At 67.6% G+C, this 111,654-nt stretch carries 101 protein-coding genes and 1 tRNA gene (1 of these 102 only partly in view); 60 read left to right on the top strand and 42 right to left on the bottom strand.

The window, feature by feature from the left end; genetic code table 11:
- Positions 1 to 489: the 5' portion of a metalloprotease PmbA gene (gene pmbA / locus AC3WRR_RS07115; protein ID WP_010813611.1), read on the bottom strand. 879 nt of this gene lie to the left of the window's left edge; 489 of the gene's 1,368 nt are visible here — the first part of the coding sequence; the start codon lies at positions 487 to 489; its stop codon lies beyond the left edge, outside the window.
- 49 nt (positions 490 to 538) lie between these two features.
- On the opposite strand from pmbA, the gene yjgA reads away from it, so the two are divergent.
- Positions 539 to 1,159 (top strand): ribosome biogenesis factor YjgA, encoded by a 621-nt coding sequence (gene yjgA, locus AC3WRR_RS07110; protein WP_010813612.1) that lies wholly within the window; start codon positions 539 to 541, stop codon positions 1,157 to 1,159.
- Positions 1,156 to 1,794, top strand: a complete 639-nt coding sequence (gene mog / locus AC3WRR_RS07105) for a molybdopterin adenylyltransferase (protein ID WP_010813613.1) — start codon at positions 1,156 to 1,158, stop codon at positions 1,792 to 1,794. Before yjgA ends, mog begins: the two co-directional genes overlap by 4 nt.
- Before the next feature lie 48 nt (positions 1,795 to 1,842).
- On the opposite strand, the gene AC3WRR_RS07100 is transcribed toward mog, so the two are convergent.
- Both AC3WRR_RS07100 and orn read right to left on the bottom strand, forming a co-directional pair.
- Positions 1,843 to 2,724 (bottom strand): AEC family transporter, encoded by an 882-nt coding sequence (locus AC3WRR_RS07100; RefSeq protein ID WP_439668099.1) that lies wholly within the window; start codon positions 2,722 to 2,724, stop codon positions 1,843 to 1,845.
- Between the two features lie 96 nt (positions 2,725 to 2,820).
- On the bottom strand, positions 2,821 to 3,447 hold the full coding sequence (orn, locus tag AC3WRR_RS07095) for an oligoribonuclease (RefSeq protein WP_058696652.1): 627 nt from the start codon (positions 3,445 to 3,447) through the stop codon (positions 2,821 to 2,823).
- 227 nt (positions 3,448 to 3,674) lie between these two features.
- On the opposite strand from orn, the gene AC3WRR_RS07090 reads away from it, so the two are divergent.
- Genes AC3WRR_RS07090 through AC3WRR_RS07080 form a run of 3 tightly spaced genes read left to right on the top strand, consistent with a single transcriptional unit; the run spans position 3,675 to position 6,229 of the window.
- Positions 3,675 to 4,922, top strand: coding sequence for a M48 family metallopeptidase (locus tag AC3WRR_RS07090; RefSeq protein WP_010813616.1), 1,248 nt, complete (start codon positions 3,675 to 3,677; stop codon positions 4,920 to 4,922).
- On the top strand, positions 4,919 to 5,890 hold the full coding sequence (gene rsgA, locus AC3WRR_RS07085; protein ID WP_010813617.1) for a ribosome small subunit-dependent GTPase A: 972 nt from the start codon (positions 4,919 to 4,921) through the stop codon (positions 5,888 to 5,890). The genes AC3WRR_RS07090 and rsgA overlap by 4 nt, the downstream gene beginning before the upstream one ends.
- Positions 5,891 to 5,923: 33 nt before the next feature.
- Positions 5,924 to 6,229: a putative signal transducing protein gene (locus AC3WRR_RS07080; RefSeq protein ID WP_010813618.1), complete on the top strand. Its 306-nt coding sequence runs from the start codon at positions 5,924 to 5,926 to the stop codon at positions 6,227 to 6,229.
- 25 nt (positions 6,230 to 6,254) lie between these two features.
- On the opposite strand, the gene AC3WRR_RS07075 is transcribed toward AC3WRR_RS07080, so the two are convergent.
- Entirely contained in the window at positions 6,255 to 7,250 is a 996-nt protein-coding gene (locus AC3WRR_RS07075; protein ID WP_010813619.1) for a CobD/CbiB family protein, read from the bottom strand.
- A 178-nt stretch (positions 7,251 to 7,428) separates the two neighbouring features.
- On the bottom strand, positions 7,429 to 8,127 hold the full coding sequence (locus tag AC3WRR_RS07070) for a pirin family protein (protein WP_492296530.1): 699 nt from the start codon (positions 8,125 to 8,127) through the stop codon (positions 7,429 to 7,431).
- Positions 8,128 to 8,279: 152 nt separating this feature from the next.
- Between AC3WRR_RS07070 and AC3WRR_RS07065 the strand changes: the two genes are divergently transcribed.
- Together AC3WRR_RS07065 and gluQRS are read left to right on the top strand one after the other, a co-directional pair.
- Positions 8,280 to 9,200, top strand: a complete 921-nt coding sequence (locus AC3WRR_RS07065; protein ID WP_010813621.1) for a LysR family transcriptional regulator — start codon at positions 8,280 to 8,282, stop codon at positions 9,198 to 9,200.
- Between the two features lie 11 nt (positions 9,201 to 9,211).
- Complete coding sequence (gene gluQRS, locus AC3WRR_RS07060) at positions 9,212 to 10,144, top strand: tRNA glutamyl-Q(34) synthetase GluQRS (protein WP_454751403.1); 933 nt, start codon at positions 9,212 to 9,214, stop codon at positions 10,142 to 10,144.
- Positions 10,145 to 10,205: 61 nt separating this feature from the next.
- On the opposite strand, the gene AC3WRR_RS07055 is transcribed toward gluQRS, so the two are convergent.
- The gene (locus AC3WRR_RS07055; RefSeq protein WP_176844223.1) at positions 10,206 to 11,708 is read right to left on the bottom strand and encodes a DEAD/DEAH box helicase; all 1,503 of its coding nucleotides are present in this window, start codon (positions 11,706 to 11,708) and stop codon (positions 10,206 to 10,208) included.
- A gap of 318 nt (positions 11,709 to 12,026) precedes the next feature.
- Here AC3WRR_RS07055 and AC3WRR_RS07050 point away from each other — a divergent pair, with 318 nt between their 5' ends.
- Positions 12,027 to 12,173 carry a hypothetical protein gene (locus AC3WRR_RS07050; protein ID WP_010813624.1) on the top strand — a complete coding sequence of 49 codons (147 nt, stop codon included), beginning with the start codon at positions 12,027 to 12,029 and terminating at the stop codon, positions 12,171 to 12,173.
- 152 nt (positions 12,174 to 12,325) lie between these two features.
- Here the strand turns inward: AC3WRR_RS07050 and AC3WRR_RS07045 are convergent, their stop codons facing one another.
- On the bottom strand, positions 12,326 to 13,954 hold the full coding sequence (locus tag AC3WRR_RS07045) for an acyl CoA:acetate/3-ketoacid CoA transferase (protein WP_010813625.1): 1,629 nt from the start codon (positions 13,952 to 13,954) through the stop codon (positions 12,326 to 12,328).
- Positions 13,955 to 14,134: 180 nt separating this feature from the next.
- On the opposite strand from AC3WRR_RS07045, the gene AC3WRR_RS07040 reads away from it, so the two are divergent.
- Positions 14,135 to 14,914 (top strand): IclR family transcriptional regulator domain-containing protein, encoded by a 780-nt coding sequence (locus tag AC3WRR_RS07040; protein ID WP_454751402.1) that lies wholly within the window; start codon positions 14,135 to 14,137, stop codon positions 14,912 to 14,914.
- Between the two features lie 528 nt (positions 14,915 to 15,442).
- Here AC3WRR_RS07040 and AC3WRR_RS07035 read toward each other — a convergent pair.
- Positions 15,443 to 15,796 carry a DUF1428 domain-containing protein gene (locus tag AC3WRR_RS07035; RefSeq protein ID WP_010813628.1) on the bottom strand — a complete coding sequence of 118 codons (354 nt, stop codon included), beginning with the start codon at positions 15,794 to 15,796 and terminating at the stop codon, positions 15,443 to 15,445.
- Positions 15,797 to 15,874: 78 nt separating this feature from the next.
- Positions 15,875 to 16,792: a LysR family transcriptional regulator gene (locus AC3WRR_RS07030; RefSeq protein ID WP_492296529.1), complete on the bottom strand. Its 918-nt coding sequence runs from the start codon at positions 16,790 to 16,792 to the stop codon at positions 15,875 to 15,877.
- Positions 16,793 to 16,971: 179 nt separating this feature from the next.
- Here AC3WRR_RS07030 and AC3WRR_RS07025 point away from each other — a divergent pair, with 179 nt between their 5' ends.
- The 3 genes from AC3WRR_RS07025 (at position 16,972) to AC3WRR_RS07015 (ending at position 20,203) form a co-directional block, all read left to right on the top strand.
- Entirely contained in the window at positions 16,972 to 17,115 is a 144-nt protein-coding gene (locus AC3WRR_RS07025) for a hypothetical protein (protein ID WP_492296527.1), read from the top strand.
- Entirely contained in the window at positions 17,084 to 17,593 is a 510-nt protein-coding gene (locus AC3WRR_RS07020; protein WP_010813631.1) for a nucleoside deaminase, read from the top strand. The genes AC3WRR_RS07025 and AC3WRR_RS07020 overlap by 32 nt, the downstream gene beginning before the upstream one ends.
- 363 nt (positions 17,594 to 17,956) lie before the next feature.
- Positions 17,957 to 20,203 (top strand): phosphocholine-specific phospholipase C, encoded by a 2,247-nt coding sequence (locus tag AC3WRR_RS07015; protein ID WP_492296525.1) that lies wholly within the window; start codon positions 17,957 to 17,959, stop codon positions 20,201 to 20,203.
- Between the two features lie 62 nt (positions 20,204 to 20,265).
- Here AC3WRR_RS07015 and AC3WRR_RS07010 read toward each other — a convergent pair.
- Both AC3WRR_RS07010 and rpoD read right to left on the bottom strand, forming a co-directional pair.
- Positions 20,266 to 20,344 (bottom strand) — tRNA-Ile (locus AC3WRR_RS07010).
- 10 nt (positions 20,345 to 20,354) lie between these two features.
- On the bottom strand, positions 20,355 to 22,631 hold the full coding sequence (gene rpoD / locus AC3WRR_RS07005) for an RNA polymerase sigma factor RpoD (RefSeq protein WP_037023603.1): 2,277 nt from the start codon (positions 22,629 to 22,631) through the stop codon (positions 20,355 to 20,357).
- Here rpoD and AC3WRR_RS07000 point away from each other — a divergent pair.
- Positions 22,621 to 23,016, top strand: a complete 396-nt coding sequence (locus AC3WRR_RS07000) for a hypothetical protein (RefSeq protein WP_231881360.1) — start codon at positions 22,621 to 22,623, stop codon at positions 23,014 to 23,016. The two genes, rpoD and AC3WRR_RS07000, sit on opposite strands and share 11 nt — an antisense overlap.
- 95 nt (positions 23,017 to 23,111) lie before the next feature.
- Here AC3WRR_RS07000 and dnaG read toward each other — a convergent pair whose 3' ends face one another.
- The 4 genes from dnaG to AC3WRR_RS06980 form a co-directional block, all read right to left on the bottom strand.
- Positions 23,112 to 24,923 (bottom strand): DNA primase, encoded by a 1,812-nt coding sequence (gene dnaG, locus AC3WRR_RS06995; protein ID WP_011615801.1) that lies wholly within the window; start codon positions 24,921 to 24,923, stop codon positions 23,112 to 23,114.
- Between the two features lie 201 nt (positions 24,924 to 25,124).
- Positions 25,125 to 25,574 (bottom strand): GatB/YqeY domain-containing protein, encoded by a 450-nt coding sequence (locus AC3WRR_RS06990; protein ID WP_010813636.1) that lies wholly within the window; start codon positions 25,572 to 25,574, stop codon positions 25,125 to 25,127.
- Positions 25,575 to 25,702: 128 nt separating this feature from the next.
- Positions 25,703 to 25,915, bottom strand: coding sequence for a 30S ribosomal protein S21 (rpsU, locus tag AC3WRR_RS06985; RefSeq protein WP_010813637.1), 213 nt, complete (start codon positions 25,913 to 25,915; stop codon positions 25,703 to 25,705).
- Positions 25,916 to 26,052: 137 nt separating this feature from the next.
- Complete coding sequence (locus AC3WRR_RS06980) at positions 26,053 to 27,318, bottom strand: BaiN/RdsA family NAD(P)/FAD-dependent oxidoreductase (RefSeq protein WP_492296524.1); 1,266 nt, start codon at positions 27,316 to 27,318, stop codon at positions 26,053 to 26,055.
- Between the two features lie 157 nt (positions 27,319 to 27,475).
- On the opposite strand from AC3WRR_RS06980, the gene tsaD reads away from it, so the two are divergent.
- Positions 27,476 to 28,510, top strand: coding sequence for a tRNA (adenosine(37)-N6)-threonylcarbamoyltransferase complex transferase subunit TsaD (gene tsaD, locus AC3WRR_RS06975; RefSeq protein ID WP_010813639.1), 1,035 nt, complete (start codon positions 27,476 to 27,478; stop codon positions 28,508 to 28,510).
- 59 nt (positions 28,511 to 28,569) lie between these two features.
- Here tsaD and folE2 read toward each other — a convergent pair whose 3' ends face one another.
- From folE2 to AC3WRR_RS06955, 4 genes are all read right to left on the bottom strand, one after another.
- Positions 28,570 to 29,373: a GTP cyclohydrolase FolE2 gene (gene folE2 / locus AC3WRR_RS06970; RefSeq protein WP_010813640.1), complete on the bottom strand. Its 804-nt coding sequence runs from the start codon at positions 29,371 to 29,373 to the stop codon at positions 28,570 to 28,572.
- A 217-nt stretch (positions 29,374 to 29,590) separates the two neighbouring features.
- Positions 29,591 to 31,507 carry a 1-deoxy-D-xylulose-5-phosphate synthase gene (gene dxs, locus AC3WRR_RS06965; protein WP_010813641.1) on the bottom strand — a complete coding sequence of 639 codons (1,917 nt, stop codon included), beginning with the start codon at positions 31,505 to 31,507 and terminating at the stop codon, positions 29,591 to 29,593.
- Positions 31,508 to 31,532: 25 nt separating this feature from the next.
- Complete coding sequence (locus tag AC3WRR_RS06960) at positions 31,533 to 32,417, bottom strand: polyprenyl synthetase family protein (protein ID WP_010813642.1); 885 nt, start codon at positions 32,415 to 32,417, stop codon at positions 31,533 to 31,535.
- Positions 32,414 to 32,722, bottom strand: coding sequence for an exodeoxyribonuclease VII small subunit (locus AC3WRR_RS06955; RefSeq protein ID WP_010813643.1), 309 nt, complete (start codon positions 32,720 to 32,722; stop codon positions 32,414 to 32,416). Before AC3WRR_RS06955 ends, AC3WRR_RS06960 begins: the two co-directional genes overlap by 4 nt.
- Positions 32,723 to 33,102: 380 nt before the next feature.
- Between AC3WRR_RS06955 and AC3WRR_RS06950 the strand changes: the two genes are divergently transcribed.
- From AC3WRR_RS06950 to AC3WRR_RS06940, 3 genes are all read left to right on the top strand, one after another.
- Positions 33,103 to 34,206: an aromatic ring-hydroxylating oxygenase subunit alpha gene (locus AC3WRR_RS06950; protein WP_010813644.1), complete on the top strand. Its 1,104-nt coding sequence runs from the start codon at positions 33,103 to 33,105 to the stop codon at positions 34,204 to 34,206.
- 209 nt (positions 34,207 to 34,415) lie between these two features.
- Complete coding sequence (locus tag AC3WRR_RS06945; RefSeq protein ID WP_010813645.1) at positions 34,416 to 35,339, top strand: DMT family transporter; 924 nt, start codon at positions 34,416 to 34,418, stop codon at positions 35,337 to 35,339.
- 49 nt (positions 35,340 to 35,388) lie between these two features.
- Entirely contained in the window at positions 35,389 to 36,246 is an 858-nt protein-coding gene (locus AC3WRR_RS06940) for a sulfurtransferase (RefSeq protein ID WP_010813646.1), read from the top strand.
- A 2-nt stretch (positions 36,247 to 36,248) separates the two neighbouring features.
- On the opposite strand, the gene AC3WRR_RS06935 is transcribed toward AC3WRR_RS06940, so the two are convergent.
- The 4 genes from AC3WRR_RS06935 to polA form a co-directional block, all read right to left on the bottom strand.
- On the bottom strand, positions 36,249 to 37,139 hold the full coding sequence (locus tag AC3WRR_RS06935; RefSeq protein ID WP_011615804.1) for a ZIP family metal transporter: 891 nt from the start codon (positions 37,137 to 37,139) through the stop codon (positions 36,249 to 36,251).
- A gap of 121 nt (positions 37,140 to 37,260) precedes the next feature.
- The gene (locus tag AC3WRR_RS06930; RefSeq protein ID WP_010813648.1) at positions 37,261 to 38,139 is read right to left on the bottom strand and encodes a dienelactone hydrolase family protein; all 879 of its coding nucleotides are present in this window, start codon (positions 38,137 to 38,139) and stop codon (positions 37,261 to 37,263) included.
- A 158-nt stretch (positions 38,140 to 38,297) separates the two neighbouring features.
- Positions 38,298 to 39,623: an NAD(P)/FAD-dependent oxidoreductase gene (locus AC3WRR_RS06925; protein WP_058696656.1), complete on the bottom strand. Its 1,326-nt coding sequence runs from the start codon at positions 39,621 to 39,623 to the stop codon at positions 38,298 to 38,300.
- Positions 39,624 to 39,780: 157 nt separating this feature from the next.
- Positions 39,781 to 42,597: a DNA polymerase I gene (gene polA / locus AC3WRR_RS06920; protein ID WP_492296522.1), complete on the bottom strand. Its 2,817-nt coding sequence runs from the start codon at positions 42,595 to 42,597 to the stop codon at positions 39,781 to 39,783.
- Positions 42,598 to 42,601: 4 nt separating this feature from the next.
- Here polA and AC3WRR_RS06915 point away from each other — a divergent pair, with 4 nt between their 5' ends.
- From AC3WRR_RS06915 to AC3WRR_RS06900, 4 genes are all read left to right on the top strand, one after another.
- Complete coding sequence (locus AC3WRR_RS06915) at positions 42,602 to 43,549, top strand: LOG family protein (RefSeq protein ID WP_011615808.1); 948 nt, start codon at positions 42,602 to 42,604, stop codon at positions 43,547 to 43,549.
- A 220-nt stretch (positions 43,550 to 43,769) separates the two neighbouring features.
- Entirely contained in the window at positions 43,770 to 44,204 is a 435-nt protein-coding gene (locus tag AC3WRR_RS06910) for a membrane protein (protein WP_010813652.1), read from the top strand.
- A 131-nt stretch (positions 44,205 to 44,335) separates the two neighbouring features.
- Positions 44,336 to 45,331 carry a homoserine kinase gene (locus AC3WRR_RS06905; protein WP_010813653.1) on the top strand — a complete coding sequence of 332 codons (996 nt, stop codon included), beginning with the start codon at positions 44,336 to 44,338 and terminating at the stop codon, positions 45,329 to 45,331.
- Positions 45,332 to 45,336: 5 nt separating this feature from the next.
- On the top strand, positions 45,337 to 46,143 hold the full coding sequence (locus tag AC3WRR_RS06900; RefSeq protein ID WP_010813654.1) for a BPSS1780 family membrane protein: 807 nt from the start codon (positions 45,337 to 45,339) through the stop codon (positions 46,141 to 46,143).
- A 74-nt stretch (positions 46,144 to 46,217) separates the two neighbouring features.
- On the opposite strand, the gene AC3WRR_RS06895 is transcribed toward AC3WRR_RS06900, so the two are convergent.
- A complete protein-coding gene (locus AC3WRR_RS06895) occupies positions 46,218 to 46,976 on the bottom strand; it encodes an IclR family transcriptional regulator (RefSeq protein WP_010813655.1) in 759 nt (252 codons plus the stop codon).
- 207 nt (positions 46,977 to 47,183) lie between these two features.
- On the opposite strand from AC3WRR_RS06895, the gene sauS reads away from it, so the two are divergent.
- The 3 genes from sauS to AC3WRR_RS06880 all read left to right on the top strand — a co-directional run bounded on the left by sauS (position 47,184) and on the right by AC3WRR_RS06880 (position 51,696).
- A complete protein-coding gene (gene sauS / locus AC3WRR_RS06890; protein ID WP_492296520.1) occupies positions 47,184 to 48,665 on the top strand; it encodes an acylating sulfoacetaldehyde dehydrogenase in 1,482 nt (493 codons plus the stop codon).
- Positions 48,662 to 50,191, top strand: coding sequence for an acyl--CoA ligase (locus AC3WRR_RS06885; RefSeq protein WP_439670831.1), 1,530 nt, complete (start codon positions 48,662 to 48,664; stop codon positions 50,189 to 50,191). The genes sauS and AC3WRR_RS06885 overlap by 4 nt, the downstream gene beginning before the upstream one ends.
- Before the next feature lie 212 nt (positions 50,192 to 50,403).
- Entirely contained in the window at positions 50,404 to 51,696 is a 1,293-nt protein-coding gene (locus AC3WRR_RS06880) for an MFS transporter (RefSeq protein WP_010813658.1), read from the top strand.
- 45 nt (positions 51,697 to 51,741) lie between these two features.
- On the opposite strand, the gene AC3WRR_RS06875 is transcribed toward AC3WRR_RS06880, so the two are convergent.
- Positions 51,742 to 54,090 (bottom strand): UvrD-helicase domain-containing protein, encoded by a 2,349-nt coding sequence (locus AC3WRR_RS06875; protein ID WP_010813659.1) that lies wholly within the window; start codon positions 54,088 to 54,090, stop codon positions 51,742 to 51,744.
- Positions 54,091 to 54,309: 219 nt separating this feature from the next.
- Between AC3WRR_RS06875 and AC3WRR_RS06870 the strand changes: the two genes are divergently transcribed.
- Both AC3WRR_RS06870 and galU read left to right on the top strand, forming a co-directional pair.
- Positions 54,310 to 57,177, top strand: coding sequence for a valine--tRNA ligase (locus tag AC3WRR_RS06870; RefSeq protein WP_011615813.1), 2,868 nt, complete (start codon positions 54,310 to 54,312; stop codon positions 57,175 to 57,177).
- Positions 57,178 to 57,306: 129 nt separating this feature from the next.
- The gene (galU, locus tag AC3WRR_RS06865) at positions 57,307 to 58,197 is read left to right on the top strand and encodes a UTP--glucose-1-phosphate uridylyltransferase GalU (RefSeq protein ID WP_011615814.1); all 891 of its coding nucleotides are present in this window, start codon (positions 57,307 to 57,309) and stop codon (positions 58,195 to 58,197) included.
- 111 nt (positions 58,198 to 58,308) lie between these two features.
- Here the strand turns inward: galU and AC3WRR_RS06860 are convergent, their stop codons facing one another.
- Positions 58,309 to 59,340 carry a GntR family transcriptional regulator gene (locus AC3WRR_RS06860; RefSeq protein ID WP_010813662.1) on the bottom strand — a complete coding sequence of 344 codons (1,032 nt, stop codon included), beginning with the start codon at positions 59,338 to 59,340 and terminating at the stop codon, positions 58,309 to 58,311.
- Positions 59,341 to 59,588: 248 nt separating this feature from the next.
- Between AC3WRR_RS06860 and AC3WRR_RS06855 the strand changes: the two genes are divergently transcribed.
- The 5 genes from AC3WRR_RS06855 to AC3WRR_RS06835 all read left to right on the top strand — a co-directional run bounded on the left by AC3WRR_RS06855 (position 59,589) and on the right by AC3WRR_RS06835 (position 64,161).
- Positions 59,589 to 60,272: an amino acid ABC transporter permease gene (locus AC3WRR_RS06855; RefSeq protein WP_010813663.1), complete on the top strand. Its 684-nt coding sequence runs from the start codon at positions 59,589 to 59,591 to the stop codon at positions 60,270 to 60,272.
- 15 nt (positions 60,273 to 60,287) lie between these two features.
- Positions 60,288 to 60,938 (top strand): amino acid ABC transporter permease, encoded by a 651-nt coding sequence (locus AC3WRR_RS06850; RefSeq protein WP_010813664.1) that lies wholly within the window; start codon positions 60,288 to 60,290, stop codon positions 60,936 to 60,938.
- A gap of 49 nt (positions 60,939 to 60,987) precedes the next feature.
- Entirely contained in the window at positions 60,988 to 61,716 is a 729-nt protein-coding gene (locus AC3WRR_RS06845; protein ID WP_269446640.1) for an amino acid ABC transporter ATP-binding protein, read from the top strand.
- A 61-nt stretch (positions 61,717 to 61,777) separates the two neighbouring features.
- Positions 61,778 to 62,572, top strand: coding sequence for a transporter substrate-binding domain-containing protein (locus AC3WRR_RS06840; RefSeq protein ID WP_439670833.1), 795 nt, complete (start codon positions 61,778 to 61,780; stop codon positions 62,570 to 62,572).
- A 20-nt stretch (positions 62,573 to 62,592) separates the two neighbouring features.
- Complete coding sequence (locus tag AC3WRR_RS06835) at positions 62,593 to 64,161, top strand: UxaA family hydrolase (RefSeq protein ID WP_011615817.1); 1,569 nt, start codon at positions 62,593 to 62,595, stop codon at positions 64,159 to 64,161.
- Positions 64,162 to 64,227: 66 nt separating this feature from the next.
- On the opposite strand, the gene AC3WRR_RS06830 is transcribed toward AC3WRR_RS06835, so the two are convergent.
- From AC3WRR_RS06830 to AC3WRR_RS06800, 7 genes are all read right to left on the bottom strand, one after another.
- On the bottom strand, positions 64,228 to 64,671 hold the full coding sequence (locus AC3WRR_RS06830) for a GNAT family N-acetyltransferase (RefSeq protein WP_010813668.1): 444 nt from the start codon (positions 64,669 to 64,671) through the stop codon (positions 64,228 to 64,230).
- Positions 64,672 to 65,028: 357 nt separating this feature from the next.
- Positions 65,029 to 65,256 (bottom strand): sulfurtransferase TusA family protein, encoded by a 228-nt coding sequence (locus AC3WRR_RS06825; RefSeq protein ID WP_010813669.1) that lies wholly within the window; start codon positions 65,254 to 65,256, stop codon positions 65,029 to 65,031.
- Positions 65,257 to 65,306: 50 nt separating this feature from the next.
- Positions 65,307 to 65,891 carry an NUDIX domain-containing protein gene (locus tag AC3WRR_RS06820; RefSeq protein WP_010813670.1) on the bottom strand — a complete coding sequence of 195 codons (585 nt, stop codon included), beginning with the start codon at positions 65,889 to 65,891 and terminating at the stop codon, positions 65,307 to 65,309.
- Between the two features lie 45 nt (positions 65,892 to 65,936).
- Entirely contained in the window at positions 65,937 to 66,968 is a 1,032-nt protein-coding gene (locus AC3WRR_RS06815; RefSeq protein WP_010813671.1) for a threonine aldolase family protein, read from the bottom strand.
- 28 nt (positions 66,969 to 66,996) lie between these two features.
- Positions 66,997 to 67,185 (bottom strand): 4-oxalocrotonate tautomerase, encoded by a 189-nt coding sequence (locus AC3WRR_RS06810; protein ID WP_010813672.1) that lies wholly within the window; start codon positions 67,183 to 67,185, stop codon positions 66,997 to 66,999.
- Positions 67,186 to 67,237: 52 nt separating this feature from the next.
- Positions 67,238 to 68,014 (bottom strand): class II aldolase/adducin family protein, encoded by a 777-nt coding sequence (locus AC3WRR_RS06805; RefSeq protein ID WP_492296518.1) that lies wholly within the window; start codon positions 68,012 to 68,014, stop codon positions 67,238 to 67,240.
- A 143-nt stretch (positions 68,015 to 68,157) separates the two neighbouring features.
- Positions 68,158 to 69,423: a YbfB/YjiJ family MFS transporter gene (locus AC3WRR_RS06800; RefSeq protein ID WP_492296516.1), complete on the bottom strand. Its 1,266-nt coding sequence runs from the start codon at positions 69,421 to 69,423 to the stop codon at positions 68,158 to 68,160.
- 129 nt (positions 69,424 to 69,552) lie between these two features.
- On the opposite strand from AC3WRR_RS06800, the gene AC3WRR_RS06795 reads away from it, so the two are divergent.
- The 3 genes from AC3WRR_RS06795 to AC3WRR_RS06785 all read left to right on the top strand — a co-directional run bounded on the left by AC3WRR_RS06795 (position 69,553) and on the right by AC3WRR_RS06785 (position 72,818).
- A complete protein-coding gene (locus tag AC3WRR_RS06795; RefSeq protein ID WP_492296514.1) occupies positions 69,553 to 70,446 on the top strand; it encodes a LysR family transcriptional regulator in 894 nt (297 codons plus the stop codon).
- Positions 70,447 to 70,548: 102 nt separating this feature from the next.
- Positions 70,549 to 72,048, top strand: coding sequence for an NfeD family protein (locus tag AC3WRR_RS06790; protein WP_492296512.1), 1,500 nt, complete (start codon positions 70,549 to 70,551; stop codon positions 72,046 to 72,048).
- A 2-nt stretch (positions 72,049 to 72,050) separates the two neighbouring features.
- The gene (locus AC3WRR_RS06785; protein WP_010813677.1) at positions 72,051 to 72,818 is read left to right on the top strand and encodes a slipin family protein; all 768 of its coding nucleotides are present in this window, start codon (positions 72,051 to 72,053) and stop codon (positions 72,816 to 72,818) included.
- Positions 72,819 to 72,880: 62 nt separating this feature from the next.
- Here the strand turns inward: AC3WRR_RS06785 and alaS are convergent, their stop codons facing one another.
- Positions 72,881 to 75,505 carry an alanine--tRNA ligase gene (alaS, locus tag AC3WRR_RS06780; protein WP_439670838.1) on the bottom strand — a complete coding sequence of 875 codons (2,625 nt, stop codon included), beginning with the start codon at positions 75,503 to 75,505 and terminating at the stop codon, positions 72,881 to 72,883.
- A 298-nt stretch (positions 75,506 to 75,803) separates the two neighbouring features.
- On the opposite strand from alaS, the gene AC3WRR_RS06775 reads away from it, so the two are divergent.
- The 3 genes from AC3WRR_RS06775 (at position 75,804) to AC3WRR_RS06765 (ending at position 78,597) form a co-directional block, all read left to right on the top strand.
- Complete coding sequence (locus AC3WRR_RS06775; protein WP_010813679.1) at positions 75,804 to 77,024, top strand: CaiB/BaiF CoA transferase family protein; 1,221 nt, start codon at positions 75,804 to 75,806, stop codon at positions 77,022 to 77,024.
- A gap of 94 nt (positions 77,025 to 77,118) precedes the next feature.
- Complete coding sequence (locus tag AC3WRR_RS06770; RefSeq protein WP_011615824.1) at positions 77,119 to 77,574, top strand: DUF2214 family protein; 456 nt, start codon at positions 77,119 to 77,121, stop codon at positions 77,572 to 77,574.
- Between the two features lie 27 nt (positions 77,575 to 77,601).
- Positions 77,602 to 78,597 carry a Bug family tripartite tricarboxylate transporter substrate binding protein gene (locus AC3WRR_RS06765; RefSeq protein WP_010813681.1) on the top strand — a complete coding sequence of 332 codons (996 nt, stop codon included), beginning with the start codon at positions 77,602 to 77,604 and terminating at the stop codon, positions 78,595 to 78,597.
- 32 nt (positions 78,598 to 78,629) lie between these two features.
- Here AC3WRR_RS06765 and AC3WRR_RS06760 read toward each other — a convergent pair whose 3' ends face one another.
- Positions 78,630 to 80,429, bottom strand: coding sequence for a potassium/proton antiporter (locus AC3WRR_RS06760; protein WP_492296510.1), 1,800 nt, complete (start codon positions 80,427 to 80,429; stop codon positions 78,630 to 78,632).
- Between the two features lie 352 nt (positions 80,430 to 80,781).
- Between AC3WRR_RS06760 and AC3WRR_RS06755 the strand changes: the two genes are divergently transcribed.
- The 3 genes from AC3WRR_RS06755 (at position 80,782) to AC3WRR_RS06745 (ending at position 83,412) form a co-directional block, all read left to right on the top strand.
- A complete protein-coding gene (locus AC3WRR_RS06755) occupies positions 80,782 to 81,243 on the top strand; it encodes a tripartite tricarboxylate transporter TctB family protein (RefSeq protein WP_010813683.1) in 462 nt (153 codons plus the stop codon).
- Positions 81,244 to 81,256: 13 nt separating this feature from the next.
- Positions 81,257 to 82,759: a tripartite tricarboxylate transporter permease gene (locus AC3WRR_RS06750; RefSeq protein ID WP_010813684.1), complete on the top strand. Its 1,503-nt coding sequence runs from the start codon at positions 81,257 to 81,259 to the stop codon at positions 82,757 to 82,759.
- A gap of 179 nt (positions 82,760 to 82,938) precedes the next feature.
- Positions 82,939 to 83,412: an aminoacyl-tRNA deacylase gene (locus AC3WRR_RS06745; protein WP_010813685.1), complete on the top strand. Its 474-nt coding sequence runs from the start codon at positions 82,939 to 82,941 to the stop codon at positions 83,410 to 83,412.
- Between the two features lie 143 nt (positions 83,413 to 83,555).
- Here the strand turns inward: AC3WRR_RS06745 and katG are convergent, their stop codons facing one another.
- Positions 83,556 to 85,811: a catalase/peroxidase HPI gene (katG, locus tag AC3WRR_RS06740; RefSeq protein WP_492296508.1), complete on the bottom strand. Its 2,256-nt coding sequence runs from the start codon at positions 85,809 to 85,811 to the stop codon at positions 83,556 to 83,558.
- 227 nt (positions 85,812 to 86,038) lie between these two features.
- A complete protein-coding gene (locus tag AC3WRR_RS06735; RefSeq protein WP_010813687.1) occupies positions 86,039 to 86,923 on the bottom strand; it encodes a LysR substrate-binding domain-containing protein in 885 nt (294 codons plus the stop codon).
- A 163-nt stretch (positions 86,924 to 87,086) separates the two neighbouring features.
- Here AC3WRR_RS06735 and AC3WRR_RS06730 point away from each other — a divergent pair, with 163 nt between their 5' ends.
- The 4 genes from AC3WRR_RS06730 to AC3WRR_RS06715 all read left to right on the top strand — a co-directional run bounded on the left by AC3WRR_RS06730 (position 87,087) and on the right by AC3WRR_RS06715 (position 91,450).
- Positions 87,087 to 88,064 (top strand): Bug family tripartite tricarboxylate transporter substrate binding protein, encoded by a 978-nt coding sequence (locus tag AC3WRR_RS06730; RefSeq protein ID WP_010813688.1) that lies wholly within the window; start codon positions 87,087 to 87,089, stop codon positions 88,062 to 88,064.
- 52 nt (positions 88,065 to 88,116) lie between these two features.
- The gene (gene ggt / locus AC3WRR_RS06725; protein ID WP_011615828.1) at positions 88,117 to 89,742 is read left to right on the top strand and encodes a gamma-glutamyltransferase; all 1,626 of its coding nucleotides are present in this window, start codon (positions 88,117 to 88,119) and stop codon (positions 89,740 to 89,742) included.
- 173 nt (positions 89,743 to 89,915) lie between these two features.
- Positions 89,916 to 90,776, top strand: coding sequence for a PhzF family phenazine biosynthesis protein (locus AC3WRR_RS06720; RefSeq protein ID WP_011615829.1), 861 nt, complete (start codon positions 89,916 to 89,918; stop codon positions 90,774 to 90,776).
- Positions 90,777 to 90,832: 56 nt separating this feature from the next.
- A complete protein-coding gene (locus tag AC3WRR_RS06715) occupies positions 90,833 to 91,450 on the top strand; it encodes a pyridoxamine 5'-phosphate oxidase family protein (protein ID WP_010813691.1) in 618 nt (205 codons plus the stop codon).
- A 1-nt stretch (position 91,451) separates the two neighbouring features.
- Here the strand turns inward: AC3WRR_RS06715 and AC3WRR_RS06710 are convergent, their stop codons facing one another.
- Positions 91,452 to 92,891, bottom strand: a complete 1,440-nt coding sequence (locus tag AC3WRR_RS06710; protein WP_058696670.1) for a CoA transferase — start codon at positions 92,889 to 92,891, stop codon at positions 91,452 to 91,454.
- A gap of 255 nt (positions 92,892 to 93,146) precedes the next feature.
- Between AC3WRR_RS06710 and AC3WRR_RS06705 the strand changes: the two genes are divergently transcribed.
- The 7 genes from AC3WRR_RS06705 to AC3WRR_RS06675 all read left to right on the top strand — a co-directional run bounded on the left by AC3WRR_RS06705 (position 93,147) and on the right by AC3WRR_RS06675 (position 97,682).
- Positions 93,147 to 94,904 (top strand): glutamine--tRNA ligase/YqeY domain fusion protein, encoded by a 1,758-nt coding sequence (locus AC3WRR_RS06705; protein WP_492296505.1) that lies wholly within the window; start codon positions 93,147 to 93,149, stop codon positions 94,902 to 94,904.
- Positions 94,904 to 95,146: an RNA-binding S4 domain-containing protein gene (locus AC3WRR_RS06700; protein WP_010813694.1), complete on the top strand. Its 243-nt coding sequence runs from the start codon at positions 94,904 to 94,906 to the stop codon at positions 95,144 to 95,146. Before AC3WRR_RS06705 ends, AC3WRR_RS06700 begins: the two co-directional genes overlap by 1 nt.
- Positions 95,147 to 95,212: 66 nt before the next feature.
- Complete coding sequence (locus tag AC3WRR_RS06695; RefSeq protein ID WP_010813695.1) at positions 95,213 to 95,596, top strand: MAPEG family protein; 384 nt, start codon at positions 95,213 to 95,215, stop codon at positions 95,594 to 95,596.
- A 14-nt stretch (positions 95,597 to 95,610) separates the two neighbouring features.
- Positions 95,611 to 96,198: a YceI family protein gene (locus AC3WRR_RS06690; protein WP_011615833.1), complete on the top strand. Its 588-nt coding sequence runs from the start codon at positions 95,611 to 95,613 to the stop codon at positions 96,196 to 96,198.
- Positions 96,199 to 96,306: 108 nt separating this feature from the next.
- Positions 96,307 to 96,615 (top strand): hypothetical protein, encoded by a 309-nt coding sequence (locus AC3WRR_RS06685; RefSeq protein ID WP_011615834.1) that lies wholly within the window; start codon positions 96,307 to 96,309, stop codon positions 96,613 to 96,615.
- A 111-nt stretch (positions 96,616 to 96,726) separates the two neighbouring features.
- A complete protein-coding gene (locus tag AC3WRR_RS06680) occupies positions 96,727 to 97,275 on the top strand; it encodes a YaeQ family protein (RefSeq protein ID WP_010813698.1) in 549 nt (182 codons plus the stop codon).
- Between the two features lie 59 nt (positions 97,276 to 97,334).
- Complete coding sequence (locus AC3WRR_RS06675; RefSeq protein WP_010813699.1) at positions 97,335 to 97,682, top strand: FKBP-type peptidyl-prolyl cis-trans isomerase; 348 nt, start codon at positions 97,335 to 97,337, stop codon at positions 97,680 to 97,682.
- Between the two features lie 80 nt (positions 97,683 to 97,762).
- Here the strand turns inward: AC3WRR_RS06675 and AC3WRR_RS06670 are convergent, their stop codons facing one another.
- A complete protein-coding gene (locus AC3WRR_RS06670) occupies positions 97,763 to 98,083 on the bottom strand; it encodes a hypothetical protein (protein ID WP_492296502.1) in 321 nt (106 codons plus the stop codon).
- A 255-nt stretch (positions 98,084 to 98,338) separates the two neighbouring features.
- Here AC3WRR_RS06670 and AC3WRR_RS06665 point away from each other — a divergent pair, with 255 nt between their 5' ends.
- Positions 98,339 to 99,094: a gamma-glutamylcyclotransferase gene (locus tag AC3WRR_RS06665; RefSeq protein ID WP_010813701.1), complete on the top strand. Its 756-nt coding sequence runs from the start codon at positions 98,339 to 98,341 to the stop codon at positions 99,092 to 99,094.
- Positions 99,095 to 99,111: 17 nt separating this feature from the next.
- On the top strand, positions 99,112 to 99,912 hold the full coding sequence (locus AC3WRR_RS06660; RefSeq protein ID WP_010813702.1) for an ankyrin repeat domain-containing protein: 801 nt from the start codon (positions 99,112 to 99,114) through the stop codon (positions 99,910 to 99,912).
- A 69-nt stretch (positions 99,913 to 99,981) separates the two neighbouring features.
- On the opposite strand, the gene AC3WRR_RS06655 is transcribed toward AC3WRR_RS06660, so the two are convergent.
- Positions 99,982 to 101,697, bottom strand: coding sequence for a long-chain fatty acid--CoA ligase (locus AC3WRR_RS06655; RefSeq protein WP_010813703.1), 1,716 nt, complete (start codon positions 101,695 to 101,697; stop codon positions 99,982 to 99,984).
- Between the two features lie 234 nt (positions 101,698 to 101,931).
- Between AC3WRR_RS06655 and trxA the strand changes: the two genes are divergently transcribed.
- Both trxA and AC3WRR_RS06645 read left to right on the top strand, forming a co-directional pair.
- Complete coding sequence (trxA, locus tag AC3WRR_RS06650) at positions 101,932 to 102,777, top strand: thioredoxin (RefSeq protein WP_492296500.1); 846 nt, start codon at positions 101,932 to 101,934, stop codon at positions 102,775 to 102,777.
- A gap of 70 nt (positions 102,778 to 102,847) precedes the next feature.
- Positions 102,848 to 103,225, top strand: a complete 378-nt coding sequence (locus tag AC3WRR_RS06645; RefSeq protein WP_492296498.1) for a cupin domain-containing protein — start codon at positions 102,848 to 102,850, stop codon at positions 103,223 to 103,225.
- A 6-nt stretch (positions 103,226 to 103,231) separates the two neighbouring features.
- On the opposite strand, the gene AC3WRR_RS06640 is transcribed toward AC3WRR_RS06645, so the two are convergent.
- Positions 103,232 to 103,672 (bottom strand): bacteriohemerythrin, encoded by a 441-nt coding sequence (locus tag AC3WRR_RS06640; RefSeq protein ID WP_010813706.1) that lies wholly within the window; start codon positions 103,670 to 103,672, stop codon positions 103,232 to 103,234.
- 124 nt (positions 103,673 to 103,796) lie between these two features.
- On the opposite strand from AC3WRR_RS06640, the gene AC3WRR_RS06635 reads away from it, so the two are divergent.
- Entirely contained in the window at positions 103,797 to 104,375 is a 579-nt protein-coding gene (locus tag AC3WRR_RS06635) for a P-loop nucleotide/nucleoside kinase family protein (protein ID WP_010813707.1), read from the top strand.
- Positions 104,376 to 104,390: 15 nt separating this feature from the next.
- Here the strand turns inward: AC3WRR_RS06635 and tcdA are convergent, their stop codons facing one another.
- Positions 104,391 to 105,260, bottom strand: a complete 870-nt coding sequence (gene tcdA / locus AC3WRR_RS06630) for a tRNA cyclic N6-threonylcarbamoyladenosine(37) synthase TcdA (RefSeq protein ID WP_081050145.1) — start codon at positions 105,258 to 105,260, stop codon at positions 104,391 to 104,393.
- Between the two features lie 211 nt (positions 105,261 to 105,471).
- Here tcdA and AC3WRR_RS06625 point away from each other — a divergent pair, with 211 nt between their 5' ends.
- From AC3WRR_RS06625 to AC3WRR_RS06610, 4 genes are all read left to right on the top strand, one after another.
- Complete coding sequence (locus AC3WRR_RS06625) at positions 105,472 to 107,823, top strand: AsmA family protein (protein WP_439670844.1); 2,352 nt, start codon at positions 105,472 to 105,474, stop codon at positions 107,821 to 107,823.
- Positions 107,824 to 108,131: 308 nt separating this feature from the next.
- Positions 108,132 to 109,325, top strand: coding sequence for an MFS transporter (locus AC3WRR_RS06620; protein WP_010813710.1), 1,194 nt, complete (start codon positions 108,132 to 108,134; stop codon positions 109,323 to 109,325).
- Positions 109,326 to 109,470: 145 nt separating this feature from the next.
- On the top strand, positions 109,471 to 110,109 hold the full coding sequence (pdxH, locus tag AC3WRR_RS06615; RefSeq protein WP_010813711.1) for a pyridoxamine 5'-phosphate oxidase: 639 nt from the start codon (positions 109,471 to 109,473) through the stop codon (positions 110,107 to 110,109).
- A gap of 229 nt (positions 110,110 to 110,338) precedes the next feature.
- On the top strand, positions 110,339 to 111,580 hold the full coding sequence (locus tag AC3WRR_RS06610; RefSeq protein WP_010813712.1) for an SAM-dependent methyltransferase: 1,242 nt from the start codon (positions 110,339 to 110,341) through the stop codon (positions 111,578 to 111,580).
- The last annotated feature ends 74 nt before the right edge of the window (positions 111,581 to 111,654 follow it).

Raw genomic sequence — 111,654 nt, 5'->3', positions numbered from 1 at the left:
GCTGGCGCCGTCGCTGTTGCGGATGCGCGGCGACACCGCGAAGGCGGCGGCCTCGGCGCGGGTGGCAATGTCGATGGCGCGCTCGGCGTCCAGCGCCCACGGGTGGAACAGTTCCAGGTCCTGCGGCGCGCGTTCCAGCAGTTCTTCCTCGGCCAGGCCGGCGCAATCGTCCTCGGCCGTGAAGCGGGCGATGTTGTAGGCGGCCTCGGCAGTGGCGCGCAGCGCGGCCGGCGAGAAGTCCGAGGTGCTGGCATTGCCGCGGCGCTTGCCGATCATGACCGTGACCCCGACCACCTTGTCGCGGTTCTGCTCGATGGTTTCCACCTGCCCCTTGCGTACCGATACGGACAGGCCGCTGCCTTCGGAGATCTCGGTGGCGGCGTCGGTCGCCCCAAGTTCGCGTGCAACGCGCAGCACATCGGCGGCCATCTCGCTGAGCTGGGCCTGGGTGTAGGTGAAGTGCGCGGTCTGTTCTGCGATCTGGTCCATGCTGGGCGGGTGTCATCAAAAGTCCAAGCGGCAATCATAGCAAGATAAAATGCCGGGCATGACGCGAAATTCCCGTAATCCGAATGGCTCGCGCTTTCCCGGAGGCTTTGCGCCCGAACCGGAAGACGACGAACCGAAAAGCAAGTCGCAGCGCAAGCGCGAAATGACCGCCCTGCAGGACCTTGGCGCCGAGCTCGAAGCCCTGGCCAAGGACCGCCTGGCGCGCGTGCCCATGCCCGAAGCGCTCGCCGACGCCATCCACCAGGCCCGCCGCATCAACAGCCACGAGGGCAAGCGCCGCCAGATGCAGTTCGTGGGCAAGATCATGCGCGGCCTCGACGACGAAGAGGTCGAGGTGATCCGGCAAGCGCTGGAGGGCTTCAAGGGCACCAGCAAGGCCGAAACCGCCCGCATGCACCTGATCGAGCGCTGGCGCGAGCTGCTGCTGGCCGACGACGCGGCGCTGACGCGCTTCCTCGCCGAGCACCCCGGCATCGACGTGCAGGCGCTGCGCAACACCATCCGCAACGCGCGCAAGGAAAAGGAGCAAGGCAAGCCGCCGCGCTATTTCCGCGAGCTGTTCCAGGCGATCAAGACGGCGCTGGATGCGAAGGACGGCAAGGCCGGCGCCGCCGCGGACCAACCCCCTACCCCGGAGCCCGAGGCATGACCCAGACCACGCAGCCGGTAGTCCGCAACCATCCCGATGAACTCGTTGTCGGCTTCGTTTCGATCTCGGACCGCGCCTCGGCCGGCACCTACCAGGACGAAGGCATCCCGGCGCTGCGCGAGTGGTTCGGGCGCACGCTGACCACGCCCTGGCAGGCGGTGGAGCGGCTGATCCCGGACGAGCAGGCGCAGATCTCGCGCACCCTGATCGACCTGGTCGACGTGGCCGGCTGCGACCTGGTGCTGACCACCGGCGGCACCGGCCCGGCGCGCCGCGACGTGACGCCAGAGGCCACGCTGGCCGTGGGCACCAAGGAAATGCCCGGCTTCGGCGAGCAGATGCGCCAGGTCAGCCTGCATTTCGTGCCGACCGCGATCCTGTCGCGCCAGGTGGCGGTGATCCGCGAGACCGCCAGCCGCGCCGCGCTGATCGTCAACCTGCCCGGCCAGCCGCGCGCCATCCGCGAGACCCTGGAGGGCCTGCGCGATGCCGATGGCAAGGCCGTGGCGCAAGGGATCTTTGCTGCGGTGCCGTATTGCATCGACCTGATCGGCGGCCCCTACATGGAAACTGATGAGGCCGTGGTCAAGGCCTGGCGCCCGAAGAACGCCGTGCGGGCCAAGCCCGCGGCGTAATCGCCAATCCCCGCAGGCGCGCGCCTGCGGGCTCCCCTTCCCCGCGCCTCAGCGCAAGCCCAGGTACAACCCCACCGGCACGAACACCACCGCGGCGATGTTGCCCAGCAGCACGATCGACGCCACCTGGTCCGGCTCCTGCCGGAAATGGTCCGCCACCAGGAAGTTCAGCACCGCCGGCGGCAGCGCGGCAAACACAAAGAGCAGGCCGCGCTGCAATTCGGTCAGCGGCACCCACTGCGCCAGCAGCAGCGCCACCGCGATTCCCGTCAGCGGGCAGGCCGCGGCGCCGACCAGGCCCATGCCCCAGTTGCGCAGGCTCACGTCCTTCATGCGCACGCCCAGCGCAAACAGCATCAGCGGCACGGTGGCGTCGCCCAGCAGCTTGACCGACTGGTATACCGGGTCCGGCAGCGTGAACCGTGGCCGCGCCAGCGCCAGCGCCACGCCCGCCACGGTGGCCAGCACCATGGGGTTGCGCGCGATCTGCGCCATCGACGCATGGCGGTTGACGATCTTCATGCCGATGGTGAAGTGCATCAGGTTCGATGCCGCGAACAGCGCCACCGCCGGCGCCAGCCCCGCCGGACCGAAGGCAAATACCGACAGCGGCAGCCCCATGTTGCCGCAGTTGTTGAACATCATCGGCGGCACGAAGGTGCGCGGATCGGCCTTCAGCAGCCGCGCCAGCGCCCACGCCAGCACGCCGGAGCCCAGCACCACCGCCACCGCGCAGCCCAGCAGCACCAGCTGGTCGGCCAGCACGAAATCCTTGCTGACGAAGGCCGACACCACCAGCAGCGGTGCGATCACGTCCAGCGTGGCGCGGTTGATGCCGGCCATGTCCGGATGGGCCTTGCGCCCGTACAGCCACCCGACCAGGATGATCAGGATGACCGGCGTGATGATGGAGACGATGCGCTCAAGCATGGGCAGGCGGGCGGGACGCGCCCCAGCGGCGGCCGCCCCGTGCGGGGCGGCCCGTCGCTTGCAGTGGGTTGTTGTTCCGGGAGCAGCCGGCCCCGCTTATTGCGCGGGCGTGTCGGCGGCCGGCGCGTCCGCTGCCGGTGCGGCGCCCGGCGCGGTGTGCCGGATAAAGTGCGTGCGGTAGTAGCGCAGTTCTTCGACCGATTCCAGGATGTCGGCCAGCGCCGTATGCAGCTGGCGCTTGATAAAGCCCTTGTGGATGGCCGGCTCCCAGCGCTTGCACAACTCCTTCAGCGTGGACACGTCCAGGTTGCGGTAGTGGAAGAAGGCCTCCAGCTTGGGCATGTAGCGCGCCATGAAGCGGCGGTCCTGGCAGATCGAGTTGCCGCACATCGGCGACTTGCTGGCCGGCACCCAGCGCTTGAGGAAGGCCAGCAGCTCGGCCTCGGCCTGCTCTTCGGTCAGGGTCGATGCCTTGACCTTGTCGATCAGGCCCGAGCGGCCGTGGGTGCCCTTGTTCCAGTTGTCCATGCCATCGAGCACGGCGTCGCTCTGGTGGATCACCAGCACCGGGCCTTCCGCCAGGATATTGAGTTCGGAGTCGGTAACGACGATCGCGATTTCGATGATGCGATCGGTATCCGGCTGCAGGCCGGTCATTTCCATGTCCAGCCAGATCAGGTTGTTTTCGCTTTTGACGGATTTGGCGGTGGCTTGGCTTGTCATCGGGACTGCGGAAGATAGGGATTTCAGGGAAGCGGCCGCGGCGGGGGCGGGCGCGAACAATTTATAATTCTCGCATATCCGTCCGGAATGGCCGTTTGCGCACCAGCGCCGGGGTGTTTTCCGGATATCCCGGACCACCGCCTGCCCCACCCCGGGGCTCGGCGGTTCCAACGGACGCCCGCCGCGCACAATGCGGGGCGCCCGCACCCACAACAAGGCTCTTGCCGATGTTCACGATTGTCTTTCTCGCCGCCCTGGTGCTGATGGTGCTGACCAGGCTCTGGCTGGCCGCCCGCCAGGTCCGGCATGTGGCGCAGCACCGCAATGCGGTGCCGCCGCGCTTTGCCGACACCATCAGCCTGGCCTCGCACCAGAAGGCCGCGGACTACACCATCGCCCGCACCCGGCTGTCGATGCTCGAGGTGCTGGCCGGGGCCGCGGTGCTGATCGGCTTCACCATGCTGGGCGGGCTGCAGTGGCTCAACCAGTCCTGGCTGGACACTTTCGGCCCAGGCTATGCCTATGGCGTGGCGCTGGTGGCCAGCGTGGCGCTGATCGGCGGGCTGGTGGACCTGCCGTTCTCGCTGTACGGCCAGTTCGGCATCGAGCAGCGCTTCGGCTTCAACAAGATGACGTTCGGCCTGTGGCTGGCCGACATGGCCAAGATGCTGGTGGTGGCCTGCGCGCTGGGCCTGCCGCTGCTGCTGGCGGTGCTGTGGCTGATGGAGCGCGCCGGCTCGCTGTGGTGGGTCTGGACCTGGCTGGTGTGGATGGCCTTCAACCTGTTCCTGCTGGTGGTGTTCCCGACCTTTATCGCACCGCTGTTCAACAAGTTCGAGCCGCTCACCGACGAATCGCTGCGCCAGCGCATCGAGGCCCTGATGAAGCGCTGCGGCTTTGCCAGCAAGGGCCTGTTCGTGATGGACGGCAGCAAGCGCAGCGCCCACGGCAATGCGTATTTCACCGGCTTCGGCGCGGCCAAGCGCATTGTCTTCTTCGACACGCTGCTGGAGCGCCTGTCGGGCGACGAGATCGAGGCGGTGCTGGCACATGAGCTGGGCCACTTCAAGCGCCGCCACGTGACCAAGCGCATCGTCGTCACCTTTGCGCTGAGCCTGGTGTTCCTGGCGCTGCTGGGCTGGCTGGCCACGCGCAGCTGGTTCTACACCGGGCTGGGCGTGGTGCCCAACCTGGGCGTGTCCAACAACGCGCTGGCGCTGGTGCTGTTCTTCCTGGCGCTGCCGGTGTTCACCTTCCTGCTGGGGCCGCTGTCGAGCCTGTCGTCGCGCCGCCATGAGTTCGAGGCCGACGCCTTTGCCGCCGACCAGACCGATGCCGGCAACCTGGTGTCGGCGCTGGTGAAGCTGTACAAGGACAACGCCTCGACGCTGACGCCGGATCCGCTCTACAGCGCCTTCTACTACTCGCATCCGCCCGCCGCGCAGCGGATCGACCGCCTGCTGGCGCACGCATGAGCCGCGCCACGCGTCACCGCAACGCCGGCGGCGGCAGCCATGCCGGCACGGCCACCGAATCCGCGCTGATCATCGCCGCCCATGGCCGCCACTACGTGGTCGAGCTGGGCGACGGCACGCGCATGCATGCCTTCCCGCGCGGCAAGAAGAGCGACTGCGCGGTGGGCGACCATGTCAGCGTGGAACGCGCCGCCGCCGACCAGTGCGTGATCACCGCGGCCTCGCCGCGCAAGAACCTGCTGCACCGCTCCGACCAGTTCAAGTCCAAGCTGCTGGCCGCCAATATCGACCAGGTCGTGATCGTGCTGGCAACCGAGCCGGGCTTCTCCGAAGACCTGCTCGGCCGCGCGCTGGTGTCGGCCGAGGCCATGGAGATCCGGCCGCTGATCGTGCTCAACAAGACCGACCTGCCCGACCGGCTCGAAGAAGCGCGAGGGCGCCTGGCGCTTTACCGCGGGCTGGGCTACGACACGCTGGAGCTGTCGGTCCGCGCCGACCCGGCGCAGGCGCTGGCCGCGCTCAAGCCGCGCCTGGCGGGGCTGGCCAGCATCCTGATCGGGCAATCGGGCATGGGCAAGTCGTCGCTGCTGAACCTGCTGATCCCGGGCGTGGATGCACAGACCCGCGAGATCTCGGCCAAGCTCGACTCCGGCAAGCACACCACCACCTTCACGCGGCTCTATCACCTGCCGGCCGAATGGGGCACCGTGGACGGCCATCAGGGTGCGCTGATCGATTCGCCGGGCTTCCAGGAATTCGGCCTGTACCACCTGAGCGAGGGCATGCTGGAGCGCGCCTTCCCGGAGTTCCGCCCGCTGCTGACCGGGTGCCGCTTCTACAACTGCCACCACGTCAACGAGCCCGGCTGCGGCGTGCTGGCCGCGGTCGCCTCGGGAGCGATCTCCGAGCGCCGCCACCAGCTCTACATGCAGTTGCTGCACGAATCCAACCAGCAGAAGCCGTGGTAAGGTAAGCGCACCTGGGTTACCCGGTGCGCTGCCATGAAACTGCTGCTGTCCGCCACTTCCCTCGTCCATGCAGCCCATTGCCGGAACGTCCTGCGGGCGGCCGGCATCCGGGCGGAATTGCGCAATACCTGGCTGGCCGGCGCGACCGGCGAGATCCCGTTCCGGGAGAGTGCGCCACAGGTGTGGCTGGTCGATGACGAGATGGAAGCGCAGGCGTGGGCGGTGCTCAATGCCGCCGCCAACCCGGCGCCGGGGCCGAGCTGGCAATGCCGCCACTGCCTGGAGTGGCACGAGGCCCAGTTCGGGGCCTGCTGGCGCTGCGGCGCGGCCCGCGACTAGCGCGCCGCCCCCTTTTTAACGCTGGTCAGCCGACCCAGAGCGCCAGCGACAGCATCGCCAGCAGCAGCATCCACAGCACCACCGCGCGCCATACCAGGCCCACGGCCGACTGCAGCGTGCGCACGCCGGGCTCGGTGCCGAATTCGGGCGGCACCGGTTCCGGGCCGCCGTTTTCCTCTTCCATGCCGGGCGCATAGTCCACGGCCGGGCCAGCCACGCTGGCGCGCAGCACCACGGTGGAATCATCCTCGGCCAGCGGCGTGCCCAGGCGCACGCCCAGCGCCCCGCCCCCACTGGCAAGCAGGATGCCGTTGACGGCATCGTTCCACTTGCGCGCATGGTTGCGCCAGGCGTAGACCGCGTCCTCGAAGTTGCCGACGATGGCAAAGCCGATCGCCGTCAGCCGCGACGGAATCCAGTCCAGCAAATAGAAGGCGCGCGCCGCAAAGCGGCCCAGCGCGGGGCTGCGCTCGGTCGAGGGCTGGTTCCAGTGGCGGCTCAGGTATTCGGCGGTGCGGTACAGCACCACCCCGCCGGGGCCGACCGGCACCAGGAACCAGAAGAACACGCCAAACACATGCCGGTGCACGGCGATGATGGCCGCCTCCAGCGTGTGCCGCACGATCTCGGAGACCGGCATCTCGACGGTGTCCAGGCCGGTCCACTCGTGCAGCAGCGTGCGCGCGGTATGGACGTCATCGCGGTTGAGGGCCTCGTGGATGTCGGTGAAGTAGTGGCTGAACTGGCGAAAGCCCAGCGTCATGTACAGCACCAGCACATTCCAGGCGAGCGTCAGCGCCACGCTGATCGAGGCCAGCAGGTAGTGCACCACGATCACCGCCAGGGTCAGCGGCAGGACCACGGTCAGCCAGGCCAGCGCGGCATCGCGCGGGCGGCCGGTGTCGAAGGCGTGTTCCGCGCGGTCGCCGAGTGCGCGCACGATCTCGTGGATCGGGTTGTTGCGGCCCAGGGCGCGGAATTGTTCAGCGATCAGCGCCAGGAGAATGGAAACAAAGGTCATCTTGGTACGGGGTGTTCCAAGGGCACGCCTGGCCCTTCCGGGCTTGCCGGCGATGTGCCGGCGCAGGCGCAATGCATAGCGAGAAGATAGCACAGCGGTACCTGCCGGAGCCCGGCGCACAATGCAAAAAGCAAAAGCCCGCCGAAGGCGGGCTTTCGCATGCGGCAATGAACGATGCTCAGGGCAGGTCGAACACCAGCACTTCGGCGCCATCGCCGCCGGACAGCGCGACCTCGCCCGCGGCTTCCAGCTTCGCCGCGTCGCCGGCTTCAAGCGCCTTGCCGTTGACCGTCACCCGACCGCGCGCCACGTGGATATAGGCGCGGCGGCCCGGTGCAAGCGCCAGCGTGGCAGCCTCGTCGCCATCGAACAGGCCGGCGTACAGGCGCACGTCCTGGTGGACCACCACCGAGCCCTCGGCACCATCGGCGCTGGCCACCAGGCGCAGCTTGCCGCGCTTGTCGGCTGCGTCGAAATGCTTTTCCTCGTAGCCGGGCTCGATGCCGTTCTCGGCCGGCATGATCCAGATCTGCAGGAAGTGGGTGGTGTCGTGCGCGGCGTGGTTGTACTCCGAATGGCGCACGCCGGTGCCGGCGCTCATGCGCTGCACATCGCCAGGGCGGATCACGCTGCCGTTGCCGATGCTGTCCTTGTGGGCCAGTTCGCCCTCAAGCACGTAGCTGATGATCTCCATGTCGCGGTGGCCGTGCGTGCCAAAGCCCATGCCCGGCGCGACGCGGTCCTCGTTGATCACTCGCAGTGGCCCAAACTGCACATGCCGCGGGTCATAGTAGTCGGCGAACGAGAACGAATGAAAGGACTTCAGCCAGCCATGATCGGCGTAACCACGCTCTGCAGACTTTCTGATTTCAATCATTTTGATGGCCCTCCTTGAGCCTGTTTGCCCGCAAGCACTGGCTTGGTAACCGTGTCGCGGCATACGTTTTCGCTTTGATGCTAGGAAGTTTAGGGCTTGAGGCGTATATTTACGGGGATCGACTTAGAAGCAGTCATTCAGAATTTCTGAACATGGCCCTCTCGCTAGAATCCCTCGAAGTCCTCGACGCCATCGAACGCAAGGGCAGCTTTGCCGCCGCCGCCCACGAGATGGGCAAGGTCCCTTCCGCGCTGACCTACGTGGTGCGCAAGCTGGAAGAAGACCTGGACGTGCTGCTGTTCGACCGGCGCCGCCATCGCGCCGAGCTGACGCCGGCCGGACGCGCCCTGCTCGATGAGGGCCGCCACCTGCTGCATGCCGCCGATGACCTGGCACGGCGCGTCAAGCGCCTGGCCACCGGCTGGGAGGCTACCCTCACCATCGTGGTCGACGACCTGATCAACTTCCGCGCGCTGCTGCCGGTGATCCACGACTTCTACGCCGAGAACACCGCCACCCGGCTGCGCTTTTCCAAGGAAGTGCTGGGCGGCGCCTGGGATGCGCTGGTCAACAACCGCGCCGACCTGGTGATCGGCGGCGCCTACGATGCGCCCAGCACGCAGGGCTTCCAGATCCGGCCACTGGGCTCGATGCCGTTCGTGTTCGCGGTTGCCGCGCACCATCCGCTGGCCACCGAGGAAGGCCCGCTCACCACCATCCAGATCGCCAGGCACCGCATCGTCGCGGTGGGCGACACCTCGCGCAACCTGCCGGCGCGTACCCATGGCGTGCTGGCCGGGCAAGACGTGCTGGTGGTGCCCACCATGCGCGACAAGCTCGAGGCACAGATCCGTGGGCTGGGCTGCGGCTGGCTGCCGGCGCCGATGGCGCAACCCCATATCGAAAGCGGCGTACTGCAGGCACGCGAGACCGTCGAGGTGCGCGCGCCCGGCAACTTCAAGGTAGCCTGGCGCACCAGCAACCGCGGCAAGGCGCTGCAGTGGTGGGCCAGCAAGCTGGAAGACCCGCGCCTGGCGCAGGCACTGCTGCAGCAACCCGACTTCGCCGGCTGAGGGCAGGTCTCATGGCAGTGACAGCAACGACGGCAGCAATGACGGTTGCCGCGACCGGCTATCGCGGCCGCTTCGCCCCCTCGCCCACCGGGCCGCTGCATATGGGCTCGCTGGTCACCGCGCTGGCGAGCTGGCTGGACGCGCGCGCGCACGGCGGCCAGTGGCTGGTGCGCATCGAGGACATCGACATGCCGCGCTGCGTGCGCGGCGCGGACGACGACATCCTGCTCACGCTGGAACGCCTGGGCATGGCGCCGGACGAGCCGCCGGTATGGCAGAGCCGGCGTGAGCCGTTCTATGCCGATGCGCTGCGCCGCCTCGACGCCGCCGGGCAGCTCTACCCGTGCGGCTGTTCGCGCAAGGAGATCGCCGACTCACTGGTGCACGTGCGCGAGCGGCACCAGACCCTGGGCTATCCCGGCACCTGCCGCCACGGCCTGAACGGCAAGCTGCCGCGCGCCTGGCGCGTGCGCGTGCCGGACGGCCCGGCCGCCACCCTGTGCTTCGACGACCGCTGGCAGGGCCGCCAGTGCCAGGACCTGGAAACCGAGCTGGGCGACTTCGTGCTGCGCCGCGCGGACGGGCTGTGGGCGTATCAACTGGCGGTAGTGGTGGATGACGGCTTGCAGGGCATCACGCATATCGTGCGCGGCGCCGACCTGCTCGACTCCACGCCGCGCCAGATCCACCTGCAGCACCTGCTGGGCCTGCCCACGCCGGCGTACCTGCACGTGCCAGTGGTGGTCAACGAAACCGGCGAGAAGCTGAGCAAGCAAAGCGGTGCGCAGGCAATCGACACCACCGCACCGCTGGACGCGCTGCGCGAAGCCGGCACTCACCTGGGGCTGTCGAACCGCGCGGACAATGTGAAGGACTGGCTTGCGCGCGCCACCGACGGGTGGCGCCAGTTGCTGGCCGATCTGCCGCGACCCCCGCACGGATAGCGCCCCCCCAAAAGCAAATGGCCCGCGCAGGCGGGCCATTTTCAGCTACGGCAGGATCAGATCAGGACTTGCGCGGCACGCCGCCCAGCAGGGCAGCCACCGGCCGCTTGGGCGCCTGGCGGCCGCGGCTCAGCGCGGCGGCGACTTCATCGGCCGCCTTGGCCTGGGCGACGCTGGCGGCGCTGGGCTCGTACGGGCGCGAGAAGAACGGATCATCCGAGGCACGGAACACCTGGCGGTTGGCGCTGTGCTCGTGGCGGCGCGGACGCTCTTCGCCCTCGCCGTTGCCGCGCGCGCGACGCACGTCGCTACGCTCGCGGCGGCGCTCGGTATCGCCCTGGCGGGCGCGCTCGCCGGTCGGGTCGAAGCCTTCCAGCTTGCCGCGCGGGATGCTGCGCTTGATCAGCTTCTCGATATCGGACAGCAGGCGCTCGTCATTGCCCGGCACGTAGATCGACAGCGCATCGCCGCTGGCGCCGGCCCGGCCGGTACGGCCGATGCGGTGCACATAGTCTTCGGCGCTGTACGGCACGTCGAAGTTGACCACGCACGGCATGTCGGGAATATCCAGCCCGCGCGCGGCCACGTCGGTGGCGACCAGCGCGTCGATGGTGCCGCTCTTGAACCCTTCCAGCGTCTGCATGCGCTCGGTCTGGGTCTTGTCGCCGTGGATGGCGGCGGCGTTGATGCCCTCGCGCTCCAAATGGCGCGCCAGGCGCGAGCAGCCGATCTTGCTGTTGACGAAGACGATGCACTGGCGCGACAGCCCCTGCTCGGCGCGCTGCTTGAGCAGGTGCACGACCGCCGCCTGCTTGTGGCCGTCTTCGACCAGGTACACCATCTGGCGCACGTTCTCGTTGGTCGAGTTGCTGCGTGCCACTTCGATCGTGACCGGGTGCTTCAGGTAGCTGGAGGCAAGCCGCTTGATTTCCGGCGAGAACGTAGCCGAGAACAGCAGCGTCTGGCGATGCGCCGGCAGCAGGTTGATGATGCGCTGCAGGTCCGGCAGGAAGCCCATGTCGAGCATGCGGTCGGCTTCGTCCAGCACCAGCATCTGCACCTGCGACAGGTTGACCGACTTCTGCTGCACGTGGTCCAGCAGGCGGCCGGGCGTTGCCACCAGGATCTCCACGCCGCGGCGCAGGGCGTCGGTCTGCGGGTTCATGTCGACGCCGCCGAACACCACGGTGCTGCGCAGGTCGGTGTGCTTGGCGTAGCGCGCGACGTTGTCATAGACCTGGTCGGCCAGTTCGCGCGTGGGGGTCAGCATCAGCGCGCGCACCGGGTGGCGCGCCGGCGAGGCGCTGGCATTGGCCAGCGGCAGCAGGCGCTGGATGATCGGCAGCGCGAAGCCCGCGGTCTTGCCGGTGCCGGTCTGCGCGGCGCCCATCATGTCCTTGCCTATCAGCACGACCGGGATGGCCTGTGCCTGGATCGGGGTGGGCGTGGTGTAGCCCTGCTCGGACAAGGCGCGCAGGATGCGCGCGTCCAGGCCAAAGCTGTCGAATGTCTGCACGGCGGTCTGCCCCGCGGTAGTGGCTTCTGGTGCGTTCGTAGTGGTCATGGGTATCGGTGTCTGGCGGGAGGCGAACCCGGCACAAACGGATACGCGTCTGGAACTCATCTCGCCCTGACTCTCGCCTGGCGCCGGGAGGGTTCCGGCACGGCCATGCTGGCTGCAGCATTTGGCCAAGAGAATCAAAGACTTACATTTTAGCACCTCTGCCAGCACAGTGGGCATTCTGGCAGCGCCGTGCGACTGGCGCGACAGATGGCGGCACAGGCTGGCGGGATTTCAAGAAACTGTCATATCCACCACGCAAGATGCCGGCGGCGCGGCGGCCACGGCCGGACCGCGCCACCCCAACTCACCGAGACCTACATGGACTTCGAGCTTTTCCGCCAGACCTGCCAGCAGTTCCTGCGCACCTCCAGCCAGTTCCTTGGCCTGGCCGCGGCCGCCTGCCAGCCGGCGCTGCCCTTGCCGGCGCTGCCGGCCAGCCAGGCGCAAGGGCAGCAGCCCGCCTGAGCGCGGCTCAGTGCCGCGCCGGGATGAAGCGACAGCGGTTCAGTAATGTCATGACGGATCCTGGCGAGCCTCCTCGCGAACCGGTCATGGCCGGCCCGTCTGACTGATGCATATGGCGGCGGTGCTTGCCCGGCCGGCCGCGAATGACAGGATTACAGGTGCAGGGGCCCGGCCTGGAACAGCCGCGCATCCATTTCGCGCAGGTCCTGCGCCACGGCGATGGGCGTCGAGCACTGGTCGAGCACGTCGCGCTGCAGGTCCACGCCGGGGGCGATCTCGACCAGCGTGAGGCGGGCTTCGCCGTCTGCGCCAGCGCGCATCTCGAACACCGCGCGCTCGGTGATGTACAGCACCGGGATGCCGAGCGACGCCACATAGGGCCCGTTGAAGCTCAGGTGCGACACCTCAGGCACGATCTTCTTCACGCGGCCTTCGCGCACGATCTGCAGGCCGCCGTCGCCGGCGCGGACTTCCAGCCCGCCCGCCGTCAGCGTGCCCATGAACACCACCGCGCGCGCGCTCTGCGTGATGTTGATAAAGCCGCCGACGCCGGCAATCGATGCGCCCTCGCCTTCGCCGAACTTGCTGACATTGACGTTGCCGTGGCCATCCAGCTCGGCCAGGCCGAGGATGGCCAGGTCGATGCCGCCGCCCTCGTAGAAATCGAACTGCGCGGGCTGATCCACCACCGCCTCCGGGTAGGCCGAGGCACCGAAGCTGAGGCCATCCGCGGGCGTGCCGCCGATGGGGCCGGCCTCGACGGTCAGCGTGAAGCCGTCCAGCCCGGCCTGGTGCGCCAGCATGCCGACCGCTGCCGGCATGCCCACGCCCAGGTTGACCACGCGCGGCGCACGGCGCGCCAGTTCCATCACCGCACGGCGCTGCACGATGGTGCGCGCGTCGAGCGGGCCGGCAGCCACCGGTGCCGCTTCCGCTTCGGCCACCGCTGCCTCGCCCTGCCATGGCGTCACGTAGGCCGGGTTGTAGGATTCGGCAAACGTCATCTGGTGGTTGGCGGGGTTGTCGCAGACCACCACGTAGTCGACCAGGATGCCGGGCACGTGGATGGCCTGCAGGATCTCGTGGTGGTCGACCAGGCTTTCCACCTGCGCGATCACGATGCCGCCCGAGTTGTGGGCCGCCTGCGCCATCGCCAGCAGCTCATGGTGGAAGGCTTCGCGATGGGTGCTGAGGTTGCCGCGGGCGTCGGCCGCGGTGCAGCGGATCAGCGCGCAGTGGATCGGGAAGCTCGGGTAGAACAGGTATTCGTCGCCGCGGAAGTCGACCGCATCGACCCAGCATGCCTTGCCCTCGGCAATGGCCTGGCGCGCGCGCTCGTTGACGGCGCCGCCGTGGTAGCGCGCATCCTGCGCGGTGCGCGGGTCGACGAAGGTGTGCAGGCCGATCTTGGTCATCACGCCGGGCTTGCCGCCGGCGATGGCGCGGTATAGGTGCGTCAGCACGCCCTGCGGCAGGTTGTAGCCCTCGCACTGCTCGGCCATGGCCAGCGTGGCCAGCCGCGTGGCCGAGCGCCAGTGGCCGCCGACGATGCTGGCGGTCATGCCGGCATTGCCGAAGTGGTTCACGCCGCGCGCGCCGCGGTCGCCCTGCCCGGCCGAGTACACCAGCGTCAGGTCGCGCGGCAGCCCGCTCTGCAGGAAGCGCTGCTCCAGCGCCTCGGTCACGGCCTCGGCATGGCCGGCGCCGACAAAGCCCGCGCTGGCCACGGTCCAGCCGTCCTGCACCAGTGCCGCCGCTTCGCGTGCGGTGATCACCTTCATTGCTGTCTCCGGTTTCGTTGTGCCGTCCCGCATCGGTGGCGGCACGTTTTTCCGTGAATTTTGTTTTGCGAACATTTGTTCGGAAAACGCTATCATACGGACATGCCGGCCGCTGGCGCAAGTCCGGCGCGGCATGGAGAATCATGTGATTTCCGCTCCATTTCCCCGTATTGAGCCGAAATGCCGCAAGCCGAAGCCGCCAAGAAAGACGAACTGCTGGAATCGCTGAGCAAGGGCCTGGCGCTGCTGCGCCTGTTCGCCGGCGGCGCGGAACGCCTGACCATGCAGGACGTCGCCGAGCAGCTCGACGTGACCCGCGCCGCCGCGCGCCGGCTGCTGCTGACCCTGGAGCACAACGGCTACGTGGCGCAGGACGGCCGCCACTTTGCGCTGACGCCGCGGGTGATGGAGCTCGGCTATGCCTACTTTGCCTCGATGAGCCTGCCGCAGGTGGCGCGGCCCTACCTGCAGGGGCTGTGCGAGTCCCTGGGCGAAAGCTGCTCGGTGGGCGTGCTCGATGCGGAATCCGTGGTGCTGGTGGCGCGCGAGGAGCCGCGCCAGCTGCTGCGCGTGGACATGGCGCTGGGACGGCGCATGCCGGCCTATGCGCATTCGCTTGGCCGCGTGCTGCTGGCCGGCCTGGACGATGACGCGCTCGAGGCCTACCTGGCAGGCGCCACGCTGCGCAAGCTGACGCCGTTCACGGTCAGCTCGCGCACGGCGCTGGCGCGCACGCTGCGGCAGGTGCGCACCGACGGCTACTGTGTGCTGGTGAGCGAGCTGGTGGACGGCTACGCCGGGATCTCGGTGCCGTTGCGCGACCAGGCCGGCAAGGCGGTGGCCGGGCTGGGCTTCAGCATGGTGCTGGGCAGCCGCGACCAGGCCCAGCTGGAGACGCGCTTCCTGGGGCCGCTGCGCGAGGCCGCCGCCCGCATCGAAACCATCCTGCAGGCGCGCTGAGGCGCCCGCGGCCCATGTAGAAAAGCCCCGCATGCCGGGGAGGCAGCGGGGCTCAAATGGTAGCGGGGCAATCTGCTCGACCACCCACGCCTTGATCCTGGCGCATCGCGCCACGGCGGACATCCCCCAAATGTGGGCCATTGCCATGCCGCGTTGCCGGCAGGCCGCAAACGCGCCCTGCGAAGCCTGTCAATCATGGCCCTGTCACATTCCTGAAGGAATCCGGGTTTTCGCCGAGCGGGTTTTCGCCAGCTTCCGGCCAACGTCCGGATGCGGTCTACTGGACTCACATCGACGGCCTGGCACCGCAAACGCCGGATCGCCGCAGCCGATGGTGCCTCAGAACAAGTCCAATGACCGGGAGACAGACCATGGTGACGAAGAAAGAAGACGCTTTCGTACTGAAGAACCTTCTCGCCCTCGCAGCAGTGGAAACCCTGGGTGGCGCGATTGCCCTGGGCATGGTCTTCCACCTGATCTGAACTCGCTTGCTGCGCGCCGGCGCTGCCACGCCGGCGCCCGGCGCGCTCACTCGTCGACAATCACCTCGAAGCCGCCAAAGATCATCCGCTGGCCGTCGAACGGCATCGGATCCATGCCTTCCTTCAGGCGCGGGTCGGCCATCGCCGCCTTCATGCCAGTGTCGCGCTTCTCGCGTGACGGCCACAGGATCCACGAGAACACCACCGCCTCATCCTCCTTGCGCTGCACCGCCATCGTAAAGGACGTGACCTTGCCTTCCGGCACATCGTCACCCCAGCATTCCACCACCTTCAGCGCGCCGTGCTCCTTGAACACCGCGGCTGCCTTCTGCGCCACCTGGCGATAGGTCTCGCGAGTGGCCTGGGGAACGGCCAGTACAAATCCGTCGATATAGGACATGGGCTTCACTCCTGGTCAGATTGAATCGTGCGAATCGGATCAAACGCGCGATGACTACCATAGTCCATCGCCGCGCCCTCAGCGGGTGGTCCGCTGCCCGCGCCGGTCGACCTCGAACACCATGTTTTCCCGGAAGCGCTGCCGTAGCCACTGCTCGGCCCGGCCCTGCGGCCGGCCCGACTTCGCCCAGATCAGGTCGACGCTGACCAGCCAGTCCGTGTACGGATAGGCCGCCAGGTCCAGTTCCACCAGTTCGCCGCGCTCCAGCGCCGCGCGCACCAGTTGCCGCGGCAGTGTGGCCCAGCCCAGCCCGCTTTTCACCATTTCGACCAGCGCCAGGTAGCTTTCGGCGCGCCACACCCGCGCCGCGCGCAGGTATTCGCTGGTGGGCAGCTTGTCGGCATGCACGCTGAAGGCCAGGCGCCGATAGGCGTGCAGGTCGGCAAACGAGACCTGTTCGCGCCCGGCCAGCGGGTGTCCCGGGTGCACCACATGCACCATGATCAGCTTGCCCAACTGCACGAAGGCCAGTTCCGGCGCGTAGTGCGGCTGCGCGAAGGCGATGCCGAGCTCGGCCTCGCCCTGCAGCACCAGTTCGCTGACATCGCCGTAGACCGGATTGCGAATGGTCAGGTCGACATACGGAAACTCCCGCTCGAATTCGGCCAGCACCGGCATCACCGCGTGGTACGGGATTTCGATCGCCAGCGTCAGCCCGGGCGGGTTGGCATCGGCCAGGCTGGCGGCATGGGCCTGCAGCGACCGGCAACGCTCCAGCACGGCTTCGGCCTCGGTCAGCAGCTTGCGGCCGGCCCCGGTCAGCGCCGGATTGCGGCTGCTGCGGTCGAACAGCGGCACGCCGAGGTCGATCTCCAGGTTGGCCACCGCCGCACTGACCGTGGACTGGGTCTTGCCCAGGCGCCGCGCGGCAGCGGAAAAGGAGCCTGTCTCAACCACCAGTGCGAATACCTGCAACTGGTCCAGCGAAAAACGCATGGCCACCCTCCCGCGACCCATCGACTGGATCGATAGGTATTGATTTGTTGTACCGATGAAGTTGCGGAGATGATGCCGCAACGGCCGAGGGATCACAAATCCCGGCAATCCCGGCCGGCGCTGCCCAATCCGCCCTGCCAGAGGCGGAAGCGGCTTCCATCGAAAAAGGAGACAAGCCCATGAAGACCCCGACACCGGTACACCCGGTCGATGAAATCCTGCCGCTGCGCCAGCTGGCGAGCTTCGGCCTGCAGCACGCCCTGATCCCTTTCCCAACCGGAGACCCCAAGCATGACCCGAATCACAAACCCGTCCGGCGCTGAACTGTCGCCGCTCGACCTGGAACTGCTGCGCCAGTCGATCGCGCTGTCCGATGCATCCAGGGCTCGCGGCCGCCATCCGTTCGCCGCGCTGGTGGCCGACCAGGCCGGCAATATCATCGCCAGCGCCGGCAACAACTCGATGCCGCCGGAGGGCGACCCGACCCAGCACGCCGAACTGGTCGCCGCCGCGCAGGCCGCGCGTGCGCTGCCGCCGGAGCAACTGGCCGACTGCACCCTCTACACCAGCGCGGAGCCGTGCTGCATGTGCGCCGGCGCGATCTACTGGACCGGCATCGGGCGCGTGGTCTATGCGCTGTCAGAACACAAGCTGCTGGGCCTGACCGGCGACCACCCGGAGAACCCCACCCTCTCGCTGCCTTGCCGCGAAGTGTTCGCGCGCGGGCAGCGCCAGGTGGATGTGGTCGGGCCGGTGCTCGAGGACGAAGCCGCGGCACCGCACGCGGGCTTCTGGAAGTAGCCATCCTGCCTGCCGTCCGCCCGACGGACGGCACCGATCGGCGTTGGACATTCTGTCATCGACACGTCACCCCGCCTTCCTACACTCGCCTGGCTCCGGCTCCCAGCAGCCGCCACACCCACCCAGCCAGGCGAACCCGATGCTCCCCTGCAAACTTCCAAGAACCCTGGCCGCGACCCTGATCGCGGCGGCATTGCTCACCGCATGCGGTGGCGATGACGGCGGCGGCAACCTGTCGCCGAGTGCGACTGTCACGCCGAACGCACAACCGGAACAGCCCGGCAAGAAGCCGGACCGGCGGCCCGACCCCGTGATTCGCTGCGCCCCCTGACAACGCAAGTCCCGACGCCATCCGACAAGACCATGGTCTCTCGCCGCAACTTCCTGCAAGCCGCAGCCGGCACCGGCTTCGCCGCCGCCGCACTGGCCGCGTTCCCGCCCAGCATCCGCAAGGCCCTGGCCATCCCGGCCAACAATGCCACCGGCACCATCAAGGATGTCGAGCATGTGGTGATCCTGATGCAGGAGAACCGTTCCTTCGACCACTACTTCGGCACGCTCAAGGGTGTGCGCGGGTTCGGCGACCGCTTCACCATCCCGCTGCCCAATGCGCGCAAGGTATGGCAGCAACAGCGCTCCAACGGCGCCGTGCTGACCCCGTATCACCTGGATGGCACCAACAACAACGCGCAGCGCGCGGCCGGCACGCCGCATGCGTGGGTGGACAGCCAGCAGGCCTGGGACCACGGCCGCATGGCCAGTTGGCCGACGTACAAGACCAATACCTCGATGGGCTACTTCAAGGAGAAGGAGATCCCGTTCCAGTTCGCACTGGCCAATGCGTTTACGCTGTGCGACGCGTACCACTGCTCGATGCATACGGGCACTGACGCGAACCGTTCATTCCACCTGACCGGCACCAACGGCCCGACCGCAGCCAACGTCGCCTTCGTCAACAATGAGTGGGACGCGATCGACGGCCTGCCCGCCTCGGCCAACACCGGCTACACCTGGAAGACCTATGCCGAGCGGCTGGAAGCAGCCGGCATCAGCTGGATCTGCTACCAGAACATGCCGGACGAATGGGGCGACAACATGCTGGGCGCGTTCCAGCAGTTCCGCAAGGCCAACCTGGCCTCGGGCTTTCCGGTATCCAGCGGCGGCGCGCCGGGCGCGCCCTATGCCAACACCGGCCAGCCACTGCCGTACCACGCCTACGATGCGGCCACCGACAATGTCGCCAATCCGCTGTACAAGGGCGTGGCCAACACCCTGCCCGGCACCAGACCCGAGGAATACCTCGACGCCTTCCGCCGCGACATCAAGGAAGGCAGGCTGCCGCAGGTATCGTGGATCAATGCGCCGTCGATCTACTGCGAGCATCCCGGCCCGTCCAGCCCGGTTCAGGGCGCGTGGTTCCTGCAGGAAGTGCTGGACGCGCTGACCGCCGTGCCCGAGGTCTGGAGCAAGACCGTGCTGCTGGTCAACTTCGACGAGAACGACGGCTACTTCGACCACGTCCCTTCCCCCTCGGCGCCGTCGGTGAACCCCGACAAGACGCTGGCCGGCAAGGCGACGCTGAGCGATGCCGAGATGCAGGCCGAATACTTCAACCATCCGGCGCCACCGGGCAGCCGGACCCAGCCCGCTGCTGACGGCCGCGTCTACGGTCCCGGGCCGCGCGTGCCGCTTTACGCGATCTCGCCGTGGAGCCGCGGCGGCTGGATCAATTCCCAGGTGTTCGACCACACCTCCGTGCTGCGCTTCCTGGAAGCGCGGTTCGGCGTGGCCGAACCCAACATCAGCCCGTTCCGCCGTGCCGTCTGCGGCGACCTGACCAGCGCGTTCAACTTCAAGACGCCCAACTCGGAAGCCCTGCCCACGCTGAGTGGCCGCACCACGCGCAGCAGCGCCGACCAGCTGCGCCAGGCCCAGCAGGCACTGCCCGCGGTGCCGCTGCCGGTCGACATGCAATTGCCGCTGCAAGCCACCGGCACCCGCCCGTCACGCGCGCTGCCGTACGAGCTGCACACCAGCGCGCGCTGCAGCGCCGTGGGGCAGGTCGAACTGGTATTCGCCAACACCGGCACGCAAGCCGCGGTGTTCCACGTCTACGACCGCCACCAGCTGGGCCGCATTCCGCGCCGCTATGTCGTGGAAGCCCGCAAGTCCCTGAGCGACACCTGGAACGTGTTCCAGGACAACGCCGGGCAATACGACCTGTGGGTACTGGGCCCCAACGGCTTCCACCGCCATTTCCGCGGCGATACCAACCGCATCGGCGACACCGGCATCGCACCGGAGATCCGCGTCTGCTACGACATTGCCAATGGCGACGTCTATGTCGACCTGATCAACGCCGGCCGCAAGGCCTGCCACTTCAGCATCCAGGCGCTCGCGTACCGAACCGATGGCCCGTGGCCGGTCACTGTCGGCGCCAATGACAGCAAGTCCGTGCATTGGTCGCTGGAGGAAAGCGGGCAGTGGTATGACTTCGCGGTGACGTGCGACAGCGACCCGGCGTTCTATCGCCGCTTTGCGGGGCGGGTGGAGAACGGCAGGCATACGGTTAGCGATCCGGCGATGGGGATGGTGACGGCACAGGATTGAGCGGTAGTTCGAGGCAAAAAAAAAAGGACTGCAGGTATCAACCTGCAGTCCCTTTTTCACATTGGTGGGCCTCCCGTGAGTCGAACACGGCACCAACGGATTATGAGTCCGCTGCTCTAACCAGGCATGAGCTAGAGGCCCTTGGAAGCGTTTAGTTGCCTTCCAGGAAGCTCTTCAGCTTGTCCGAGCGGCTCGGGTGGCGCAGCTTGCGCAGTGCCTTGGCCTCGATCTGGCGGATCCGTTCACGCGTGACGTCGAACTGCTTGCCGACCTCTTCCAGCGTGTGGTCGGTGCTCATTTCGATGCCGAAGCGCATGCGCAGCACCTTGGCTTCGCGCGGCGTGAGCGAGTCCAGCACGTCCTTGACGACGTCGCGCATGGAGCCGTGCAGCGCGGCTTCGGCCGGGGCCAGCGTGTTGGTGTCCTCGATGAAGTCGCCCAGATGGGAGTCGTCGTCGTCACCGATCGGCGTTTCCATGGAGATCGGCTCTTTGGCGATCTTCATGATCTTGCGGATCTTGTCTTCCGGCATCTCCATCTTCTCGGCCAGCGTTGCCGGATCCGGCTCGTTGCCGGTTTCCTGCAGGATCTGGCGCGAGATGCGGTTCATCTTGTTGATGGTCTCGATCATGTGCACCGGGATACGGATGGTGCGCGCCTGGTCGGCGATCGAGCGCGTGATGGCCTGGCGGATCCACCACGTGGCGTAGGTCGAGAACTTGTAGCCGCGGCGGTATTCGAACTTGTCCACCGCCTTCATCAGGCCGATGTTGCCTTCCTGGATCAGGTCGAGGAACTGCAGGCCGCGGTTCGTGTACTTCTTGGCGATCGAAATCACCAGACGCAGGTTGGCCTCGGTCATCTCGCGCTTGGCTTCGCGGGCACGACGCTCGCCCTCGGCCATCTTGCGGTTGACGCCCTTCAGTTCCTTCAGCGGCAGCACCACGCGCGACTGCAGGTCGATCAGCTTCTGCTGCAGCTCATGCACGGCCGGCACGTTGCGCTCGACGATGGTGCTGTAGCCCTTGCCGTCGGCGACGATGGTGTGGACCCACTCGAGGTTGGTCTCGTTGCCCGGGAAGCGGGCGACGAATTCCGAGCGCGGCATGCCGCACTTGTCGACCACGATGTTCAGGATCGAGCGTTCGAGCTTGCGCACTTCGTCGACCTGGCCGCGCAGCGTGTCGCACAGGCGCTCGACATTGCGGGCGGTGAAGCGGATGCCCATCAGCTCGGCCTGGATGGCTTCCTGCGCCTTGACGTAGGGCTTGGAGTTGTAGCCTTCCTTTTCGAACGCGCGGCGCATCTTGTCGAACTGCTCGGCGATCACGCGGAATTTCTCCAGCGCGTTCTGCTTCAGTTCTTCCAGCTGGCGCGCGGAGGCACCGGCGCCGGCGCCGCCTTCGTCGTCATCGTCCTCGTCGCCTTCCTCTTCGTCGTCGGACTCGATATCCTCGTCGTCGGCCGCTGCAGCCGGGGCTGCGGGCGCTTCCGGGGCTTCGTCGGCGTTCGGGTCGATCAGGCCGTCGACGAATTCGTCGATCTTGATCTCGTCGTTGGCCACGCGCTCGGCATGGGCCAGGATCTCGGAGATGGTGACCGGGCAAGCCGAAATCGCCATCACCATGTCCTTCAGGCCGGCCTCGATGCGCTTGGCGATCTCGATTTCGCCTTCGCGCGTGAGCAGCTCGACCGTGCCCATTTCGCGCATGTACATGCGCACCGGGTCGGTGGTGCGGCCGAACTCGGAGTCCACCGTGGACAGGGCCGCTTCGGCCTCTTCCTCGGCTTCTTCCTCGCTGGTGGCGGACGGGGCGTTGTCGTTGAGCAGCAGCGTCTCGGCATCCGGCGCCTGTTCGTAGACAGCGATGCCGATGTCGTTCAGCGTGGCGACCAGCGTGTCGATCGTTTCCGAATCGACCATGTCGTCCGGCAGGTGATCGTTGATTTCCGCGTAGGTCAGGTAGCCGCGCGACTTGCCCAGCTTGATCAGCGCCTTGAGTTTCTGGCGACGCAGCTCAAGCTCTTCCTCGGTACCCTGCTGGGTCGAGGCGAACTCCTTGAGCAGGGCCTTTTCCTTGGCCTTGCGGTCCTTGGCTTTCTGCTTTTCGGTCTTCGGCGCCGCGGCCGGGGTTGCCGCCGGGCGCGCATCGTTCTCGTAAAACTCTTCAGTCACGTCGTCTGTTGTGCTGTCGTCGTGCTGCATCTCGGCCTTGGGCTTGCGGCCACGCTTTTTCGGCTCCGGCTTGATTGCCGGCGCAGCGGGACGCTCGGATGCAACGGATGCAGGTGTCGCGGCACGCGCCTTGGTTGCCGTAGTGGTGGTGCCAGCCTTGGCTTCCCCACTCTTGGCGCCGGCGGCTGCCGCTCGCTTGCTCTCGACTTCGGTATTCTGCTGTTTCGCCACGGTGATACTCTTGCCTTTCACTGGTGCAGATGCGGCGACCTTGCCGCTCGTACTGGCGCTCTTGCCGCTCTCGCGTGCCGAAGTCGAGGCCTTTGTCTTTTCGGATGTGCGAGTCCTGGCGGGAGTCGTCACGGCGGGCGCTTGCGCGCTACGCACGGACTTTGATGGCGCAGACCGGGCTGGTGTCTTGACTGACGCGGTCGATGTCTTCGCCGCCGTTGTTTTCACAGACGCCTTGCCGCTCCCTGATTGGGGAGCTTTAGAGGTAACCCTTTCGGTTGCTTTGGCCTTTGCCATTGGCACGCTCACTTTCACCAGAACTGGAGAGAAAGATTTCGCAATCCAAACCGGCTATTGTAGCACGCCACGCATAGCCGGCTCCCTATCAGGTGAGGTTTTCACCTGAAAAATCAAGGCTTAAGCTCGGCGGGGCCGGGCCCAGTCCCTTATCCAACGCTTACTGCCACCTCCTGGTTGATGACCAGGGCGCACACAGGCACCTCAGCCAAGTTGGCGCCGCCGGTGGATTTCGCCCACCAGCCAGCGCATGCGCTGCTTGGCCGCTTCATCGGCCGTGCCGGCCACTACCTCCGCCTGCAGGCCGTCGAGCTCGCGCCGCAGCGGCTCGGCCAGCAGCTTGGTAATGGCCGCATCGAAATCCTGTATTGCGGGTGCCTCTTCGATCTCTTCTCGCAGCACCGCGGCACGCGCCACGGCATACACCTCGGCATAGGGCGACTGGGCCAGGTGTTCGCTGAAGGCCGCAAAATTGACCTCGCCCTGCACGCTGTCGCACGCCTCCACCAGGTGCGCCAGCACTTCACTGTCGCTGCTCTCGCCGCCCAGCAGCAGCGCGCGCGCATCCTCGTCCAGCCTCGCCGACAGTGCCGGATAGCACATCAGCAGCTGGATCACCCGCTGCTCCAGCCCGGTCGGGGCCTGGCGGCGCGTGCGCGGGCGCGGCTGGGCGAAGCGGCCGACGCGGGCCGGGTCGCTGCGCAGGCCGCAGATGGCTTCGATCTCCGCGGGTGTCGTTCCCGTGGCATCGGCAAGTTCGCGCACAATCTGTAGCCTCAGGCCGCCGGCGGGCATGGCCTGCAGCAGCGGCTTGGCCTCGTACTGGGCCCGGGCGCGGCCCTCGGGCTGGCGCAGGTCCAGGTCTTCGGTGACCGACTGCAGCAGGAAGCGCGACAGCGGCATGGCGTTGCGCACCTGGGTGGCAAAGGCCTCGGTGCCCTCTTCGCGCACATAGCTGTCCGGATCGTGCTCGGCCGGCAGGAACAGGAAGCGGATGGTCTTGTTGTCCGCCACATGCGGCAGGCAGGCTTCCAGCGCGCGCCGGGCCGCGCGGCGCCCGGCAGAGTCGCCGTCGAACGAGAACACCACGGCGTCGGTCTGGCGCAGCAGCTTCTGCACGTGCACAGGGGTGCACGCCGTGCCCAGGGTGGCAACGGCATTGGCAAAACCGAGCTGGGCCAGCGCCACGACGTCCATATACCCTTCGACCACCAGCACGTAGCCGGTTTCCCGGATTGCGTGACGGGCCTCGAACAGCCCGTACAGCTCCGTGCCCTTGCTGAACAGCGGAGTCTCGGGCGAGTTCAGGTACTTGGGCTCGCCCTGCCCCATCACGCGCCCGCCGAAGCCGATCACGGCCCCCTTGGTGTTGCGGATAGGGAACATGATGCGGTCGCGGAAGCGGTCGTAGCGGCGCGGCTTGCCGTCCGCATCGCGCTTGTCGCTTTCGATCAGCAGGCCGCACTCGACCAGCGGCGCCGACACGTTGTCATCACGATAGCTGCCGAATACGGCCTCCAGGCCCTGCCAGTCATCGGGCGCGTAGCCCAGGCCAAAGTTCGCGGCGATCTCGCCGGTCAGGCCACGGCCCTTCAGGTACTGGATCGCCTGCGGCGCGCTTCGCAGCTGGCGGCGGTAGAAATCGGTGGCGCGGGTCATGGCGTCGGACAGCGCCACCGAACGGGCCTGCTGCTCCGCGCGCTGCCCGGGCGGCAGCCGGTCGCGCTCTTCCGGCACGCTCATGCCGACCGACTGGGCCAGCTCGCGCACCGCTTCCGGGTAGGACTGGCCGGAAAACTCCATCAGGAAGCCGATGGCCGAGCCGTGGGCGCCACATCCGAAGCAGTGGTAGAACTGCTTGGTCGGCGACACCGTGAATGACGGCGATTTCTCGTTATGGAAGGGGCACAGCCCCATGAAATTGGCGCCGCCCTTCTTCAGCTGCACATACTTGCCCACCACATCGACAATGTCGACACGGTTGAGCAGGTCCTGAATAAAGGATTGCGGAATCACCCGACTGACCGTCCTGAGGCATGGCCGTCCCGCGGCGGGCGGCTTCTTTTAGGAATGCGTGACCGGTGCGGCGCCCGGCTGCTATCGGAATATTGTAGTGCAGCGTGATAGGGCCGCCCGGACTACGTGACATCTCCGTGCAACTGCACCGAACCACGCGGATCCGGTGCTTATCTTGCCAGCAACCGATTAAATCAGTATTTACTTTGCTGCAAGTGCCGCCTTGACCAGGGCCGATACGGCGGTCATGTCGGCACGGCCGGCCAGCTTGCCCTTGAGCACGCCCATGACCTTGCCCATGTCCTGCGGACCGGCGGCACCAGTGGCGGCAACGGCCTGCTGGACCTCGGCGGCGACTTCCTCGTCCGACAGCGCGGCGGGCATGTAGGCCTGCAGCACTTCGACTTCCGCCGACTCCTTGTCTGCCAGGTCATTGCGGCCCGCCTGCCGGAACTGCGAGATCGAATCCTTGCGCTGCTTGATCAGCTTCTCGACCACGGCCAGCACGGCGGTATCGTCCAGTTCCACGCGCTCATCGACCTCGCGCTGCTTGATGGCGGCCAGCAGCAGGCGGATGGTGCCGAGGCGCTCCGTTTCGCGCGCGCGCATGGCGGTCTTCATGTCTTCGCTGATACGGGCTTTGAGGGACATCGTGATCTTCCAGAAAGTGGGTGGACACTCACAGGTGGCGGCGGTGACCGCCCGCTGCAAGGCCCAGAATGCAAAAACCCGCCGAAGCGTAGGCCACAGCGGGTCGGATACAAGCGGGAGCGCCGGGGTCAGTACAGTTTCTTCGGCAGCATCTGGCTGCGGATGCGCTTGTAATGGCGCTTTTCGGCGGCTGCCTTCCTGCGCTTGCGCGCGGCGGTGGGCTTTTCGTAAAACTCGCGTGCCCGCAATTCCGGGAGCAGCCCGTTCTTCTCGATGGTGCGCTTGAAACGGCGCATGGCAACTTCAAAAGGCTCGTTTTCCTTGAGACGGATCGTGGTCATTTGGCCAGAAAATGAGAATTTTCGGGATAAGCGGCTCTACGAAGTTCTGGATTGTAGCACCAACAATCGAGCGCGGAAGTGGCGTGCAACGGACACTTGCCGAGTGCCGCCCACCGCCCCTTCCAGCTCTCGCCAGTCTACCCTTGGGCTACCGATTGCCCTGCCGAAGCGGTGCGCGATGTCTCAGCCGCGGCCTGCCCCGCCGCCACCGCGGACGCCCACGCCCACTGGAAGTTGTAGCCGCCCAGCCAGCCGGTCACGTCCACCACCTCGCCGATGAAATACAGGCCCGGCACCTCGCGCGCCATCATGGTGGTTGACGACAGCGCCCGCGTGTCGACCCCGCCAAGCGTGACCTCGGCCTTGCGGTAGCCCTCGGTGCCCGACGGCACGATGCGCCAGCCGTTGAGCGTGGCGCCAAGCTTGCGCAGGGCCTTGTCGGTCACATCATGCAGCGGCATGGCGGCATCCACGCCCGAGGCCGCGCACCAGGCATCGGCCAGCCGCGCCGGCAACCGTTGCGCCAGCAGGTTGCCCAGGTGCTTGCGGCTGCCGGCCTTCTGCTCGAGCAGCCAGGCGGCGGCATCCTCGCCATCAAACAGGTCGATGGCGATCGGCGTGCCGGGACGCCAGTAGCTGGAAATCTGCAGCACGGCGGGTCCGGACAGGCCGCGATGGGTCCACAGCAGGTCTTCGCGGAAGGCTCCGGCCGCCTTGCCGTTGCCGGTGGCGATATCCACTTCCAGCGACACGCCGGCCAGCGGCGCGAACGGCACCCAGTCCTTGCCATCGAAGGTCAGCGGCACCAGCGCCGGCCGGGTTTCGACGATGCCCAGCCCGAACTGCCGGGCGATGCGATAGCCAAAGTCGGTGGCACCGATCTTGGGGATCGACAGGCCGCCGGTGGCCACCACCAGCGCCCCGGCCCGCACCGTGCCGGTAGCGGTGAGCAGCAGGAAGTCGTCGCCCTCGCGCCGGACCTCGGCCACGCTGCAGCCGGTGTGCCAGCGCACATGGCCGGTGTCGCATTCGGCGCGCAGCATGGCGATCACGTCTTCGGCGCTGTCGTTGCAGAACAGCTGGCCACGATGTTTCTCGTGCCAGTCGATGCCGTAGCGGCGCATCAGGCCAAGGAAATCCTGCGGCGTGTAGCGCGCCAGCGCCGAGCGGCAGAAGTGCGGATTGGACGACAGGTAGTTGGCGGGCCCGGCCTGCAGGTTGGTGAAATTGCAGCGCCCGCCGCCCGAGATGCGGATCTTCTCGGCAAGCTTGGTGGCATGGTCGATCAGCACCACGCGCGCGCCGTTCTGGCCGGCCACGGCGGCACACATCATGCCGGCCGCGCCCGCACCCAGCACGGCCACGTCATACCGGCCCGTCCGGGCCGATGTTGCCCCGCTCATTGCACGCCTCGCGCATCCATGTGTATTGCCACCGCCAGAGAAAGGGCAGATTGTAGCGAAAAGCACGCCGCGCGCTGCTGTGCTACCCTGCGCGCTTCCTGCAACCTGTTGTTTCGACAGCCGTTTCCCTGACCGGAGGCGGCCCTATGCGCTTCCCATGCTTGTCCTCGGCATCGAATCCTCCTGCGACGAAACCGGCCTCGCCCTCTATGACACCGGCGCCGGCCTGCTCGCGCACGCGCTGCACTCGCAGATCGCCATGCACCGCGACTACGGCGGCGTGGTGCCGGAACTGGCGTCGCGCGACCATATCCGCCGCGTGCTGCCGCTGCTGGAGCAGGTGCTGGCCGATGCCGGCCGTACCCGCCAGGACATCGACGCCATCGCCTTCACCCAGGGCCCCGGGCTGGCCGGCGCACTGCTGGTGGGCGCCTCGGTGGCCAATGCACTGGGCTTTGCGCTGAACGTGCCGATGGTGGGCGTGCACCACCTGGAAGGCCACCTGCTGTCGCCGCTGCTGACGCGCGAGCCGCCGCCCTTCCCGTTCGTGGCGTTGCTGGTGTCGGGCGGGCATACGCAGTTGATGGAAGTGCGCGGCATCGGCGACTACACGCTGCTGGGCGAAACCCTAGACGACGCCGCCGGCGAAGCCTTCGACAAGACCGCCAAGCTGCTGGGCCTGGGCTATCCGGGCGGCCCCGAAGTGTCGCGGCTGGCCGAATTCGGTATCCCCGGCGCCTTTGCGCTGCCGCGGCCGATGCTGCATTCGGGCAACCTGGATTTCTCCTTCGCCGGACTGAAGACCGCGGTGCTGACGCAAACACGCAAGCTCGCCAACACCTGCGAGCAGGATCGCGCCAACCTGGCGCGCGCCTTTGTCGATGCCATTGTCGACGTGCTGGCCGCCAAGTCGATGGCAGCGCTCAAGCAGACCGGCCACAAGCGGCTGGTGGTGGCGGGAGGCGTGGGTGCCAACCGCCAGTTGCGCGAGCGGCTGGACCAGATGGGCAAGCAGCGCAAGATCGACGTGTATTACCCGGACCTGGCGTTCTGCACCGACAACGGCGCGATGATCGCGTTTGCCGGCGCCATGCGCCTGCAGGCAGCGCCCGAACTGGCGCGGCACGAGTATGGCTACGGCGTGACGCCGCGCTGGGACCTGGCGGATATCCGCCTGCCTTCGGCGGCCTGAACCGGACAAAAAAATAGCCACCGCATGCGGTGGCTATTTCTATTGCAGCGACAACGCGGTCAGTCGACCCGCTTGTCCCGCTCGATCACCGCATACGCGCTGTGGTTGTGGATCGACTCAAAGTTCTCCGCCTCCAGCACATAGGCCACGATGCGATCATCCGCATTCAGGCGCATGGCGATATCGCGCACCAGGTCCTCGACGAACTTGGGGTTCTCATAGGCGCGCTCGGTGACGAACTTCTCGTCGGGGCGCTTGAGCAGGCCCCACAGCTCGCACGAGGCCTCTTCCTCGGCCATGCGCACCAGCGCTTCCACCGGCAGCTCGCCGGCCAGTTCCACGTTCATGGTGATATGCGAACGCTGGTTGTGCGCGCCGTACTGCGAGATCTTCTTCGAGCACGGGCACAGGCTGGTCACCGGCACCAGCGCCTTCAGGAACACGCGCGCGGCGCCGTCGCGCACTTCGCCGGTCAGCGTGACCTCGTAGTCCAGCAGCGACTCCACGCCCGACACAGGCGCGGTCTTGCTGATGAAGTACGGGAAGGTGACCTCGATGCGGCCGGCCTCGGCTTCCAGCTTTTCCAGCATCTTGTCCAGCATCAGCCGGAAGCTGGACAGCTCCAGCGGTGCGCGCTCTTCTTCCAGCAGCGCGACGAAGCGCGACATATGCGTGCCCTTCTGGTCCGCCGGCAGGTGCACGTCGAGATTGAAGGTGCCCACGCTCGGCATGATGCCGGCCGGGGTCTTCAGGGTCACGGGGTAACGCACGCCTTTGACACCGACACGCTGGATGGGGATCTGGCGGGTGTCGGGGCTCGACTGGACGTCGGGCATGACGAAGGCGGGATTGATGTCATTCATCTACGGTTTCCTCCAGGGTCGCGCCCAAGGGGGACGGCACGAGCCCTTACGGTCGCGGCAATTTCGCAGTCCATCCATGCCGCGCAACGAGTGTGAAACCACGGGATCCGGCAAGTGGCACGCCGGCCCGCAGCTGCGAACACAAAAAAAGGGAGTTTAAGGGAATTCGGACGCACTCGTGGTGCGAGGGCCGAATCCCCTTCGGGACAGCAGGTGATCAGGCCACGCGCGAGGCGACCGTGACCTTGGGCTGGTCCAGCCCGAAGCGCTCGCGCACCGAGCGCTCGATGCCGGCCGCATCCAGGCCGCATTGCTGCAGCAGATAGGCCGGGTCGCCGTGGTCGACGAAGCGGTCGGGCAGGCCCAGCGTCAGCACCGGCTTGTCGATGCCGGCCTCGGCCAGTGCCTCCAGCACGGCGCTGCCGGCGCCGCCCATCACGCTGCCCTCTTCCACGGTCACCAGGTAGTCGTTCTCCGCGGCCAGGCGCTTGACCAGCTCCACGTCGAGCGGCTTGACGAAACGCATGTCGGCGACCGCGGCATCCAGCGCCTCGGCGGCACCCAGGGCCGGGTGCACCATCGAGCCGAACGCCAGGAAGCCCACGCGATGCCCCGCGCGCGCACCTCCCTCGCGGCGCATCACGCCCTTGCCGACCGGCACAGTGGTGAGCTCGGCGGCAATGGCCGCGCCCGGGCCGGAGCCGCGCGGATAGCGCACGGCGCTCGGGCACGCCTGGTGGAACGCCGTGGTCAGCAGCTGACGGCACTCGTTCTCGTCGGACGGCGTCATCACCATCATGTTGGGGATGCAGCGCAGGTAGGCGATATCGTAGGCACCCGCGTGCGTGGCGCCGTCGGCGCCGACCAGGCCGGCACGGTCCAGCGCGAACACCACCGGCAGGTTCTGCAGCGCCACGTCGTGGATCAGCTGGTCGTAGCCGCGCTGCAGGAAGGTCGAGTAGATCGCCACCACCGGCTTGAGACCCTCGCAGGCCAGGCCGCCGGCAAAGGTCACGGCGTGCTGCTCGGCGATGCCCACGTCGTAGTAGCGGTCCGGGAAGCGCCGCTCGAACTCGACCATGCCCGAGCCCTCGCGCATCGCCGGGGTAATGCCGACCAGGCGCTTGTCGGCCGCGGCCATGTCGCACAGCCAGTCGCCGAACACCTGCGTGTAGGTCTTGCGCGCCGGCTTGGCCGCCGGGCGGATGCCCTCGGCCGGGTTGAACTTGCCCGGGCCGTGGTAGAGGATCGGGTCGGCCTCGGCCAGCTTGTAGCCCTGGCCCTTCTTGGTCACCACGTGCAGGAACTGCGGGCCGGCGCCCTCGAGCGCGCGCTCGCGGATATTCTGCAGCGTCGGCACCAGCGAGTTCAGGTCGTGGCCGTCGATCGGGCCGATGTAGTTGAAGCCGAATTCCTCGAACAGCGTGGCCGGCACCATCATGCCCTTGGCATGTTCCTCGAAGCGCTTGGCGAACTCCAGCACCGGCGGCGCCACCGACAGGACCTTCTCGATGCCCTTCTTGGTGGCCGCGTAGAACTGGCCGCTCAAGAGCCGCGCCAGGTGGCGGTTGAGCGCGCCCACCGGCGGCGAGATCGACATGTCGTTGTCGTTGAGCACCACCACCAGCGGCAGGTCCTTGTAGACGCCGGCGTTGTTCAGGGCCTCGAAGGCCATGCCCGCGGTCATGGCGCCGTCGCCGATCACCGCCACCGAGACGCGCTTCTCGCCCAGCGTGCGCGCACCGAGCGCCATGCCCAGCGCGGCCGAGATCGAGGTCGACGAATGCGCCGTGCCGAAGGTGTCGTATTCGCTCTCGCTGCGGCGCGGGAAGCCAGAGATGCCGCCCCACTGGCGCAGCGTGCCCATGCGCTCGCGGCGTCCGGTCAGGATCTTGTGCGGGTAGCTCTGGTGGCCCACGTCCCACACCAGCCGGTCGTCCGGGGTGTTGAAGACGTAGTGCAGCGCGATGGTCAGCTCGACCGTGCCCAGGTTGGACGACAGGTGGCCGCCGGTCTGCGAGACCGACTCCAGCACATAGGCGCGCAGTTCGTCCGCCAGGGTCCGGAGCTCACGCCGGTCGAGCTTGCGCAGGTCTGCGGGGGCGTCAATCTTGTTGAGGAGTGCGTAGGTCATGATGTCCGTTCGGCCGGCTCTCTGTTTAGTGTGTGCGCAGCACGATCAGGTCCGCCAGGTCCCGCAGGCGGTCCGCGCGCTCGCCAAAGCCGGCCAGCGCCTCGTGTGCGTCGGCGCGCAGCGTCCCGGCCAGTGCGCGTGCCGGGTCAAGCCCCATCAGCGACACATAGGTCGGCTTGTCATGGGCGGCGTCCTTGCCGGCGGTCTTGCCCAGCGTGGCGGTATCGGCAGTGACGTCCAGAATATCGTCAACCACCTGGAACGCCAATCCCACTGCCGCCGCATAGCGATCCAGCGCGGCCAGGCCCTCGGCGTCGATTTCACCACATAGCGCACCCATGCGCACACTGGCGCGCAACAGCGCGCCGGTCTTCATGCGATGCATGGCCTCGAGCGCCTCGCGCGTCATGGCGCGGCCCACGTTCTGCAGGTCGATCGCCTGGCCGCCGGCCATTCCGGTCGAGCCCGACGCCAGCGCCAGCTCGGCCACCAGCTGCAGCCGCGCCGCGGGCGCGATCGCCCCGGCACCGGCCAGCACGATAAAGGCCTGGGTCTGCAGCGCGTCGCCAACCAGCAATGCGGTGGCCTCGTCATAGGCCTTGTGCACGGTGGGCCGGCCGCGGCGCAGGTCGTCGTCGTCCATGCAGGGCATGTCGTCGTGCACCAGCGAATAGGCGTGGATCATCTCCACCGCACAGGCCGCCGCGTCGCAGGCGGCCGGAGCCGCCCCGCTGACCTCGCCGGCGGCATGCACCAGCAGCGGCCGCACGCGCTTGCCGCCGCTCAGTGCAGCATAGCGCATGGCTTCGTGCAGCGTATGCGGCACGGTCTCGGCAGCGGGCAGCGCCGCCTGCAGGGCGGCCTCGGTACGGGCGCCCTGGGCCTGCATCCATTGGGCAAAGTCACTCATGCCTCGTCCGCCCCCAGTGCACCGTTGGCGCCATTGCCCTCGCCGGCCAGCGGCTTGAGCACGTCACCTTCCAGCACGCGGACCTGCTGCTCGACCCGCTCCAGCTTCTGCTGGCAGTAGCGCACCAGCTCGGCGCCGCGGCGGTAGGCCGCCAGCGATGCCTCCAGCGGCAGTTCGCCGCTTTCCATGCTGGCCACCAGCGTTTCCAGCTCGGCCATCGCCGCTTCGTAGGAAGCGGGCGGCGCCGATGCGCTGGTGTCGGCGGTGTTGTCGGTCTGGACCGGAGCGGTCGTCGTTTTTGGCATATCAGGACCTGGAATCAAGGACCCCGGGGGAAACCCGGATGGGGAAGCCCGGATTTTACGCCAAAGCGGGAGCTTGCCCCATCCTTGCGCACGGTCGGCGTGGACCTATCGGGGTGCACAAACCACAGAAGTGACTTGTGCGCTCGGGTCGTCTTTCCGAATGCGCCCGGTACGGCACCCCGATGACGACCCGGGTCGACTTTTTCGCTAAAAAGGCAAAAAAATCAGTCCCTTAACTTTTTGGGTCGGGTACAATCTCCCCCTCGCCGCCAGGGGGCTACCGGACCTTGCCGACCTGGCGGAAGTCTTTCCCAAATCGATTCAATTTTCGATGGTTGGGTTGTTCACTGCTTTCACCTGTTCATCTGGGAGTGGGGATAATGTCCAATCTCAGCACCGCGCTCAACCTGGCGCCGGCTGATTCGCAACTGCCCGTCGGCGTCTATTTCGACGAAGCGCTGCATCAACAAGAACTCGAACTGCTGTTCAGGAATGGCCCGGGCTATATCGGCCACGAGCTGATGGTTCCGGAAGTCGGCGACTACCACACGCTCAGGGCAGAGGACGAAGGCCGCATGCTGGTACGCAACGCCGCCGGCATCGAACTGATGTCCAACGTCTGCCGCCACCGCCAGGCCATCATGCTCAACGGCCGCGGCAATGCGCACAACATCGTCTGCCCCCTGCACCGCTGGACCTACGACCTGAAGGGCGAGCTGCTCGGCGCGCCGCATTTCGACAAGCAACCCTGCCTGCACCTGAAGCGCTCGCCGCTGCAAAACTGGAATGGGCTGCTGTTCGACGGCAAGCGCGACGTGCGCGCCGACCTGGCCAGGCTGGGCGTGGCCCAGGACCTGAACTTCGACGGCTACATGCTGGACCACGTCGAGGTGCACGAGTGCGACTACAACTGGAAGACCTTTATCGAGGTCTACCTGGAGGACTACCACGTCGTGCCGTTCCACCCGGGGCTGGGCAGCTTCGTCTCGTGCGACGACCTCAAGTGGGAGTTCGGCGAGTGGCACAGCGTGCAGACCGTGGGCCTGCATGCCGGCCTGAAGCGCCCCGGCAGCCCGACCTACCAGAAATGGCACGACGCGGTGCTGCGCTTCAACGACGGCGTGCTGCCCAAGCACGGCGCGATCTGGCTGACCTACTACCCCAACATCATGGTGGAGTGGTACCCCAACGTGCTGGTGATCTCGACGCTGCACCCGGTCGGCCCGCGCAAGACGCGCAATGTGGTGGAGTTCTACTACCCCGAGGAAATCGCGCTGTTCGAGCGCGAGTTCGTCGAGGCCGAGCGCGCCGCCTACATGGAAACCTGCATCGAGGACGACGAGATCGCCGAACGCATGGATGCCGGCCGGCTGGCGCTGCTCAAGCGCGGCACCAGCGAAGTCGGACCGTACCAGTCGCCGATGGAAGACGGCATGCAGCATTTCCATGAGTGGTATCGCCGCGCCATGGCTTACGCCGGCTAGTCCGGCGGACTAGTGCGATAACCGCACAACGCACGCAAGAACGGACCGCCCTGGCGGTCCGCTTTCCTTTGGGACGCGAAGTGCGCTGCTAGAATCATTGTCCGGTGCCGGCAGCCACACCGCTTGCGCGACGAGGCCAGACACGAAGCCCGCCCGCGCGCCGGACGCCTCTCCTTCCCGCTTCGTTTCGCTTCACCGCGCCCCTCGCCATGCAATCGCTCTGGATGCTGTTCGCCGCCTTCGCCTTCTCGTTGATGGGGGTTGGCGTCAAGCTGGCATCCGATCTCTACACCACCGGCGAGATCGTCTTCTACCGCGGCCTGATCAGCGTGGTCATCATGTGGGTGCTGCTGTCCTCGCGCGGGATCCCGGTGCGCACGCCCTACATGCTGTCGCACATCAAGCGCAGCGTGTTCGGCGTGACCGCGCTGATGCTGTGGTTCACCTCGATCTCGCTGCTGCCGCTGGCCACCGCGATGACGCTGAACTACATGTCGCCGGTGTGGATCGCGCTGATCCTGGGCGCCGGCGCGGCGCTGGCCGGCACCGGCGGCAATGCCGACCGGCGCCTGGTGCTGGCGATCCTGCTGTCCTTTGCCGGCGTGATCTGCCTGCTGCAGCCTTCGGTCGGCAAGGACCAGCTGACCGGCGGCCTGGTCGGACTGATCTCGGGCATGTTCACGGCGCTGGCCTATGTCGAGGTGCGCCAGCTCGGCCAGCTGGGCGAGCCCGAGGGCCGCATCGTGTTCTATTTCTCGCTGGTCGGCATGATCGCCGGGCTAGTGTGGATGCTGCTGGGCGGCGTCAGCGCGCATACCTGGTACGGCGCCGGCCTGCTGCTGGCCATCGGCATCCTGGCCACGCTGGGCCAGACCGCGATGACGCGCGCCTACAAGCGCGGCAACACGCTGCTGACCGCCAACCTGCAATACGCCGGCATCGTCTTTTCCAGCGTGTGGGGCATGCTGATCTGGTCCGACCGGCTGAACTGGCTGTCGTGGCTGGGCATGGGGCTGATCATCGCCAGCGGCATCGCCACCACGCTGATGCGCGCGCGCCAGGGCACCGATGCCAAGCCCACGCCGGCCACGCCGGTCAAGTCGCCGGAGGCGGAAGTCCATCCCGAGGTGTAGCATCCCCTGGTGAACTAGACCCCTTTCCATCGATCGCAACAGGATTCCCATGCAGAAACCGCTGATTTCCGTCACCGCGCTGCAATCGCTGCTGGCCACCCCCGGCGGCTGCGTCGTGATCGACTGCAGCTTCGACCTGGCCGACCCGGCCGCCGGCCGCGAGGCCTACCGCACCGGCCACCTGCCCGGCGCCTTCTACCTGCACCTGGACAACGAGCTGTCCGGCCCCAAGACCGGCAGCAACGGCCGCCACCCCCTGCCCGACGCCGACGACCTGGTGGCGCGCCTGCAGGCGCTGGGCGTGGACGACGACACCCCGGTAGTGGCCTACGATGCGCAGGGCGGCATGTTCGCCGCGCGGCTGTGGTGGCTGTTGCGCTGGCTCGGCCACGATGCCGTGGCCGTGCTCGACGGCGGCAAGGACGCCTGGGTCAAGGCCGGCCTGCCGCTCGAACACGATGCCACGGAAGAGCCGGAATTGCCCGGCAAGTTCCAACGCCGCAAGTCGCTGGCGCCGACCGTCGACGCCGCCGCGCTGGTGGACAACCTCGAGCGCGCCTCGCTGCTGGTGGTGGATGCGCGCGCGCCCGACCGCTTCCGCGGCGAGAACGAGACGCTGGACCCGGTTGGCGGCCATATCCCCGGCGCGGTCAACCGCTTCTTCAAGGACAACCTGGGCGCGGACGGCCGCTTCAAGCCGGCCGAGACCCTGCGCGCGGAATTCGGCGCAGTGCTGGGTGCGCGCGCCCCGGCGCAGGCAGTGATGCAGTGCGGCTCCGGTGTCACGGCCTGCCACAACCTGCTGGCGCTGGAAGCGGCCGGCCTGGGCGGCGCGGCGCTGTACCCGGGATCATGGAGCGAATGGTGCGCCGATCCGGCGCGCCCGGTCGCTACCGGGGCCGCCTGAGGTCAGCGTGACGAGGCAATGGGCGCGGCGGGCGCAATATGGCCGTGCCCGCCGTGGCTGTGGCTCTCGTGCACGCCGTTGGTGATGAAGACGATCGCCGAGATGCCCGCGGCCACCAGCACCACCTGGATCGCCGACTCGCGCCAGCGCGGCTTGCGCTGCATCTGGGGCATCAGGTCGCTGACCGCGATATAGAGGAAGCTGCTGGCGGCAATCACCAGCACGTATGGAATCCAGCCGCTCAGCTGGTCGAGCAGGAAATACCCGACCACGCCGCCGGCGATGGCCGCCAGGCTCGACAGCAGGTTGAAGGCAAAGGCACGGGCCTTGGAGAAGCCGGCATTGAGCAGCACGATGAAGTCGCCGACTTCCTGCGGGATCTCGTGCGCCGCGATCGCCAGCGCGGTGACCACGCCGATATGCGGATCGGCCAGGAAGGCCGCCGCGATCACGATGCCGTCGGCAAAATTGTGGAAGGTGTCGCCGACCAGGATGGTCAGGCCGCTGCGCCCCGCTTCCTCGCGGTCATGGCCGTGGTGGTGGTGGTGCCCGTCGCCCTCGTGGTGGTGCGAGTGGCGCAGCAGCGAGATCTTTTCCAGCAGGAAGAAGCCGAGCAGCCCCGCCAGCAGCGTGCCGAACAGCGCGCGCGGGTCGGCGCCGGACTCGAACGCCTCGGGCAGCGAATGCAGCAGCGCGGTGGCCAGCAGCACGCCCACTGAAAAGCTCACCATGCGCTCGACCACGCGGGACGCCACCGTCAGCGACAGCAGCGCCGCCCCGAAGATGCTGCCCACCCCCGAGATCGTGGCGGCGAGCAGGATATACAAAAGCGTCGAATGGATGATGGGCTCCCGGGGTGGCGGTACCGGGCGGCCCCGCCGTTCCGCCCGCATCGCGCCGGGCGGCTAACGCAACAATGTTGCAATAACTCAAAGGCCGCATTGTACGTATCCGCCGGGACTTTGCAATCCTGCTGTCGGGCGAGAGGCGCCTCGCGGCGCCGGGACGGCCGGATCAGGCCACGCCGTGCTGCCTGAACCAGTCCAGGCACTTCTGCCAGCCATCCCTGGCATCGGCTTCACGGTAGCTGGGCCGGTAATCGGCATGGAAGGCATGGCCGGACTCGGGATAGACGATAAAGCGCGAGGCCTTGGCGTCCGGGTCGGACGACGCCGCCAGCGCGGACTTCATCCTCTCCACCTGCTCCTGCGGGATGCCGGTGTCCTTGCCGCCATACAGGCCGAGTACCGGGGCATGGAGCTGGCCGACCAGGTCGATGGGATTCTTCGGCTTGAGCGGGGTCGGCTCGGGCGCCAGCTGGCCATACCAGGCCACGCCGGCCTTCAGGCGCTTGCTGTGCGCTGCATAGAGCCAGGTCATGCGCCCGCCCCAGCAGAAGCCGGTGATGGCCAGGCGCGACACGTCGCCGCCGTTGGCACCGGCCCAGGCCACCGCGGCGTCCAGGTCGCCCATCACCTGCGCGTCAGGCACCTTGGCAATCACCTCGCGCTGCAGCTCCTGGATGGTGCCGAAGCTCTGCGGATCGCCCTGGCGCGCGAACAGTTCCGGCCCGATCGCCAGGTAGCCCAGCTTGGCAAAGCGCCGGCACACGTCGGCGATATGCTCGTGCACGCCGAAGATCTCGCTGACCACCAGCACCACCGGCAGGTTCTTCTTGCCTTCGGGCTGGGCGCGGTAGGCCGGCATGCTGAAGCCGCCCGAGGGGATGGTGACCTCGCCGGCGCTCAGGCCGGCAAAGTCGGTCTTGATGGCCTGCTGGGCCATCACCGGCAGCGCGGCCGCCGCAAAGGCGGAACCCAGCGCCGTCTTGACAAAGCCGCGGCGGTCGAACGTCTGGCCGGGGACGAGGCTATCCACTTCCGGTTTGAGCATGCGTGTCTCCAGGATCGTTGGTGGCTGGGCCGGGATGCGGCGCCAGCGGCAGATTTTAAGCAGACATGGAGAAAACATGGGGCGGCCTTGCAGCCACCTCCGCACGCCACCAGCCCGCGCGGCATGGTGCAGCACGGGAAGCCCCGGCCCGGCGCGCGTCAGTGCAGCTTGACGCGCGGGCTGGTCTTGCGGCGCAGCCAGTGCGAAACCGTGTCCAGCGCCATGCCCACGGCGCCGTGCAACGCCATCACATGCATCCGGTACAGCGACGTGTACATGACGCGCGCCATCAGCCCTTCGATGAACATCGAGCCGCCGATCAGCCCGCCCATCAGGCTGCCCACTGCGCTGAAATGCCCCAGCGACACCAGCGAGCCGAGATCCTTGAAGGCGAACGACGGCAGCGGGCGCCCGTCCAGCCGCGCGCGCAGCGCGCTGTAGAGGAAGGTGGCCTGCTGGTGCGCGGCCTGTGCGCGCGGCGGCACCGTAGTCTGCTTCTCGGCCCACGGGCAGCTGGCGCAGTCGCCGAAGGCGAAGATGTCCGGGTCGCCCTCGCTCTGCAGCGTCGGGCCGACCACGATCTGGCCCTGGCGGCTGACCGGCAGCCCCAGTGTGGCCAGCACCGGCGGCGCGGTGATGCCCGCCGCCCATACCGTCAGGTCGGCATCGATATGCTTGCCGCTGGCGGTCAGCACCGCCTGCGGCGTGACCTCGGTCACGCGCTCGCTGGTCAGGACATCGACGTCGAGCTTCTTCAGCAGCTTGGCGGTCTCGACCGAGACCCGCTCGGACAGCGCCGGCAGGATGCGCGGGCCGGCCTCGATCACGTGGATATGCACATCGCGGCGCGGATCAAGCTGGTGCAGGCCGTAGGCGCTGAGCACGTGCGCGGTGTTGCGCAGTTCGGCCGACAGCTCCACGCCGGTGGCGCCCGCGCCAATGATGGCCACGTCAACGCGCGGCCGGCCGTCCGCGCCCACGCGCCCGCGCCCGTTCTGGGCCCGCACGCAGGCCGCGATCAGGCGCTTGCGGAAGCGCTCAGCCTGCGCCACGACGTCCAGTGCGATGGCATTCTCGGCCGCGCCGGGCACGCCGAAGAAATGCGTGACGCAGCCGATCGCCAGCACCAGCGTGTCATAGGGCAGCTCGCGCGCCGGCAGCAGTTCGGCGCCGTCCTCGTCGAAGCTGGCCGACACCGAGATGGTCTTGCGGATGCGGTCGATGCCGGTCAGCTCGCCCAGCTGGAACTCGAAGTGATGCCAGCGCGCCTGCGCCGCGTATTCCAGCTGGTGCGTGTTGGGGTCCATGCTGCCGGCTGCCACTTCATGCAGCAGCGGCTTCCAGATGTGGGTGGGCAGGCGGTCCACCAGCACCACCTGCGCCTGCCCCTTGCGGCCGAGCTTGTCGCCCAGCTTCGTTACCAGTTCCAGCCCCCCTGCTCCCCCACCGACGACAACGATGCGAGGCGTCCTTGTTTCTGTCATGGTCTACCTGATGCGTTTTTGTAAATTCTTGCCTGAGGCGTTTGCCACAGTCTGCTGCATTGCAGCATAACTGGCAAGCCGGTAAGCCTGACTCGGCAGTCGCTTCATTCGATACCACAACGCATGGGCGGCGCAGGCTGGCTGACAGGCGGCCTCGTCAGTGCGCTTCTTCCCAGTTGGCGCCGCTGCCCACTTCGGCCACCAGCGGCACGCGCAGCTGCGCCACCGAGCACATCAGCTCCGGCAGCCGCACCTTGACCAGCTCCAGCTCATGCTCCGGCACCTCCAGCACCAGTTCATCGTGCACCTGCATGATCTGGCGCGTCTGCAGCCCGTCGCGCTCCAGCCAGCCCTGCACCGCGATCATCGACAGCTTGATCAGGTCGGCGGCGGTGCCCTGCATCGGCGCGTTGATGGCGGCGCGCTCGGCGGCCTGCCGGCGCGGGCCGCTGCCGCCGTTGATGTCGGGCAGCCACAGCCGGCGGCCGAACACGGTCTCGACATAGCCTTGCTCGCGCGCGGTCTGCCGGGTCTCTTCCATGTAGTGGGCCACGCCCGGGTAGCGCATGAAATAACGGTCGATGTAGTGCTTTGCGGCCTCGCGCTCGATACCCAGGTTGCCGGCCAGGCCGAACGCGCTCATGCCGTAGATCAGGCCGAAGTTGATCACCTTGGCGTAGCGGCGCTGCTCGCTGCTGACGGCCTCGCGCTCCACGCCGAAGATCTCGCCTGCCGTGGCGCGGTGGATGTCCTCGCCGTTGGCAAAGGCGCGCAGCAGGTTCTCGTCGCCCGAGATATGGGCCATTATGCGCAGCTCGATCTGCGAGTAGTCGGCCGACACGATCACGCTGCCGGGCTCGGCGATAAAGGCTTCGCGGATGCGGCGGCCCTCCTCGGTGCGCACCGGGATGTTCTGCAGGTTGGGCTCGGTCGACGCCAGCCGGCCGGTCACCGCGGTGGCCTGGCCGTAGCTGGTGTGCACGCGGCCGGTCTGCGGGTTGACCATCTTGGGCAGCTTGTCGGTATAGGTGGACTTGAGCTTGGCCAGGCCGCGGTAGTCCAGCAGCAGCTTGGGCAGCGGGTAGTCCTCGGCCAGCTTCTGCAGCACCTCTTCGTCGGTCGAGGGCGCGCCGCTGGCGGTCTTCTTCACCACCGGCAGCTTCATCTGGCTGAACAGGATCTCGCCGATCTGCTTGGGCGAGCCCAGGTTGAAGGGCTGGCCGGCGGCCTCGTAGGCGGCCTGCTCCAGCGCCAGCATGCGCTGGCCCAGCTCGGCGCTCTGCGCGGCCAGGCGTTCGGCATCGATCAGCACCCCGTTGCGCTCGACCTTCTGCAGCACCACCGAGACCGGCATCTCGATCTCTTCATACACGCGGCGCAGGCCCGCCGCGGCTTCCACCTGCGGGAACATCTTGCGGTGCAGGCGCAGGGTCACGTCAGCGTCTTCGGCAGCGTATTCGGTGGCGCGCGCCAGGTCGATCTGGTCGAAGCCGATCTGGCTGGCGCCCTTGCCGCACACCTCTTCATAGGTGATGGTCTTCAGGCTCAGCAGGCGCTCGGCCAGGCTGTCCATGCCATGGTTGCGATGCGAGGCCAGCACGTAGCTCTGCAGCATGGTGTCGTGCGCCACGCCGCGCAGCTTCACGCCATGGTTGGCAAAGACATGGGCGTCGTACTTGAGGTTCTGGCCCAGCTTCGGGCGGCTGGCATCTTCCAGCCATGCGCGCATGCGCCCCAGCACGAACTCGCGCGACAGCTGGCCGTGGTCGGGCAGCCCGGCCACGTCCGGGCCACGGTGCGCCACCGGGATATAGCAGGCTACGCCCGGCTCGACCGACAGCGAGATGCCGACCAGCTGCGCCTGCATCGGGTCCAGCGAGGTGGTCTCGGTGTCGATGGCCACCAGCGGCGCGGCCTCGATGCGCCGCATCCAGTCTTCCAGCTGGGCTTCGGTGCTGACCGTGTCGTAGCGGATCTCGGTCGGCGCGGCCTGGTCCGCTGCCGGTGCCTCGGCTGCGCCGGCCGTGGCCGGCACATCGAACAGGCCGCCTTGCGCCGGCGCGGCGGCCGCGCGGGCGCGGGCCTGGGCGCGGGCATCGGGCAGGCTTTCGCCGGTCGCTTCGCGCAGCCAGGTCTTGAAGCCGTAGCGCGAGAAAAACGCTACCAGCTTGTCCTTGTCCTCGCCCGTTTCGCGCAGCGCGTGGAAGTCCGCCACCGCGGCGGAGAGGTCGCAGTCGGTCTTGACCGTGACCAGCTGGCGCGCCATCGGCAGCCAGTCCAGCGTATTGCGCAGGTTCTCGCCGACCACGCCCTTGATGCCGGGGGCGGCGGCGATCACGCCGTCGAGCGAGCCATGCTCGGCCAGCCATTTGACCGCGGTCTTGGGGCCCACCTTGGGCACGCCCGGCACGTTGTCGACCGCATCACCGATCAGCGACAGGTAGTCGATGATGCGCTCGGGCGGCACGCCGAACTTGGCAACCACGCCAGGGGGATCGAGCACCTCGCCGCTCATGGTATTGACCAGCGTGACCTGGTTGTTGACCAGCTGCGCCAGGTCCTTGTCGCCGGTGGACACCACCGTGCGCACGCCCTGCTCCGTGGCCTGGCGCGACAGCGTGCCGATCACGTCGTCGGCCTCCACGCCATCAACCACCACGATCGGCCAGCCCATGGCGCGCACGGCCTCATGGATCGGCTCGATCTGGCGCGCCAGGTCTTCCGGCATCGACGGGCGATGTTCCTTGTAGGCCGGATACATGTCGTCGCGGAAGGTCTTGCCCTTGGCGTCGAACACGCAGGCGCTATACTCTGCCGGGTAGTCGTTGCGCAACTTGCGCAGCATGTTGATCATGCCGTAGATTGCCCCTGTGGGCAGACCCTCCCCATTCCTCAGGTCCGGCAGAGCGTGATAAGCGCGATACAGATAGCTCGATCCATCGACGAGCAAGAGTGTTTTTGGACTATCCGACATTCCCATGGACTCAAAATTGACTGGTGCCGCTGCAGGCGGTGCCTCGACCGCCCCCCTTGCTGACCCGGATGTTTCCGACATTTCCGGCGATACCGTACAACCCCCGCCGGAGGCTGCTTCCGAGCACGCCGCGGCCATCGCCGCGGCGGCCGATGCTGCTGCCGCGGGCAATCCGCCCGAAGTTGCTGCTGAAAAGGCCGCTGCTGCGGCCGCGCGCGCCAATCCGCGCAAGATGATCCCCAGCCTGCGTGCGCTGGCCGACGAAGACCGCGCTACCGCAAAGAAGGCGCGCGCCTCGTGGCAAATGTTCACGATTATGGCAGAGTTCATCGAGGCCACCGAGTACCTCTCCGAGATCCGCCCGGCCGTGTCGATCTACGGCAGCGCGCGCCTGCGCGAGGATTCGCCGTACTACCAGCGCACCATCGAGATCGCCCGGCTGTTTTCGGACGCCGGCTTTGCCGTGATTTCCGGCGGCGGCCCCGGCATCATGGAAGCGGCCAACAAGGGCGCGCATGCCGGCAAGTCCGCCAGCGTCGGCCTGAACATCGAACTGCCGCACGAGCAGCAGGGCAATCCGTACCAGGACATTGCCATGCGCTTTCGCCACTTCTTCACGCGCAAGGTCACCTTCGTCAAGAATTCGGACGCCTTTATCGTGATGCCGGGCGGCTTCGGCACGCTCGACGAGCTGGCCGAGGTGCTGACGCTGGTGCAGACCGGCAAGTCGCGCTCGGTGCCGGTGATCATGTTCGGCAGCCGCTTCTGGAAGGGCCTGCTGGACTGGTTCCGCTTCACGCTGCTGCCGATGGGCCTGATCGCCGAGCACGACCTGGACCTGATGAAGATCGTCGACGAACCGCACGAAGTGCTGGAAGCGGTCTACGACTACTACGAGCAGCGCGGCGGCGACAAGCCGATTCCGCCCAAGGAAGAGATGTTTTACCTGTAAGGCATGGACGCCGGGGCGCGCGGCGCCAAGCCACGTACCCGGCACCCGGCGCCCGTTGCGCAGGTGCCCCCCGGGGCACGGCAGCGGCCTGCGCACGGCAGGAATTGCTAGAATGGAACCTGTCCGTCTGCCAAGCCCGGCGCCGCCGGGTTGCAGTCCAACCGCTGCATGCCGCGGGGTTGCGCGCAAGCTGCGCCGCAGCCCCGCACAGGAGCACCTGATGACCTCCCCCTCCACCGCCCGCTCGGTCCGGCCCACGCGGTCTTCCGCCGTGGCCGGCGAGCCTGAATCGCCTGCCAGGCGGTCCGTGTCCAGCCTCGCCGCCGTGGCCGCCGCCGCGCTGGCGCTGGCTTCCGGCTGGGCCGTCGCGCAGGAAAGCAATGCGCTGACGCAGCAGGAGCTGAACCAGATCAACAACCAGCCGATCGCCCCGACGGCCAAGTCGCAACTGAACCAGCCGCGCCAGCCGAGCTTCCAGCTCAATGAACGCGATGGCACCCAGGTGCGCGAGTACCGCGACAAGGGACGGGCCACCGATATCCAGGTCAGGTCGGGTTTCGGCACTAAATACGAGATGAGCAAGCCGGAAGACAGCTCGCCCAAGATCCGCGAGCACGATGTCAACCGCGTGCCTTCGGTCAACCTGAAGTTCTGAGTTCGCTTGCCCACGGCCTGGCGTAAGCCCCAGGCCGCGCCGGCCCTCCGGCAGTGTCATGCCGCGGCGGCGGCCCGGACTTTGTCCGGAACCGGTGCCCGCCGCTTTCCGATTCGCTTCACACAACGAGTATGGCCGTATTCACCACGGTCTCGCAGGACGAGATCGCCCGCTGGCTGCTGGATTTCAACCTTGGCGAAGTGCGCGAGCTGCGCGGCATCGCCTCGGGCATCGAGAACAGCAATTTCTTCCTCACCACGGAGCACGATGGCCAGACGCGCCAGTATGTGCTGACCATTTTCGAGCGGCTCACGTTCGCGCAGCTGCCGTATTACCTGCACCTGATGGCGCACCTGGCCGAGCGCGGCATCCGCGTGCCCGCGCCGATCCCGGCACGCGACGGCGAGATCCTGCGCCCGCTCAAGGGCAAGCCCGCCACCATCGTCACGCGCCTGCCGGGCGCATCGCAACTGGCGCCCGACGCGCAGCACTGCGCTGAAGTGGGCGACATGCTGGCACGCATGCACCTGGCCGGCCAGGACTATCCGCGCCAGCAGCCCAACCTGCGCAGCCTGCCCTGGTGGCGGCAGACCGAGCCTGAGATCCTGCCCTTCCTGGATGCCGGCCAGCGCGCGCTGCTGCAGCAGGAGATCGCCCACCAGGCCGCCTTCTTCGCCAGCACGGACTACGCCGGCCTGGGCTCGGGCCCGTGCCACTGCGACCTGTTCCGCGACAACGCGCTGTTCGAGGAAGACGGCAGCGGACGCCACCGCCTGGGCGGCTTTTTCGACTTCTACTTCGCCGGCAACGACAAGTGGCTGTTCGATGTGGCAGTCACCGTCAACGACTGGTGCATCGACCTGGCCAGCGGCGAACTCGACCCCGCGCGCACGCAGGCCCTGCTGCGGGCTTATCATGCCGTGAGGCCGCTGACCGCCACCGAGGCCGCGCACTGGCAGGACATGCTGCGCGCGGGTGCGCTGCGCTTCTGGGTATCGCGACTGTGGGACTTCTACCTGCCGCGCGAGGCCGACATGCTGCAACCGCACGACCCGACCCATTTCGAACGCATCCTGCGCCGGCGCATCGGCGCGGACCCTGCAAGCGCCCCGCTCCCCTGGATCTGATCCGTATGCAACTACTGGAAGTCCCTGCCAAGGAAGGCTACACCTGGTTCCGCCAGGGCATCTGGCTGTTCCGCAAGAACCCGCTGACCTTCCTGATGCTGCTGTTCGTCTACCTGATCGCCGCGCAGCTGGCCATCGTGGTGCCGCTGATCGGCATCATCGCGCTGCTGGTGGTCACCCCCGGCCTGTCGGTCGGCGTGATGACCGCATGCCGCGACGTGATCCAGAACAAGCGGGTGATGCCCACCGTGCTGCTGGCGGGTTTCCGCGCCAACGGCAAGGAAGCCACGCGCAACCTGCTGGTGCTGGGCGGCATCTACGCCGGGCTGGTGTTCATGCTGGGGCTGATCGCCGGCTCGGTGGTCGACATGAGCGCGCTGGTGCCGATCGTGCTGAAGGAAGAAGCGCCGACCGCCGAAGCGGTGCGCCAGCTGTACTACGCCATGCTGATCGGCGCGCTGCTGTACACGCCGATCGCGATGATGTTCTGGTTCGCGCCGCTGCTGGCAGCCTGGCACGGCGTGCCGCCGGTCAAGGCACTGTTCTTCAGCTGGACCGCGTGCTGGCGCAACCGCGGCGCCTTCCTCACCTACGCGGTGCTGTTCGCGATGCTGCTGGTGGCGATCCCGTTCTTCCTGGAGGCGGTGTTCAGCGCCTTCGGCGCGGAGACGGTGCTGTCGTTCCTGGTCACGCCATATTCGCTGCTGATGCTGGCGATCCTGTACTGCTCGTTCTATGCGACGTACCGGGGCTGCTTCAACGTGACGCCGCCGGGGGTAGATCCGACCGCGCCGGCAACTCCCGGGGCCTGAACAACGGGCGCTCGCTGCGCGATCGTGTGCTCCCTCTCCCGCTTGCGGGAGAGGGAGCACACCGCCCTCACGGCCTATTCGCAGAACGTCTTCACCATCTCGTCCGCTGCCAGGCGCAGGTCCGGCACGAATCCCATCAGCTGGTCCATCGTCATGCGCGCCATCGGCACCTGCACGGCAATCGCCGCGCAGGCGCGGCTCCGGTTGCGCATCACCGGCACCGCGACCGCGATCATGCCTTCCAGGTTTTCCTGATTGTTGACCCCCAGGCGCCGCTGCCGTGTCTCGGCCAGTTCCGCGTGCAAGGCCTCGGCATTGGTAATGGTGTGCGCCGAATGCGCGCGCAGCGGCAGGCTGGCAACCAGGCGCTGGCGCTGCGCGCTCGGCAGGAACGCCAGCAGCAGCTTGCCGCTGGCGGTGCAGTGCAGCGGCACCCGCGAGCCCGGCTGCAGGTGCATGCGCAGCGGCCATTGCGTTTCCACGCGGTCCAGGTAGACCACGTCGTCGCCGGACAGCATGGTCAGGTTGCAGGTCTCACCGATCTTGTCGACCAGCTGCTGCAGGATCGCATGGCGCGCCGCCGCCGGACCTGCCTGCATCAGCACATTGACGGCCAGCTGCCGCACGCGCGACGAGCACTCGTAGTGGCGGTTGCCGGCAGTGCGCGACACCAGCCAAGTGCTTTCAAGCTGCTTGAGGATGCGGTGGACGGTCTGCTTCGGCAGCTCGATCGCCTGCACGATGGCCGCCAGCGACAGCGGTCCGTCGGCCGCGGACAGGATCTCGAGAATGCGGAAGGCGCGCACGGCGGCGGCATTCGAATGATTGCTCATGGATCAAATTTAAAGGATTCCGGGACGCATGGCCGTCCCGAAAACTGAATTCTCGATCGCACCCCGGCTGCGCGCTCGCGAAAGCGCACAAATTGGGACGGCCTGTCTGCCCGGCTTCACTAGATTCGATCCAGGGCCGCCGACGGTGCCGCGAAGTGCACGACAAAGCGCGGCGGCCCTAACCGTCCAAACCGCGGAGTCGAATCCATGAGTGTGCAAATACTGCATCGCCGGCAGTCCAACAATTCCGATTTGCCCCTACCGACGGCATCCCTGCCCGTGCAGCCAGCGCAAGCCGCGGCTGAAGCCGTCACTGCGGTCGTGGCCCCGGCCAGGCAGGCGCAGCGCGAGTTCGCGCGTGCCGACCAGGCCACCGTCGACACGGCAGTCGCCGCTGCCGCGTGGGCCATCATGGAGCCCGCGCGCAACCGCCAGTTGGCCGAGCGTGCCGTCGCCGACACCGGGCTGGGCAATGTCGACGACAAGATCCGCAAGAACCACCGCAAGACGCTGGGCCTGCTGCGCGACCTGCATGGCCGCAGGACGGTGGGCGTGATCGCGCAGGATGCGGCAGCCGGCATCACCGAGATCGCGCGGCCCGTGGGCGTGGTGGCGGCCATTACGCCTTCGACCAATCCTGCGGCCACGCCGGCCAACAAGATCATCAACGCGCTCAAGTGCGGCAACAGCGTGATCTTGGCGCCGTCGCCGAAGGGGCAGGACACCTGCGCGCTGCTGCTGTCGTTCATCCACGCCGAGTTTGCGCGCGCCGGCCTGCCCGCCGACCTGGTCCAGATGCTGCCCGCGCCGGTCTCGAAGACCGCGACGGCGGAGCTCATGCGGCAGGCCGACCTGGTGGTCGCGACCGGCTCGCAGGCCAACGTGCGCATGGCCTACACCTGCGGCACGCCGGCCTTCGGCGTGGGCGCCGGCAATGTGGCATCGATCATCGACGCCAGCGCCACGCTGGATGACGCGGCAGCCAAGGTGGCGCGCTCCAAGACCTTCGACAATGCCACCAGTTGCTCTTCGGAGAACAGCCTGGTCGTAGTCGACGCGGTCTACACGCCCATGCTCGACGCCTTGGCGGCGGTCGGCGGCGTGCTGCTCACGGCTTCGGAGAAAGCGCGGCTGCAGGCGCTGATGTGGCGCGACGCCAAGCTCGCCGGCAGCTTCACGGGACAGAGCGCGACCCGCATTGCCGAGCTCGCCGGGCTGGAACGCGTGCGCGCGCTGCAGCCCGCGATGCTGCTGGTGGAGGAAACCGGTGTCGGCAGCGACTACCCCTTCTCCGGCGAGAAGCTCTCGCCCGTGCTGACGCTCTACCGCGCGACCGACTTCGCGGCGGCGGTCGAGCGCGTGGCGAGCCTGTACGCCTATATGGGCGCCGGGCATTCGGTCAGCCTGCATTCGTCCAACCCGCGCCATGCGCTGCAGCTTGGACAAGAGCTGCCGGTGGCGCGCGTGATCGTGAACCAGGCGCACTGCTTCGCCACCGGCGGGAATTTCGACAACGGCCTGCCGTTCTCGTTGTCGATGGGCTGCGGCACCTGGGGCGGCAACAACTTCTCGGACAACCTCGGCTGGCGCCAATACCTGAATATCACCCGCATCGCCGTGCCCATCGCCGAGCACGTGCCCGATGAAGCGGACCTGCTGGGCGACTACTTCGCGAGGGTCGGCAAATGAACGCGCGCACGGAACCCGAAGTGTTCGACACGCTTGCCGCGCTGATTGCCGTGCGCGCCGCGCAGTGGCCCGACAAGCCCTACCTGTTGTCCCCGGACAGCGGCCATGCGCTCACTTTCGGCGCGCTGGCGACGGACGCCGGCACGCTCGGCCGCAGCTATGCGGCAGCCGGCCTGGGCAGCGGCCAGACGGTGTCGGTGTACCTGCCCAACGGCGAGCAGACCGCGCGGCTCCTGCTCGGCACCATGGCCTGCGGGCTGGTGGTCAATCCGATCAACCTGCTGTGCCAGCCGGCGCAGCTGCGCTACATCCTGGCGCACTCGGATACGAGGCTGGTCTTCACCTGGCCCGACGGAGAAGCCGCCATCCGCGAGGCCCTGCGCGAGGCCGGACTGGACGTGCCGGTGCTCGTCACCGCGCCCGATGCCAACAGCCTGCCGGCACTGCCTGCCACGCATGATGCTGCGTCGCCACTGCCCGCACCGCAGCCTGACGCGCCCGCGCTGCTCATGTACACGTCTGGCACCACCGGCACGCCCAAAGGCGTGCTGCTGACGCAGCGCAACCTGGTGGCCAACGGCACCAACGTCAGCCGCGAGCACTGCCTCGGGCCGGCCGACCGGGTGCTGGCGACGCTGCCGCTGTATCACATCAACGGCCTGGTCGTGACCGCGATCGCGCCGCTGGTGCACGGCGGCTCGGTGGTGATGCCGATGCGCTTTTCCGCCAGCGCGTTCTGGCAGGACAGCGCGCGCCACGGATGCACCTGGCTGAACGTGGTGCCGACCATCATCGCCTACCTGCTGAACGATCCGCACGGCCAGGCCCCGGCCGGCGTGCGCTTCTGCCGCTCGGCCTCGGCCGCGCTGCCGCCCGAGCATCACCGCGCCTTCGAGGCGCGCTTCGGCATCGGCGTGATCGAGACCATGGGCATGACCGAGACTGCCGCACCGGCGTTCAGCAATCCGCTCGACCCGGGCCAGCGGCGCATCGGCAGCATCGGCAGGCCATCTGGCACGCGCGCACGCGTGCTCGGGCGCGACGGCAAGCCGGCTCCTGACGGACAGGTCGGCGAGATCGTGCTGCAGGGCGAGAGCGTGATGGCGGGCTACTACAAGGCGCCGGACATCACGCGCGAGGCCTTTACGCACGATGGCTGGCTGCGCACGGGCGATCTCGGCTACCGCGACGCCGATGGCTATTTCTACATCAGCGGGCGCGCCAAGGAACTGATCATCAAGGGCGGCGAGAACATCGCCCCGCGCGAGATCGACGAGGCGCTGCTGCGCCATCCGGGCGTGCTCGAAGCCGCGGCGGTAGGCGTGCCGGACCCGGCCTACGGGCAGGAGATCGTTGCCTACGTGGTCATGCGCGAGGCCGCGCGCTGCGATGACGCGGCGCTGCGCGCGCATTGCCTGCGCGAGCTGGGCCGTTACAAGACGCCGAAGGAGTTCCGCTTTATCGCCGAGCTGCCGCGCGGCCCGTCCGGCAAGGTGCAGCGGCTGAAGCTGCTCGACCACGCCTGAACCTTCCCCCTTCCACAACCCTCGCCAAGGAGCCTGCCCGACCGGAATCCACCAGACCAGGAGACACGACTCAAGACTGCAGACAGATTGCTCAAGGACGGGGCAGCGCGGCCGGCGCCGCGCCCCCGGCGCGCCGCAAGCGCATGGCTACGGACCGTGTGCCGGCCGCCGCCCCGTCAACACCACGCGCGCGCCGCGCATAGGAGGTGGTTATGAAGCAACGTATCAAGACCCGGCACATGATCCTGGGCGTCATGTGCCTGATGTATTTCATCGCCTATATCGACCGCGTCAACATTTCGGTCGCCGCCCCCCTGATCCGCGAGGAAATGGGACTGACCACATCGCAGCTGGGGCTGGTGTTCTCGGCCTTTGCCTACCCCTATGCCGCCATGCAGATTCTCGGCGGCTGGATGGCTGACAAGTTCGGGCCCAAGAAGGTGCTGATTGTCCTCTCGCTGATCTGGGGCGTGGCCACCGTGCTGACCGGCTTCGCGGGCAGCGTGCTGATGCTGGTGGTGCTGCGCTTCGTGCTGGGCATCGGCGAAGGCGGTGCGTTCCCGACCGCGACGCGCGCCTTCACCTACTGGATGCCGGTGGCGGAGCGCGGCTTCGCGCAGGGCATCACCCACAGCTTCGCGCGGCTGGGCGGTGCGATCACGCCGCCGGTCGTGCTGGTCATCGTGGCCGCCGCCGGCTGGCGCGAAGCCTTTATCGTGCTGGGCGCGGTCAGCCTCGGCTGGACCTTGCTGTACGCCTTCTTTTTCAAGGATTCGCCCGACAAGCACAGCCGCGTGACCGCGCAGGAGCTGCAGGAGATCGGCTACCGGCACGGCGACAGCCGGCAGGCCGCCAAGGCGGCCACGCCGTGGCGGCGCCTGTTCCGGCGCATGTGGCTGGTGACCTTCGTCGACTTCTGCTACGGCTGGTCGCTGTGGGTCTACCTGACGTGGCTGCCCTCGTACCTGAAGGAGGCGCGCGGCTTCGACCTGAAGCAGCTGGCGCTGTTCACCGCGCTGCCGCTGATGGCCGGCGTGGTCGGCGATACGCTCGGCGGCGTGCTGTCGGACCGCATCTACAAGCGCACCGGCAACCTGCGCCTGGCGCGCGGCGCGGTCCTGTTCGTGGGGCTGGCCGGCTCGCTGATGTTCATCGCGCCGATGACCTTCACGGCCGATGCCGTCAACGCGGTGATCCTGCTGTCGCTGTCGTTCTTCTTCCTGGAGCTGACCAACGCGGTGCTGTGGAGCCTGCCGCTGGACATCGCCGGCAAGTACGCCGGCACCGCGGGCGGCATGATGAACACCGGCTTCGGCGTGGCCGGCATGGTGTCGCCGGTGGTGTTCGGCTACCTGATCGAGCGCACCGGCAGCTATGACCTGCCGTTCATGATCTCGGGGGCGCTGCTCGGGGTTGGCGCGCTGGCCTCGCTGTTCATCAATCCGCTGCTGACGGTGGACAGCCCCGACGAAAAGGCTGGCGAGGTCCGCCACGCCCTGCCCTGAGCCGCCCGGGTCGCGGCATGGCGCGCGCAGCGAAGCCGGACTCGTTCAGTCGATCGCGTCCAGCTTCGCCACCGACAGCGCCAGCCACTTGGCGCCGTTGCGCTTGAAGTTGATATTGGCGCGTGCGTCGGTGCCCTCGCCTTCCAGCGCGGTGATCACACCTTCGCCAAACTTGTTGTGGAACACCGACTGCCCCACCCGGAAGCCGGTGCCGGCCTCGCGCTTGGCATCGGCATAGCCGTTGCCGTTGTCCATGCCGCCGGTGGGGCGCGTGCCGGTATAGGGCACGTCCTCGGGCTTGCGGAACCAGTCGCGGCCCCAGGCGCTGTCGCGCTCCTGGCGGCGCACGCCGCCGTAGCCCTGCGCCGGCGGCGTCAGCCACTTGAGCGAGGCCTCGGGCAGTTCCTCGAAGAAGCGCGAGCGCACGTGGTAGCGGGTCTGGCCGTGCAGCATGCGGCTTTGCGCGAACGACATGTAGAGCCGCTTGCGCGCACGCGTGATCGCCACGTACATCAGGCGGCGCTCTTCCTCCACGCCGTCCGGGTCCATCATGCTGTTCTCGTGCGGGAACAGGCCCTCTTCCATCCCGGTGATGAAGACCACGTCGAATTCCAGCCCCTTGGCCGCATGCACGGTCATCATCTGCACCGCGTCCTGGCCGGCCTGGGCCTGGTTGTCGCCGGCTTCCAGCGAGGCATGGGTCAGGAACGCGACCAGCGGCGTCATCACCACCGGCAGCGCTTCCGGATCCAGCACCTGCTGGGCCTGGTCGCCGTCGGCCAGTGCCGGGGCGGCGGGGCTGCGGTCAACCGGGATCACCGCGGCCAGCGCTTCCAGGCCGTAGCCTTCCTCGACCACGAAGGCCTGCGCGGCGGTCACCAGTTCCTGCAAGTTCTCGATGCGGTCCTGGCCTTCCTTCTCGCCCTGGTAGTGGGTGATCAGGCCGCTGTGGTTGATCACGTACTCGACGGTCTCGGCCAGCGTCATGCGGCGCGTGTCCTCGCGCATCTTCTCGATCAGGCGTGTAAACGCCGCCAGCTTGCTGCCGGCCGCGCCGGGCACGTAGGCCACCGCCTCGGCCAGCGCGCAGTCATACTGGCGCGCCATGTCCTGCAGCACTTCCAGCGAGCGCGCGCCGATGCCGCGCGCCGGGAAGTTGACCACGCGGCCAAAGGCTGCATCGTTGCGCGGGTTCTCCAGCAGCTGCATATAGGCCAGCGCGTGCTTGATTTCGGCGCGCTCGAAGAAGCGCAGGCCGCCATAGACGCGGTACGCGATGCCGGCCGAGAACAGCGCATGCTCGATCACGCGCGACTGCGCGTTGCTGCGGTACAGGATGGCAATCTCGGCGCGGCTGGCGCCCTGCGCGATCTGGTCGCGGATCTCCTCGATGATCCAGGCGGCTTCCTGGCCGTCGGAGCCGCCCTGGAACACTCGCACCGGCTCGCCGTGGCCGGCGTCGGTGCGCAGGTTCTTGCCCAGGCGGCGCGCGTTGTGCGAGATCAGGTGGTTGGCCGAATCCAGGATATGCCCGTGCGAGCGGTAGTTCTGCTCCAGCTTGATCAGCCGGCGCACGCGGAACTCGTGCTCGAAGTCGCGCATATTGCCGACGTTGGCGCCGCGGAACGCATAGATGCTCTGGTCGTCGTCGCCCACGGCAAAGACCGCGGCCGGGTTCTGCGTGCCGTAGCCGGCCAGCAGCTTGAGCCACTGGTACTGCAGCACGTTGGTGTCCTGGAACTCGTCGACCAGCACGTGGCGGAAGCGGTGCTGGTAGTGCTGGCGGATGGCGTCGTTGTAGCGCAGCAGCTCGTAGCAGCGCAGCAGCAGCTCGGCGAAGTCGACCACGCCTTCGCGCTGGCACTGCAGGTCGTAGGCGGCGTAGAGGTCGACAAAGCGCTTGTTGAAGTCGTCGTTGGCCTCGACGTCGGCCGGGCGCAGGCCCTGCTCCTTGGCGTTGTTGATGAAGTACTGCAGGTTCTTGGCCGGGTACTTCTCATCGTCGACGTTGAGCGACTTGAGCAGCCGCTTGAGCGCCGAGAGCTGGTCCTGGCTGTCCAGGATGGCAAAGGTCTGGGGCAGCCCGGCGTCGCGGAAATGCGCGCGCAGCATGCGGTTGCACAGGCCGTGGAAGGTGCCGATCCACATGCCGCGGGTGTTGATCGGCAGCATCGACGACAGCCGCGTCTGCATTTCCTTGGCGGCCTTGTTGGTAAAGGTCACCGCCAGGATGCCCGCCGGCGAGACCCGGCCGTTCTGGATCAGCCAGGCGATGCGCGTGGTCAGCACGCGGGTCTTGCCGCTGCCCGCGCCCGCCAGGATCAGCGCCGGTTCGTCAGGCAGGGTGACGGCGGCTAGTTGTTCGGCGTTCAGGTTGGCAAGCAGGTCGGACATCGGATCAGCCTTGTGGATTGACGGCAATTATACCGGCGGGCCCTGTCCTGCAAGTCACATCCGGCGGGGCCGGATGGCCGGGAAATAGGCACCAGCCTGCCACCCCCGTATAATTTAACGTTTTACTGGCGCAATGCCGGCCGCCGACGGCCGCCGCCTCGCCAGGCGCAGGCCGAAGCACCCTGCGACGACCCCCGACGCCAATATCGACATCCCAGCATGACCGCCCAAGACCAGTCCCTCGCCAAAAGCTTCGAACCCACCGCCATCGAGGCGAAATGGGGCCCCGAGTGGGAGAAGCGCGGCATTGCCAAGCCGACCTTCGACCCTGCCCGCCCGGACTTTGCGATCCAGCTGCCGCCGCCCAATGTGACCGGCACGCTGCATATGGGCCACGCTTTCAACCAGACCATCATGGACGGCCTGGCGCGCCATGCGCGCATGAGCGGCGCCAATACGCTGTGGGTGCCGGGCACCGACCACGCCGGCATCGCCACCCAGATCGTGGTGGAGCGCCAGCTCGAGTCGCAGGGCGTGTCGCGCCATGACCTGGGCCGCGAGAAGTTCACCGAGAAGGTGTGGGCCTGGAAGGAAGAGTCGGGCTCGACCATCACCCGCCAGGTGCGGCGCATGGGCGCTTCGATCGACTGGAGCCGCGAGTACTTCACGATGTCGCCCGAGATGTCGAAGGCGGTCACCGAAGCTTTCGTGCGCCTGCACGAACAGGGCCTGATCTACCGCGGCAAGCGCCTGGTCAACTGGGACCCGGTGCTGGGCACCGCCGTGTCGGACCTGGAAGTCGACAGCATCGAGGAAGAAGGCTCGCTGTGGCATATCCACTATCCGCTGGTCGAGGCTGATGCCAAGGGCGGCCTGACCCACCTGACTGTGGCCACCACCCGCCCCGAAACCATGCTGGGCGACGTGGCCGTGATGGTCCACCCGGAAGACGAGCGCTATGCGCACCTGATCGGCAAGTTCGTGCAGCTGCCGCTGACCGAGCGCCAGATCCCGGTGATTGCCGACGAGTACGTCGACCGCGAGTTCGGCACCGGCGTGGTCAAGGTGACCCCCGGCCATGACTTCAACGACTATGCCGTGGGCCAGCGCCACAACCTGCCGCAGTTGTCGATCCTGACGCTGGACGCGAAGATCGTTGCCGACGCCCCCGCCGCCTACGCCGGCCTGGACCGCTTCGACGCGCGCCGCGCCATCGTCGAGGACCTGGACAAGCGCGGCCTGCTGGCCGAGGTCAAGAAGCACAAGCTGATGACCCCGCGCAGCGAGCGCACCGGCAGCGCGATCGAGCCGATGCTGACCGACCAGTGGTTCGTCGCCATGAGCAAGCCGGCGCCGGAAGGCACCTTCTACCCGGGCCGCTCGATCGCCGAGGTGGCGCTGGAAGCCGTGCAGAGCGGCGAGATCAAGCTGGTGCCGGAAAACTGGATCAGCACCTACAACCAGTGGCTGGGCAATATCCAGGACTGGTGCATCTCGCGCCAGCTGTGGTGGGGCCACCAGATCCCGGCGTGGTATGACGATGCCGGCAACTGCTTTGTCGGCCGCACCGAAGAAGAAGCGCTGGCAAAGGCAAAGGCCGCCGGCAGCACCGGCAGCCTGCGCCGCGAGGAAGACGTGCTCGACACCTGGTTCTCGTCGGCGCTGGTGCCCTTCTCCTCGCTGGGCTGGCCGGGAGAAACGCCCGAGATGCATCACTTCCTGCCGTCGTCGGTGCTGGTGACCGGCTACGACATCATCTTCTTCTGGGTGGCGCGCATGGTCATGATGACCAAGCACTTCATCGGCAAGGTGCCCTTCCATACCGTCTACGTGCACGGCCTGGTGCGCGATTCGGAAGGCAAGAAGATGAGCAAGTCCGAGGGCAACACGCTGGACCCGGTGGACCTGATCGACGGCATCGACCTCGACACGCTGCTGCAGAAGCGCACCACCGGCCTGCGCCGCCCCAAGGACGCGCCCAAGATCGAGAAGAAGACGAAAAAGGAATTCCCCGAGGGCATTCCCGCATTCGGCGCCGACGCGCTGCGCTTCACCTTCGCGTCGCTGGCCACGCTGGGCCGCAACGTCAACTTCGATACCGGCCGCTGCGAGGGCTACCGCAACTTCTGCAACAAGCTGTGGAACGCGACCCGCTTCGTGCTGATGAACACCGAAGGCCATGACTGCGGCATGGGCCCGTGCAACAACGACTGCGGGCCGGACGGCTACCTGGATTTCTCGCAGGCCGACCGCTGGATCGTGTCGCTGCTGCAGCGCGTGGAAGCCGAGGTCGAGAAGGGCTTTGCCGAATACCGCTTCGACAACATCGCCAACGCCATCTACAAGTTCGTCTGGGACGAATACTGCGACTGGTACCTGGAACTGGCCAAGGTGCAGATCCAGAACGGCACCGAGGCCCAGCAGCGCGCCACGCGGCGCACGCTGCTGCGCGTGCTCGAGACCGTGCTGCGCCTGGCGCATCCGATCATCCCCTTCATCACCGAAGAGCTGTGGCAGAAGGTGGCCCCGCTGGCCGGCCGCGCCAAGGGTGACGGCTCCGAGACCATCGCGCTGCAGCCCTACCCGCTGCCTGCGGTCGCCAAGATCGACGAGCAAGCCGAGCAATGGGTTGCGCGCCTGAAGGAAGTGATCGATGCCTGCCGCAACCTGCGCGGCGAGATGAACATCTCGCCGGCCCAGCGCATCCCGCTCTATGCTGAGGGTGACAGCACCTTCCTGAAGGCGGCGAGCGCACATATCCAGGCACTGGCGAAACTTTCCGAGGTACGCGTCTTCGAAGATGAAGCTGCCTTGCAGGCTGAAGGCGCCGGCGCGCCGGTCGCCATTGCCGGGGGCAACCACCTGCTGCTGAAGATCGAGATCGATGTCGGCGCCGAGCGCGCGCGCCTGTCGAAGGAAGTCGAGCGCATCGGTGGCGAAATCGGCAAGTGCCGCGCCAAGCTCTCCAACGAGAGCTTTGTCGCCAAGGCACCGCCTGCCGTGGTGGCGCAAGAGACGCAGCGCCTGGCCGATTTCGAGCAGACGCTGGCCAAGCTGCAGGGCCAGCTGCAGCGGCTGCCGGCCTGACGGCACGGCGGCCGCATTCACGCCCCTGCCTGCCGGGGGTTCTGTCCGGCTTCGTCGGACAGAACCGGACAGACGACGCCCGCAATGGCTGGCAGGGTTATGGACTGGAATCTGAGAGGTACACCTGATATGGAAAATCGCGTCACCAAGGCTGTGTTCCCGGTTGCGGGCCTGGGCACTCGCTTCCTGCCGGCCACCAAGGCCAGCCCCAAGGAAATGCTTCCGGTGGTGGACAAGCCGCTGATCCAGTACGCCGTGGAAGAAGCCATGGCCGCCGGCATTACCGAGATGATCTTTGTCACCGGCCGCTCCAAGCGCGCCATCGAGGACCATTTCGACAAGGCCTTCGAGCTGGAAGTGGAGCTTGAGGCCAAGAACAAGCAGGCGCTGCTGGACGTGGTGCGCTCGATCAAGCCCGCCAACGTGGAATGCTTCTACGTGCGCCAGCCCGAAGCGCTGGGCCTGGGGCATGCGGTGCTGTGCGCGGCCAAGCTGGTCGGCGACACGCCGTTCGCAGTGATGCTGGCCGATGACCTGATCGACGGCAACCCGCCGGTGATGAAGCAGATGGTGGATACCTTCAACCACTACAACTGCTCGGTGCTGGGGGTCGAGGAGATCACGCCGGAGCAAAGCCGCTCCTACGGCGTGATCGACGGCCGCGAATGGGATGCGGACGTGATCAAGGTCTCCGGCATCATCGAGAAGCCGGCGCCGGAAGACGCGCCGTCCAACCTGGGCGTGGTCGGCCGCTACATCCTGACCCCGCGCATCTTCGAACACCTGCGTGACCTGAAGCCGGGCGCCGGCGGCGAGCTGCAGCTGACCGACGCGATCCAGTCGCTGCTGGGCCAGGAGCAGGTGCTGGCCTACCGCTACCAGGGCCGCCGCTATGACTGCGGCAGCAAGCTGGGCTACCTGAAGGCAACCGTTGAATTTGCCTTGAAGCACCCGGAAGTCGGGACTGAATTCAGCGCCTACCTGGAATCGCGCGAGCACCTGACCGGCATCGGCAGCTGATCGCGCCCTGCCCTGCGGACAGGAAAGGAAGTTCCTGGACGTCTGCAGCCGTGAGAGGCCGCAACCATTCCGGCAAATGCCGGGAGGGTTGCGGCCTCTCCTTATTTGCGCTCAGGCGATGTAGGACACCGTCGGCAGCGCGAACGTTTCGCGCACCAGCCCGGCCCGCTGCGTGACCTTCGCGCACGACAGCTCCAGGTGTTCCCGCAACAGCTCAGCGGCCTTGCGCGGCGCGCCTGCGGCGGCGGCCTGCAGCACGGCCATGTGCTCGGAGAGGAAGGGATCTTCCTGCGGCATCGGCGCCGACGCTCCCAGTACATGCTTGCTCAGGGTCAGGATGCAGCGCGTGCGCTGCAGGCTGCCCAGCAGCTCCTTGTTCGGGCACAGCGACAGCAGGCGCACGTGCAGGTCATGCTCCAGCTTGTCCATGGCGGTGCGCGACACCTTCGGGTAGACACGCTGCACCTTGTGCAGGTCTTCCATCATGGCAGCCAGCTCGGCCGCGTCCGCATGGACGATAGCGCCGCGCAGCGCGGCCGGCTCCACCAGTGAGCGCAGCTCGTAGAGATCGTGGATGCGCTGCGCATCCAGCGGGATGATGACCCAGCGCTGGCGCTCGTCCTTCTCCAGGATGCCCAGGCTTTCCAGGCGCAGCAGCACATCGCGCACCACGGTGCGCCCCACGTTGAAATAGCGCGCCAGCTCGACTTCGTTGACACGGTAGCGCCCGAACACCGACAGGTGGACCAGGTTGCGCTCCACCTCGTCGTAGATGACCTCCCAGCCCAGCGTCTTGCGTGCCACGTCCGGCGCGCTGTCCACGCCCAGCATGGCCGCGTCCAGCGGCACGCGCCTGGGCTCGGTGCCGGCCGGGCCGGCGACATAGCCGCGCCCGTCGAAGCGGCTGACCAGGCCTTCGGCCTCCAGCTCGCGCAAGGCCTGCCGCACCGGCGACCGGGTGGCGCGCAGAATCTCCGCGACCGGCCCTTCCAGCAGCACGGTGCCCTGCTCCAGCGTCCCGTCCAGCATCGCCTTGCGCAGCACCTGGTGGATCAACGCGTAGATCGGCGCATGGCGGCTGGCTTCCTCCGCTTCCAGGCTGGCAGCAAGGGGGGCGACGCGATTTCGGTCTCGTGTCGTCATCGATGGGCTCGGCACTTTGTCTCCAGAACGTGGCGGTCGGTCAGTGTAGCCATGGCGGCACGCCAGGGCATCTCATCGCATTCCATCATACACGGGTATCCACGGATATTGACCATTGCCGGCAATGGTCATATATTTCGTCCCACCACGGCGCGTGTCGCACGCCGCAAGCACGACAACGAAGCCACAACAAGAGACAGGGCGCGCGCCGGCCGCGGCGGCGCCACGAGAAGGAGGAACCCGCGCCGATGGACTACCAGTTTGATTTCAGTTTCCTGTCCACGGGCTGGCGGGACTTGCTCGACGGCGTGTGGCTGACCTTGCGCATGTCGGTCGCCACCATCGTGTTCGGCTTCGTGCTGGGCACGGCGCTGGCCGTGGTGCGCACGCAAGGCCCCGCGTGGGCGCGCCGCTGCGTCACGGTGTATGTGGACGTGATTCGCAATACGCCGCTGGTGATCCAGGCCTTCTGGCTCTTCTTCGGGCTGGCGGCGGTGCAGGTGCGGGTGCCGGCCATGGCGGCGGCAGTGGTGGCGCTGGTCGTGAACGTGTCGGCCTATACCACCGAAATCGTGCGCGCCGGCATCGAGTCGGTGCCGCGCGGCCAGCTCGAGGCCGCTTCCTGCCTGGGGCTGTCGCGCTGGCAGATGCTGCGCCTGGTGGTGTTGCCGCAAGCGGTGGAGCGCATGTATCCGGCGCTGATCAGCCAGTTCGTGCTGATGATGCTGGCCACTTCGATCATGTCGCAGATCTCGGCCGAGGAACTCACAGCGGTGGGCTACCGCATCCAGTCGGAGACCTTCCGCGGCTTCGAGATCTACCTGGTGATCGCGCTCGTCTACCTGCTGCTGTCCTGGCTGCTGCGCCTGTCGATGGCAGGCATCGGCGCCCTGGCCTTTACGCGCCGCCGGCGCCTGCAAACCCCTCTCTGAACCGGAGCGCGCCTCATGCACGGAATTTCTTTCGATCAAGTGTTGTTCATCCTGCGCGGCGCAGGCTGGACCTTGCTGCTGGCAGGCATGGGCTTTGCCGGCGGCGCGCTGGTGGGCGTACCGCTGGCGCTGGCGCGCAGCCGCGGCGGGCGCGTGCTGCGCACGCTCACGGGCGCCTACGTGCAGCTGGTACAGGGCGTGCCGCTGCCGGTGATCATGTTCGTGGTGTATTTCGGCATCAGCGTGGGCGGCTTCGAGCTGCCGGCGCTGGTCGCCGCGGGGATCGCGATGACGGCGTATTCCAGCGCCTACCTCGGCGAGATCTGGAAGGGCTGCATCCAGGCCGTGCCGCGCACGCAGTGGGAGGCCGCCGAATGCCTGGCGCTCACGCCGCTGCAGCGGGCGGTGTACGTGATCCTGCCGCAGGCCGCCCGCATTGCCATTGCGCCCACGGTGAGCTTCCTGGTGCAGATCGTGAAGAACTCGTCGTACGCGGTGGTGATCGGCTTCTTCGACCTGACCTATTCGGCGCGGGTGGTCAACAACTCCACCTTCAAGCCCTTTCTGGTGTTCACCATCGCCGCGGCGCTGTATTTCGCCATCTGCTATCCGCTCTCATCGCTCTCGTACCGCCTGGAGCGCCGCTTCAACAAGGCACGCGCCTGAGCCTGACAGCGCCAAAACCCGACAACAAAGGAACGTCATGGAGACAAGCGTGGACGAAGTGGTCCGCTTCGACAAGGTAAGCAAGTCCTTCGGACAAGTGGAAATCCTCAAGGGCGTGAGCTTCTCGGTGCGCCGCGGCGAGGTGGTGGCCCTGATCGGCCGCAGCGGCTCGGGCAAGAGCACGGCCCTGCGCTGCATCAACGGACTGGAGCGCGTGAGCGGCGGGGCCCTGCATGTGTGCGGCCATGCCATGCACGAAGACGCCGTTGACCTGGGCGCGCTGCGCAAGGAAGTCGGCATCGTGTTCCAGAGCTACAACCTGTTCCCGCACCTGACCGTGGCCGAGAACGTCATGCTGGCACCGCGCAAGGTCAAGGGCATGGGGCGCAAGGAAGCGGGCGAACTGGCCCGCCACGTGCTGCGGCAAGTCGGCATGGAAGAGCGCGCCGACTACTACCCGGAACAGCTCTCCGGCGGCCAGCAGCAGCGCGTCGCCATCGCGCGCTCGCTGGCCATGCAGCCGCGCCTGATGCTGTTCGACGAAGTCACTTCCGCGCTCGATCCCGAGCTTACCGGCGAGGTGCTGCGGGTCATTGAAAAACTGGCCGAAGACGGCATGACCATGGTGCTGGTCACGCACGAGATGTCGTTCGCGCGCTCGGTGGCGGACCAGATCATGTTCATGCACCAGGGCATCGTCTGGGAATGCGGCAGTGGCAGGCTGCTTGACGAACCTGCCACGCCGGAACTGCGCCAGTTCGTCAGCAACGGCCTGTAAGCGCGGCAGCGCCCGCTCAGCAAGAACCCGTTTCGATATCCAACAATACGGAGACAACCTCATGAACTATCGCCGCTATCTCTTTGCCCCACTCGCCGCCCTGCTGCTGGCCGGCACCTCCGCCGCCTCGGCCGACACGCTCGACACCATCAAGCAGCGCAAGAAGATCCTGGTGGCGGTCGATATCAGCGCGCCTCCCTACGGCATGCTGGATACACAAGCCAGGCAGAGCGGCTCCGACATCGAGACCGCGCGCCTGCTCGCCAAGGACCTGGGCGTCGAACTTGAGATCGTTCCGGTCACGGGCCCCAACCGCGTGCCCTTCCTCCTCACCCGCAAGGCGGACGTGGTGCTGGCCTCCTTTTCCGTGACGGACGCGCGCAAGAAGGTCATCGATTTCTCCGAGCCGTATGGCGTGATCCCCGTGGTGGTGGGCGGCCCGACCAAGGCCCAGGTCAAGTCCTTCGCCGACCTGTCGGGCAAGACCGTCGCGGTCACGCGCGGCACCACCAGCGACCAGGAACTGAGCCGGGGCGCCAAGGCCGTGGCAGCGGTGAATATCGTGCGCTACGAGGATGACGCGACCACCAATACCGCGGTCTCCACCGGCCAGCAGGACTACCTGGCCGCGGCCATCAGCGTGATTCCGGAGGTCAGGCGCAGCAATCCGTCGCGCGACCTGGAAATCAAGTTCGTGATGCAGACCTTTCCCTATGCGATCGGCCTGCGCAAGGGCGATACCGCCCTCAAGGACTGGCTGGACGGCTGGGTCAGGGCCAACCTGAAGAACGGCAGGATCAACGACATCTACAAGCGCTATTTCGGCCTGTCGCTGCCGGCCGAGATGCTGAAATAAGGAACGAGGGAGCTCATCGCATGAACGCACCTGCCAACCCCGGCAAGGCAGCACAGCTGCACGCCGCCTTGCGCGTGATCCGGCTGCACCCGGAAGACGACGTCGTCATTGCCCGCGACCAGCTCGTGGCAGGCACCACGCTCGACGAAGAAGACGTGACTGTGCTCGGCCTGGTCCCGCCCGGCCACAAGGTGGCAACGCGCGCCATCGGCGCCGGCGAGGCGGTGCGCCGCTACGGGCAGATCATCGGCTTCGCCAGCCAGGACATCCGCCCCGGCCAGCACGTGCACACCCACAACCTGGCCATGGGCGACTTCACGCGCGACTATGCCTATGGCGCCGATGCGCGCGCGCCGGAGCCGGTGCCGGCGCCGGCCACCTTCGCGGGCATCGTGCGGGCCGATGGCCGCGTGGCCACGCGCAACTACATCGGCATCCTGACCTCGGTGAACTGCTCGGCCACGGTGGCGCGCGCCATTGCCGACCACTTCCGCCGCGACATCCATCCCGAGGCGCTGGCCGCCTATCCCAACGTCGACGGCGTGGTGGCGCTCACGCACGGCGTCGGTTGCGCGGTGGACCCGCAGGGGGAAGGGCTGGCGCTGCTGCAGCGCACGCTGGGCGGCTATGCCTGCCATCCCAACTTCGCCAGCGTGCTGGTGATCGGGCTGGGCTGCGAGACCAACCAGATTTCGGCGCTGCTTGCCACCCAGGGGCTGGCCCACGACGACCGCCTGCAGACCTTCACCATCCAGGACAGCGGCGGCACCACCAGGACCATCGCACGCGGCATTGCCATGATCCAGGAGATGCTGCCCGCCGCGAATGCCGTGCAGCGCCAGCCGGTGCCTGCCAGCCACCTGGTGGTGGGCCTGCAGTGCGGCGGCTCCGACGGCTACTCGGGCATCTCGGCGAACCCGGTGCTGGGCGCGGCGGTAGACCTGCTGGTGCGCCACGGCGGCACTGCCATCCTCTCCGAGACGCCCGAGATCTACGGCGCCGAGCACCTGCTCACGCGCCGCGCACAGACACCGGAAATCGGCCGCAAGCTGGTGGCGCGCATCCGCTGGTGGGAGGACTATTGCGCGCGCCACGGTGCCAGCATGGACAACAACCCGTCGGCAGGCAACAAGGCGGGCGGGCTGACCACCGTGCTGGAAAAATCCCTGGGCGGCATCGCCAAGGGCGGTTCGGCCAACCTGGCCGAGGTCTATGAGTACGCGCAGCCGGTGCGCGCGCGCGGCCTGGTGTTCATGGACACGCCGGGCTACGACCCCATCTCCGCGACCGGCCAGGTCGCGGGGGGTGCCAACCTGATCTGCTTCACCACGGGGCGCGGCTCGGCCTACGGCTGTGCGCCCTCGCCCTCGGTCAAGCTGGCGACCAATACCGCGCTGTGGCAACGCCAGTCCGATGACATGGACCTGAACTGCGGCGCCGTGCTGGACGGCAGCGCCACCATTGGCGGGCTCGGTGAGGAACTGTTCCGGCTGATGCTGGACACCGCCTCCGGCAAGCGTTCACGCAGCGAGCTGCACGGCTACGGGCAGAACGAGTTCGTACCCTGGCAGCTGAGCGCGATCACCTGAAGCCCGCCGGCGCGCAGCCGGCGACGCGGCGGCCCATCGGGCCGCTGCGCTGCGTCTTGCCCCGCCTCAGTCCAGGCGGCGGCACATGCAGTGCGTCCAGGCGCCGAAGCGGCGTTGAAATTCCCTGGACAATTCCAGTTCGGTCGGCAACTCGTCCACGGATGTCAGCGAGAAGCCATAGCGCGCAAAAAAGGCCGGATGCTCCGTCGTCAGCAGAACGGCCTTGGTGCAACCGTTAGCGCGGGCGCGCATCAACAGGGCCGCAACCAGATGGGTGGCAATTCTTCGCTCCCGAAAATCGGGAAGCACGCCAACGGTCCTGACGACAAAGGTCTGGTCGAATATCTCCCCGCAGGCACAACCAGCTACGATTTCCCCGAATTCAGCGACATGGCACAGACATGCGGCCGGCCTCACATTTTCAACTGACAACCCACATTGCTGCAGCACTTCCGAAATAGCTTGAATGTCGGCAATTCCAGCGGCTCGGATACGGACGTCCCTTGGCATCGCCTCTCCTGAATCACTTGATCAACTTCCGCCCTCCCCCACAGTGACCATCACGGCACCAGGCAAGGGCGCAGTAGTAATTTAGCGCATACATAAAAACCAGCCCAATCGGGGTAAACACATGTGCCGCGGCGCCGGCATTATGGGGAGAATAATGCAGCCCAGAACCGGCGGAAACGCAATGGGATAATCCTTGCGAGATGTCCCGCCAGGAATAATGCAGGACTTGCAATTTACGCCAATCTCGCATTGCCGCGCGCCTGGAAAATCGTGCCGATATTCATCGACGCAGAATCCCAAAGAAAAAAGCCACGTAATTCTGATTACGCGGCTTTTTTCTTTGGGAGCGGGAGCGCTTCAGCGGCGGCGCATGTAGAACACAAACACCTTGTCCACTTCCGAGTGCGACAGCAGCTCATTGCCGGTCTGCTTGGCAAAGGCCTGGAAATCGCGCGTGGCGCCGGGATCGGTGGCCAGCACCTTGAGCACATCGCCGCTGGCCATGTCGGCCAGGGCCTTCTTGGTGCGCAGGATCGGCAGCGGGCAGTTCAGGCCGCGCGCATCCACTTCTTTCTGGAACTCCATTCGTCTCTTCCTTCGATTCTGGGGGCTGGGCGGCTGGCCGGAGGCCAGCCTCACCAACGGTATTGTAGCGAACCCCCGACCAGGCTGAAGTCGTGCGGGCGGCGCGGGTCCGGAATGTCGGCGCCGGTCTGGCGGTCGAAGAAGCGCACCGGATAGCCGCGCGCGGCCAGCCAGTCGGCAACCGCGAAGCCGGTGCCAGCCGACCAGACGCGCACGTCCTCCGGCGCCACCAGCTTGTAGTCGGCCAGTTCCTCGGACAGCGCCACGGTGCCGGTCGCCTTGACGTGGTAGGCAATGATCAGCTCGTTCTTGCGCATGAACTCGTAGACGCCGATCAGCGACACCGACTCGGTATCGAGGTTGGTCTCTTCCTTCAGTTCGCGCGCCACGCCCAGCTCGGGCGGCTCGTCGCGCTCCAGGAAGCCCGTCACCAGCGCGAACATGGTCTCCGGCCAGGCGGCATTGCGCGCCAGCAGCAGCTTGTCCTGGTACTCCACCACCGCCGCCAGCACCGGCAGCGGGTTGTTCCAGTGCACGAAGCCGCATTCCTGCTGCACGCAGGCGTGGCGTTCGCGCCCGGACAGCGGCAGCACCTCAAGCGGCGCGCCGCACTGCGGGCAGAATCGGTATTGCATTTGGGGGCTCCTGAAGGGTCTCGTCGTTATAGGTATGGGTGCCGGTCAGGCGCCGCAAGCCGCCCGCATGTCGGCGGCCAGCGCCTCGACCGTCTGCGGCTGCAGGTCCCATGAACACATGAAACGGCAGCCGCCGGCGCCGATAAAGGTATAGAAGCGCCAGCCCCTGGCGCGCAGCGCCTCGATCGCGGGCAGCGGCAGCTCGGCGAACACGGCGTTGGACTGCGTCGGGAACATGATGCGAACGCCCGGAATATCGCTGATGCGCTGCTGCAGCAGCTGCGCCATCGCATTGGCATGGCGCGCGTTGGCGAGCCATACGTCGTTCTCGAGCAAACCCAGCCACGGCGCGGAGATAAAGCGCATCTTCGACGCCAGCTGCCCGGCCTGCTTGACGCGGTAGGCAAAGTCCTCGGCCAGGCGGCGGTCGAAAAACACCACCGCTTCGCCCACCGGCAGGCCGTTCTTGGTGCCGCCGAAGCACAGCACGTCGACGCCGGCGCGCCAGGTAATCTCGGACGGATGCACGCCCAGCGACGCCACCGCATTGGCAAAGCGCGCGCCATCCATATGCACGCGCAGCTGGCGGCGCTTGGCGATGGCAGCGATCGCGCGCACCTCTTCCACGCTGTAGACGGTGCCGACTTCGGTCGACTGCGTCAGCGACACCACCTTGGGCTTGGGGTAATGGATATCGGAGCGGCGCGTGACCAGCGCCTCGACCGCGTCAGGCGTGAGCTTGCCGTCAGCGCCGGGCGCGGTCAGCAGCTTGGAGCCGTTGGAGAAGAACTCCGGGCCGCCGCATTCATCGGTCTCGATATGCGCCAGCTCGTGGCAGATCACCGAGTGGTACGACTGGCACAGCGCCGACAGCGCCAGCGAGTTGGCCGCCGTGCCGTTGAACACGAAGAACACTTCGCAGTCGGTCTGGAACAGGTCGCGGATACGGTCGCAGACCTTCTGCGTCCAGGAATCGTCGCCGTAGGCCTGCTCATGGCCGCTGGCGTTGGCTTCCAGGAAATACTTGAGCGATTCCGGGCAGAAGCCGGCGTAGTTGTCAGAGGCGAAGTGCTGCATGGTGTTCAGTGTGGGGCTGAATGGAGCCTTACTTCTTGTCGGCCCACAGCTCGCCGCCGGTGGCCCAGTTCTCGCGCTTGATGTCGGTGATGATGATGTCGACGGCCGAGGCCGAGCAGCCCAGGGTCTCGCAGCTGACGCGCGTCACTTCCTCGACAAACTTGCGCTTCTGCTCGATGGTACGGCCTTCAAACATTTCGACGTGGAAAGTCGGCATGCAATGCTCCTTTGATGAATGTGGTTGAGTCGCGGCGGGAAATCGATCCCGCTCAGTCCCGGTATGAAGGATCGATTCTATCCAGTTTGCGCAGCAGCGCGGGCCACTCCATCACGCCTTCGACGGCGCCGTTGTCGTAGAGCTGCTCCGAGGTCTTGTCCGCCACGGCCGCGCCTGGCTGCACCAGCGCACCGCCCGCCTGTGCGGCAATCTGGACCTCGCAGGCCTTGATCAGCGTCGCCATCAGCACATAGGCCTCGGCCACGGTGCGGCCCACCGTCAGCGTGCCGTGGTTGCGCAACAGCATGGCGGGATGCCCACCCAGCGATGCGGTCAGCCGCGCGCCTTCGGCCGTGGTGAAGGCCAGGCCTTCGTAGTCGTGGTAGGCCATGCGGCCGTGGAAGCGCATCGCGTGCTGCGACAGCGGCAGCAGCCCGGCGGCCTGCGCCGATACGGCAATGCCGGCGGTGTTATGCAGGTGCATCACGCACATCGCGTCGGCGCGCGCCGCATGCACCGCGGCGTGCAGCGCAAAGCCGGTCACATTGACCGGATGCACGGTCGCGCCGACGACCTCGCCGCGGCCGTTGATCTTGACCAGGTCGCTGGCGCGGATCTCGTCGAAGGCAAAGCCGAAGGGGTTGATCAGGAAGTGGTCGGACTCGCCCGGCACCGTGGCGGAGATATGGGTGTAGATCAGGTCATCCCAGCCCTCGCGCGCGGCCAGGCGGTAGGCGGCGGCCAGGTCGACGCGCACACGCTGTTCTTCGGCGGAAACGGGCCGGATGGGGGCACCCGCGGCACGCGCGGGCTGCAAGGCAAAAGACATGGGGTCGCTCCTGCGCCGCCCGGTCTCGCGTGCCGGGTACGGCCCCGGCCTTCTGTGGCGCGCCACGGGCTGCACGCCAGGCGCGGCAGCCGCTCGCGTGGCGCGCCAGGCGGCAAAGGCAATACTTTAGCGCACCTTGCCGATCAGCTCCGGGCAGCCGCCAGCGGCCAGGCGCGGCACATCCAGGCGAACACCAGCGCGCCGAGCAGCAGCGCCGCCGCCGCGCACGCCAGCGAACCGGCAAAGCCGCCGGTGCGCGCCACCAGCGCGGTTGCCAGCGGCGGCCCGGCGATCTGGCCCAGGCCGTAGGACGCCGTCATCAGGCCCATCAGCCGCGCCGCTTGCGGCCCCCACTGGCGCCGCGCCTCGCGCATCGCAAACGCCACCAGCGCGGTGAACGGCAGCCCCGCCAGCAGGCTGCTGAGGGCAAAGCCGGCCACGGTCGGGAACACCACCGCGATCGCCACGCCCAGCGCCTGCATGCCGTACAGCAGCGTCAACAGCTTGCGGTTGTCGTGCGCCATGCCGACCCGCGTGACCAGGAACGCGCCCACCGTCACGCCCGCGCCGAAGATCGGCCAGAACAGGTCGGCCCAGACCGTGCCGGGCAGCGCCTCGCGCGCAATCACCGGCAGGAAGGTCGCGGTGATGATGTAGCCGAAGCCGGCCAGGCCGTAGGCAAAGGTCAGCGCCCAGGTCTGGGCATCGAGCCGCGCGGCGCCGGTGTCGGCTGCCGCCGGGGATGCCGCCGCCGCCGCCGTCGCCGTCATCGGCACAGCCGGCTGCGCGACGAAGATCCGCCAGACCGCCGCCACCAGCACCACCGCCAGCGCCGTGAACGCGAGCCAGCCATAGTCCGCATGCCAGCCCGCACCGACCATGCCGGATGCACCCAGCCCAGTGACCACGATGCCCAGCCCCGGCCCGCAGAAGATCAGCCCGGCGAGTTCCGGCTTGCCCAGTTCCGCCAACCGCTGCAGGCACCACCCCGCGGTGTAGACCATCACCACGGCGCTGGCCACGCCCGCGGCGGCGCGCCACAGCGACCATGCCGCCATGCCGCCCGGCAGGGCCATGCCCAGCGTCAGCAGCACCGTTGCGGCCAGGCCCCAGCGCACCATGCGCACCGCGTCGGGCCGGATGAACATGCACACTGCGGCGCCGGCGAAGTAGCCGATGTAGTTGACCGTGGCCAGCCAGCCGCCCTGATCCAGCGTGACGGTGCCGTCATGCAGCATCATCGGCAGCAGCGGCGTAAAGGCAAAGCGGCCGATGCCCATCACCACCGCCAGCGATACCAGGCCGGCCATGGCCACCGCCACCGCGCCGGCTTCGCGCCGTGCCGACGCCCGGGTGGCCACGCGCGCAGCGGCGGGGTGTTCAGGGTCGAGGCTGTGGGGGTTCGGCATGGCTGGAGGCTGGCGGGGCAGCGGTTGCATTGCGATGCCTGTATGCTACGCTGGCTTCAGCATCCCAAAAAATGAATTATCAAGATGTCATGCATCTTGATAAGAGATGAATAGCCTCAGGAGTCCCGCATGGACCTTGCCGCCCTCGAGATCTTCCGCGCCGTCGTCGAAGCCGGCGGCATCACCCGTGCGGCCGAGCGGCTGCACCGGGTGCAGTCCAATGTCACCACGCGCATCCGCCAGCTGGAGCAGTCGCTCGGGGTCGACCTGTTCGTGCGCGACGGCCGGCGCATGGTGCTGACGCCTTCCGGGCAGACCCTGTTCGACTATGCCTGCCGCATCCTCAGCATGACCGAAGAGGCACGCCAGGCGGTGCTGCCGGCGCGGCCGCACGGCCGGCTGCGCATTGCCTCGATGGAGAGCACCGCCGCCAGCCGCCTGCCCAATGTGCTGGCCGCGTACCACCAGGCCTGGCCCGCGGTGCAGCTGGAGCTGGTGACGCTGGCCACGCGCCAGGCGCTGGATGCGCTGGCGCGCTTCGAAGTCGAATGCGCCTTTGTCGCCGAGCCGCTGACCGACCCGGCACTGAGCGCCGTCCCGGTGTTCGAGGAAGAGCTGGTGGTGATCACGCGCGCCCGCCATCGCCCGGTGCGCACCGCGGCCGACCTGGAGGTGCCGACGCTGCTGGCGTTCGAGCCCGGCTGCAACTACCGCGCCCGGCTCGAGAACTGGTATGTGAGCGGCGATGCGCCGACGCCGCGCGTGCTGCAGCTGAGCTCGTACCATGCCATCGTCGCCTGCGTCGCGGCCGGCATCGGCGCGGCGATCGTGCCGCGCTCGGTGCTGGGGCTGTACCGCGACCTGCCCGCCATCCGCCAGCACAGCCTGGGCGCGGCCGGCCGCGTGCGCACGCTGCTGGCCTGGCATCCGTCCATGGCCAGCGCGGCCTTGCATGCGCTGATCGACACGCTCACCGCCCACTCACCCGGCCCCTCGGCCAGGCCGGACCTGGCGGCGGCCTGAGCGCCCGGCGCGCGGGCCCGAGGCAGCCCGCGTGCAAGATGTGCCCGGTGGCCTACACTTGAAGTGGCGCCATCACGGCACCTTGCGTGCCCCGCCCCTCTCATGAAACCTGCCACCGCGCTGCTGCGGGCCCTTCGGCCGATGTCCGGCCGGCTGCTGGCCGGCCTGGCGCTGGCGTGCGGCGCCGTTGCCCTCGCCGGCCCAGGTGCCCGTGCGGCGCCGCCCTCCGGCGCCTCGGCGCCTGCCGCCACCGTCACGACCACGGCAACCGCGCCGGTCTACGTGATTCCGCTCAAGGGTGCGGTCAGCCCCGCCAGCGCCAGCTTTATCCTGCGCAGCATGGAACGCGCGCGCGCGGGCGGCGCCCAGCTGGTGGTGCTGGAAATGGACACCCCGGGCGGGCTGGACGCGTCCATGCGCGAGATCATCCAGGCCATCCTGGCCTCGCCGATACCGGTGGCCAGCTACGTCTATCCCGGCGGCGCGCGCGCGGCCAGTGCCGGCACCTACATCCTCTACGCCAGCCACATCGCGGCAATGGCGCCGGGCACCAACCTGGGCGCGGCCACCCCGGTGCAGGTCGGCATTGGCGGGCCGCAGAAGCCAGAGGCCCTGCCCGGCGCCAAGCCCGCCTCCACCCCCGCCAGCGAGCCAGCGCGGGCCGACGCGATGGAACGCAAGCAAATGCACGATGCTTCGGCCTATATCCGCGGCCTGGCCCAGCTGCGCGGACGCAATGCCGAGTGGGCCGAACGCGCGGTGCGCGAATCGGTCAGCCTGTCGGCCGACGAGGCCCTGGCCCAGCGCGTGGTCGACCTGGTCGCCCCCGACCTGCCCGCGCTGTTGCGCCAGGTTGAAGGCCGCTCGATCACCGCTGCCGGCGGCAAGGCCGGCGTGCTGCACACCGCCAATGCGCCGGTGGTGACGCTGGAACCCGACTGGCGCAACCGCTTCCTGGCCGTGATCACCGAGCCCAGCGTGGCGCTGCTGCTGCTGATGATCGGCATCTACGGCCTGATCTTCGAATTCTCCACGCCGGGCATGGTGGTGCCCGGCATTGCCGGCGCGATCTGCCTGCTGGTGGCGCTGTTCGCGCTGCACATGCTGCCCGTGAACTACGCCGGGCTGGCGCTGGTGGCGCTCGGCATCGGCTGCATGGTGGCGGAGCTGTTCCTGCCGACCTTCGGCGCGCTGGGCGTGGGCGGCATCATCGCCTTTGCCTTTGGCGCGGTGATGCTGATCGACACCGACGTGCCGGGCTTCGGCGTGCCGCTGCCGATGGTGGCGGCGATGTCAGCGCTGTCCGCGATTTTCGTGTTCGGCATGTCGGCGATGCTGGTGCGCTCGCGCAAGCGCCCGGTGGTCAGCGGTGCCGACACCCTGGTCGGCGCCCGCGGCGAAATGCTGGACGACCTGCGCGAGGAAGGCTGGGCCACGGTGCGCGGCGAGACCTGGCGCGTGCACAGCGCCAGCTCCTTGCCGCGCGGCACGCCGGTGGTCGTCACCGCGCGCAAGGGCCTGGTGCTCGAGGTGATCGCCGCCGGCAACGCCCCGCTTGTCCCGACAACTCCACCCCAACCGACGCCAGACAAGGGAGCCTGACCATGGCCTACGGATTCAGCTTCGGCGGTTTGATCTTCCTGCTGGCACTGCTGGTGATCACCTCGTTCCGCGTGCTGCGCGAATACGAACGCGGCGTGGTGTTCATGCTCGGACGCTTCTGGCGGGTCAAGGGCCCGGGCCTGGTGCTGCTGATCCCCGCCGTGCAGCAGATGGTCAGGGTGGACCTGCGCACGGTGGTGATGGACGTGCCGCCGCAGGATGTGATTTCGCGCGACAACGTCTCGGTGAAGGTCAATGCGGTGGTGTACTTCCGCGTGGTCGATCCGGAACGCGCCATCATCCAGGTGGCGAACTTCCTGGAAGCCACCAGCCAGCTGGCGCAGACCACGCTGCGCTCGGTGCTGGGCAAGCACGAGCTGGACGAGATGCTGGCCGAGCGCGAGAAGCTCAACCTCGACATCCAGCAGGCGCTGGACGCCCAGACCGACGCCTGGGGCATCAAGGTCTCGAACGTCGAGATCAAGCATGTCGACCTCAACGAAACCATGATCCGCGCGATTGCGCGGCAGGCCGAGGCCGAACGCGAGCGGCGCGCCAAGGTGATCCATGCCGAGGGCGAACTGCAGGCTTCGGAGAAACTGCTGGAAGCGGCCCAGATGCTGGCGCGCGAGCCGCAGGCCATGCAACTGCGCTACCTGCAGACGCTGACACAGATTGCAGGGGACAAGAGTTCCACCATCGTCTTCCCGCTGCCGATCGACATTCTCAACCGGCTCGCCGGCAAGCCGCCCGGCGACGAGCGCCCATAGAAAATGGCGCCGAAGCGCCATTAGCAGTTGCCGGGTCTGAGGGGGTTGCCCCCCTCAGCCGCTCAGACCTTGGTCGCCACCCACTCGCTGACACCAGCCAGCGCCTGCGGCAGCTTGGCCGGCTCGGTGCCGCCAGCCTGGGCCATGTCGGGACGGCCACCACCCTTGCCGCCCACCTGCTGCGCGACAAAGTTGACCAGCTCGCCGGCCTTGACCTTGCCCGTGGCATCGGCGGTGACACCAGCGATCAGGCTGACCTTGCCGTCGGACACCGCACCCAGCACGATGGCCGCACTCTTCAGCTTGTCCTTGAGCTTGTCCATGGTCTCGCGCAGGGTCTTGACGTCGGCGCCGTCCAGTTGCGCGGCCAGCACCTTCAGGCCCTTGATGTCGACCGCCTGCGCGGCCAGCTCGTCGCCCTGCGAGGCGGCCAGCTTGCTCTTCAGGCGTTCCAGCTCCTTCTCCAGCGCGCGCACCTGGTCCTGCACCTGGCCGATGCGCGGCACCAGCTCCGACGGCTGGGCCTTCAGCACGGCGGCGGCTTCGTTCAGCCTGGCGTCCAGGCCCTGCAGGTAGTGCAGCGCGTTGTCGCCGGTAATGGCTTCCACGCGGCGGATGCCGGCGGCAACGCCGCCTTCCACCACGATCTTGAACAGGCCGATGTCGCCGGTGCGGTGCACGTGGGTGCCGCCGCACAGTTCCTTTGAGGTGCCGATCGACAGCACGCGCACGTCGTCGGCGTACTTCTCGCCGAACAGTGCCATCGCGCCGCTCTTGACCGCGTCGTCGAACGGCATGATCTCGGCATGCGTGTCGTCGTTGCGCAGGATCTCGGCATTGACGATCTCTTCCACGCGGCGGATCTGCTCGTCGGTCAGCGCCGCGTTGTGCGAGAAGTCGAAGCGGGTCTTGTCCGCATCCACCAGCGAGCCCTTCTGCTGCACGTGGCTGCCCAGCACTTCACGCAGAGCCTTGTGCATCAGGTGGGTGGCCGAGTGGTTGCGCACGGTGCGCGCACGGCGCTGCGCGTCGACCTGGGCCGACACGGCATCGCCCACCTTGAGTGCGCCGCCTTCCAGCGTGCCCTGGTGGCCGAACACGTCGGCCTGGATCTTGGTGGTGTCAGTCACGGCGAAGACGGCATTGCCTGCCTTCAGCACGCCCTGGTCGCCGGCCTGGCCGCCGGACTCGGCGTAGAACGGGGTGTTGTCGAGCACCACCACGCCGGTCTGGCCCGGCTGCATGGCGTTCACGGCGGCGCCGTCCACATACAGCGCGGTGACCCTGGCTTGCGGCAGTTCCAGCTTCTCGTAGCCGTGGAACACGGTCTTGTCGCCGGTGTACTCCAGGCCGGCGGCCATCTTGAACTTGCCGGCGGCGCGCGCCTGCTCGCGCTGGCGGTTCATGGCCGCGTCGAAGGCGGCCTCGTCCACGCCGATTTCCTGCTCGCGGCACACGTCCTGCGTCAGGTCCAGCGGGAAGCCGAAGGTGTCGTGCAGCTTGAACGCCAGTTCGCCGTCCAGCGTCTTGCCGCCCTTGAGCTTCAGGTCGGCCAGTGCGGCGTCAAGGATCGACATGCCGTTCTCGATGGTCTCGAAGAAGCGCTCTTCCTCGGCCTTCAGCACTTCGGTCACGCGCGACTGGGCTTCAGCCAGTTCGGGATAAGCCTGGCCCATCTGCTCGACCAGATCGGCCACCATCTTGTGGAAGAACGGGGTCTTCTGGCCCAGCTTGTAGCCATGGCGGATGGCGCGGCGGATGATCCGGCGCAGCACGTAGCCGCGGCCTTCGTTGCCGGGGATCACGCCGTCGACGATCAGAAACGAGCACGCGCGGATATGGTCGGCGATGACCTTGAGCGAGTTCTGGTTCAGGTTGTCGATATGGGTTTCACGCGCGGCGGCCTTGATCAGCGCCTGGAACAGGTCGATCTCATAGTTGCTGTGCACGTGCTGCAGCACCGCGGCAATGCGCTCCAGGCCCATGCCGGTGTCCACGCACGGCTTGGGCAGCGGCGTCATATTGCCCTGCTCGTCGCGGTTGAACTGCATGAACACCAGGTTCCACACCTCGATGTAGCGGTCGCCGTCTTCCTCGGGCGATCCCGGCGGGCCGCCCCACACGTCCGGGCCGTGGTCGTAGAAGATTTCCGAGCACGGGCCGCACGGGCCGGTGTCGGCCATCTGCCAGAAGTTGTCCGAGGCGTAGCGCGCGCCCTTGTTGTCGCCGATGCGCACGATACGCTCGGCCGGCACGCCCACTTCCTTGGCCCAGATGTCGTAGGCCTCGTCGTCTTCCGCGTAGACCGTCACCCACAGCTTCTCGGCCGGCAGCTGGTAGGTCTTGGTCAGCAGTTCCCACGCGTACAGGATGGCATCGCGCTTGAAGTAGTCGCCAAACGAGAAGTTGCCCAGCATCTCGAAGAACGTATGGTGGCGCGCGGTGTAGCCCACGTTCTCGAGGTCATTGTGCTTGCCGCCGGCGCGCACCGAGCGCTGCGCCGAGGTGGCGCGGGTGTACGGGCGCTTGTCGGTGCCCAGGAACACGTCCTTGAACTGCACCATGCCGGAGTTGGTGAACAGCAGCGTCGGGTCGTTCGCCGGCACCAGGCTGGACGAGCGGACCACGGTATGGCCCTTCGATTCGAAGAACTGCAGGAACTTGCTGCGAATGTCTGAGACTTTCATGGGATGGCGGACGCTTGCCCTGGCGTGGCCGGGCGCGACGAATCAGTATTGGATTTGCAAACCGTTGATTATACGGGCAAGGCAGCCTGCCGGGCACGTCAGGCATGGCGCCGGGGAGCCGGCCGGCTATCGCCCAAATCCCATCGCCACAAGCGCCTTATAAAGCACCCAAAGCCGCGCCGGCGATTTGCCGGTGGTACATTGCAGGCAACCCGTGCTGGCCCCTGTTTGCAGGGGCGCGCCGACCCCTCGCCGTTGCGACCGATCCCCCGCCTTACCCACTGCATTGACTACCGCCATGGGAGCTTTAAGCCATCTCCGCGTCCTCGACCTGACCCGCGTCCTTGCCGGGCCGTGGTGCGCCCAGAACCTTGCCGATTTCGGCGCCGACGTGATCAAGATCGAGCGCCCCGGCGCCGGCGACGATACCCGCACCTGGGGCCCGCCCTGGCTCAGGGACGAGGACGGCCGCGACACCGCCGAAGCCGCCTACTACCTGGCCGCCAACCGCAACAAGCGCTCCGTGACCTGCGACATCAGCACGCCGGAAGGTCAGCAGATCGTGCGCGAGCTGGCGGCGCAGAGCGACGTGGTGCTGGAGAACTACAAGGTAGGCCAGCTCAGGAAGTACGGCCTGGACTATGAGTCGCTCAGGCAGGTCAAGCCCGACCTGATCTACTGCTCGGTCACCGGCTTCGGCCAGACCGGCCCGTACGCCGCGCGCCCGGGCTATGACTTCATCATCCAGGGCATGGGCGGCTTCATGAGCCTGACCGGCGAGCGCGACGACCTGCCCGGCGGCGGCCCGCAGAAGGCCGGCGTGGCCATTTCCGACCTGATGACCGGCCAGTACGCCACCATCGCCGTGCTGGCGGCGCTGGCGCACCGCGACCGCACCGGCGAGGGCCAGTACATCGACATGGCCCTGCTGGACGTGCAGGTGGCGATGCTGGCCAACATGAACACCAACTACCTGGCCAGCGGCCAGGCGCCGCGCCGCTGGGGCAATGCGCACCCCAATATCGTCCCCTACCAGACCTTCCAGGCCGCCGATGGCTGGATCATCGTGGCGGTGGGCAACGACGGGCAGTTCCGCAAGTTCGTCACCGACGGCGGCAAGCCCGAGCTGGCCGACGACCCGCGCTTTGCCACCAACCCGCAGCGCGTGGCCAATCGCGACGTGCTGGTGCCGATCCTGGCCGAGATGGTGCGCCCGCGCACCCGCGCCCAGTGGATCCGCGACCTGGAGGCCGCCGGCGTGCCGTGCGGCCCGATCAACACCCTCGACGACGTGTTCGAGGACGACCAGGTCAAGGCGCGCGGCCTGCGCGTGGACCTGCCCCACCCCAGCGCCGGCGAGGTCAGGCTGGTGGGCAGCCCGATCAAGATGAGCGCCACGCCGCCGCAGGCGCTGCGCCACCCGCCGCTGCTGGGCGAGCACACCGACACGGTGCTGGCCGAGACGCTGGGCTACGGCCCTGAGCAGATCGAAGCGCTGCGTGCAAAGGGTGTGCTGTAAGATTCTCCTCCTGCCGGCGGGCGGCCCTGGTGCCCCCGCCGGTGCCTTCCCGAAGCAGTTCAGTCCCCACTGAAGCAAAGGCAAAGGAGAATCCATGCTGACCGACGCCATACTGTCCTTCCTGCATTTCCTTGCGATCTTCGTCCTGATCACCCTGATGGCCGCCGAGGCCGTGGTGCTGCGCCCGGAAATCACGCCGGCCGCGGTGCGGCGCCTGTCGCTGTACGACCTGTTCTATTTCCTGTCGGCGATGGTGGTGCTGGGCACCGGCCTGCTGCGCCTGTTCTACGGCGCCAAGGGCGCCGACTTCTACCTGCACAACCCGTGGTTCCATGCCAAGGTGGGCGTGTTCGTGCTGATCGCGCTGTGCTCGCTGCCGCCGACCTTCGCCATCGCGCGCTGGCGCAAGCAGGCGCGCCGGCTGCCGGATTACGTGCCGCCGCCGTCCGAGTTGAAGGCCGCCCGCCGCTGGGTGATGATCGAAGCCCACCTGGTGATCCTGCTGCCGCTGTGCGCGGTCATGATGGCGCGGGGCATCGGCGCCAGATAAGAATCCCAATCCCCTGAAGTCCGAAACATGCTGAAGAAACTGCTTGCCGCCGCGCTGACCGCGGCCCTGCTGCCCGCCGCCGCCGTGGCGGCCACCAATGCCTACCCGACCAAGCCGGTCCGCTTCGTGGTGCCCTACCCCGCCGGCGGCCCGCTCGACACCGTCGCGCGCGCCATCGGCGAGAAGCTGCGCGACAGCCTGGGCCAGCCGGTGGTGGTCGAGAACAAGCCCGGCGCGGGCGGCAACCTGGGCGCGGACTACGTCGCCAAGCAGCCGGCCGACGGCTACACCATCGTCATGGGCGCGGTGGCCACGCACGCCATCAACCCGACGCTGTTCAGCAAGATGCCGTACGACCCGGTCAAGGACTTCGCGCCGATCACGCTGGTGGCCGACGTCCCCAACGTGCTGGTGATGCACCCGGGCAAGGCCGCCGACCTGCATATCAACAATGTGCGCGACCTGGTCGCGTACGCGCGCAAGAATCCGGGCAAGCTGGACTACGCCTCGGGCGGCAACGGCAGCGCCGGCCACCTGTCGGGCGAGCTGTTCAAGAGCATGGCGAAGGTCAGCATGGTCCATATCCCGTACAACGGCGCCGCACCGGCGCAGCTGTCGGTGCTGTCGGGCCAGACCGACCTGATCTTCGACAACCTGGCTTCGGCCTCGGCCAATATCAAGGCGGGCAAGCTGAAGGCCTTTGCGGTCACCACCGCCAGCCGCGCCGCGGCCTTCCCGGAACTGCCGACCATCGCGGAAGCCGGCAAGGGGCTGGGCCTGGAAGGCTTCGACATCTCGACGTGGTTCGGCGTGTTCGCGCCGGCCAACACCCCGCGCGAGATCGTCGAGCGGCTTAACCATGAGATCGTGGCAATCCTGAAGACCGACGAGATGAAGGCACGCCTGGCCCGCATCGGCGCACAGCCGGCACCGACCACGCCCGAGCAGTTCGCGGCGCTGATCCAGCGCGAGCTGAAGAAATACGCGCAGATCGTGAAGGTATCCGGGGCGAAGGTGGATTGAAAACAAGGCGGCCATGGCCGCCTTTTTTGTCATTACTCCGCCTCGGCACCCTCCCCGCTCCGCTCTGCCCCGTCCTTGCGCCGGCGCGGCGGCCATAGCCGCCCGCCCGAATCCCCGTCCAGCCGCGGCAGCAGCAACCCCACCTGCAGGATCTGCGCGCCTTCCATGCGCGTCACCGTCAGCGGCAGGCCGGCGATCGCGACACTGTCGCCTTCCACCGGCGGCGAGGTGAAGGCCCGCTGCATCGCCGCTTCCAGCGTCAGCGGCTCCTCTTCCGGGGTCAGCGCGCGCGTGCCGTACAGCGCCGCGACGTCGCGCAGCAGCGCATCACCCGACATCAGGAAATCATGCGAGGCCTGCTCCCAGGTAGGCGCGCGGCCCGGTGCCTGGAACAGCGCCGACAGCATCGGCAGGGTCGTCACCGGCGCCAGCACCGAGACGCTGTCGCCGGCGCGCAGCACGGTCTGATCCAGCGCCGCCAGCGCATCGTCGCGCGCCACCGTCAGCAGCCGGCAGCGCGGCGGCAGCTCCAGCTGGTCGGCGCGCACGTTCTCCACGGGCGCATTGGGCCCCACCTCGAACTGCATCACCTCCAGGATCGGCGCGCGCGTGCCGCGCAGGCGCGAACGCGCCAGCGGCTCGGGGTAGCCGGGGCGCCGCACGCGCGCCAGGCGCGCCGCCACCGACACCGTGGTGCCCTGGAACAGCAGGCTGGCCAGCACCACGGCAAAGGCGATGCGGAACAGCAGCCCCGATTGCGGCACCTCGCGCAGCAGCGGAAACAGCGCCAGTACGATCGGCACCGCGCCGCGCAGGCCCATCCACGCGATAAAGCCGGTCTCGCGCGCATTGAAGCGGAACGGCAGCAGCGCCAGCCACACCGCCACCGGCCGCGCCACCAGCATCAGGAAGGCCGCCACCGCCACCGCCGGACCGGCCACCTCCCAGATCCGGTGCGGCGACACCAGCAGGCCCAGCAGCAGGAACATGGCCGACTGCGCCAGCCAGGCCATGCCGTCCATGGCGCGCATGGTGTCCGACGTCACCGCGCGCTCGCGGTTGCCGATCAGCATGCCGGTCAGGTACACCGCCAGGAAACCGCTGCCGCCGGCGCTCTGCACCAGCGCGAACACCATCGCGCCGCCCGAGCACAGCAGGATCGCCTGCAGCCCTTCGGCCACGCGGATGCGCTCCAGCACGCGGGCCAGGCAATAGCCGAGCGCCAGGCCGAGCAGCCCGCCCACGCCGAACTGCACCAGCAGCCGCGTGACCAGGCCCAGCGGCGTCAGGCCGTCAGGCGCGGTCAGCCATTCGATCAGCGTCAGGGTCAGGAAGATCGCCATCGGGTCGTTGATGCCGGACTCGATCTCGAGCACGCTCGCCACCCGCTCCTTCAGCCGGATGCCGCTGCTATTGAGCATCGAGAACACCGCGGCCGCGTCGGTCGAGCCGACGATGGCACCAAGCAGCAGCCCGAGCCGCCAGTCGATGCCCAGCAGCCACGCGGCGAACACGCCGACCAGCGCTGCCGTCACCAGCACCCCCACGGTCGCCAGCGACAGCGAAGGTTTCAGCGCCACCCGGAAGGTGGCAAAGCGCGTGCGCAGCCCGCCATCGAGCAGGATCACCGCCAGCGCCAGGTTGCCGACCAGGAAGCTGAGCCAGGTATCGGAGAAACGGATGCCGCCCGGCCCGTCCACGCCGGCCAGCATGCCCACGGCCAGGAAGACCAGCAGGAACGGCACGCCCAGGCGTGCCGAGAAAGCCCCCAGCACGATGCCCAGCGACATCACGACGGCGCCGATCAGAATGATGTGGTCAATGCTCTCCAAACCGCTCCTCGCGTTGCGTAGTGGTTCCTTGCGGAACCTTTCAAACCTTTCAGCGGCGGGTAGCGCCGCGCGGCGCAAGACCGCCCCGGATAATAGCGCAGCGACTGGCGCCACGGCCCGCCAACCCGCTCCCAGCTTGGCTTGGCGGCACTTTTAAGCGCTCTTTCACTAGGGGATACCCTCAGCATGACCCTGTTTGCAGACATCTGAAAGGTAGCTGAAAGGTCGCCCCCTTAACTTCCACCCTGCCCGTAGGAGAGCTCCCGCAAACTGCCGCATTGATGCACCGCAACAAAGGCAGCGGAAGGGAGCCCTCCTGAGATTTCAAGCAGTCTTATCGAGGAGATTCACTTTGCGCATACGTAGCCAAAAGGACTTCGCCTCCGGCCTGATGTTCATCCTGGTCGGATTCGGCTTTTCCTGGGTCGCGCGCGGTTATTCCATGGGAACCGCCGCAAAAATGGGACCGGGATACTTCCCGTTCTGGCTCGGCATCGTGCTCGCCCTGCTGGGCGTGCTGGTGCTGTGGGGCTCGTTGTCTTCCAAGTCGGAAGAAGACAACCTGGCCCGCTGGGACATCAAGACGCTCTTGTGGATCCTCGGTTCGGTGGTGCTGTTCGGCCTGCTGCTCAAGCCGCTGGGCATGGTGCTGTCGGTGCTGGTGCTGGTGCTGGTGTCGTCGATGGCCAGCCATGAATTCAGCTGGAAGGGTGCCATCCTCAACGCCATCATCCTGGTGCTGATCAGCCTGGGCGCGTTCGTGTACGGCATCAACCTGCAGATGCCGGTGTGGCCGGCTTTCCTGGCAAGCTAAGGAGGCCGCCAACATGGAACTACTCGCCAACCTGGGTCTGGGCTTCTCCACCGCCCTGACCTTCCAGAACCTCGCGTACGCCTTCCTGGGCTGCGTGCTGGGAACCCTGATCGGCGTGCTGCCGGGCCTGGGGCCGCTGGCCACCATCGCCATGCTGCTGCCGGTGACCTACACGCTGCCCCCGGTGGCCGCGCTGATCATGCTGGCCGGTATCTACTACGGCGCCCAGTACGGCGGTTCGACCACCGCCATCCTGGTCAACCTGCCTGGCGAATCGTCATCGGTGGTGACAACCATCGACGGCTACCAGATGGCAAGGCGAGGACGAGCGGGGGTGGCGCTGGCCACAGCCGGGCTGGGCTCGTTCTTCGCCGGCTGCGTCGCCACCATGATCCTGGCCGCCTTTGCCGCGCCGCTGTCGGAACTGGCGTTCAAGTTCGGCCCCGCCGAATACTTCTCGCTGATGGTGCTGGGCCTGATCGGCGCCGTGGTGCTGGCTTCGGGTTCGCTGGTCAAGGCCATCGCCATGATCGTGCTGGGCCTGCTGCTGGGCCTGGTCGGCACCGACGTGAACTCGGGCGCCGCGCGCTTCTCGTTCGACGTGCCGGAACTGACCGATGGCCTGAACTTCGTCTCGGTGGCAATGGGTATCTTCGGCTTTGCTGAAATCATCGCCAACCTGGAGCAGAAGGAACACCGCGAAACCTTTACCGACCACATCACCAACCTGTTCCCGACCAAGGAAGACTTCAAGCGCATGATCCCGGCGGTGCTGCGTGGCACGCTGCTGGGCTCGGCACTGGGCATCCTGCCGGGCGGCGGTGCATCGCTGGCTTCGTTTGCTGCCTACTCGCTGGAGAAGAAGACTTCCAGGTATCCGCAGGAATTCGGCAAGGGTGCGATCGAAGGCGTGGCGGGTCCGGAATCGGCCAACAATGCGGCTTCGCAGACCTCCTTCATCCCGCTGCTGACGCTGGGCATTCCGCCCAACGCGGTGATGGCGCTGATGGTGGGTGCGATGACCATCCACAACATCCAGCCCGGCCCGCAGGTGATGACCAGCAACCCGGCGCTGTTCTGGGGCCTGATCGCCTCGATGTGGATCGGCAACCTGATGCTGATCGTGCTGAACCTGCCGCTGATCGGCATCTGGGTGAAGCTGCTGAAGGTGCCTTACCGCTACCTGTACCCGGCCATCCTGACGTTCTGCTGCATCGGCGTGTACTCGGTCCAGAACACCACCTTCGACGTGTTCCAGACCGCGGCCTTCGGCGTGGTGGGCTACCTGTTCATCAAGCTCAAGTGCGAACCCGCGCCGCTGCTGCTCGGCTTCGTGCTGGGGCCGATGATGGAAGAGAACTTCCGCCGCTCGCTGCTGCTGTCGCGTGGTGACTTCAGCGTGTTCGTGACGCGCCCGCTGTCGCTGGGCCTGCTGATCGCCGCTGCCGTGCTGGTGCTGATCGTGGCGATGCCGTCGATCAAGGCCAAGCGCGAGGAAGCGTTCCAGGAAGAATAAGCAGGGAATATCGCCGGCCCCGGGGCCGGCGGCACAACACACTAAGGGCACCGCAAGGTGCCCTTTTTTTGTGCTTGCCGGCTACGTCCTGGCTCGGCCCCACCGCCACCCGACCCCCGACGACCTATATTGATAGGACTCGGACAACGGTCGCGCTGTGCGCGTCGGAGGTTGAAATCATGACCATGTCTACCACGCTGGCGAGATGCCTGAGCAAGAAGCAAAGCCAGTTCGACACCGTCCGGCACCCCTACAGCCTCAGCAGCATGGCCACTGCACAGGCCGCACACATTCCCGGAGACCGACTGGCCAAGACCGTCCTGCTGGAAGACAGCAGCGGCTACGTCGCTGCCGTGATTCCTTCGACTCACCACCTGAAACTGTCGGAGATCTGCGAGCAGACCGGCCGCAAGCTGTCGCTGGCGCATGAGGATGGCGTGCGCGAAGTGTTCCGCGACTGCGACCACGGCGCGCTCCCGCCGGTCGGCATGGCGTACGGCACGCAGACCTGGCTCGACGACAGCCTGCTGACGCACCCCGACGTCTACTTCGAGGCGGGCGACCACCAGGAACTGGTGCACATGAGCACCGGGCAGTTCCTCGACCTGATGGCCGATGCGCGGCGCGGGCATTTTGCGCACAGGATCATGTAGGCGGGGGCATGCCCTGGCAGGCCACGCGGCCGGCGCTTGCCGGCCGCTTGTCATTGTGTTGGCGACGCGTCCACTGCGCCGCTCACACCCGGGTTGAGAAAGCCCCGTCAGGGAGGACGGCCCTGACGGGGCCACGCGACCGTTCAGGCAACGTCGAACCGGTCGAGGTTCATCACCTTGGCCCAGGCGGCGACGAAGTCACGGACAAACTTCTCCTGTCCGTCCTCGCTTGCGTAGACCTCGCAAAGGGCCCGGAGCTGGGAATTCGAACCAAACACCAGGTCGACGCGGGTGCCGGTCCACTTCTTCGCACCGGTCTTGGCGTCACGCCCCTCGAACACGTCCCGGGCCTCCGAGAGCGGCTTCCATTCCATACGCATGTCGAGCAGGTTGCGGAAGAAATCGTTGCTCAGCGTTTCCGGACGGTCGGTGAAGACGCCGTGCGCATCCTGCCCGGTATGCACGTTCAGGACGCGCAGTCCGCCAATGAGCACCGTCATCTCGGGAGCAGTCAGGGTCAGCAATTGCGCCTTGTCGATCAGCAGGTCCTCCGCCCGGATGTTGTACTTCCCCTTCAGGAAGTTGCGGAAGCCATCTGCAATCGGCTCGAGCGCCCCGACGGATTGCACGTCGGTCTGTTCCTGCGAGGCGTCCATGCGGCCCGGCGTAAACGGCACGGTCACCCGATGGCCGGCCTTCTGCGCCGCCTGCTCGATCCCCGCGCCACCGGCCAGCACGATCAGGTCGGCAAGCGAGATCTTCTTGCCGCCGGACTGTGCGCCGTTGAACTCGGCCTGGATCCCTTCGAGCACCTTCAGCACCTTCGCCAGTTGCTCGGGCTCATTGGCTGCCCAGTCCTTCTGCGGGGCCAGGCGGATACGCGCGCCATTGGCGCCGCCGCGCTTGTCCGAGCCGCGGAAGGTGGATGCCGAGGCCCAGGCGGTCTGCACCAGTTGCGAGACCGGCAGCCCTGACGCCAGGATCTTCTGCTTGAGCGCGGCGACGTCCTGCTCGTTGACCAGCGGATGATCGACCGCCGGGATCGGATCCTGCCAGAGCAGCTCTTCGGCCGGCACTTCCGGTCCAAGGTAGCGGGCGCGCGGGCCCATGTCACGGTGGATCAGCTTGAACCAGGCGCGGGCAAAGGCATCGGCGAGCTGGTCAGGATGCTCCAGGAAGCGCCGCGAGATCTTCTCGTAGGCCGGGTCGAAACGCAGCGACAGATCCGTGGTCAGCATCGTCGGCCGCAGCTTCTTCGCAGGATCGTAAGCGTGCGGGATGGTTTCCGCGGCATCCTTGGCAACCCACTGGTTGGCACCGGCGGGGCTCTTGGTCAGCTCCCATTCGTGGCCAAACAGGTTCTCCAGATAGCTATTGCCCCACTTCGTCGGTGTATTGCTCCAGGTCACCTCCAGGCCGCTGGTGATGGTGTCGGCGCCCTTGCCGGTGCCAAAGGTGCTCGCCCATCCCAGGCCCTGGCGTTCGAGATCGGCGCCCTCGGGCTCGGGCCCGATGTTGTCCGCGGGACCGGCACCGTGGGTCTTGCCGAAGGCATGCCCGCCGGCGATCAGCGCGACGGTCTCCTCGTCGTCCATGGCCATGCGCCCGAACGATTCGCGGATGTCGTGGGCCGCGGCAAGCGGGTCCGGATTGCCGTCGGGGCCTTCCGGGTTCACGTAGATCAGGCCCATCTGCACGGCGGCCAGCGGGTTCTCCAGGTTGCGTCCGGAGTCGGTGCGGCTGGTCTCGGTGCCATGCAACGCCTCGTCGGCCACGACCACGCCTTCATCCTTGCCGGCAGCACCCTTGCCATAACGCAGGTCACCGCCCAGCCAGGTCTTTTCCTTGCCCCAGGAAACATCCGCATCCGGTTCCCAGGTGTCTTCCCGGCCACCGCCGAAGCCGAACGTCTTGAAGCCCATGGTCTCGAGCGCGACGTTGCCGGCCAGGATCATCAGGTCGGCCCAGGAGATCTTCTGGCCGTACTTCTGCTTGATCGGCCATAGCAGTCGGCGCGCCTTGTCCAGGCTGGCGTTGTCCGGCCAGCTGTTGAGCGGTGCGAAACGCTGCTGGCCGCGCCCTGCACCACCGCGGCCATCGCCAATGCGGTATGTGCCCGCGCTGTGCCAGGCCATGCGGATAAACAGCGGGCCGTAGTGGCCGAAGTCCGCCGGCCACCAGTCCTGCGAGTCAGTCATCAGCGCGGCCAGGTCCTTCTTCACTGCTGCGAAGTCGAGACTCTTGAAGGCCTTGGCATAGTTGAAGTCGCCGCCCAACGGGTTGGACTTGCTGGAATGCTGGCTCAGCAGGTCCAGACGCAGTTGATTCGGCCACCAGTCACGATTCGTCGTGCCGCCGCCGGCGGCATGGCTGAACGGACACTTTGTTTCGTTAGACATACGTTTCTCCATGTAGGGACGTACTGAACACGCCTGCAGCGATGGCGTCAAAGGTCGGGCAATCAGCGGACGCGCGAGGGCGTGCGCCAACGCAGGAGTCGTGGCGCCCATGGCGAGTCGGGCCGCGTCAGCGGCCGTCCGCAACCGAAATATATGCAATAGGGATCTTCAGGAGAACGTGTTTCTGACTATCCGCGCGATAGGACTTGGTTATGGCACGGCGACAGCTAGGCGCCGAACAGCTCGCTGCAGGCCGCCCGTACTGCCGCGGTCACCTTCCCGCGCCCGTGGTCGCGCCGTTCCAGCATGCCGATGTGACGCATCACCGGCTCGCCGTTGACCAGCAGCGGCAGGATGCGCAGCGCCTCGTCGTCGCGCCAGCGCGCGCGGCGCAGCAGCGGCACCACGGTCACGCCGACCTCCTGCCGCACCAGTTCCACCAGCGCCTCGATCGCGTTCAGCTCCAGGAACTCGTTGACCTTCAGGTGCGCGCGGCGCAGCGCGCGCTCGACCAGCACGCCGGTGCGCTGGCTGCGGTCGAAGCGCAGGTAGGGATTGGTGGCGAGCGCCTCGCGTGCGTCGCGGCCCGGGCTGCCGCGTGCCGCGATCGCCACCAGCGGCTCCTGGTACAGCGGCGTCCAGCGCAGCGTGCCGGGCACGCGCGCGGCGCCCTCGACCAGGATGGCGGCATCCAGCTCGCCGGCCTCGACCTGCGCCGCCAGCTCGATCGACTTGGCGCCGACCAGGCGCACGTCGAGCGCAGGATAAGTGCGCTTCATATGCGCCACCGCATGTGACAGCCCTCCCATCACCGACACCACCGCACCCACCGCCACCGCACCCGCCATGGCTTCGTCCGAGGCCAGCGGCAGGCGCATCTCTTCATACAGCGCCAGCATGCGCCGCGCCTGCGGCAGCAGCGCGCGGCCGTCGGCATTGAGCACGGCCACGCGGCCGTTGCGGTCGAACAGCTCGCGGCGCAATTCGGTCTCCAGCGCGCGCATCTGCAGGCTGACGGCGGCCTGGGTCAGCGCCACCTGGCCGGCAGCGGCGGCAAAGGAGCCGTGCTCGGCCACGGCAACGAAGGTACGGAGGAAGCGGACAGTGCTCATCGGTGCACAGAAGGGAAGAGTCAGGCATATGCCGGCAAGGGCTGATCCTTAAGATTTCCTTGTGACATTGGAAAGAAATATTAGCTTTCTTTGTGACCGGCAGCACGGAATAATGAAGGCCGGCTCATGAATCGGGGCCAATCGCCTGACACCGGAGACAAGAATGAAATCCTGGCTGCGCCGCTTCGGCATCGGCCTTGGCTGCGGGCTTTGCTTGGCCGCCACGCCCGCACTGGCCGATACCTATCCCAGCAAGCCGATCCGCCTGATCGTGCCCTTCCCGGCCAGCGGCGCGACCGACCTGCTGGCACGCGCCATCGCGCAGAAGGTGGGCGCCAACCTGGGCCAGCAGATCGTGGTCGACAACCGCCCCGGCGCCGGCGGCGCGATCGGCTCGGACATGGCCGCCAAGGCCGCTCCCGATGGCTATACGCTGCTGATCGCCACCACCAGCACGCACTCGATCGGGCCGTATATCAACACCCGCCTGCCATACAACACCGAGACCGACTTCACCCCGGTCAGCCAGGTCGCGATCGCCACCAACCTGCTGGTGGTGCCGAACAGCCTGCCGGCGAAAAACGTGCGCGAGCTGATCGACTACGCCAAGAAGCATCCCGGCGAGCTGAACTACGCCTCCAGCGGCAACGGCACCGTGGTGCACCTGACCGCCGAGGCCTTCAAGGCGCAGGCGGGCGTGTTCATCACCCACATCCCCTACCGCGGCACCGCGCTGGCCGTGCCGGACCTGATCTCGGGCAAGGTGCAGGTGCTGTTCGACAGCATCGTGTCGGGCCTGCCGCATGTGAAGGACGGCAAGCTCAAGGCACTGGCAGTGACCAGCGCCAAGCGCTCGCCGCTGGCACCGGAAATCCCCACCGCGAGTGAGTCGGGCCTGCCCGGCTTCGAGTCCGACACCTGGTTCGGCATCTATGGCCCCAAGGGCCTGCCGGCGGATATCGTCAACCGCCTGAATGCCGAGTTCAACAAGGCCATCCAGTCGCCCGAGGTCAAGGAACGCCTGGGCAAGCTGGGCGCCGAGCCGGTCGGCGGCACGCCGGCGCAGTTCGCCGCGATGGTGAAGAAGGACAGCGCGCGCTGGGGCAAGCTGATCAAGGATCGCAAGATCACGGCAGAATAAGGGCCGCAGAATTTGCGCTACGGGCGCACCGAGCACAAGGACACAGACAAGCATGCAGAACTTCAACTGGACCAACCCCTACCCCTCCGTGCGCATCCCGCTGTTTGCGCGCAACGTGGTTTCCACCTCGCACCCGCTGGCTGCGCAAGCCGGACTGCGCATGCTGCTCAAGGGCGGCAATGCGGTCGATGCCGCCATCGCCGCGGCCGCCGCGATCACCATCGTCGAGCCGGTGTCGTGCGGCCTGGGCAGCGATGCCTTTGCCATCCTGTGGGACGGCAAGGAACTGCACGGCCTGAACTCGTCGGGCGTGGCCCCGGCGGCGTGGAGCCCGGAATACTTCAAGAACAAGTACGGCACCGATGCCAACGGCCTGGCCAACCGCCCGATCCGCGGCTGGGACTCGGTCACCGTGCCCGGCGTGGTCGCCGGCTGGGCCGCGCTGCATGAGCGCTTCGGCAAGCTGCCGTTCGCCGACCTGATGGAGCCGGCGATCGAGATCGCCGAGCGCGGCTATGCCGTGCCGCCGGTGGTGGCACACAAGTGGGCCGCCGCGGTGCCTGAACTGAAGGACCAGCCCGGCTATGCCGAGACCTTCATGCCCAATGGCCGCGCACCCGCGGTGGGCGAGAAGTTCACCATGAAGGCTGCCGCCGAAACCCTGCGCAAGATCGGCGCGACCCGTGGCCGCGCTTACTATGAAGGCGAGATCGCCGAGCAGATTGCCGCCTTCAGCCAGCAGTGCGGCGGCGCCATGACGCTCGATGACCTGCGCAACTACCGCCCCGACTGGGTCAAGCCGATCAGCAAGTCCTACCGCGGCTACGAGCTGCACGAGATCCCGCCCAACGGCCAGGGCATCGCCGCGCTGATCGCGCTGGGCATCCTGGACCAGTTCGACATGGCTTCGATCCCGGTGGACTCGGTCGATTCTCAGCACCTGCAGATCGAGGCAATGAAGCTGGCCTTTGCCGACCTCTACCGCTACGTGGCCGACCCGCGCAGCATGGAAGTCACGCCGGAGGAAATGCTCGATGACGCCTACCTGAAGTCACGCGCGAAGCTGATCGACATGCAGCGCGCCACGCATTTCGACTTCGGCATGCCCAAGGTGGGCGGCACCATCTACCTGACCGCCGCCGACGAGAACGGCATGATGATCTCGTTCATCCAGTCCAACTACATGGGCTTCGGCTCGGGCGTGGTGGTGCCGGGCACCGGCATCAGCCTGCAGAACCGCGGCGTGGGCTTCTCGATGGACCCGAAGTCGGCCAACGTGGTCGCGGGCGGCAAGCGTCCGTTCCACACCATCATCCCGGCCTTCCTGACCAGGGACGGCCAGCCGGTGATGAGCTTCGGCGTGATGGGCGGCGACATGCAGCCGCAGGGCCACCTGCAGACCGTGGTGCGCATGCTGGATTACAACCAGCAGCCACAGGCCGCGTGCTGCGCGCCGCGCTGGAAGGTCAACCGCGACTTCACGCTGGATGTGGAAAGCACCATGGACCCGGCCACGGTCGCGGGCCTGAAGGCGCGCGGCCACCAGCTCAAGTCGGTGGACGATCCGTACATGGACTTCGGCTCGGGCCAGTTCATCTGGCGCCTGTCGGAGGACGCCGAGCACGGCTATGTCGCGGCCAGCGACAGCCGGCGCGATGGCCAGGCAGTGGGGTTCTGAGCCGGCTGACTCAGTGCCCTCGCCAGCGATACGCCCGGGTCCGCCCGGGCGTTTTTCATGGCACGGCACAACTGTCCGCAACTGGCCCGCCGGCGATCGGCCCAACTGTGCATGGCGTGTCCGCCCCCGCTCCGTACACTGGTGATCAACCAGCCTCCGGAGCCCCCCGCGCCATGACCACCTACGCCTTCCGCCTGCTCAACGTCTTTGCCGAAGCCACCTTCGGTGGCAATCCGCTATGCGTGTTCGAGGATGCGCGCGGTATGGACGAGGCCACCATGCAGGCACTGGCGCTGCAGTTCAACCTGTCGGAAACCACCTTTATCCTGCCGTCGGAACGTGCCAGCGCGCGGGTGCGCATCTTCACGCCGGGCTATGAAATGCGCTTCGCCGGCCATCCGACGCTGGGCACCGCGCACGCTGTGCGCGACCTGGCCGGAACCGGCGACGCGCTGACGCTGGAGTTCGCGGCGGGCGTGGTGCCGGTGACCGCGCAGGGCGATGTCTGGACCTTCACCGCCCCCCACAGCGGCAAGCCGAAGACCGCGCCGGCGGGCCTGTCCGATGCCGACATCGCCAGCCTGCTCGGCCTGCGGGAACACGACCTGCTGGTGTCGCCGATGTGGGTCGACACCGGCGCCGACCAGCTGCTGGTGGCAGTGCGCGGCACCGATGCCGTGCGCCGCGCCAACCCCGACAGCGCGCGCCTGCAGATCTGGCCGCAGAGCAGCCTGGGCCGCAAGACCGTCTACGTCTTTGCTTTCGACCCGGAGCAGCCCGGCCGCGTGCTGTCGCGCTACTTCTTCACCAAGCAAGGCGGCGGCGTGGCCGAGGACCCGGGCACGGGTTCGGCCTGCGCCAACCTCGGCGGCTGGCTGCTGGCCACCGGCCACGCGCTGCCGGCCGAGTATGCGATCGACCAGGGCGAGGCCGTTGGCCGCCCCTGCCGGCTGCGCCTGAAGGCCGATGCCGAAGGCACCATCCGCGTGGGCGGCCGCGTGCTGGAGATCGGCCGGGGTACCGTGACCGTGTAACGGCATCTGCGCTACATTGACGGTTTCGCCTCCCGCCGACCCACGCCCCGCCTGCCATGACCTCGCACGCCATCACCACGCTGGCCGAACTGGAAGCGCTCTACGCGCAACCGGCGGCCCCGTCGCTGTCCAAGGAAGTCGACTACCTGCACCCGCACTACCGCGCCTTTATCGAGGCGGCGCCCTTCTGCCTGCTGTCGACGGTGGGCGAGGACCGGGCTGAATGCTCGCCGCGCGGCGATGCGCCGGGCTTTGTGCAGGTGCTGGACGAACACACGCTGCTGCTGCCCGACCGGCGCGGCAACAACCGCATCGACAGCCTGCGCAATATCGTTGCCGATCCGCGCGTGGGGCTGCTGTTCGTGATCCCCGGCATCAACGAGACCATCCGCGTCAACGGCACCGCGCAGATCAGCGTCGACCCGGCGCTGGTCGCGCGCTGCTTGGCCGACGGCAAGGCCCCGACCACGGTGCTGGTGGTCACGGTGCAGTCAGTGTTCTTCCAGTGCGCCCGCGCGCTGATCCGCTCGCGGCTGTGGGCAGCGGATGCGCAGGTGGCGCGCCAGTCGCTGCCCAGCAACGGCGAGATCCTGGCCACGCTGAGCGACAACGCCATCGACGGCGCCGCCTACGACCGTGACCTGCCCGAGCGGCAGCGCACCACGCTCTACTAACCTAGCCGCGCGGCAGCCACTCCGGCGCGTGCGTGCCGAGCGGCTCGGACGGCAAGGTCCAGCGCGCCGGCGTTTCCGACAGATGCGCCGCATGACGCACCACCGTCAGCATGCCGAAGCCCGACGGCACGGCCTCAAGCAGGTCGGAAACGTCGTCGATCTTCTGCTCGGGCGCCTTGAGCCCGTCCGGCACGCGCCCCAGGCCGCGCAGCCACTGCCCCACCTGCGCCAGCGACACCCGCACATGCCAGCTGCCGCCCTCCACCGCGCGCCGGTGCAGCGCGGCCATCGCGCCGAAGGCCAGCAGGTAGCCCGCGGCGTGGTCCAGCACCTGCGCCGGCAACGGGCGCGGCATGTCGCTGCCGGCCGCCTGCGCTTCGGCATCATTGAAGCCGGTGGCGGTCTGCACCAGCGAATCGAAGCCGCGCTTGTGCGACCACGGCCCCACATGGCCATAGGCGCTCAGCGACACATAGACGATGCCCGGACGTGCGCGCGCCGCGGCCTCCGGCCCCACGCCCAGCTCGGCCAGGCCGCCGGGCCGGTAGCCCTGCACCATCACGTCGGCACCGTGCAGCAGCTTGTGCAGGGTGCGCTTGTCATCGGGATCGCGCAGGTCCAGCTGGCAGCTGCGCTTGCCGCGGCCGGTGTCGATCACCAGCGGCGGGATCGACGGCAGGTGCGAGGCAGTGACCAGCAGCACGTCGGCGCCATGCGCGGCCAGCGTGCGGCCCGCCACCGGGCCGGCGATGATGCGGGTGAAATCGAGTACGCGCACGCCCGACAGCGGCTGCGCATCCGCGGATGCGGGCGCCGGCAGTGGTTGCGGCGGGGCGTCGCCGATGCGCTCCAGCGTCACCGGCGGCAGGCCGCGCAAGGCGGCCGCCTGCGGATGGCGGTCCCATTCCTCGAAGCTGCGCAATGCCGCAACCACCAGGCCCGCGTCGGACGCCGCGGTCTCGAAGGCTTCGGCGCCCCGCTTTTCCAGCGCGGCCTGCACGGCCGCCTTGTCATTGGCGCAGCCGAGCAAGCGCACCACGCCGTCGCGGTGGTGCGGGAAATTGGTATGCAGGCGCACCCAGCGGCCGTCGCCGCAGCGGTAGATGCCGGCCAGCTTGTCCCACAGTTCGGGCGCGGGGCCACCATCGACGCGCAGGTAGCGTTCGCTGCGGAATTCGGTGATGGCGTGGCGCATGTCGACGCTGACGTCCTGCCAGCGGCCGGTGCGGCTGTGCCACAGTGCGGCGGCTGCCAGCGCCGCGGCGCCAAGGCTGGCCTGGGCGGCGGTGCCCACGGCAAAGCTCGACGGCAGCACCGGCTCGGCGCCGTCCAGCTTCAGGTGCGCCAGCGCCTCGGCGGGCAGGCCGGCATCGCGCCACAGCGCGGCAACGACTTCAGAGGGCTCAAGCGGCACTGGCGCCGCATCGGGTTGGGCGTTCATGGGCATTCCTGCAGCGATGGACCAAAGCCGGCCACCACGGGCCGGCACGCCCCCATGCTACTCCGACACATCACTTTCGTCGCAGCCAGGCGCATCCGCGCGGACGCAAATCCGGGATAAGGGCGGAAATCCGCGGCGGCTCGCGGCGTGCGGCGGCTCCGGCACGGTAAAATCCCGCTATTGGCATTCCGCCACGCAATCTGACGACCCGGCCCCAAGCACCCAGACGCATCAGGCCGGCCAACCGGCGCCATCATGAGCCACGACAACAAGCCTACCGACAGCACCCCCGCCGCCTCCAACTTCCTGCGCAGCATCATCGACCAGGATCTCGCCGCCAGCACCTATGCCGGCCGCCAGGACAAGGCCGGCGAACCGCTGCCGACCGTCATCACCCGCTTCCCGCCGGAGCCCAACGGCTACCTGCATATCGGCCACGCCAAGAGCATCTGCCTGAACTTCGGGCTGGCGCGCGACTATGGCGGCCGCTGCCACCTGCGCTTTGACGACACCAACCCGGTCAAGGAAGACACTGAATACGTCGATTCGATCATCGACGCGGTGCACTGGCTGGGCTTTTCCTGGGACAGCGAGGGCAAGGACGGCACCAGACAGCCGCACCTGTACTACGCCAGCGACTACTTCGACCAGCTCTACGCCTTTGCCGAGACCCTGATCGAGCGCGGCGCCGCCTACATCGACAGCCAGACCGCCGAGCAGATCGCCGCCAGCCGCGGCAATTTCTCCGAGCCGGGCAAGCCCTCGCCCTACCGCGAGCGCAGCGTCGAAGAGAACCTGCAGCTGTTCCGCGACATGCGCGCCGGCAAGTACGCCGACGGCGAGCACGTGCTGCGCGCGAAGATCGACATGACCGCGCCCAATATCGTGATGCGCGACCCGGTGCTCTACCGCATCCGCCATGCCCATCACCACCGCACGGGCGACAAGTGGTGCATCTACCCGATGTACGACTTCACCCACTGCATCTCGGACGCGCTCGAGAACATCACGCATTCGCTGTGCACGCTGGAGTTCGAGAACAACCGCCCGCTGTACGACTGGGTGCTTGAGCACCTGCGCGACAGCGGCGTGTTTCGCGACCCGCTGCCGCACCAGTATGAGTTCGCGCGGCTGAACCTGACCTACGCCATCACCAGCAAGCGCAAGCTCAAGCAGCTGGTCGACGAGCAGCGCGTGGACGGCTGGGACGATCCGCGCATGCCCACGCTGGTGGGCGTGCGCCGGCGCGGCTACACCCCGGAATCGATCCAGCTGTTCTGCGACCGCGTGGGCGTGGCCAAGGCCGACAGCTGGATCGACATGAGCACCCTCGAAGGCGCGGTGCGCGACGACCTGGACGGCCGTGCCGCGCGCGGCGTGGCCGTGCTGGACCCGCTCAAGCTGATCATCGACAACTACCCCGAGGGCCAGAGCGAGGAATGCTCGGCACCGGTCCACCCGAAGAAGCCGGAACTCGGCAAGCGCGTCTTTCCGCTGTCGCGCGAGCTGTGGATCGAGCGCGAGGACTTCAACGAGACTCCGCCCAAGGGCTACTTCCGCCTGTTCCCGGGCAACAAGGTGCGGCTGAAATACGGCTACGTGATCGAGTGCACCGGCGTGGACAAGGATGCCGACGGCAACGTGATCGCCGTGCACGCCAGCTACCTGCCCGAAACCAAGAGCGGCACGCCGGGCGCCGACAGCGTCAAGGTCAAGGGCGTGATCCACTGGGTCAGCGCGGCGCACGCGTACGAGGCCGAAGTGCGCCTGTACGACCGCCTGTTCAACGACCCCAACCCGGATGCCGGCGGCAAGAACTTCGTGGATGCGCTCAACCCGGATTCCAAGCAGGTGATCACCGCCTACCTGGAGCCGGGCCTGCGCGAGGCGCAGCCCGAAGACCGCTTCCAGTTCGAGCGCCATGGCTACTTTGTCGCCGACCGCACCGATTCGCAGCCGGGCAAGCCGGTCTTCAACCGCATCGTCGGTCTGAAAGACAGCTGGGGCAAGTGATGGCCAAACCTGGCAAGGCAGCCGTGCAAACCATCACCTTCCCGCTCGAGGGCGAGTTCATCGCGCTCAATGACCTGCTCAAGCTGGCGGGCGTGTGCGACAGCGGCGGCGCCGGCAAGGCGCTGGTCGCCGCCGGCGAAGTCTCGGTGGACGGCGCGCCTGAATCGCGCAAGACTGCCAAGATCCGCGCCGGGCAGGTGGTGGGCCTGGCGGGCATCGAGATCCGCGTGGTCGCCGCCTGACCGCGCGGGCCGGGCCGGCGGCGCCAGTGACGGCGGCGCCGGCATTGCAACCGAAAGGACTGGACTATGCCGATCGCTTTCTGGTGCGTGCTGCTGGCCGGCATCCTGCCGCTGGCGACGGTGGCCATCGCCAAGGCCAGCGGGCCTGGCTATGACAACCATGACCCGCGCGGCTGGCTGGAGCAGCAGTCCGGCCGCGCGCGCCGCGCCGACATGGCGCACCGCAACCACTTCGAGGCCTTCCCCTTCTTTGCCGCCGCCGTGCTGGCCGCCAGCCACCTGCAGGCGCCGCAGGCCCGCATCGACGAGCTGGCCGTGGTCTTCATCGTGGCCCGCCTGCTCTACACCGTGTGCTACGTGACCGACCGCGCCACGCTGCGCACGCTGTGCTGGACCATCGGCTACCTGTCGGTGGTGGGCATGTTCCTGCTGCCCGTGTTCGTCCACTGAACGCCGACTGAGCCATGGCCGCACGCGCGCTGGCACTCGCTGCCGCCCTGGGCATCACCGCTGCGCAGGCGGCGCCGCTTGAGTACACCATCGATCCGGCGCACACCACCGTCTATTTTTCCGCCAGCCATTTCGAGCGCAGTTCGGTGCGCGGGCGCTTTGGCAAGATCGACGGGCGCCTGGTCTATGACGCGGACAGCGGCGCCGGCGCACTCGACGTGACCGTGGACCTGGCCTCGGTCGATACCGGCAACCGCACCCTGGACGGCGTGCTGCGCTCGGCACAATTCTTCGATACTGCCCAGCACCCGGTGGCGCGGCTGCGCGCGGACCGCTTCCTGATGGAAGGCGGCCGGCTGGCGGCGGTGGAAGGCGAGCTGACGCTGCACGGCGTCACGCAGCCGCTGCGCCTGCAGGCCGAGCGTTTCCGCTGCGGCGAGGTCACCCTGTTCGGCGTGAGCCGGCAGGTCTGCGGCGGTGACTTCCGCGCCGAGGTGCCGCGCAGTGCCTTTGGCATGACCCGCTTCCTGCCCGAGGTAGGCGACACCGTGACGCTGCAAGTGGCGGTCGAGGCATCGCCCGCGGGCAGCACCCCACGGTAACCGTATTCGTCACCTCCGGCGCAAATTTCTCTTGTAGAATCAGCGCTTTGCCCAATTCCCGCCACGCTCGCCTGCGTGTGCCTGATGGGGGCGCGCGAGACCAAGACCATGTTCGACATCCATTCCGGCGACATCGTGGCCGCCGCACTGGCAGCTGCCGGTGCCTGCCTGGCCTGCAGCATTCCGGGCGACTTCCTGCGCCGCTTCCCGCTGTGGGCAGTGCAAACCTACGGCCGCGGCGCGCTGCTGATGCCGTTCCTGGCGATGATGGTCGGCACCTGGCTGTTCCGCCTCGGGGTGGCCGGCCAGATCGACTCCACCGCCGGGCAGGCGCTGATCGTTGCCGCCGGCTTCCTGAGCACGCTGCTGCTGTCGGCGTTGCTGCGCTTCTACCTCAAGGAATACCGCAAGCGCTGAGCCACTGCGCGAGTATGCCGGGCCCGCAGGCGGTGTCCGGCAAATGGCGTATGATGCGGCCTTTTGCGTCTCCCGCACCCCAGCCGGGGCGCCTGCCGCTCACTTCACCTCATGGCGCTCAAATCCACCATCTTCAAAGCTGACCTGTCGGTCTCCGACATGGACCGGCCCTACTACGGCAGCCACAGCCTGACCATCGCCCAGCACCCGTCCGAGAATGACGCGCGCATGATGGTGCGCCTGCTGGCCTTTGCCTGCGAAGCCACCGAAACGCTGGCCTTCACGCGCGGCCTGGACGAACCCGACGAACCCGACCTGTGGGACAAGCGCCTGACCGGCGACATCGCCCACTGGGTCGAACTGGGCCAGCCCGACGAAGCGCGCCTGAAGCGCGCCGCGGCGCGCGCCGAGCGCGTGACCGTCTATACCTACAACGCCGCCAGCGCGCGCGAATGGTGGAAGGGCATGGCGGGCAAGGCCGGCAAGCTGCGCAACGTCACCGTCTACAATGTCCCGGCGGAAGCGGTCGAAGCCCTGGCTGCGCTGGCGCAGCGCGCCATGCGCCTGTCGGTGACGATCCAGGACGGCGACATCTGGGTGGCCGACGACGACCGCAATGTGCAACTGACGCTGGATGTGCTCCAGCGCGCCCAAGCCTGAACGCAGCCGCGCTGCGTTCTCCTCTCACCACGTCTGTTCCCATCGGAAGGAAATACGCCATGCAAACCACGCCCTCTGGCCTGCAATACGAAGACACCACCGTCGGCGCCGGCGCCGAAGCCACCGCCGGCAAGCACGTCACCGTGCACTACACCGGCTGGCTGTACGAGAACGGCCAGGCTGGCCGCAAGTTCGATTCGAGCAAGGACCGCAACGACCCGTTCGTGTTCCCGCTGGGTGCCGGCCATGTGATCCGCGGCTGGGACGAAGGCGTGCAGGGCATGAAGGTGGGCGGCGTGCGCCGGCTGGTGATCCCCGCCGACCTCGGCTACGGTGCCCGCGGCGCCGGCGGCGTGATCCCGCCGAACGCTACCCTGCTGTTTGAAGTGGAACTGCTGGCGGTCTAAGCCGGCAGCAAGGTTGTCGCGCCTGCACAGGCAGGGGCGACAACCGCGGCAACTACCCGTCTTGCTGGCGCGCCCGCGCCTCAGAACCCGATCGCGGCGTTGCCGACATCGACGCGGACCTTGTCCCGGTCCAGCAGCCGCGCCGCATGGCGGGCATAGTCCTGCGCCCAGGCAGGATCGCCGGAGAAACGCGCCTCTCCGGAAAACTTGGCGACATTCAGGATCTTGTCGATCACCAGCACCTTGCCGACCGGGCTCGACGCCTGACAGCCCAGCTCGGTGTATTCCCGGTCGAACCAGCGCCACGCGGCGTCCTCGGTGACCGCGGCCAGCTCGTCCGTGCCGATCGTGAAGTCATATTCCTTGCCACTGCCGAACACCACCGTAAGCGTGCGTGCCATCGCGGGTTCCCCCTGTGAATTGAGGCCACCATTGTAAGGACATGGCAGCCGCGCCGGCCAGCAATTCACGTGCACCTGATCGCGGACAAAGGTGCGGCAGCACCCGTCCGCGGCGAGTGACAGAGGCGGCACGCCGCGCCAAACGTTGTCAGGCGCCCACACCCGTGCCGGTTGCTCAGGCAATTCTGAGAAAAACTGGCACTTATGTCATTTCCCCCACCTTCCCGTGGCGCCGCTTTGATTTATGCTTCCACCATGGCCATCACGCGACAGGACCTCGAATCCGACCGTCTGCGCACCTCGCTGTGCAGTACTCCGGTCGCGTCCTCGCTGCTGCCGGAAGCCGTGCTCGAGCAGTCCCTTTCCGACACGCTGGCGCGCCGCCCGGAAGATCCCGCGCTTGGCGGCGATGTCTGGCTGTTCGGCTATGGTTCGCTGATCTGGAACCCGATGGTGGTGCACACCGAGCGCCAGCGCGCCACCGTGCACGGCTACCACCGCGGCTTCTACCTCTATTCCCGCATCAACCGGGGCACCTGGGACAACCCGGGCCTGGTACTGGGCCTGGACCGGGGCGGCTGCTGCCACGGCATGGTGTTCCGCATCCCCAGCCATGTGGTCGAGCAGGAATTCCGCGTGCTGTGGCGCCGCGAGATGCTGACCGGGGCCTACCATCCGCGCTGGCTGCGCATCCGCACCGGGGATGCCAGCGCGCCTGAGCAGCGTGCCCTCGCCTTCGTCATGAACCGCTCGCACGAGGCCTACGCCGGCCGGCTGCCGGATCCCAGCGTGGTCGAGCGCCTGCGCCACGCTGCCGGACTGTACGGCCCCGCGCGCGAATACCTGCAGCAGACCTTGCTGGGCCTGGCCACCAACGGCGTCGACGATCCCTACCTGGGCAGGCTCTGGCGCCAGCTGCAGGCCAACGATGCCGCCGACGCCGAGCGCGCTGCGCACGCCGCCCGCGACGACGCAGCGCCCCTGCCGGCCAGCCCCCACGAAACCGTCTGAGCCAAGGAGCTGCCGCCATGACGCGCCCCGCCGCCCGCACCCGCAGACAGGCACTCAACGAGCTGCTGGGCCTGATGGGATTGCTGATGGGGGGCGGCCTGCTGGCGGCCCAGGGCGGGCAAACCCTGGCGGCACGGCCCGCCGGCGGCGCGGCCAGCCAGCCCGCCGCCCGAGCGCCGCGCAGCGCGGCCATGCAGCCGCCGCCACGCCGCGACACCATCGGCACGCTCGACCGCAACCTGATCACCGCCGCCAGCGCCGGCGACCAGGACCTGGTGGCGCGCCTGCTGGCCGCCGGCGCCTCGGCGCGCGCGGCCGACGAGCGCGGGCGCAGCGCCCTGCTGGCGGCGGTGCAGAACCGGCACACCGAAGTCGCGCGCACGCTGCTGCTGGCCGGCGCCGATGTGAACCTGAAGGACACCGAGGCCAACAGCCCCTTCCTGCTGGCAGCCGCCACCGGCCAGGCCGACATGGTGCGCCTGGCGCTGGCGCACGGCGCCGACCTGGCCAGCACCGACCGCTATGACGGCACCGCGCTGATCGCCGCCAGCCAGCACGGCCATGTCGAGGTGGTGAAGCTGCTGCTGAAGGCCGGCGTTGCCGTGGACCATGTCAACGACCTCGGCTGGACCGCGCTGCTGGAAGCGGTGATCCTGGGCGATGGCAGCACCCGCTACGAGGAAACGGTGCAACTGCTGCTGGATGCGGGCGCTGACGCCAACCTCGCCGACCGCGAAGGCGTGAGCCCCACGCGCCATGCGCGCGAGCGGGGCTACAAGACGATGGTGAAGATGCTGATGCGGGTGCGGGGGCATTGAGGGCCGGCACCGCGTAAATAAAAAAAGCTGGTCGGTCGACCAGCCTTTTTCATTGGCTACCCGGCTGCCTCAGGCCGCGGGCCTCTCCTCTGCGCCGGTGTTGCGCGCATTCTCGCATTCCTGCAGATGGCGCCACATCACCTTGCCGGTGCCCGACTTCGGCAGCGCCTCAACGAACTCCACCACGCGCGGGTACTTGTAGGCGGCCATGTTCTCCTTGGCCCATTCGATGATCTGCTCCGGCGTGGTCTTGCCTTTGGCATGGGCGCGCAGCACCACCACCGCCTTGACGGTCTCGCCGCGGTACGGGTCGCGCGTGCCGATGATGCAGGCCTCCTGCACGTCCGGATGCTTGTACAGCAGGTTCTCCACCTCGGCCGGCCACACCTTGAAGCCCGACGCATTGATCATGCGCTTGAGGCGGTCGGTGATGAAGAAGTAGCCCTCTTCGTCCATGCGGCCCAGGTCGCCGGTGCGGAAGAAGGCCTTGCCCTCGAACTCGATAAAGGCGTCGCGGGTGGCGTCTTCCTTGCCCCAGTAGCCCTTGAACACCTGCGGGCCGCTGACGATGATCTCGCCGATCTCGTTGGGCGGCAGTTCCTTGAGCGTGACCGGGTCGACCACGCGCGCGTCGGTGTTGAAGGTCGGCACGCCCAGGCACTGCAGCTTGGGCCGGTCCGACGGGTTGCTGTGCGTCGGCGCCATGGTCTCGGACAGGCCGTAGCCTTCCAGGTAGTTCAGCCCGAACTGCTCGCGCAGGCGCTCGGCCACGGCCTGCGGCATGGCCGCGCCGCCGCCGCCGATATAGCGCAGGCTGGCCAGGTCGAACTGGGCCAGGTTGGGGCTGGCCAGGAAGTCGATCACCATGGTCGGGATATTGGTCCAGTGCGTGACCTGGTAGCGCGAGATCAGGCGGCCGGCCACCTCGCGGTCCCAGCGCGGCAGCATCACCACGGTGGCGCCGCTGTAGATCGGACCGTTCATGCCGTACTGCATGCCGGTGACGTGGAACAGCGGCAGCACCGACAGGATCACCGATTCGGCGCCCGAGCCCGACCAGGTTGAGCCGCCGACGATGTTGTGCATCACCGAGCGGTGCGTATGGATGCAGCCCTTGGGGAAGCCGGTGGTGCCCGAGGTGTAGGGCATCACCGCCATGTCGTCCGGGCCGGCGGTGTGCGGGCCGGGCTGCAGGCCGGCACCCAGTGCCTCGGGCCACGCGGTGGCGCCCGCGGGCAGCGGATGCGGCGTGGTCAGCCAGGCCGGCGGCGCGTCTTCCGGATGTTCGTGCGTGGGCGGCAGCGCGTCGGCATACTGGGTCACCAGCATATGCTCCAGGCGCTCGGCCGGCGCCAGCTCCGCCTGCGCCTGCTCGACCCCGGCGGCCAGGTCGGCGGTGAAAATCGCCACGCGCGCCTGCGCGTCGGTCACGTAATGCTTGAATTCCTCGGCACGGTTCATCGGGTTGACCGGCACCACCACCGCGTCGGCGCGCAGGATGGCGTAGTAGCTGACGATGAACTGCGGGCAGTTCTGCATGTACAGCAGCACCCGGTCGCCCTTCTTCACGCCCGCCTTCTGCTGCAGCCAGCCGGCCAGGGCGGTGGCCTGCGCCTCCAGCTCACGGAAGGTGATGGCATTGCCGAAGTAGCGGATCGCGGCCTTGTCGGCATAGCGGAGCGCCGAGACTTCCAGGTTGGCCCAGAGCGAGGTCTCCGGCAGCACGATGGCGGTCGGCAGGCGCTTCGGCCAGAACTGGAAATGCGGGCGAGCTGGGGTCTGCATGCAAGGTCTCCTGTGCGGTCTCGCGGACCGGGGCTTTTGGTATGATCAAGGACTATAACCGAACGATCGTTCTATTTTCAACCGCAGACTTTCCCGAACCCTGCGGGCACGGTATTGGCACAAGGCGTTGCATTCGGCGCCTTCGCCCTCACAATAGGGGTATAGATTGCCTTGCCCCTTCGGGCGGCCCGCCCGGGCTGGCCGCTCCCGCCTCTCCCCGATCCAGGATTTCCCATGAGCGACGTGACCCTGCAGAATTTCGAAACCGAAGTGATCGAGGCCTCGCGCCAGGCGCCCGTGCTGGTCGACTTCTGGGCGCCGTGGTGCGGCCCCTGCCGCACGCTGGGCCCGATGCTGGAACGGCTGGAATCCGAGGCCGGCGGCCAGTGGAAGCTGGTCAAGGTCAATGTCGACGAGAACCAGGACCTGGCCGCGCACTTCGGCGTGCGCAGCATCCCGCATGTGGTGGCGATTGCCGACGGCCAGGCGGTGGACCAGTTCATCGGCGTGCTGCCCGAGTCCGGCCTGCGTGAATTCCTCGGACGGCTGATGCCCAGGCCCGCGCAGACGGCCCTGCATGACGCGCTGCAACTGGCCGCCGAGGGCGACCGGGCCGGCGCCGAGGCGAAGTTCGACGAAGCCATTGCGCTCGACCCCGAGACCGACGCCGCCCGGCTGGCCTATATCGGTTTCCTGCTGGACGGCAATGCCATCGCCGAGGCCAGGTCGCAGTTCGAGGCCCTGTCGCCGCAGGCCGCGCAGCAGGACGCCCATGCCGCGCTGCGCATGCGCATGGATGCGATGGAGGGCCTGTCCGGCCTGCCGGACGAGCCCACCCTGAGCGCGCGCATTGCCGCCGACCCGCGCGACCTGGCGGCGCGGCGGGACCTGGCCAGGCTGCTGATCGCGCGCCAGCAGTACGAGCCGGCGCTGGAGCAGTTGCTGGAAATCGTGCGCACCGATCGCACTTTCGAGGACGATATCGGCCGCAAGACCATGCTGTCGGTGTTCGAGATGCTGGCCGACCTGCCCGACGTGGTGTCGCACTGGCGCCGCCAGCTGAGCACGGCGCTGAACTGAACGGCCGGGCCGCGGGCCCCGGCGCGGTAAACTGGCGGACTCAGTTCCGCCATTTTTCCTGCCATCCGCCATGCCAGCGCCCCGCCTGATCGACTTCAAGACCGAGCCCGCCCCCAGCCACGACCGCCCGCGCCCGGACCGGCTGGTGTCAGGCAACCCCGACCGCACCACCTGGACGCACTACAGCGCGCAGCACGGCGATTTCGACTGCGGTATCTGGGCATGCGAGCCCGGAGCCTGGCGCATCGCCTTTCCGGCCGGCAAGGAAGAGTTCTTCCATGTCATCAGCGGCCGCATCCGCATCAGCAACGATGCCGGCCAGGCCAGCGACTTCGGCCCCGGCGACGCCTGCGTGATCCCGGCCGGCTTTACCGGGCTGTTCGAGGTGCTGGCACCGGTGCGCAAGTATTTCGTGGTGATCGACCGCGACTCCGCCCACCCGGCCTGACTGCGCTCAGGCCGCCGTGACCGGGCCTTCGACCAGCGTGAAGCCGTGCTCGCGCATATGCTCCACCATCATCGCGTCCATCGACTTGACGTGATGGTCGAACCAGCCCGAGAGCTCGGCCACCAGGCGGCGGCCAAGCTGGAACTCGGCATCGGTGTGCACCTTGTCGCGCACCGCGGCGGCCACGGCCAGCACCTGCTGGTGCTCGCCCGCGTGGCAATGGCGCGGGCCGAAGCCCATCGCCTCCATCCACTGCTCTTCCTGTGCGAAATGATGGCGGGTATGGTCGATCCATTCGTCCATCGCCGCCAGGAAGCCGGCGTCGTCGGCGCCGGCCACCGCGGCCAGCAGCTGCACGAACTCGGCATGGGTGGCGTCGGTGACCGGTTCGCCCAGATGGAGGTGGTCCGGCAGGCCGGCGGAGGAAAGCTGGTCTTTGGCGTCCATGGATCGACGGCAATCGTGGGAGAAAACGGCAAGGATACCGAATCGGCGCGGCCCGGGCCTGATCTGGCGCAAGCCCAGGGGGTATGCTGTGGGCGATGCGCCCTGTCCGCTACACCAAACCCTCATGCCAAGACTGATCTTCTTCTGCGGCCATGCCGGCACCGGCAAGACCACCCTCGCCCACCGCCTGATCGGCCCGCTGATGCAGGCCACCGGCGAGCCCTTCTGCCTGCTCGACAAAGACACCCTGTACGGCCGCTACAGCGCCGCGGCCATGGCCGCGATCACCGGCGACCCCAATGACCGCGACAGCCCGGCCTACCTGAACAACCTGCGCGACCCGGAATACCAGGGCCTGCTCGACACCGCGCGCGAGAACCTGGCGCTGGGCATCAGCGTGATCGTGATCGGCCCGCTGTCGCGCGAGGTCAAGGCCCACCTGCTGCATGACCCCGGCTGGCTGCACGTGCCCGCCGGCACGACGGTGCGCACGGTCTGGGTCCATCTGCCTGAAGACGAGGCCCATGCGCGCATCATCCGGCGCGGCAATCCCAACGACGCCTACAAGCTGGGCCACTGGGAAGCCTACCGCACCCGGCGCTTCATGCCGGCGCCCGCGGATTATCCGGAGCTGATCTTCTTCGACAACCTTGCACCCGGCGACGCCGAGATCGACGGGCTGCTGCGCGCGCTGAGCGCCTGAGCGGCCCGGGCGGCTTCAGCCGCGCGCGATCGCGCCGATCACCGCCGACGCCGCGACAAAGCCGAACACCGCCGTCACCGCCACCGACGAGCCAAAGCCCGCGCAGGCCAGCCCCTGCGGGCCGCGCATGGCCGGCTGGCCCGGCTGCAGGTCCAGCGGCGGCGCCTCGTCGATCTCGCAGGCCTGCTGCTCGGGCTCGGGATATTGCAGCGGCTCGTCCGAATAGACCGCGGCGATGCCGAACTTCTTCTTCGGGTCGCGCGTAAAGCCCCATTGCTTGCGCAGGCCGGCGCGCACCTTGGACAGCAGCGGATCCTGGATCGTACGCGCCAGGTCGTCGATGCGCACGCGCGTGGGGTCGAGCTGGCCGCCCGCGCCGCCGCAGGTGATCACCGGCACGCCCTGGCGCCGGGCCCAGCCGAGCATCCCAGTCTTGACGCGCACCGCGTCGATGGCGTCGATGACGTAGTCATAGCCGGCGCCGAGCAGCTCGGGCACGTTGTCCGGCGTGACGAAATCATCGACCTGCGTTACCCGGCAGCGCGGGTTGATGGCCACGATGCGCTCGGCCATGGCCTCGACCTTGGCGCGCCCGTAGGCGTCGCCCAGCGCATGGATCTGGCGGTTGGTGTTGGACAGCGCGATATGGTCCAGGTCGATCAGCGTGATGCGCCCGACCGCATTGCGCGCCAGTGCCTCGGCCGCCCAGCTGCCGACGCCGCCAATGCCGACCACGCACACGCTGGCCGCCTCCAGGCGGGCCAGGCCGGCGGCGCCGTAGAGCCTTGCCACGCCGCCGAAGCGGCGGTGGTAGTCATCCTCGGCCGGGCTTTCGTGGGTCAGCGGCTCGGGCAGGCCGGCCAGGTCGTGTGCGGCATCGTTCATGCTGGAGGTATCGGGTCGATGGAGTGCGGCAGGGTCGGCGCTTGGCTGCGCGGGGCAAGAATCCGGCATTTTCCGGCGGCGATGTCAGCCAATCCCCGACAAAGACAGGAAGCGCGCAACTATACAATAGACGTGCAGTGGTCCGTTCGCCGCCCCGCGCTGGCTTGGGCGGCCCCGGCCCTGCCCCCCGCCAGACAGGAGAGCCCGCCTCATGCCCGTGCGCCGCAAGGTTGTTCTGTGGAGTGTGCTGACACCCATCGCGCTGATCGCGCTGCTGGTGGTCGTGATCCTGACCTTCGACTGGAACCGCCTCAAGCCCTGGCTCAATGACCGCGTCACCGAGGCCATCGGCCGCCCCTTTGCCATCAACGGCGACCTGACCGTGACCTGGCGCCGCGGTGAGGGCGAGAAAGGCTGGCATACGCTGGTGCCGTGGCCGCGGCTGTCGGCGCGCGACATCACCATCGCCAATACCGACTGGGCCAAACAGCCCAACCTGGCAACCGTGCGCGAGCTGATCTTCGTGCTGCGTCCGATACCGCTGCTGGCGCACCAGATCGCGGTGCCGACCATTGTCGTCGACAGCCCGGCGGTGTGGCTGGAGCGCCTGCCGGACGCCCGCAACAACTGGACCCTCGAGTTCGGCCCCAAGAAGGGCCCGTCCGAATGGGAGCTGCATATCGGCGAGGTGGTGCTGGCGCGCGGCAACCTGGCGCTGGCCGACCAGCTCAAGAAGATCGAGCTGCAGGCGGAGCTCGACACCATCGGCGGCAGCCCGCTCTATGACAAGGCCCGCGACGGCGCGCTGGTCGCGCCCGAGGCCTCCGCGGTGCCGCCAGGGCCCCCGGCCAGTGCACCCGGCGCGGCCAGGGCAGCCTCCGCGCCAGCGGCTTCGGCGCCGGGCGTTTCCGCCCCGCCGGCCACGGCCAAGGGCCCCGACGACCGCTACGGCGTGCGCTGGAAAGCCACCGGCCGCTACAACGAGGCCACCATCAACGCCAGCGGCAAGGCCGGCACGGTGCTGAGCCTGCGCAACGCCGACGTGCCCTTCCCGATCCTGGCCGATGTCCGGGTTGGCACCACCCGCGCCGTGATCGAAGGCACCGTGACCAACCCGGCCCACCTGGCCGCGCTGGACGTGCACCTGACCCTGAGCGGCGACAGCATGGCCAGGCTCTATGCGCTGACCGGCGTGGTGCTGCCGTCCACGCCCCCGTACCAGACCCGCGGCCGGCTGATGGCGACGCTGCGCAAGCAGGGCTCGATCTACGAGTACCAGAAGTTCACCGGCCGCGTCGGCGGCAGCGACCTGTCCGGCACGCTGACCTTTACCAAGCGCGAGCCGCGCCCGCTGCTGGCCGGCAACCTGGTGTCCAACCAGCTGCGCTTTGTCGACCTGGCGCCGCTGATCGGCGCCGATGCCAAGCCCGGACGCCCCGCCAAGGACAGCCCGGTGGCCCAGCCGGCCGACAAGGCGCTGCCGGTGGCGCCATTCCGCACCGAGCGCTGGGACGAGATCGACGCCGACGTGCGCTTTGCCGGCAAGCGCATCATCCGCGATGCCGACCTGCCGATCACCGACCTGGTCACGCACCTGAAGCTGCAGGACGGCGTGCTGCTGCTGGACCCGCTGAATTTCGGCGTGGCCGGCGGCAACCTGGTGTCGACCATGCGCCTGGACGGCAAGCGCGAGCCGATGGGGGCCACGGTCGACATGACCGCGCGGCACATGAAGCTCAAGCAGCTGTTCCCCACCTTTGACCTGATGCGCACCAGCATCGGCGAACTCAACGGCAGCGCCAAGCTCTCGGCCACCGGCAATTCAGTGGCGGCACTGATGGCGTCTTCCAACGGCGAAGCCAAGCTGCTGGTCGAGAACGGCACGGTCAGCAAGTTCCTGCTTGAAGCGATGGGGCTGAACGTGGGCAGCGTGGTGATCCGCAAGCTGTTCGGCGACAGGCCGGTGCGGATCAACTGCGGCGTCAGCGACTTTGCCTTCACCGACGGCATCGCGCGCGCGCGCACCTTTGTGCTGGATACGGAAGATGCGGTGGTCGAAACCACCGGCGGCATCGACCTGCGCAATGAAAGGCTGGCGCTGACCATCCACCCGGACTCCAAGGGCCTGCGCGTGTTCTCGCTGCGCTCGCCACTGTACGTGGGCGGCACCATGAAGAAGCCGTCCGTCAGCCCCGATATCGGGGTGCTGGCGCTGCGCGCCGGCGGCGCGCTGTCGCTGGCGCTGCTGGCACCGGTGGCGACTGCGGTGCTGCCGCTGGTGGACCTGTCCCCGGACGGCGAAGACAACCTGTGCGCAACGCTGCTGGCCGACCTGCGCAAACGCCCGGTCGCGCCGCCGCCGGGCAAGACCTACAAGGATCCCAGGACCGGCAAGACCGCCGGCATGACCGCCGGCAGGCCGATCCCGAAGGAAACGCCGGGGACCGCCGCGCAGGCTGACGCCCAGACCCGCCAGCCGGCACGCGCCAGCGAGCGCGAGGAGCGCAAGCCGGCGCCGGCACCGGCGCGCCCGGACAACGATCCCCTGTACAAGGGCGGTTGAGGCGCGTGCAAACCATGGCGCGTCGCCTGGCGGCCACATGTCCGCCCTTGTCTGAAGCAAAATCGCAACACTTTGCCCCGCTGCGACATCCTGCCGCACACAGCCGTTGTACCGCGCCCACGCCGGGCGCATAATTAAACGGCCATTTACAAGAAGTTTAAGCATGGCAAGCATCGGGTGCGGTGCGGGTTCGCCCGCTGCATCCTTCTGAAGGCGCGGCTGCGGCCGCCCTTTGTTTCCTCTTTATTTTCCCGCCTCGGCACGGCCGCCGGCCGCCACGAGCGCGGCCACCGCGAGCCCCCGTTCCCATGTCGCTGCCGCACACCGCCGTCCCGCCGATCACCTGGCTGATCGCGCTGACGGTGTGCAACCACGTGGCCTTCAATGCCAGCCGCGTGGTGGTGTCGCTGTTCGCGATTTCCCTCAAAGCCTCCACCATCACACTCGGCGTGCTGATGTCGCTGTATGCGGTGCTGCCGATGCTGCTGGCAATCCGCGCCGGCAAGCGCATCGACAAGATCGGGCCGCGCAAGCCGATGACCGCGGGCTCGCTGATGGTGGTGGCGGGCACGCTGCTGCCGGCGCTCTGGCACGACCTCGGCGCGCTGTACCTGTCATGCGCGCTGATCGGCGTGGGCTTCATGCTGGTCCAGGTGGCGATGCAGCTGCTGATCGGCCAGGTCTCCACCAACGAGACCCGGCTGCGCAACTACACCTGGCATGCGCTGGGGCTGTCGGTGTCCGGCACGCTCGGGCCGGTGGCGATGGGCTACGTGATCGAGCATGCGGGCTTCCGTCCCGCCTTCATGGTGCTGGTGGCGGTGGCGCTGGTCGGCCAGGCCGGCCTGCAATGGCTGCGTCCGCGCCTGCCGGCGCAAGGCGGCAATGCCGGGCGCATCGCCATCGAGGACGGCAGCCGCCACTCCACGCTGGACCTGCTGCAGCATGCCGAGCTGCGCGCGGTCTTTATCGCCAGTGCGGTGCTGTCCGCCGCATGGGACCTGCACGCCTTCCTGATCCCGATCCAGGGCTCGCGCATCGGCCTGTCGCCGTCGTCGATCGGCTGGGTGCTGGGCGCTTTCGCGATTGCCACCTTTGCCATCCGCGTGGCCATGCCGGCGGTGTCGCGCCGGCTCTCGGAGTGGAAAATCATCCGCAGCGCGCTGCTGGTGGGAGCGCTGGCCTACCTGGCCTACCCCCTGGTCACGCAGTTCTGGCTGATGTGCGGGCTGGCCTTCGTGCTGGGCCTGGCGCTGGGCAGCGCCCAGCCCAATGTCATGAATATCCTGCACACGGCGTCGCCGCACGGCCGCGCCGGCGAGGCACTGGGCCTGCGCTCGGCGGTGCTCAATACCAGCCAGGTGGTGTGGCCGCTCACGTTTGGCGTGGTCGGCACGGCGCTGGGCATGCTGCCGATCTTCCTGTCGATGGCGGGCGCGATGGGCGCGGCCGGCTACTACTCGCGGCGCCAGGGGCGCAAGGTGCTGCCACCGCCGGTTTAGCCGCCGCGGCAGGTGGCGCTGCCGATACGTTTGTCGCCACGCAAATGCGATCCCCGATGCATTCGCTATACTCGAATCAGCCGGACCTGCGGCCCCCGCCCCCGGGCGCACCGCGCATCCCGACCGATATCCTGATGATTGCGACATGACTCAACTTGCCGACCTTCGCCGTAGCTATGTGCTGGGCTCTCTGTCCGAAACCGACGTAGCGCCCGACCCGATGAGCCAGTTCAAACGCTGGTTCGACGAGGCGGTCACGGCCAAGCTGCCCGAACCCAATGCCATGACCCTGGCCACGGTCGACGCCGACGGCCAGCCGTCCGCGCGCATCGTGCTGCTCAAGGGCATCGACGACCGCGGCTTCACCTTCTTCACCAACTATGAAAGCCGCAAGGGCCTGGACCTGGCGGCAAACCCGCGCGCGGCGCTGCTGTTCCACTGGGTGCAGCTGGAGCGCCAGGTACGCGTCGAAGGGCGCGTCGAGAAAGTCTCGGACGACGAGAGCGACGCCTATTTCGCCACGCGCCCGCTGGGCTCGCGCGTGGGCGCCTGGGCCTCTGCGCAAAGCCGCGAGGTGCCCGGCCGCGACGTGCTGGAGCAGCGCGAGCAGGAATACCGCAGCAAGTTCGGCGAAAACCCGCCGCGCCCGCCGCACTGGGGCGGCTACCGCCTGGTGCCGACCGCGCTGGAGTTCTGGCAGGGCCGCCCGTCGCGGCTGCACGACCGCATTGCCTTCCGCCTGCAACCCGGCGGCGACTGGCAGATCGTGCGGCTGTCGCCCTGAAACGGTTGGCACGCGCCTGAACATGCGCCAACTGCGCCGAACGGGTCGGTAGTGGGGTCTTCTGGGCGGTGCGCTGCACAAGCTGCGGAATTGGACTAAAGTGAGACCGGCGTCGCTTGGTTACTCTTTTCTTGCAGCGCTCGAGGATTGGGCAAGGTTCCAGCTCAGTACCAACCTTGCCTGATGCGTCGGCCGCAGCGTGTGCCGCAACCATCGGGAGGTAAAGCGCATGTTTTTCAAGCAAGCCCTGGAAAAGCAACTCGACAACTGGATCGCCGACCTGCGAGAGAATGCCAATCTGCCGGTCAGCTTGCGGCTGTGGAATGGCATCGAATACCCGCTCGGGCACTTCGACAAGCCGGCTGTCACGCTGACCGTACGCGAAGCCGCGGCCCTGCCGCTGCTGCTGACGCCGAGCCTGGACAACCTGGGCGAAGCGTATGTGCAGGAGAAAATCGACTTCGAGGGCAGGCTGACGGACATCATCAAGGTCGCCTACGGCTTCTCGGCCGCGGCCACGCACCGCGCCGGCGGCGCGCTGTTCAAGGCGGCGCAGCACTTCGCGCATACCAAGCAGGAAGACAAGAACTCGATCCAGTACCACTACGACGTCTCCAACGACTTCTACCAGCTCTGGCTCGATCCCAACATGGTCTACTCCTGCGCCTACTTCGAGCACGGCGACGAAGACCTGGCCACGGCGCAAATCAAGAAGATCGACCACATCCTGACCAAGATCCGGCTGCAGCCTGACCAGACGCTGCTGGACATCGGCTGCGGCTGGGGCGCGCTGGTGCTGCGCGCCGCGCAGAAGTTCGGTGCGCGCTGCGTGGGCATCACGCTGTCGCAAAACCAGTTCGACCTGGCCACCGAACGTGTCAGGGCCGCGGGCCTGTCCGACCGCATCGAGATCCGGCTGCAGGACTACCGCGACACCGCCGGCACCTTCGACCGCATCACCAGCGTCGGCATGTTCGAGCATGTGGGCAAGGACAACCTGCCCGGCTACTTCAGCCGCATCCGCGAACTGCTGGCCGACGACGGCTATGTGATGAACCACGGCATCACCTCGCCCGACCCCGACAACGGCGCGACGCCGATGGACGGCGCCGAGTTCATGGACCGCTATGTGTTCCCGCAGGGCGAGCTGCCGCATATCGGGCTGGTGCTGCGCACGCTGCAGCAAGGCGGCCTGGAAGCCTTCGACGTCGAACTGCTGCGCCGCCACTACGCGCAGACGCTGCACTACTGGGCCGACAACTTCGAGGCCCGCGGCGACACCATCCGCAGCCTGGTCGGCGAGAAGAAATACCGCATCTGGCGGGTCTACCTGGCCGGCTGCGCACATGCCTTCGAGACCGAGAAGATGTCGATCTACCAGGTGCTCTGCCACAAGGCCGGGCTGCCGGCCGATACCCTGCCGTGGTCGCGCCGCTATATCTACGACCAACCCATTGGCCGCAACGACTGAAGGCAACGCCGGCGATTGACTGAAGACCTCTTTGGCGGGCTGCTCCAGCCCGCCCCCCCACCCCCAGCGGAGCC

The sequence above is a fragment of the Cupriavidus sp. FW305-3-2-15-C-LB2 genome, from assembly GCF_058787575.1.
Note: the sequence above shows the minus strand (reverse complement) of the source record. Positions and strands in the feature narration are given on the sequence as shown.

Excerpts from the sequence above, each read along its gene's own strand:
- AC3WRR_RS06670 (WP_492296502.1), bottom strand. The coding sequence starts at position 98,083 with ATGGCACGCACGCTTACGGTGGTGTTCGGCAGTGGCAAGGAATATGAC.
- alaS (WP_439670838.1), bottom strand. The coding sequence starts at position 75,505 with ATGAAAGTCTCAGACATTCGCAGCAAGTTCCTGCAGTTCTTCGAATCG.
- AC3WRR_RS06830 (WP_010813668.1), bottom strand. The coding sequence starts at position 64,671 with ATGCCAAGGGACGTCCGTATCCGAGCCGCTGGAATTGCCGACATTCAA.
- tcdA (WP_081050145.1), bottom strand. The coding sequence starts at position 105,260 with ATGAACGATGCCGCACACGACCTGGCCGGCCTGCCCGAGCCGCTGACC.
- AC3WRR_RS06730 (WP_010813688.1), top strand. The coding sequence starts at position 87,087 with ATGAAATCCTGGCTGCGCCGCTTCGGCATCGGCCTTGGCTGCGGGCTT.
- AC3WRR_RS06950 (WP_010813644.1), top strand. The coding sequence starts at position 33,103 with ATGTCCAATCTCAGCACCGCGCTCAACCTGGCGCCGGCTGATTCGCAA.
- AC3WRR_RS06745 (WP_010813685.1), top strand. The coding sequence starts at position 82,939 with ATGACCATGTCTACCACGCTGGCGAGATGCCTGAGCAAGAAGCAAAGC.
- AC3WRR_RS06840 (WP_439670833.1), top strand. The coding sequence starts at position 61,778 with ATGAACTATCGCCGCTATCTCTTTGCCCCACTCGCCGCCCTGCTGCTG.
- AC3WRR_RS06885 (WP_439670831.1), top strand. The coding sequence starts at position 48,662 with ATGAACGCGCGCACGGAACCCGAAGTGTTCGACACGCTTGCCGCGCTG.
- AC3WRR_RS06770 (WP_011615824.1), top strand. The coding sequence starts at position 77,119 with ATGCTGACCGACGCCATACTGTCCTTCCTGCATTTCCTTGCGATCTTC.
- AC3WRR_RS07020 (WP_010813631.1), top strand. The coding sequence starts at position 17,084 with ATGACCCGAATCACAAACCCGTCCGGCGCTGAACTGTCGCCGCTCGAC.
- AC3WRR_RS06695 (WP_010813695.1), top strand. The coding sequence starts at position 95,213 with ATGCCGATCGCTTTCTGGTGCGTGCTGCTGGCCGGCATCCTGCCGCTG.
- AC3WRR_RS06625 (WP_439670844.1), top strand. The coding sequence starts at position 105,472 with ATGCCCGTGCGCCGCAAGGTTGTTCTGTGGAGTGTGCTGACACCCATC.
- AC3WRR_RS07080 (WP_010813618.1), top strand. The coding sequence starts at position 5,924 with ATGAAACTGCTGCTGTCCGCCACTTCCCTCGTCCATGCAGCCCATTGC.
- AC3WRR_RS07050 (WP_010813624.1), top strand. The coding sequence starts at position 12,027 with ATGGACTTCGAGCTTTTCCGCCAGACCTGCCAGCAGTTCCTGCGCACC.
- AC3WRR_RS06955 (WP_010813643.1), bottom strand. The coding sequence starts at position 32,722 with ATGCCAAAAACGACGACCGCTCCGGTCCAGACCGACAACACCGCCGAC.
- AC3WRR_RS06980 (WP_492296524.1), bottom strand. The coding sequence starts at position 27,318 with ATGAGCGGGGCAACATCGGCCCGGACGGGCCGGTATGACGTGGCCGTG.
- AC3WRR_RS06710 (WP_058696670.1), bottom strand. The coding sequence starts at position 92,891 with ATGAACGCCCAACCCGATGCGGCGCCAGTGCCGCTTGAGCCCTCTGAA.
- orn (WP_058696652.1), bottom strand. The coding sequence starts at position 3,447 with ATGACAAGCCAAGCCACCGCCAAATCCGTCAAAAGCGAAAACAACCTG.
- AC3WRR_RS06665 (WP_010813701.1), top strand. The coding sequence starts at position 98,339 with ATGGCCATCACGCGACAGGACCTCGAATCCGACCGTCTGCGCACCTCG.
- AC3WRR_RS06685 (WP_011615834.1), top strand. The coding sequence starts at position 96,307 with ATGTTCGACATCCATTCCGGCGACATCGTGGCCGCCGCACTGGCAGCT.
- AC3WRR_RS06915 (WP_011615808.1), top strand. The coding sequence starts at position 42,602 with ATGGACTCAAAATTGACTGGTGCCGCTGCAGGCGGTGCCTCGACCGCC.
- AC3WRR_RS06905 (WP_010813653.1), top strand. The coding sequence starts at position 44,336 with ATGGCCGTATTCACCACGGTCTCGCAGGACGAGATCGCCCGCTGGCTG.
- AC3WRR_RS06900 (WP_010813654.1), top strand. The coding sequence starts at position 45,337 with ATGCAACTACTGGAAGTCCCTGCCAAGGAAGGCTACACCTGGTTCCGC.
- AC3WRR_RS06705 (WP_492296505.1), top strand. The coding sequence starts at position 93,147 with ATGAGCCACGACAACAAGCCTACCGACAGCACCCCCGCCGCCTCCAAC.
- AC3WRR_RS06640 (WP_010813706.1), bottom strand. The coding sequence starts at position 103,672 with ATGGACGCCAAAGACCAGCTTTCCTCCGCCGGCCTGCCGGACCACCTC.
- polA (WP_492296522.1), bottom strand. The coding sequence starts at position 42,597 with ATGTCGGATAGTCCAAAAACACTCTTGCTCGTCGATGGATCGAGCTAT.
- AC3WRR_RS06930 (WP_010813648.1), bottom strand. The coding sequence starts at position 38,139 with ATGCTCAAACCGGAAGTGGATAGCCTCGTCCCCGGCCAGACGTTCGAC.
- trxA (WP_492296500.1), top strand. The coding sequence starts at position 101,932 with ATGAGCGACGTGACCCTGCAGAATTTCGAAACCGAAGTGATCGAGGCC.
- AC3WRR_RS06940 (WP_010813646.1), top strand. The coding sequence starts at position 35,389 with ATGCAGAAACCGCTGATTTCCGTCACCGCGCTGCAATCGCTGCTGGCC.
- AC3WRR_RS06810 (WP_010813672.1), bottom strand. The coding sequence starts at position 67,185 with ATGCCGACTTTCCACGTCGAAATGTTTGAAGGCCGTACCATCGAGCAG.
- AC3WRR_RS06790 (WP_492296512.1), top strand. The coding sequence starts at position 70,549 with ATGAAACCTGCCACCGCGCTGCTGCGGGCCCTTCGGCCGATGTCCGGC.
- ggt (WP_011615828.1), top strand. The coding sequence starts at position 88,117 with ATGCAGAACTTCAACTGGACCAACCCCTACCCCTCCGTGCGCATCCCG.
- AC3WRR_RS07090 (WP_010813616.1), top strand. The coding sequence starts at position 3,675 with ATGTTCACGATTGTCTTTCTCGCCGCCCTGGTGCTGATGGTGCTGACC.
- AC3WRR_RS06945 (WP_010813645.1), top strand. The coding sequence starts at position 34,416 with ATGCAATCGCTCTGGATGCTGTTCGCCGCCTTCGCCTTCTCGTTGATG.
- AC3WRR_RS06720 (WP_011615829.1), top strand. The coding sequence starts at position 89,916 with ATGACCACCTACGCCTTCCGCCTGCTCAACGTCTTTGCCGAAGCCACC.
- rsgA (WP_010813617.1), top strand. The coding sequence starts at position 4,919 with ATGAGCCGCGCCACGCGTCACCGCAACGCCGGCGGCGGCAGCCATGCC.
- AC3WRR_RS07100 (WP_439668099.1), bottom strand. The coding sequence starts at position 2,724 with ATGCTTGAGCGCATCGTCTCCATCATCACGCCGGTCATCCTGATCATC.
- AC3WRR_RS07015 (WP_492296525.1), top strand. The coding sequence starts at position 17,957 with ATGGTCTCTCGCCGCAACTTCCTGCAAGCCGCAGCCGGCACCGGCTTC.
- AC3WRR_RS06675 (WP_010813699.1), top strand. The coding sequence starts at position 97,335 with ATGCAAACCACGCCCTCTGGCCTGCAATACGAAGACACCACCGTCGGC.
- AC3WRR_RS07055 (WP_176844223.1), bottom strand. The coding sequence starts at position 11,708 with ATGACCACTACGAACGCACCAGAAGCCACTACCGCGGGGCAGACCGCC.
- yjgA (WP_010813612.1), top strand. The coding sequence starts at position 539 with ATGCCGGGCATGACGCGAAATTCCCGTAATCCGAATGGCTCGCGCTTT.
- AC3WRR_RS06855 (WP_010813663.1), top strand. The coding sequence starts at position 59,589 with ATGGACTACCAGTTTGATTTCAGTTTCCTGTCCACGGGCTGGCGGGAC.
- AC3WRR_RS06680 (WP_010813698.1), top strand. The coding sequence starts at position 96,727 with ATGGCGCTCAAATCCACCATCTTCAAAGCTGACCTGTCGGTCTCCGAC.
- AC3WRR_RS06635 (WP_010813707.1), top strand. The coding sequence starts at position 103,797 with ATGCCAAGACTGATCTTCTTCTGCGGCCATGCCGGCACCGGCAAGACC.
- AC3WRR_RS06610 (WP_010813712.1), top strand. The coding sequence starts at position 110,339 with ATGTTTTTCAAGCAAGCCCTGGAAAAGCAACTCGACAACTGGATCGCC.
- AC3WRR_RS07030 (WP_492296529.1), bottom strand. The coding sequence starts at position 16,792 with ATGCGTTTTTCGCTGGACCAGTTGCAGGTATTCGCACTGGTGGTTGAG.
- sauS (WP_492296520.1), top strand. The coding sequence starts at position 47,184 with ATGAGTGTGCAAATACTGCATCGCCGGCAGTCCAACAATTCCGATTTG.
- AC3WRR_RS07070 (WP_492296530.1), bottom strand. The coding sequence starts at position 8,127 with ATGATTGAAATCAGAAAGTCTGCAGAGCGTGGTTACGCCGATCATGGC.
- AC3WRR_RS06620 (WP_010813710.1), top strand. The coding sequence starts at position 108,132 with ATGTCGCTGCCGCACACCGCCGTCCCGCCGATCACCTGGCTGATCGCG.
- mog (WP_010813613.1), top strand. The coding sequence starts at position 1,156 with ATGACCCAGACCACGCAGCCGGTAGTCCGCAACCATCCCGATGAACTC.
- AC3WRR_RS06805 (WP_492296518.1), bottom strand. The coding sequence starts at position 68,014 with ATGTCTTTTGCCTTGCAGCCCGCGCGTGCCGCGGGTGCCCCCATCCGG.
- AC3WRR_RS06835 (WP_011615817.1), top strand. The coding sequence starts at position 62,593 with ATGAACGCACCTGCCAACCCCGGCAAGGCAGCACAGCTGCACGCCGCC.
- AC3WRR_RS06750 (WP_010813684.1), top strand. The coding sequence starts at position 81,257 with ATGGAACTACTCGCCAACCTGGGTCTGGGCTTCTCCACCGCCCTGACC.
- AC3WRR_RS06960 (WP_010813642.1), bottom strand. The coding sequence starts at position 32,417 with ATGAGTGACTTTGCCCAATGGATGCAGGCCCAGGGCGCCCGTACCGAG.
- AC3WRR_RS06870 (WP_011615813.1), top strand. The coding sequence starts at position 54,310 with ATGACCGCCCAAGACCAGTCCCTCGCCAAAAGCTTCGAACCCACCGCC.
- AC3WRR_RS06700 (WP_010813694.1), top strand. The coding sequence starts at position 94,904 with ATGGCCAAACCTGGCAAGGCAGCCGTGCAAACCATCACCTTCCCGCTC.
- AC3WRR_RS06895 (WP_010813655.1), bottom strand. The coding sequence starts at position 46,976 with ATGAGCAATCATTCGAATGCCGCCGCCGTGCGCGCCTTCCGCATTCTC.
- AC3WRR_RS07045 (WP_010813625.1), bottom strand. The coding sequence starts at position 13,954 with ATGAAGGTGATCACCGCACGCGAAGCGGCGGCACTGGTGCAGGACGGC.
- AC3WRR_RS07035 (WP_010813628.1), bottom strand. The coding sequence starts at position 15,796 with ATGTCCTATATCGACGGATTTGTACTGGCCGTTCCCCAGGCCACTCGC.
- AC3WRR_RS06935 (WP_011615804.1), bottom strand. The coding sequence starts at position 37,139 with ATGCGGGCGGAACGGCGGGGCCGCCCGGTACCGCCACCCCGGGAGCCC.
- AC3WRR_RS06660 (WP_010813702.1), top strand. The coding sequence starts at position 99,112 with ATGACGCGCCCCGCCGCCCGCACCCGCAGACAGGCACTCAACGAGCTG.
- AC3WRR_RS06715 (WP_010813691.1), top strand. The coding sequence starts at position 90,833 with ATGACCTCGCACGCCATCACCACGCTGGCCGAACTGGAAGCGCTCTAC.
- AC3WRR_RS06850 (WP_010813664.1), top strand. The coding sequence starts at position 60,288 with ATGCACGGAATTTCTTTCGATCAAGTGTTGTTCATCCTGCGCGGCGCA.
- AC3WRR_RS06655 (WP_010813703.1), bottom strand. The coding sequence starts at position 101,697 with ATGCAGACCCCAGCTCGCCCGCATTTCCAGTTCTGGCCGAAGCGCCTG.
- AC3WRR_RS06775 (WP_010813679.1), top strand. The coding sequence starts at position 75,804 with ATGGGAGCTTTAAGCCATCTCCGCGTCCTCGACCTGACCCGCGTCCTT.
- tsaD (WP_010813639.1), top strand. The coding sequence starts at position 27,476 with ATGCTTGTCCTCGGCATCGAATCCTCCTGCGACGAAACCGGCCTCGCC.
- AC3WRR_RS06690 (WP_011615833.1), top strand. The coding sequence starts at position 95,611 with ATGGCCGCACGCGCGCTGGCACTCGCTGCCGCCCTGGGCATCACCGCT.
- AC3WRR_RS06910 (WP_010813652.1), top strand. The coding sequence starts at position 43,770 with ATGACCTCCCCCTCCACCGCCCGCTCGGTCCGGCCCACGCGGTCTTCC.
- AC3WRR_RS06645 (WP_492296498.1), top strand. The coding sequence starts at position 102,848 with ATGCCAGCGCCCCGCCTGATCGACTTCAAGACCGAGCCCGCCCCCAGC.
- AC3WRR_RS07040 (WP_454751402.1), top strand. The coding sequence starts at position 14,135 with ATGCCGCAAGCCGAAGCCGCCAAGAAAGACGAACTGCTGGAATCGCTG.
- gluQRS (WP_454751403.1), top strand. The coding sequence starts at position 9,212 with ATGGCAGTGACAGCAACGACGGCAGCAATGACGGTTGCCGCGACCGGC.
- AC3WRR_RS07025 (WP_492296527.1), top strand. The coding sequence starts at position 16,972 with ATGAAGACCCCGACACCGGTACACCCGGTCGATGAAATCCTGCCGCTG.
- AC3WRR_RS06875 (WP_010813659.1), bottom strand. The coding sequence starts at position 54,090 with ATGTCCGACCTGCTTGCCAACCTGAACGCCGAACAACTAGCCGCCGTC.
- AC3WRR_RS06820 (WP_010813670.1), bottom strand. The coding sequence starts at position 65,891 with ATGCAATACCGATTCTGCCCGCAGTGCGGCGCGCCGCTTGAGGTGCTG.
- folE2 (WP_010813640.1), bottom strand. The coding sequence starts at position 29,373 with ATGAATGACATCAATCCCGCCTTCGTCATGCCCGACGTCCAGTCGAGC.
- AC3WRR_RS06800 (WP_492296516.1), bottom strand. The coding sequence starts at position 69,423 with ATGCCGAACCCCCACAGCCTCGACCCTGAACACCCCGCCGCTGCGCGC.
- AC3WRR_RS06825 (WP_010813669.1), bottom strand. The coding sequence starts at position 65,256 with ATGGAGTTCCAGAAAGAAGTGGATGCGCGCGGCCTGAACTGCCCGCTG.
- AC3WRR_RS07065 (WP_010813621.1), top strand. The coding sequence starts at position 8,280 with ATGGCCCTCTCGCTAGAATCCCTCGAAGTCCTCGACGCCATCGAACGC.
- AC3WRR_RS06880 (WP_010813658.1), top strand. The coding sequence starts at position 50,404 with ATGAAGCAACGTATCAAGACCCGGCACATGATCCTGGGCGTCATGTGC.
- katG (WP_492296508.1), bottom strand. The coding sequence starts at position 85,811 with ATGTCTAACGAAACAAAGTGTCCGTTCAGCCATGCCGCCGGCGGCGGC.
- dxs (WP_010813641.1), bottom strand. The coding sequence starts at position 31,507 with ATGACCTACGCACTCCTCAACAAGATTGACGCCCCCGCAGACCTGCGC.
- galU (WP_011615814.1), top strand. The coding sequence starts at position 57,307 with ATGGAAAATCGCGTCACCAAGGCTGTGTTCCCGGTTGCGGGCCTGGGC.
- AC3WRR_RS06815 (WP_010813671.1), bottom strand. The coding sequence starts at position 66,968 with ATGCAGCACTTCGCCTCTGACAACTACGCCGGCTTCTGCCCGGAATCG.
- AC3WRR_RS06785 (WP_010813677.1), top strand. The coding sequence starts at position 72,051 with ATGGCCTACGGATTCAGCTTCGGCGGTTTGATCTTCCTGCTGGCACTG.
- AC3WRR_RS06765 (WP_010813681.1), top strand. The coding sequence starts at position 77,602 with ATGCTGAAGAAACTGCTTGCCGCCGCGCTGACCGCGGCCCTGCTGCCC.
- AC3WRR_RS06860 (WP_010813662.1), bottom strand. The coding sequence starts at position 59,340 with ATGACGACACGAGACCGAAATCGCGTCGCCCCCCTTGCTGCCAGCCTG.
- AC3WRR_RS06735 (WP_010813687.1), bottom strand. The coding sequence starts at position 86,923 with ATGAGCACTGTCCGCTTCCTCCGTACCTTCGTTGCCGTGGCCGAGCAC.
- rpsU (WP_010813637.1), bottom strand. The coding sequence starts at position 25,915 with ATGACCACGATCCGTCTCAAGGAAAACGAGCCTTTTGAAGTTGCCATG.
- AC3WRR_RS06990 (WP_010813636.1), bottom strand. The coding sequence starts at position 25,574 with ATGTCCCTCAAAGCCCGTATCAGCGAAGACATGAAGACCGCCATGCGC.
- AC3WRR_RS06925 (WP_058696656.1), bottom strand. The coding sequence starts at position 39,623 with ATGACAGAAACAAGGACGCCTCGCATCGTTGTCGTCGGTGGGGGAGCA.
- pdxH (WP_010813711.1), top strand. The coding sequence starts at position 109,471 with ATGACTCAACTTGCCGACCTTCGCCGTAGCTATGTGCTGGGCTCTCTG.
- AC3WRR_RS07075 (WP_010813619.1), bottom strand. The coding sequence starts at position 7,250 with ATGACCTTTGTTTCCATTCTCCTGGCGCTGATCGCTGAACAATTCCGC.
- AC3WRR_RS06795 (WP_492296514.1), top strand. The coding sequence starts at position 69,553 with ATGGACCTTGCCGCCCTCGAGATCTTCCGCGCCGTCGTCGAAGCCGGC.